This window comes from Nocardia sp. GP40, from assembly GCF_050434125.1.
Taxonomy (GTDB): domain Bacteria; phylum Actinomycetota; class Actinomycetes; order Mycobacteriales; family Mycobacteriaceae; genus Nocardia; species Nocardia albiluteola.
The window spans coordinates 1-114907 of record NZ_JBNPVW010000018.1; the positions used below are offsets into that span (position 1 = coordinate 1).

Sequence of the window (114907 nt, forward strand, 5' to 3'; positions counted from 1 at the left end):
CCCGCCCCCCCCCCGCGCCGCCCCCCCCCCCCCGGCGCCCCCCCCCCCCCCCGGGGGGGGGGCCCCCACACCCCCCCGGCCCCCCCCCCCCCCCCCCCCGGGGGGGGGGGCCCCCGGACCTGTTTCACAGTCGTTCCCGCCCAACGGCTTCCGCTGCGTCGGGTAGGTCGTCGACGGCCTGAAGCCGTGGAGCTCGCCGGAGGGCGACCGCTCAGGGCTTACGGCTGGTGGAGTCGAACGACCCGCCGTCGATCCCCCAGGAGATGATCCGCTCGGGATGAATCCGAATGATCGACCGCTCCTGGGGCGGGAACGGCGGCTCCTGGTCCTCCAGCGCCTCGGCCGTGCCGCGCACCTCGATGCCGCGAATGACATACGGATCGACCGACACCTGCTCGTCGACGACGAACGAAACCCGGCCACCCGCCTCGACATTCCGGTACTTGCGACTGCTCTGCATCCGCATCCCACCGATATCGATGGTCCCGTCGGCATTCACCCGGAAGCTGGTCGGGTTGTTCTGCACGACGCCGTCGGGCGAGACCGTAGCCAGCCGGCCGATCCCGGCCTCGGCGAGAAACTGCTGCTCATTAGAAGTGAAGGTCACTGCTGAACAGTAGCGGGATGTCCTGGCGGCGGCCACCGTTGAGGAATCGTCGTGTCGGCGCGGCGCACTACCCGACGCAACTCGCCCCGCCCCAGAAGTCCGGGACGGGGCGAGCCAGTGCGCTTTATCAGGCGAGCGGGCCGACGACCGCCTCCGCGGCCTCGGCGAGACGACCGGTCGCGGCCAGTTCGACGACGGCGCCGATCTCCGGGGCAAGCCAGCGGTCGGTGCCGGGGCCCTCGACGCGGGTGCGGATCACCTCGCGCACCGCGGCGGTGGCCGGGGCGGGCTGCAGCGGGGCGCGCAGGTCCAGGCCGCGGGCGGCGGTAAGGGCCTCGATGGCCAGGACCCGGGTGAGGCCGTCGATGGCGCGGCGCAGCTTGCGGGCCGCGGACCAGCCCATCGAGACGTGGTCCTCCTGCATCGCCGAGGACGGGATCGAGTCGACGCTGGCCGGGGCCGCGAGCCGCTTGAGCTCGGACACGATCGCCGCCTGGGTGTACTGGGCGATCATGTGGCCGCTGTCGACGCCCGGGTCGTCGGCCAGGAACGGCGGCAGGCCGTGGTTGCGGGCCACGTCCAGGAAGCGGTCGGTGCGCCGCTCGCTCATCGAGGCCACGTCGGCCACGACGATCGCCAGGAAGTCCAGCACGTAGGCCACCGGGGCGCCGTGGAAGTTGCCGTTCGACTCGACGCGGCCGTCCAGCGTCACCACCGGATTGTCCACGGCCGCAGCGAGTTCCCACGCCGCGACCTGCTCGGCGTGCGCCACGGTATCGCGGGCGCCGCCGGCCACCGTGGGCGCGCAGCGCAGCGAGTACGCGTCCTGCACGATCGGGCAGGTCGGGTCGTTGTGGCTGGCCACGATGGGCGAATCGGCCAGCAGGCGAGTCATGTTCGCCGCGGCGGCCGCCTGGCCCGGGTGCGGCCGCAGCGCCTGCAGATCGGCGGCGAAGACCCGGTCGGTACCCAGCAGCGCCTCGACGCTCATCGCGGCGGTGACATCGGCCAGCCGCAGCAGCTTGCGCAGGTCGTGGATCGCCAGCACCAGCTGCCCCAGCATGCCGTCGGTGCCGTTGATCAGCGCCAGGCCCTCCTTCTCCTCCAGCACCACCGGGGTGATGCCGGCGGCGGCGAGCGCCTCGGCGGTGGTCCGCAGCTCACCGGCGGCGTCGCGCACGGCGCCCTCGCCCATCACGGCCAGCGCGCAGTGCGCCAGCGGGGCCAGATCGCCCGAGCAGCCCAGGCTGCCGTACTCGTACACCACCGGGGTGATGCCCGCATTGAGCAGTGCCGCATAGGTTTCCACGACCACGGGCCGCACGCCGGTGCGACCGGTCGCCAGCGTGGACAGGCGCAGCAGCATCAGCGCCCGCACGACCTCCCGCTCGACCTCGGGCCCGGATCCCGCGGCGTGCGAGCGGACCAGGCTGCGCTGCAGCTGGGCGCGCAGCTCCTGCGGAATGTGGCGGGTGGCCAGCGCGCCGAAGCCCGTCGACACCCCGTACACCGGTTTCGGATCGGCGGCCAGCGCCTCGATCCGCGTGCGGGTCGTGGCGACCGCGGCCAGCGCGTCGTCCGAGATCCGGACGGCGGCGCCGTCACGGGCGACCGCGACGACCTCATCGAAGCCGACCGCACCGATACCGACTACGACGTCGGCGGGGGCGGTGGACTCGGATGCTGCGGTGGTCGATGCGGGGGATGTCATGAACTCTCCAATCAGGGTTGTACGGGTGGAAGGGTGGCGCCTAGGCCGAGACCGACACCGGTTCGGCGGCCGGGGCGAGCTGCGGACGCACCCAGATGCGGTATCCGACCGCGAGCAGCGCCAGCCAGGCGACGCCGACGACGATGGCGACGCGGGTATCGGGGAACCAGGCCAGCACGCCGAAGATGAAGACCATGAACACGATCGCCGCGATCGGACCGTAGGGCCACAGCGGGACCGGGAACTTCAGCGCCGCCTGCTGTTCGGCGGTCATCTTCCGGCGGGAGGCGACCTGGGCGACCAGGATCATCAGCCACACCCAGATCGTGGCGAAGGTGGCGATCGCGGCGATGATCTCGAAGATCCGGTCGGGGATCAGGTAGTTGAGCAGCACGCCCACCAGCAGCGCGGCGGTGATGACCGCGACGGTGACCCACGGGACGCCGTTGCGGGTGGTCTCGAGCATCGAGGCCGGGGCCTGGCGCCGCTCGGCCATTCCGAACAGCATCCGGCCGGCGCCGAAGATGTCGCTGTTGATCGCGGACAGCGCCGCGGTGATCAGCACCAGGTTGAGAATCGTTGCCGCGAAATGCAATCCGAGCTTCTGGAAGATCTCCACGAACGGGCTGGAGTTCGAGTCGATGGTGGTCCAGGGATTGATGGCCATGATCACCGCGAGGGTCAGGACGTAGAACAGAATCACGCGGACCGGCACGGTGTTGACCGCGCGCGGGATGGTCTTGGCCGGGTCCTCGGCCTCACCGGCGGTGACGCCGATGATCTCGGTGCCGCCGTAGGCGAACATCACCACGGCCAGGGAGGCGACGACGCCGCCCATGCCGTGCGGGGCGAAGCCGTGGTTCCACAGGTTGCTGACACCGGTGCTCGCGTTGTGCGCACCGAAGCCGAAGATCAGGATGGCCACGCCGCCGACGATCATCGCGATGATCGCGACGACCTTGACCAGCGAGAACCAGAACTCGAGTTCGCCGTAGACCTTCACGCTGATCAGGTTCACCGCGCCCACGACGAGCACCACCGACAGCACCCAGATCCAGCGCGGTACACCGGGGAACCACAGCCCCATGTACACGCCGAACGCGGTCACGTCGGCCAGGCAGACGATCACCATCTCGAAGACGTAGGTCCAGCCGGTCGTGAAGCCTGCCAGCGGCCCGAGGTGCTCGCGGGCGTATTCGCCGAACGACCCGGCCACCGGGTTGCTCACCGCCATCTCCCCCAGCGCGCGCAGCACGAGGAATACCGCGGCGCCACCGATCATGTAGGCGATCAGCACCGCGGGGCCGGCGGCCTGGATCGAGTCGGAGGACCCGTAGAAGAGTCCGGTGCCGATGGCTGAGCCGAGTGCGATGAAGCGGATGTGCCGGGGCGAAAGCCCGCGGCGCAGCGCGCCACCTTTCGACGCCCTGGTCGTTCCTGATGCGCTGGGAACGGCATCGTTCACGGGCGCTACCTCCTGGACTTGCCGGTTCTCGGGGAACCGATCGATGGTGATTCTCGCGTCGGTCCCCGCTACCGCGGTGACGCGCCTCACAAGTTGTCTATGCCTGTATATACAACCATGTCCTCGACAGTCAAACCGGCCGGGCGGCTGCTGGCCGGTGGGTCGCGACGATTCCGTCGACTTGCTGCGGGTGAACCGCACGATCACGGCGTGCGAGACGCGTCAACGGGGGTATCGTCGAGTCCCGAGCGGAGACTCCGACATGCGCGCGCACGCGACGGATTTGCCGGCGCGGCTCGCCGACGCCATCGGCGGTAACATCCTACACCTGCGGTTTTAGGTGATATGCCCGGCGTACGCCGAAGCGCGGCGCTCAGGCCCGATCGGCGGTGGCGGTGGCGCCCTTCGGGTCACCCGAGGGCAGGGCGATGTCGGTGTCCAGGGACAGCGGGCGGCCGAAATCGGGGGTGCCGTCGGCGTTCCAGGTGAACTTCTGCGCCCGCGTGGTGCGGCCGTCGTACGTGTACGCACTGGTGGTCTTGCCGTGGTAGACGATCCAGTCCTCGGTGCCGTCGGGGCTCCGGAAGAATCCGTTCGAGCCAGGACCGAAGACGTCGGCCGGGTCGTTGCGGGTGAACACGGCGCTGGGGTACTGGGTCCAGTTGCCCGGGACCAGCGGGTCCGCACCGGACGGGAGCGTGTGCATCCACAGCTGATAGTCCGGCTTGCCGGTGTCGCAGGTGGAGTACACCAGGTACGTGACGCCGTTGCGCTGGATCGTCGCGGGAGCCTCGCGCACCTCCGGGCATCCGCCCGCCGAGGGCAGGTACACCGCGTCGCCGGACATCGTCACCGGGTCGCTCATCGGGGCGATCTGCAGCAGGTTGTTCGGGCCGCTCCAGATCAGGTAGTACTTGCCGTCGAGCTGCAACAGCTCCGGATCGATCGCCCAGGTGTCCGCGGCCCCCAGCTGACCGGCGAACGTGTAGGGGCCCAGCGGATCGGTGCCCGCGGACTTCAGTACATAGATGCGATGACCGTCGTTGCTGCCGTCACTGGCGGTGTAGTAGAAGTACCAATTCCCTTCCAGCAGACGGAAACACGGCGCCCACATGTCCTGATTGCGGGACGGGGTGGTGTCGGTCCACACCGTATTCGGTTGCGCGGCCGCCAGATCGCCGAGCGAGGCGGCCTTCCAGATCTGCAGGGAGCCGCCCTGGCTGGTGGACAGATAGTAGTTCCCGTCGTAGTACGTCAGGAACGGATCCGGCCCCTGGTTCAGCGGATTGCGAAACGTGCCAGCGGATCCCGCGCCATCGGCGGCTGCATTGTCGGCCATCGCGTTGCCCATCGTCGCAGATCATGTTGTCGGCTCCCGCGCTGGACTCTAGGGCATCGCGCCGCACGGCGACCATCGAAAACGCGAATCCGATGCCCGCCGAGTGTGTCGGCGGAACCCGCCCTGCCCGATGGCAACCCGCGCCCGCCGAATGGGCGGCGTCGGCGAAGCCGTCGATAGACCGCGCATGGCCGGAGCGAATGCGGAGGTACGCCTAGCCCAGGAGCATCGCGGCGGCGTGCTCGCCGATCATCATCGTCGTGGCGTTGGTGTTGCCGCCGACGATGCTCGGCATGATCGACGCGTCCGCCACCCGGAGCCCCTCGACGCCGCGCACCCGCAGCGTCGGGTCCACGACAGCCCGCTCGTCCACGCCCATGCGGCAGGTGCCGACGGGGTGATACACGGTGGTGGCGCGGTTGGGCACCTCTTTTGCCAGGTCGGCGCGGGTTCGATGCTGCGCACCCGGCTGCACCTCGGTGTCCACGGCGCCCGCGATGGGGCCGGCGGCCATGATCTCCCGGATCAGTTCCATGCCCTCGACGAGGGTGTCCACATCGACCTGCTCGTCCAGGTAGTTGGGGTCGATCGCGGGGGCGGCGGCCGGGTCGGCCGAGAGCAGGCGCACGGTGCCGCGGCTGCGCGGGTAGATCAGGGTGGACATGACAGTCAGCGCGCACCGCGGGTCCGGGACATGGCGGATCGGCGCGTCCTGATTCGGTCCGGGATAGCTCCACGGCAGCACGTGCAACTGGAGATCCGGGATGTCCCCCGCCTGGGACGTGCGCAGGAACGAAACGACCTCGAACACGCTGCGCGCGAGCCAGGTGCTGTTGTTGCGCAACGTCTCCCGGACCAGCGCGCTCGCGAAGTGTCCCGGCGAGGACCGATGCAGCGCGGTCGGCATCGCGAAGCTCATCGGCACGAACAGATGGTCGTGCAGGTTGTCCCCGACCGGCAGATCCGCCACGACGTCGATATCGAACGCGCGCAGGTGATCCGCCGGACCGATGCCCGAAAGCTGCAGCAGCTGAGGCGAACCGAACGCCCCCGCGCTGACGATCACCTCCCGCGCCGCGCGCAGCACCTCCCGGCCCCGCGCTGTCAGGATCTCCACCCCGACGGCCCGGCCCTTCTCGATCACGATCCGCGCGACCTGGGTCTTGGGCAGGACGGTCAGGTTGACGGGCCGGTCGTCGAGGTATCCGACCGCGGTACTCGACCGCAGCCCATTGCTGTTGCTCTGCTGGAAGATCGAGACCCCCTCCTGCTCGGCGCCGTTGTAGTCCGGGTTGCGCCGCGCCCCCGTGGCCTGCACCAGCGCCTCGATGAACGACTCGGATGCGGGGGTGAGATCGCGGGCGCGGATGACCTTGATCGGGCCGTCCCCGCCGCGCCATTCGTTGCCGCCGTCCTCGAACGACTCGAACTTCTTGAAGCTGGGCAGGACCTCCTCGTACGACCAGCCGGTGTTGCCCTCGGCGGCCCAGTCGTCGAAATTCTTGCGGTTGCCGCGCACGAACACCATGCCGTTGATCGAACTGGAGCCGCCGACGACCTTGCCGTGCGTCATCGGAACCTTGCGCCCGAGCGCATGTTTCTGCTCGACGGTGTAATGACCCCAGTCCACTATCTGCTTCAACTGCGGCACACTGTGCAGCGGGCCGATCATTCCCGGCTTGCGGACCAGGCGGGTGTTGTCCCGCCGCCCCGCCTCGAGCAGCGTCACCGCGGCACCGGCATCGGCCAGCCGGCGGGCGATGATGGCCCCGGCGCTGCCGGAGCCGACGACGATGTAGTCCGCGACCTCAGTCATGACCATCCTCGAGGGTTACACATGAAGTAGAACGTGTTATAAACCATTTCGTGGCACGCCGGGCGGGATTCCGCGATAGTGGTCCGGAATCGACTCCGGCCCCGGGATCACGAGCACCGCGGTGGCGATGAGCTGCGGCGTAATCGGCTAACACTGCGCTACTCCGGCGCGCCATCTACACTCGTAGACTCGCACCGTAGCTGCACGCGGGCCGGGCGACCCTCGGCCGTGAACACCCGGAGTACCCATGCTTTTTCGTTGGAGGACCACCGTCGCCAGTGCGGCGGCCGTAGTGATGGCCGCACTGCCGGTCGGCGTCAGATCCGCCGCACACGCCGCCCCACCCGAGTGCCCCAGCCTGGATGTCATTGCGATTCCAGGCACCTGGGAGACCTCGGACAAGGATCCGGGCAAGGGAATGCTCGGCAGCATCACCAACAATCTGCCGGGCAACGTGCGGACGGACTACGTCGCCTACGCGGCCACCGCGTTCCCGTGGGAGGGCGACGTCTACGGGCGCTCCAAGCAGGAGGCCGTCGACCGCGCCCGCGGCATCATCGGCGCAATGGCTCAGCGTTGCGGCGCAACGCGATTCGCGCTGCTGGGTTACAGCCAGGGCGCGGACGCCGCCGGTGATGTGGCATCCTCCATCGGCACCGGCCTCGGCGTCGTCCCCGCGAATCGCGTGGCGCTGGTCGGCCTGATCGCCGATCCCCGCCGCTCCCCCACCGATCAGCTGATCGGCCCGCCGGTCGCGGGCGCCGGAGCCAGCGGTCCGCGCGTGGGTGGTTTCGGCTGGGTCGGCCCCCGGACCTACACCTTCTGCGCCACCGGAGATCTGTACTGCTCGATGCCCAACGGCGACTTCGCCGGCCGCATCGGCGGGCTGCTCGTCCAGCTCTCGAATCCCGACCCGGCCAAGCTCGGCATCTATCAGCAGGAGGTGGGCACGCTGGTCAACGACACGCTCGCCGCGGGCGGTGTCGGCCTGCTGGACAACCAGATCACCTCCCAGGAGTACAACCAGCGCAAGAAGCAGGTCGACGACTTCCTGAAGTCGGGTATCCACCAGAGCTACCCGCGCTACGCGGTCGACCCCGGCGGCAACACCGCTCTGACCTGGCTGCACCAGCGGCTGATCGACGAGGCGCACGGCTGAGCTGCCACGCCCGGCCGCCGCGGGTGGTCAGAGGTGGCGGATCGCGAATCCTGCTCCGTCGACGGTCATTCCGTTGACGGCGTAGAGGCTGTGCAGGGCGTTGGGCTCACCGAGGGGTCCGCCGTCGCAGATCGTGTCGCCGGGAATGCAGTAGTTGGCTGTCTTCCCGGCGTACAGCGGTCCGATGGTGATGGGCGGCGCGCCCGCGTCGCGCATCCATCGATCCGAGGGCTTGCCGAACAGGACCACCGCCGCGACATGAGCGGCCACCCAGGGCGGCATCGGCGCGGGCACACCCGCCGCATACGCCGGGGGCACACCGGCCGGGGCGCCATCCAGGGTCGCGAAGCCCGCGACCACCGCACCCTGCGAATATCCACCGAGCACGATCCGGGTGCCCGGGCAGTTCGCCGCCACCGCCTCGATGTGCGCCTGGGTATCCCGGATGCCGTCGACGACCGTCCGCAGCACCAGCACACGATTGTTGAAATCACTGCTCGCGGCGTAGTTCACCGCATACATTCCGACCGATCTGGTACCGGCCAGTAGGCGCAACGCCGCGAGGAACGACATTCCGGTGACACCGAACCCCGGCGGCTCCGCCGTACCGCGGGCGAAGACCACCTCCACGTCCGAGCACTGGGGCGCGGCCCACGCGGGCGTACCGACCGGGAGTGCGAACACCACGGCCGCAACACATACCAGACGCGCCAGGTAGCGTGCGATCATCGTGTCAATACTATAGCCGGACCGCATGGTCGGCGGCAGTCGCAGCTCGGGGCGGGCGCGGATCCATTCTGGACCGCGCCCGGATCACCCGATCAGTGAACGCTCTTGACCGCGATCGATTCGCCCGAAACGTCTACGAACGTCGCGCCGCGATCCGCCAGCGCGTAATGGATGATCGCTCCCAGGCCGGCGCCGATGAACCACGCGAACGCGGACACATCGCGCAGCGCCGGCAGGAACGCGAACAACAGGGAGAGCGCGGCGGCCGGGACGAACGCCGCTATGGCGCGGGGGTTCACTCCGCGGCGATAGTGGTAGGCGGCGTCGGCGGACTCGGTATACAGCTTTAAATCACCACGCCGATGACAGCACTGACCAGACCCGCGCGGGCGAAGTTCAGCCTTTCGGGAAAGAGGTTGGTCAGCGCGTAGATCGGGGCGACGAAGTTGGCCATCAGATTCACCGCGATGGTCAGGATCAGCAATGCCAGCGACGCGGCGACCAGCAGTGCGGTATTCGGGATGGCGTGCACGATATCGATCGAGCGGCGCGTCCGGCAGGCCCGGGTGAAATCGCAGAAATTGAGCACGAACGTCGAATAGACGGATACCCACAGGGCCGCCCCGGCCAAGATTTCCCGCCACATCGCGCCACCGGTCAGGTGGGCCGGGGTCGACCAGGCGATCGACCCGTGGGCGCGCATGAGCACCCAGACGGCGAGCGCCGTCATGGTGAACAGGATGATCTGCACCAGCCAGAGCGCGCCGAACGTGATCCAGCCGAGCGTGGACAGGCCGAGCGCGAAACCGTAGTTGCCGAGGCTGTGGACGTCGCTGGCCCACAGGTGAAGATGCTGTAGCCGCTCCATCGTCGTCCCTGAGTCCTGGTCGGCGCCAGGTCGGCGTTGTAAGAGCCGCGGACTGATGGGAGGCTCGCCGGCGGGCTGCGGTACCGGCGCGAACGCGGTCCGCTGCGTGGCCGTGGCTGGGTCAACGAGCATTGAATGGTCCTTGCTGTGGACGGGCGGAAGCCGACCGCTCCGAGAGTTCCGTAGCAATGCGTCATCGACGCTCCTCTCGGCTAGGACGATCAACGAAGTCGGCGGGCTCGGCGGCCGAGCACCCCTCATCGAATTTCACGCCGCGGGCGCGCACCCGGTTATATGAATCCGAGTTCCGCGGTTCGGATCGCGCTCGGCGGAACGAATCGAACGAAGCTCGCCGGAACGAATCGGATGGAGTTCCGCAGAACGAATCGGGTGGAGTTCGACCGGACGAGCTGACGGCTGTCGCGGGATCGGCCGGAACCGCCACCCGAAATCCGATCGACCGGCGATGCGCCCTGCGATCCAGAGATCCCGCTGTGGACGATGCCGGAATTCCGGGCACCGTACGCGAGCCCGGAGTGATATGAGCGTGATGATCGAAATAGCCGACGGCACAACGGAATTAGATTTAACGTCGTGATCCGCCCGTGATCGGCACCATGAAGCGCCTCGCCTCGCGCGGGCGGTGTGCCGGTCGTCCCGCGCGCCGACTTCGGGAGCGAGGCATGGTGGGCGCCCTGTCCGTACGCGCTTCGACCGAGCCTCGGATCGGCCCTTGTCACCCGCCCTAAAGGCATTGCAGTCCAGGACCTTTCCTGAGATGAGCGCAGTTTGGTTGCTGGCCGGATGGTCGAGAGGCCCCACGCCGCCCATGCCGACCTCGGCCACGATCGTCGAGAATTCCGACGCCGTGACACCGGGGACACCGACTCCGGCGTGCCGGACCGGAAACGAGGTACCAGCCACAGTTGTTGGGCACCAGTCCATTTCACCGCACAGCCGTGCTGCCAGTTGGTCGTCGGAGCCATCGTCGTCGGCGCTGCCGGAGTGGGCCCGGTCCGCCGAATCACGTGCGCCGGAGGCCGAATCTGCCCACCCACGGGCCTCGCGCAAGCGTCACCAATAACGAATTCAGTGACGTGCAGCAAACTTTCAGCACAGTCGGAACCCGCAGGCGGCCCACACGTCCGGTCCGCACCGGACACGACTCGCTCGAGGCGCGAGCCCCGACGTCATCAAGGCCATTGATCACAGAATGGTCTCCCTCGGGCGAGTCCGCTCAATTGCGTACCAGCACCGCCTGATTCGCGCGCAGCAACCTCGATCTCGTGCGAGGCTGTAGGCCTCCGGACCTCGAGCCGGAGATTCAGCACGCTTTCGAGAGGGTGGAAAGATATGACAACTCCCGACGACCGGACGATGACCAACGACGACACGGCCGCCGCCGAGGAGACAACGACAGCTACCGAGGGCGAGGAGGCAGTGGCCGCAACCGAGACGGCCGCCACCGCCACCCCCGCCGCGGCGAACGGAGCGGCGCCCGCCGAGGGTGAACCGAAAGTCGAGGGTGAGGCTGGGGTTGCTGAAGATGCAGGGGCACAGGAGGTTACAGAAGAGTTGATGCAAGATGACGCGGCGGTGGTTGAGGTGCAACCCGAGCCGGAAGCAGCCACCGCGGTCACGCCCGAACCGGAGACGATCACCGAAGACGAAGCGCCGCAGAACGACCCGGCAACCACCACCGAGGCTGCGAGCACCCCCGAGAACTCGAAGGCCGCTGAGAACGAAGCCACCGCGACCGAGGAAGTCACCGACCACCAGCCCAGCGCCGAGGACCAGCCACCCGCCGAACCGGAGCCCGCTACCGATAAGGAAGCGCCGGAACCCGATTCCCCGGAACATACCCCGGACACATCCACGGCAGCCGACGAGGAACCCGCGTCCGAGATATCCGAGCCGGCCGAGGCCGACACCGAAGGCAGCGACGCGGCAGTCACCGAAGCACCTGCCGTTTCGGAGGCTGCGGCCGAAGGCGACCAGGCCGTTGCACCGGAAGCGACGACCGACAATGATGCGCCCACCGACGGCGAGGAAGTAGCCGAAGCCGCCACGGCAGAGTCGACAGCGACTGAAACCCAGACTGCGGAATCGCCTGCCGCAGACGTAGAGGCCGCCACCACTGAATCACCTGAACCGGCCGACGCCGGGGTGGAGATCGGCGGGGAGGCGGTCGCCGAGGCGTCGGCAGATGCCGAAGAGGCGACGACCGATGGGGACGCGCCCGCCGATAGCGACCAGGTCGACGAGGCCGAAGGAGAGGCAGCGGAGCGGGAGGGGGCGGAAGTCGCTTCCTCGGCGGATTCGCCCGGTGAGTCGGAGGCCGAGGCTGAGTCCCCTGCGGCCGAGGACATCGTAGAGGCCGAGCCGGTAGTTGAGGACGGACAAGCTGAGACGGCGGAGTCGGCCACCGAGACAGTCACGGACAGTGTGGAAGTGACGGAATCGGAAGCGACCGTAACAGAGGCCGACAACTCCGAGACGGACGAGCCGGCCGAAACCGAGCCCGCGACTGAGGATGTCGCGGTGGCGGAGTCGGCGGACAGTGTCGAGGCCGAACCGGTCGCTGAGGTCGTGGCTGTCGCAGACGAGGCGGTCGCTCAGGATGGAGCCGAGGCCGGTGTAGTCGAGGCCGGAGTAGTGGACCCCGAGGTACCCGTGCAGGAGGGTGAACCGGAATCGCCTGCTGCTGAGGAGAACACTGCCGCCGAAGCCGCGTCGGCGATCGACGGCGAGGAAGAAGAGACCGCCGAGGCGTCTGCGAACGCCGAGGCAGCCGCGGACGGCGAGGCAGCCGCGGACGGCGAGGAAGTGGCCGTCGCCGAACCGGAGTCGACGGACGACAGTGGTATCTCCGAAGTTGACGAGTCGGCAGAAGCTGAGGCCGAGGCGGAATCCGGCGCGGAGTCCGGGGCCGTGGCCGGCGCTGCGACCGCTACCGAATCGGAGGGCGAGGCGACAGCGGATGCTCAGCCCGAGCCGGAGGCCGAACTGCAGCCGGAGCTCGAAGCCGCGGCCGGGACGGACGCGGATACTCCGGTGGAACCCGTGTCGGAGCCCGAGTCCGTGGCACTCGACGAATCGGCACAGCCGGAGGCGGTGACCCCCGAGAGCGAGGAAGCGGTCGACGCCGAGCTCGCCGAGGAAGCGGCTGAGACCGAGGATGATACGCCCGAGGAGATCGCCGAGACCAACGCCGTCGCACCGGACCAGCCCGAGTCGAACACCGAAGACGAAGCAGAGGTGGAAGCCACCGCCGAGGACAACCCGGAGCCGGTCACTTCAGCGGAGCCGACGACCGAAGCCGCGGCCGCCGGAACTACACCTGAGGTCGAGGAACAAGCCTCCGGTGAGGGTGATTCGGTAGCCGAAGCGACCGCGGAGGGCACGTCCGAAGCGGATCCCGAACCGGACGACACGGGCGCGGTCCAGGAAACGGCCGAGCCCGAGGACGATTCGACCGAGGAGGCCGCGGAGGCCCGGACCGTCGCCGAGGGGAGCTCCGAATCGGACGCGGAAGCAGAGCCCATAGCCGAGGTAGGAGCTGCAGAGACAGCGCACCCGGTCGCGGAAATGGTTGAGGGTGACGGTGATTCGGTAGCGGACACTACGGCAGATACCGAGGTCGAGGACACCGAAGCGCAACCGCAGCCGGACACCGAGCCGGTTGCTGAAGACGCCCCCGAAATCCTCGTGGAGCCGGTCACCGACGACGACTCCGCCGAAACTGTCGAGGAAACAGTTGGGGCCGTGGACGATTCGATCGACGTACCCGGAGAAGCCGAAGTCATCGAGGCACAGCCCCCCGCAGAGGACCGACCGGAGACCGACGCCGAAGCGGACGCAGATGTAGAAGCCGCCGCCGAACCCGTCGCCGAGGACGAGGCAGTGGCCGAGCCCGCCGCCACCGCCGAGGAAGCCGTTGACACCGAGGGCGATTCGTCCGAGGCGATCGTCGAGCCCCACGCCGTCGACGAGGACCAGCCGAAGTCGGAGTCCTCGGCAGATGCGAACGCGGTAACCGTCGCGGAGGAAGCGGTTGCCGAGCCCACTGCCGACACAGAGCCGGGTGTGGAAGACGCCCCCGAAATCCTCGTGCAGGAGGTCACCGACGACAACTCCACCGAAGTGGTCGAGGAAGCGGTCGGGGCCGACGATGATTCGGCCGAAGCGCCCACGGGATCCGATGCCGAGGCGCCCGCGCCGGCCGAAGCGACCGCGGAGCCCGAGCCGGTTGCCGATGCAGCACCGGCAGCCGATGAGGACATGGTTGCCGGGACGGACTCGGAGGCCGACTCCGAGGCGGCTGCCCCCGAGTCGGCTGACACAGTCGTGGACGCGGTAGAAGGTGAGGGTGATTCGGTAGACGAGACCACAGAGACCCCGGCCGTAGCCGACGTCGCACCGGACTCGGAGGTCGAACCCGAGGCGCCCGTCGAGGCGGAAGCCGACGACGACTCGGCCGAAACGATCGGCGAAGCTGTTGAAACCGAGGCCGACTCGACCGAGCAAGTCGACGACGCACAGTCCGTCACCGCGGACGAGCCGGACTCGGAGGCGGATACGGAAGCCGAACCCGCCGCCGCGGCTGCGACCGAGACCGGACCCGATGCCGAGGCGGAAGCAGAACTCGGAACCGCCCCCGCGCCGGTTACTGCGGCCGATCCCGAGGCTGCAGACGCGACCGACGCAGACCCCGCAGAGACGGCCGACGCAGTCCGAGTGCCCGCGCAGAAGACAGCACCGGGTGCGAAGGTAGAAGCCGCCGAGCCCGCTACCCTCGAGAACAAGCCGGTTACCGAAGCCGAGCCCGAACTCGTCGTCGACGAGGCCACCGACGGCGACCCCGCTGACGTTGTCGCGGAAGCGGTTGCGACCGAGGATGATTCGGTCGAAGCGTCCACGGAAGCCGAAGCCATCGCGGAGCCTGAGCCGGTTACCGATGCAGAACCGGTGGCCGAGCAGGACGTTGAGGCCGGGGCGGACTCGGGTACTGACGCCGAGCCCTCGGCCGTGGCGCCTGCCGACGGGACTGCGGACAACGCTGCGGAAGCGGTGGAAGGTGAGAGTAATTCGGTAGGCGAGACAACGGACACCCAGGCCGTAGCCGAGGTCGCGCCGGACGCGGAGGTCGACCCCGCGCCTCTCGCCGAGGAGGTCACCGACGACAGCTCCGCCGAAACCGTCAGCGAAGCTGTTGAGACGGATGCTGATTCGACCGAACAGGTCGAAGAGGTGCAAGCCGTCACCGCGGACGAGCCGGACTCGGAAGCGGATACGGAAGCCGAACCCGCCGCCGAGGCTGTGACCGAAGCGGGGCCCGATGCCGAAGTGGAGGCAGAGCTCGAGACCGCGCCGGAGCCGGTCGCTGCGGCCGATCCGGAGCCTGCAGAAGCGGCCGTGGCGGTAGGAGCGCCCGCACCTGACTCCGAGGCCGATCATCCCGTTCACGAGGTGACCGGCAACGGGTCCGGCGGTTTGGTCGCGCCGGGCGTTGGGGCTGGGGTGGCTGTGGCAGTGGTTGTGGGCGAGGTGGAAGCCGCGCCCGTTGTGGTGGTCGAGCCCAAATCAGAGGTCGGCGCGGAAACCGTGCACGTGACCGAGGCGGAGACCGTGCATACGGCCGACGCGGAAGTTGTGGACACAACCGAAGCAGAAACCGTGCACACCGCCGAAGCGGAGACCGAAGTGCCGCAGGCGGATCGGAGTTCGTCCGGCGAGCATGAGGTCGCTGCGGTGGCGGAGTCCGCGGGCGCTGCGGACGTCGAGCACGAGGCGGACGTCGAGCACGACGCGGAACTCGAACCCGAGGCCGATGTCGAGCACGTGGCGGACGCCGCGGCCGTGGCGGTCGGGACGCGGGATCTGGTGGCCTACTCGAGTTCGGTGGTGCTGGCCGAGAAGCCGGCGGCGGCGAGCGACGGCGCCGGGGCGATCATCAGTGAGCAGGCGGCCACGATCAGTGATCAGGCCAGGATGATCGCGAAGCTGGAGCGTCGGGTGCAGGCCCTGGAGACCATTATCAAGGCCCAGGAGGCGCAATCCAGTTCGATGGCTGGGCTCGTGACGGCCTATCGGAATGAATTGACCAGTCTCACCACCGATCTCATGGATCTGTAACCACGCCCGAACACTGGGAGGCGCCGTGTGCGCACGGCGCCTCCCAGCTCGACACGGCTCGTACCAGCGCCCAGGAATCGGCCAGGGGCGGCACTATCATGATCACCGACCGATGGACGTCTTCGTCGCGAAGGAGCACGCCATGGACCGGCGCATCAGTATCGAGCCCGTCATCGACCACGAGTACCTGGTCCGCGTGGAGAACGGCGCCGACGCTGCCGAATCCCAATTCGTGGTCGCCCCGGACGTTCTCGCCGAGCTCGGATTCGGCCCCGCGGACGAGCGACGCGTCGTCGAGCAGACCGCCGCGTTCCTCCTCGAGCACCAACCGGTCATCGACTTCCCGCAGCTGGTCTACCTCGACGAGGTCTCGGCCGCCTACGACGCCTACGCCACCGAACTGCGGCGTCGACTGAGCTGAACAGGAATGGCCGGACCGCATCCGGGTCGAGGGGTCATCGGCGAGCCGAATCCTCTCGAACAATCTCGAAACGCAGATCGGTGATCTGACCGGAATCATCGCCTCGCACCTTCCGAAGCCGCACCGGCCCAACGCCGTCGAACAGCCGAACCCCGCCGCCGAGCAGGATCGGCACCAGATGCACGACAATCTCGTCCAGCAGACCGAGCTCGATACATTGGCGAGCCAGATCCGCGCCGAAGATTCCGACCGCACCGGCGCCGGCCGCGGCCTGCGCGGTGGCGACCGCATCGGCAACGCCACCGGACAGAAAGCGAACGCGCGGATCCTCCGGCACCTCGCCGGGCCGGTGGGTCAGCACGAACATCGGGCCGCTCCACATTCCGCCGTAGAGTTTCCGGTCCCCCTCACCCAGCCGGTTCCCGAGGTCGTAACCGCGCCGGCCCGACAGCACCGCCCCGGTACGTTCAACTGTCTCCATCCCGAGCCGCCCCGCCGAACCATGGCCGAACATCCACTCGACGGAGTCGTCCGCCGGTGCGATGAAGCCATCCAGCGACATGGTGATGTGCCAAAGAACTTTCGTCATGTGGAGGCAGACGGACCACACCGCGCAGAATCATCGGCCCGCCGGCAGCAACGCTAGTACTCCAGCCGGACTTCGTGATCACGGTGTGAATCGGATCGGCGCTGGTAGTGGCTGGTCCGGGCGCGGTGTTGGTGTCGGCGACGCCAGGTGGACCACCGCAGTCGGTGTCCGATCGTGTGGGCTGGCTGGATCAACACGGCATAGAGGTGCCGAATCTCGTTGCGGGTGAACGCGATCAACCCGTCGGTGAATGTTTCCAGCTCGCGTTGACCGGCGGCGAGGATGGACAGGAAGGCGTGGGCGAGCAGGAAATTCTCTTCGGTCGACCAGAGGTCTACGACAACGCTCCGCACGGACTGCACCTGACCCACGGCGACCGGCTCACCGCGGACCTGCTCGACTTCATCAAGAACTGACTCGAAAAGAACTGACTCGAATCGATATTTGGCTTCGAGACTGCGGTAGCAAAGCTGTGAACGGGGTAAACAACGTTGGCCCGGTCCTAGTCACTCTGTGTCCGGCTGCTGTCCGACCTCGCGTACCCATAGCCACTCGGTGAGGTGTGCGACCGTGCAGGCAGCCCACCTGACCGGTGTCACTCATCCAAGCCGGAACCTTAGTTGGGTGACTTCCAGTCCGGTTCGCGCCCGAACCAGCCGGCGAGGCGGTCGTAGGCGGGGGCATCCGGGGTGACGGCGACCTCGAGTCCGAAAGCTTTGTCCGGACCGCGAAATTCGGGACGCAGCAGCCGCCGTGACCAGGTCAGGCTGTGCTCGGCGAGTTCCGGGTCCAAGGTGGTGCGCTGGTCGGTGGCACGGGTGAGATCCCAAGCGTGTACGGCCAGTTCAGCGATCTGCTGGTCCAGCCGACCACGCAGAGGAGCTTCGCCGTCGCCGGCCGGGACCAGCTGGTCGAGGTCGGCACCGCGCCATATCTCGAGCAATGCGGCGGCGCCGGTGCGGAACTGCCCAGCCCAATCGCTGTGGAGCTCGTCGGCCGGTGCCTGCCAGTCCACCATCTCGCCGCGGGCCGACACCGCGAAGTCTCGGAGATTCTGGCCGACGATGTGCCGAACCAGGGCGTGGACGTCCCAGCCTTCGCATGGGGTCGGTAGCCCCGATCGACCGGCCCCGATCGCCGCGATAGCCTCGGCCATCTGCGTCAACGCCCGCTCCAGGCGCTCAACGGTCGCGTCATAGTCGTTCATGGGTGTCGATTCTCCTCAGCTGATCGCCCAGGTCTTGGAAAAACCCGTCACGCCGGGACCGGATGACCCGAATGTTCCAGTGCCGCGCCGGTCAGGTCCGGGGAAACGGAGCAGGAGCAGTCCCACCTCTGCGTTCCGGGCCCACTCAGCGCCGAGCGGAGTCACCTGTCCCCATCGTTCCTGGACCGGTGCGAGCCGGGGATGCCCCCGGCTCGGCCTGGACCGGGTGGGTGAGTTGTCATGCGCCGGTGAGTGCTTCGTGCCAGCGGGCGGTGTCGGTGTATTGATGCAGCCAGCGGATACGGCCGTCGGTCACCCGCCACAGATGGGCGAACTCGGCTTCGTAGTGGCGGCCGGTCGCCCGCGCGGTGCCCCGATAGTGGCCGGTGACCACGATGGTTGCGGTGCCGGATTCATACCACTCCTCGTCGTAAGGCGCGGTGTCGAAGTCCCGGAAGACCGCACCCCAGATCCGGGTCAGCGCCTGCTGCGGACCGTGAAAGCTGCCCCCGGCCGCACACGGCATGCCCGGTGCGACGTGGGCATCGAAGTCGGGATGGAGCACGGCGAGGATCGCGGCGGCGTCGTGCTGTTGTGCCGCACGGTAGAACGCCTTGACCACATCGGTGGAGTTGGGCATCTACACTCCTTTTTAGAATTTGTGTTCTAGAATGAAGGCACTATAACCGACGAGGAGATGAGATGGGAAGACCCGCGAAGTTCACCCGAGACCGGATCCTCGACGCGGCGGGGGCGCTGGCCGCTGAGGGCGGTGCGGCCTCGATCACCATCGCGTCGATCGCAGCGCGGCTCGGGGGACCGGTAGGCTCGGTGTATCACCGGTTCGCGTCGCGGGATCTGCTGCTGTCGGCGTTGTGGCTGCGAACGGTGGAGCGGTTCCAGGAGGGCCTGTTAGCGGCGTTGGCGGCCGACGATCTCGAGCGCGCCGCCCTGCACACCCCGCGCTGGTGCCGCGAAAATCCCGTTGACGCAACACTTCTGGTGCTGCACAGACCGGAGGATCTGGTACCTCGCTGGCCCGACGAGCTGGCCGGCGCACGAGCCGAGGTGAACACACGCCTGATCGATGCGCTGCGAGCCTTCGTCGAGCGCAACCGTGGAATAGATGACACGAGTGTGTTGTTCGCGGTCGTCGATGTCCCGTACGGCGCGGTACGGCGGCATCTGCTCGGCCGCGAAACGATTCCCACACGGCTCGACGAACTCATCATCACCACCTGCCGCGCCGTGACGGGCACCCAGCAGATTCGTTGAGCGTGGCTTGCAGGGCTGGATTGGTACTCGACGAACATGATCGCGTTCACCCGCAACGAGATTCGGCACCTCTATGCCGTGTTGATCCAGCCGGCCCACACGATCAGACACCGACTGCGGTGGTCCACCTGGCGTCGCCGACACCAACACCGCGCCCGGACCAGCCACTACCAGCGCCGATCCGATTCACACCGTGATCACGAAGTCCGGCTGGAGTACTAGGCTTCTCCGGCAGATTCGTGCAGCCCGGCATTCACATACCTCGACGCCGACCGGTCGACCTCGAGCAAGTTGTCCGACCTCATCCCGCGGGCCCAGCCGTACATCGGAGAAGCTTGATACCCGAGCAGACGCTGGGCTTTTTCCGGCAATTTTCGTGCCGCTTCGGGTGGAATCGTAATCAGCTGGTTTTCTTGCTGGACCAGCCAGTCGACTCCCAGGGCGCAGATGAATCCGGTTCTGGGACTCCGGGTTTTATTGGCTGCGCCGGCGTGCAACGTCGTGCCCAACCACATCGCTACCGACCCACTGGGCATCTCCGCACGGACGATTTCGTGTTCCTGCGCCGACCGTTGTTCATCCCATAGATGACTTCCGGGTACCATCCGCGTCGCGCCGTTCTCGAGCGTGAAGTCGGTACCTGCCCACATTGCGAACAATACATACTCCGCCTGCACCGTGTCGTACGGAAGGAACGGCCGGTAGATGTCCATTTCCCGGTGGAGAAACTGGTTCACACCCCCGGCCGGTATGCGCATGCCGGTACTGATCTGGACCCGATAATTGTGGCAGCGTGGAGCGAGTATGCGATCCGCGACACTCAAGAATATCGAATTGAGTAGAAGCGTCTCGGCATAAATCGGATCGATGCCCAGCAATCCGGGGACCGCCTGGACCGTATACTTCTCGCCATCCGAAGGCCTGAAATCGTCGGCGCTGAATTCCGGCTCTATCGTATTCATAAGTTTCGAGACCGTGTCGCTGTCCAACACGTTGGTCACAATCGCCAGCCCGTGCGTCTTCAGAGCCGACGCAATATCGTCGACTCCAGCGTCGTCGACAGGGTACGAAAATCGATAATTCATAGCGGATACCTCACGGCTCGACGGGGTCGTTGTGGGTGCTCTGGGGCACCTACCGGGCTGTCGTCCTGTCCTCGAGCCGGGAGACCATGTGCAGGGCCGCCTCGACCGGGTTCTCGCTCGGAGGGTCATTCGAGCCGGCGCCACTCGCCTCGTTGAGAGCGTTGATCTTCTGATTCCAGTCGTCCCAACCGGCGAATTCGATGGTCTTCTCGGGACGATACTCGGGAATTGGGCGGTACGTGTTTATATTCGATGCGGCACTGCCGCGAGCCAGCAGCGGGTTCAGATACAAACCGTCGCTGGCGAGACGGGTATTCGCGGGCATGTAGCCGATGTCGAGGCCGCAACGCCGCTTGTCGGATGTATTCGCCGCCGAGGAGTGCAGAATGTTGGGATGGTGGATCGAGACATCCCCCGGCTGGAGTTCGATATCGACGATGCCGTGGCGATCGATCATTTCCTCCACCACGCGTTGGTCGCACGAGGAGAACAACAGGTTGGGCACGTCACGTCGCTCCGAGATATCCTGAAGAGGCAGGGTGTGCGTGCCCGGAATGATGCGGAGACAGCCGTTCTCGACTGTGCTGGCATCCACCGCGAGCCATACTGTCAGCGCCTGCATCGGATCGAGATTCCAATACGCACCGTCCTGATGCCACAGCACGGCGTGACCGTCGACAGGGGGTTTGCACACGTAGTGCGCAGTAAAGCAAGCAATATTCGGCCCCAGCACCGCGTCGGCTATGTCGAGCAATGCAGGCTCGAGGATCATCCTGCACCAGAATGCGTCATCGCGAATCAATGGGTGATGGAGATGCTCGGGCCGCAGCTCGGGATACTTCGCCACGAGCCAATCGACATGTTCCCGTACCTCGCCGATCAGGTCGGGAGGAACCACGTTCCTCATGATGGCGTATCCGTCGGTCTCGTACGCCAGGGCGGCCTGTTCTATCTTGTTCATCGGTTCGCTCCGTCAAGAGAAGCCAGCAGCTCGGGCAGTTCGGCGGCGACCTGCGCGGGGCTGGGACGCGTTGTGTTGTGTTCCGCCAGGTTCTCGGCCGCGGCCTGCCAGCGCGGTTCGGTGAGCAGTTCGTGCACTTGCGCGGTGACGGTCTCGAGATCTGCGATGGCTCCCCCGCCGGCCGCGGCGAGTCGTGTGGCGTTGAACCGCTGATCGACTACGGCCGGCAGGATCAACTGGGGCACCCCGGCGGCGAGTGCGGTCATGGTCGTTCCCGCGCCCCCTTGATGCACGACGGCCCGGCAACTCGGCAGCACCACGTGCAGCGCGAGCGCATCCGCGAATCGCGCGTTGTCTGGCAGCGAACCGAATCGCGGACGGGACCGGGGATCAACGGCGATCACGACCTCGACGTCCAGCTCGGCCAGCGCCTCGACCACCCCGGGCGCGAGAAACAGGTCCTCGCGATCTACTTCGGACATCAGGGTTCCCCACGTGACGCACACCCGTGGGCGGGCCGGCGGATACCGTAGCCACAGTGGGTGTTCTGCGACGCCGTTGTAGGGCACGAACCGGATGGGCCGGCGTGGCGAGCGGCCCGGCGGCAGCTGCATCGCGGGCGGGCACGGGTCCAGCACCAGGTCCGAGTCCTCGCGGAGCCGGTCGATTCCGAACCGCCGGACCAGCTCTCCGGTCGCGACCGCATCCTGGACCGGAGTCATTTCGGTGAAGTCGGCTCCCCACAGGTGCTTGACCACGGGGACAGCCAATACCTGCGCGGCCACTGCCGCGGCCAGGTTGAACGGGTCGTGCACCACCAGGTCCGGCCGCCAGAACCGCCCGAATGCCACGAGATCATTCACCGTTTCCTCGGCGTAGCGCGCGACCACGCCGTCCGAAGTGATCGCTTCACTGCCTTCCGCGTGGTCGCCGCCGATTGCGCTGGCGGAAAACAACTCTGCGAAATCGAGGTCGGGGCCGACGGCGACTGCGGGCACTCCGGAGCCGGTGATGGCCGGTAACAGATTCGGCTGGCCCGCGACCCGCACCTCGTGCCCGGCGGCCAGCAAGCCCCACGCCAAGGGAACCATCGGATAATAATGGGAGCGCCATCCCCACGTGCTGATCAGTACTCGCATGTCAGCACCTCGACCACCGCAGCCGACAGCACCACTCCCGGTGCCTGCGCGAGCAACAGCACATGATCCCCCGGCCCCACCTCGCCGCTGGCGATCAGGTGTTCGAGGGCCAGGAACTGGTCGCTGGCGCCGCAGTGCCCGATGCGCCTGCCGAAGTCCCATGTCGACTTCCCCATGTCCAAGCCGAGCGAGGCCATGATCCGATGTTCGATCACCTCACCGGAGTGGGCCTCATGGGCGACCTTGGCCAGATCCTCGATCCCGATGCCGGCCTCCGAAACCGCCTTCTCCACCAGTTCGCGCATGAGAACCGGCAGCTGCGTCAGTGGATGGATACCGTCCGCCCCGTTGGGGCGGGTATACCTCAAACGCGCGGTGAAGTCCTGCGCGAGACCGAGGGTGACGGTGGGCGGGAACATCGGTTCCCCGCGGCGATGTATCTCCTCGCCCTCGGGCACACCGAGTGTGCACACCGAAAGTACCCGCGCGATACCACGTTCGGTCGACAGTGCAACGGCGACAGCGGCATCTCCGGCGATCACGCCCGGGTTGATCCGCCACCGGTCGATCAGCGGCGTGCCGTAGTTGTCGGCTGCCACCAGCAGGGCGCTGTGCCGTGCCGGCTCGGCGCGCAGGTAGCAGCAGGCCAGTTCGAGCGCGTCGAACATGCCGGCGCACCCTTGATGGACCGCCATCGCGGGCACTGCGCCACCGACGAGATGTCGTCGCAGATACGACTGGGGTAGCCAGCCGTCCGGCCCCTGGTGCCACGTATTGGTGTAGAGCAGAAGGGCGAGTTCGGTCGGCTCCAGGTCGGCACGCTTCACAGCCGCCTGAGCCGCTTCCAGTGCCATATCCGGCGCAGGGCGGTCCCCCGCGATCGCCACGCCCAGGTACCCGTGCGCCTCGGCTTCCACAGCGGGATAGAGGCCGTCCGCGACTGCGCGTTCCACCGTCATGGTGGGCGGAACGACCGAGCCGACTCCCGCGATGTAGACGTCCGCGATTCGCATAACAATTCTCCAATTCTCGAAAGGGTCCCGGCCCTAGACGGCCGGCACTACCGCATCGGATCGCGGATTCGCCTCGCGCGCAGACGAAGACAGCAGCTCTGCCACGTGCTCCGCGATGGCGACCACGGTCGGCGTGTGCCAGAGCAACGTGGCCGGAAGCCGGCACTCGAACCGCTTCTCCAAGCGCCGGCGCACCATGACGGTCAGAATCGAATCCAGCCCCTGCTCCGCGAGCGACCGTGTGGGAGAAAGGTCGGCGGGGGCCAGCCGCATCTCCTTGGCGATATGTGCCCGAACCTCCTCGGTGAGCTTGTCCAGCAACTCCTTCGGATCGAGTGTGGCCAGCTCGTCCGCCTCCTCCGCGGAGGCGGCCGGATACTCTTGCAAGGCAACAAGTTCGGTCAGCACCGACAGCCCGCGTTCCAGCAATTCCGGACTGGCGCTCCGGAACACCAGGCAGGCGCCGAGCCCTCGTCCATCGGCAGCAGCCCAGGCCGCTACCGCGTCAGCCTGGCCGATTTCCTGGTCGGCCAGGACGCCCACGCTCAACGCACGCTCGCCCTGCCCGGCGCGGTGCAACGCGAGAGCGTCGACCAGGGCGCATGCGGCGCCGTCCGCCGGTAGCGCGGGCACACCGAGCGCTTGCTCACCCGACGTGAAGAAGGTGAGAAAGTCCAGGGTCTGCACGGGGAAAAGCTCATGGAGCAACCACGGGCCGTAGGCGCGCGACCGCAAGGCCGGCACCTCCTGCGCATCGCGGTCGGTGATCGGCGGTTCGCCGGCGGGCGCTGTGACACAGACGATTCCACGGATGGCCGGCAACCCGTACCAGTCAGGATCTGCGAGCTCGGCAACCTGGGCCGGATCGGCGATGTCCAGGTCGACGACACGGACCGTGACACCCCGGGCTTCCAGTGCACGCACACCGTCGACCTGGCTCCGCACCCGTTCATCGACAGCGGACTCCCACCGCGCACGCGCGGGGAACTGCTCGGGCATCGCGAACAGAATTCGCCTCGCGCCCAACTCGACCAGTCGATCGGCCGCTGCCAGGCCGAGCGGAGTCGGCCCGCCGACGACCAGGTAGGTGGCCTCGGGACGACACCGCGCGGGCGGGTCGGCCGGCTGAGCAACCACGCCCGCCACCCTGGGCACGTGCGGCTGTCCCTGCCGCACCGCGACCACGGCCTCGTCGAGCGCCGAACCGATCAGGTCGAGCACGATTCTCGCGGTGCCCGACGGCTCGGCGGCAGCGAGTCCGTCCAGGTCGATCAAGCCTCCCCGCAACCCCCGGCCCGCGCCCGTAACCGTCCGGCTGAACCCGGCTGCCACCGCACCCGCCGGAGCGAACTCGGGCTCGGCAACTCCTCCCGTCCGCACGGCGCCGGTGGTGAGACACCACAGCCGAGTCGAGGAGGTCTCGGCCAGCCGCTGAGCGGCACCGATGAGCACACTGAGCTGTGCCTCGGCGGCATCCCAGGTCGCCGCCACCGGAAGTATCAGCAGGACGTCCGTATCGGCGAGGTCGCCCGCCTGGTCGAGGTCGGCGACCAGACGAGCGGTCCGCCCCACCGCGTCCGCCCGCGCGATCACGTGGTCGGTCATCGTGTCTCGGCGGCCCACGAGGAGCAGCGGTCGGTCCGAGCGCGAACCATCCGCGTGATCCAATGGGCGCCATACGAGTTCGTGCACCAGCGCCCGCTTGTCGGAGACGCCGGCGTGCTCGGCGCCGATGACCGCGTACCGCAGGCCGGTGATCCTGGCCGACACCGTGTCATCGGGCCCGATGACGGTGGCGTCCACCGCATCCGGGCGGTCCGCCCGTACCGCGATGTCGATCACGGCGGACTTCGGTGGCTCGCCCCGCACGGCGATCTCGTCCGCCTCGACGACCATGCGAAGCACCGGCGCACCCGGGTAGGCGACGGGCGCGAGGCTCATCACCGCATCCAGCAGGGGCGCCCAGGTGGACAGATCTTCCCGTTCGAAGGTCACCGTGCCGCGCAACGCACCACGGCCGCGCAGGAGTTCCACCACCGTCCAGTCGAAACCGGTCGATGGGACACCGACCGCACTGAGCCGATCGTGCACCATGGTGACCGGAACCTTTTCCAGCGAGATGGCAGGCAGCGGCCCGCTCGACAGCTCACCGGATGGTGCCGCGGCCGTCGCCTCGACATGCGTCACCCAGCCATGCCGCGGGTCGGCATTCTCGGCGCGGGAGGCCAACCGGACGGAGTCTCCGTCCAGCACCACCTGAATATGCCTGTGCTCGGCGGTCATCAGTGGGCTGTGCATCGCGATCCCCCGCAGTGCGGGTGGTGGCGAATCCGGCGCGGCAGCCTCGAAGAAGGAGCTGAGAAACACCGCGGCGGGCACGATCTCGACACCGTTGATGCTGTGGCTTCCGGGGTACGGGCGGGTGCTGTCGTCGAGGCTGCTCTGCCACACCCGGATCGGACTGCCCACGACGGTCGTCTCCGCGCCCAGCAGAGTGTGGCTGTCCGGGTCGTGCTGCGCGGCCGTGCCGACGCTGAGCTGCGGGCGCCACCACAGGGACCGGTGTCGCCACGGGTTCACCGGGGCGTCTATCAGGGTGCCGGTCGGATACAACCGGGACCAGTCGATCGGGAAACCGTGGCAGTGCAGCGCGCCCAGGGTGGAAAGCAGTCGCCGCCGTTCGGACCGGTCGCGTCGCAGCGTGCCATCGACGAAAGCGCATTCGGTCCCGAGCTCGGACAACGTTTCACTGATCGAATGCATCACCACCGGGTGCGGCGAGATTTCCAGGAACGCGCGGTACCCGTCGCCGGCCGCCACGGTCACCGCGTCGACAAGTCGCACCGGATTCCGCAGGTTGGCGGCCCAGTACGCACCGTCGAGGAGCGGGACGCTTCGTGAATCGGGTAATGCGGTGGTATAGAACGGTATTCGCGGCGACGCGGGACGTAACTCGGATACCGCCTCGGCCAGTTCGGCCGCAAGTGGGTCCATCCGCGGGCTGTGAAACGCCACGTCCGAGACCACCCGACGGATCACCACGCCCTGCGCCCGCCACTCCTCCAGCACGACATCGAGCGCGTCCGGGTCACCCGAGACCACGGTGGAGGTGGGCGAGGAGTGGATCGCGGCGCACAGCCCCGGGCGATCGGTCAGACGGCTCTCGACCTCGGCGAAGGGCAGGCCGACCATGGCCATCGAGCCCGACCCCGCCTCCCGGCGCAACAGCATGGAGCGACGGCAACTCAACCGGGCTCCGGCCGTCAGGTCGAGCGCACCTGCGGCCACCGCGGCGGCGATCTCACCGACCGAATGCCCGATCACCGCGGCCGGGGTGACCCCGTAGCTTCGCAATACCTCGGCCAGGCCGACCTGCATCGCGAAGATCATCGCTTGAATCCGGCTCACGTCATCGAGGTCGCCGCTCGCCAGCGCCTCCCGCGGTGTGAAACCGATCTCCTCGGCGAACACCGGCGCCAATTCGTCCAGTACCGCCGCGAAGGCGGGCTCGGTGGCCAGCAGCTCTCGGCCCATTCCGGCCCACTGCGAGCCGTGTCCCGAAAACACCCACACCAGACCGTCGTCGCGGCCCGGAAGAGGCACGCCGGTCGCCACGTCGTCCACCGGCTCGTCCTTGGCGAGGGCGCCCAGCTTCTCGATCAAATCCGCCTCGCCCGAGGCGATTACGGCCGCGCGATGCTCGAGGTGGGATCGCCGAATCGCCAGGGTGTGTGCGAGCGAGTCGAGCGGGATCTCCCCCGGCCGCATCGACAACCAGCCCGCTAGATCGTCGGCTCGACGGCGCAACGCCTCCTCGGAGGCGGCGGACAGGACGAACATCCGGCGGCCCGGGGACTCGGATGATCGCGGCGGCAACGACTCGGTCGGGGCCTGTTCGAGGACGATGTGCGCGATGGTGCCGCCGTAACCGAATCCGGACACGCTCGCCCGACGCGGCTGCGCGGCCTGCGGCCACGCCATGTGTGCTGTCGCAATCCGTAACCCGTTGTCCTGCCATGGAATTGCGGGGTTCGGCACGGAAACCAATGGGCTGGCGGGGATTTCGGCATGCCAGAGGGCGAGCACGGCCTTGATGACGCTGGCCACGCCCGCGGCCCCCTCCAGGTGGCCGATGTTGGTCTTCACCGAGCCGATGAAGCAGCCGTCGTCGGCACGGTCGACGCCGTACACGGCGCTGAGTGCGGCCGCCTCCTGCGGGTCGCCCAGCAGAGTTCCGGTTCCGTGCGCCTCGACGAACCCGACGGTCCGCGGATCGACACCGGCGTTCCGGCACGCCAGTGCCATCACGTCTTCCTGCGCGGCGCGGTTGGGCGCCATGATGCCGTTGGTGTATCCGTCCTGGCTTACCGCGCTACCACGGACGACCGCCAGCACTCGGTCGCCGTCGCGCTGGGCGTCGGCCAGCAATTTGAGCACGACCACCCCGCAGCCTTCGCCGCGCCCATAGCCGTCGGCAGTGGCGTCGAACGCCTTGGAGCGTCCGTCGGAGGCGAGCGCGCCGGCGAGATCCAGAGTGATGGTTTCTCCCGGAGAGAGCAGCAGATTCACCCCCGCCACGAGCGCGAGGCCGCTTTCCGACGAACGCAGACTCTGGCACGCCAGATGCAGTGCGACCAGGGACGCCGAGCACGCCGTGTCGACAGCGAGGCTCGGCCCACGCAGGTCCAGCGCGTGCGATATCCGGTTGGCCACCGCACACCGAGCCGCACCGATGCCGGTCCAGGCGTCCATGTGGACCACATCCTCCAGCAACCGGCGGCGGTAGTCGTCGGTACACGCACCGACGAACACGCTGGTGTCGCTGCCGGCGAGGGAACGTGGCGGAATACCGGCGTGTTCCAACGCCTCCCAGGCCACCTCGAGCAGAATTCGCTGCTGCGGGTCCATCAGCTCGGCCTCGCGCGGCGACACCCCGAAGAAGTCCGCGTCGAATCCGTCGATTCCACTCAGGAAACTGCCCCGGCGCACGGTGCTCCGCAGTACCGAGGCGTGCCGCGCGCCGAGCTCCGCATAAGAGCGCCAGCGATCCTCCGGAATGTCAGACGTGGTGTTGCCGCCACTACGCAGCAACTCCCAAAAAGCGACCGGATTATCGGCATCCCCTGGCAGTCGACAGCCGATCCCGACCACAGCAATCGGCACCGCGCTCGATTCGGTAGCAGTGAACGATCCGTGCATATTCAGCCCTTCCGACATCGGCGGCAGAAAATCTCATCGGTCCATCCGACCGGCAACTCGGCAGACGGATTACATAACTCGATGGGCCATAACTCCATGGCACATACCATGTGTTGATGTAATATATCTTCCCAGAGGTGGCCGGTCAAGGCTTAGCGGCCAATCATGTTGGGGGTTAGCGGATTTCGGCTGAGCGGCGCGAGAGACGTTCGCAGTCCGGGGAATCCGCCAGCCGCAGGAAGGATCTGGAGTGGCTGACATGCTGGGAAGATCGAGTGGCGTTGCGGCGTGGGAGCCCGACGACCGGTACACCCTGGACGTACCCGGAGCGCGCCTGAGCTACCACGTGCGCGGCAGCGGCCCCCTGCTGCTGCTGATCCCGGGCGGGCCGGCGGGCACGTCGGTCTACGACGACATCGCGCCGGTGCTCGCCGAGCACTACACGGTGCTCACCTACGACCCGCGCGGCCTGTCCGCGTCCACCCTCGACGATCCGAGCCATGACATCACGGTCGAGACGCAGGCCGACGACGCGCACCTGTTGCTGCGCGAGGTGACCGCCGAGCCCGCGTACGTGTTCGCCAGCAGCGGAGGGTCCAACACCGGCCTGGCACTGGCGGCGGCGCACCCCGAGCAGGTGCACACACTGATCGTGCACGAGCCGCCGATCACCGAACTGCTGCCCGACCCCGAGGCGCAGCGCGCGCACAACGCCGACATCTACCGGACCGCGCACACCATCGGTATCAGCGCGGCAGTGCGAAAGTTCCTGCCGGACGCCGGTTTCAACGTCCCCGACGATCCGGACCCGGCGGCGTCGGCCGCGATCGCAGCGATGCGGGAGCACTTCGAGGCCTTCTTCGGCTCGGCGAACCTGGAGGTCTTCTTCGGCCCGATGTGGCACTCGCTCGCCGGCTACACACCGGATCTCGACGCGCTGCGCGCCATACCGGCGCGGGTCGTGATCGGGATCGGCACTACGTCGGAAGGCCAGTTCGCCTACCGGACGGCGGTGCTGCTCGCCGAGCGACTGGGCCTGCGGCCCGTGGTGTTCCCCGGTGATCACGGCGGAATGTTCGGCGCGCCATGGGAATTCACTGAACGATTGCTGGACGTGCTCGCCGGGCAGACGGACGAGCACCGCGAGCCGCGGCGGTCCACAGATGTCCGGCTCGTCGGCCGCGAATCACGGGCCGGGTAGCCGCTGGATCAATTCGATCATCGGGGCCGGCAGGCGTTGGGCAGCAGCGCTAGGCTTCTCCGGCAGTGTCGACTTCGAAGGTGTTGAGGAAGTTGCAGACGAGTTGATAGAAGCCGACGGTGAGAACGAAATCGGCGAACCCGGTCACCGACAACATCTCCACGGCGTGATCGCGGTCGGCGCCATCGAGCGTGTGTTCCGCGAGCAGCCGGTCCGTCCAACGGATCACGGCCACCTCCTGCTCCGACAGCCCGCGGGTGACCCCGGTGCCCGCGGCCTCGATCGCGGTGTCCCCCAGTCCGACCGCGCGCGCGAAACGCTCGTGGTGGTGCAGTTCGTAGCGGGATCCGTAGGCGTGCCCGACGCGCAGGATGGCCAACTCCCGCAGCGCCATCGGCATCGAATTCGTCTGCAGCATCGCATCGGCCATCGACAGGAAGCTCACGGCCATTCCCCTCGAATGCGCGACCATTCGATACACGTTGGCCTGGTGGGTGGCCAGGGCCTTGCGCAGATCCTCGGGCAGGGTGGCGGTGTCGGGGTATTCGAGGGCGGGCATCGTTGTCGTTCCCTTCGTGCTCAGCGGAGTTTGTCGACTTCGCCGCGGATGGGGTCGCTGCCGTCCCAGTCGGCCGCGACCTCTCGGATGTATTGGAAGAAAAGGCCTTTGGGGCCGCTGATGTCGGATATTTCGATGACGTGCCCGAAAGTCTGCTCGGTGTCGAGGTAGGCGAAGCGACCGAGCTCGCCTCCGATGGATCCCTCGTGGCCGACCTCGTATCCGAGGCCGATCGCCCTGTCGTACAAGGCCTGGTAGTCCTCGGTCCAATACGCGATGTGCTGCAGGCCTTCCCTGCCGGAGTCGAGGAATTCCTTGTACAGCGACGGGGCGTCGTCGCGGGGCTGGATCAACTCGATCTGCATGTCGCCCGAATTGGCAAGGGCCACACCGAACTTCGCAGGCGAGTCGACACCTCGGTACCGAAAGAAATCGGTCTGTACCTCGTGAACATAGAACCACGGGCCGATGCCCTGATTTATCCACCGGCTCATTTCGGTGTCGATATCGCGGACGACATAGCCCATTTGGGCGATCTTCCCGAAGATGCGGCTCATCGATTCGATTCCTTCTCTGTGCGGATGATTCCCGGCGAACCCGGTGATTCACCGATCGGTGCGGACGCCCAGCTGAGCACGGCGCAGCAGCTCCGGGTCGTGGGCGTTGACCAGCAGTAGCTCCGATGCCTGCGCCGCCTGCAGTTCGGCGAGACGTTCGTGATTGGCTCGGACCCGCGGCATGTCGTGGGCGACAAGCCTCTCCATCGCGGTCAGGGTGCGGGGCACATGCCCGGTCCCGTCGATCTGACCGTGGTGATAGAAGGCATCGCCCGCGTGCACGATCCACCGCTCGCCGGTGTCGACGGCGACAGCGGCGTGTCCACGACTGTGACCCGGCAGCGAGATCATGACCACGCCCGGTGCGATTCCGGAGAGCTCCTCGGCCGCGGCGAAGCCGCGCCAGGCCTCGCCGGCGCCTGGCGTGTGCCGCACGTACACCGGGCCGTGGTCTCGCTGCGAGGCCAGGTAGCGGCTCCTCTCCACCAGACTCCGCGGATGCAGTGCCGCATCTGCCTCGTCGTCCGTGAGATGGATTCTGGCCCAGGGAAAGTCCGCCAGGCCGCCGACATGGTCCGCATCGAAGTGAGTAAGCACGATATCGCGCACATCGCGCGGGTCGAACCCCAGGCGCTCGACCTGCCTGACGGCGGCCTCGTTCTCATCGAATCGCGGGCGGACGTAGAAGCGAGCGGGCCCGAACCGGGCTCCGGGGTCGGCGGCGTCGCGCAGACCCAGCCCGCTGTCGACGAGAGCCAGGCCGCGGTCCGTTTCGAGCAACAGGACGTGGCAGACCAGGCCTCCGGGGGTGCGCGGTGGGCGCATGGTTCCGCAGTTGAGGTGGTGGACCTTCATCGGATCGCACCGGCGTGGGCGTCGGCGAAGGACAGGACCAGCTTGCCGGTGGCCGCGTTCTCGCGCAGACGGCGGGCGGTGTCGCGGGCGTCCCACACCGGGTGGACGCTGTCCAGCCGCGGCGAGATCGTTCCCTCGGCCACGGCGGGCAGGACACGATCGGCAAGGGCCGCAACGACATCGCCCAGCTCGTCGGGTGTGCGGACGCTGAAGGTGGTGCCGAGCAGTCGTTGCCGCCGAAATGCGATGGCGTCGAGATCGAGTTCTGTTGTCGCACCGGCAAGTCGGCCGATGCTGAGGATCGTGCCCCCGACGGCGGTGGCGGCGGGCAGCCGGGCGAAGAGTTCTCCGCCGATGTGATCGAGGGTGATGCGGGCGCCCTTGCCGTCGGTCGCGGCGAGCACGGCCGCCGGGACATCCTCGCGGGAGGTGTCGATCGCGACGTCGGCTCCGGCCTCCCACAGGGCCCGACGCTTGCTGTCATTGGTGGTCGTGGCGATGACCGTGCCGGCGCCCAGGGCCTTCGCGAGCTGAATGCCGATCAGACCGATCGAACTGGTGCCGCCGACGATGAGAACCGCATCTCCGGAATCGAATCCGGCCTGGGTGACCAACGCGTCGTGCTCGGTGATCAGCCCGACGGGCAGGGTGGCAGCGGCCTCGAAATCCATGCCCTCGGGAATCGGAACGACCAGGCGGGGATGGCACAGCGCGTAGTCGGCGAAGGCGCCGATGGTGATCCCCATGACCCGGGTACCGACCGGCAGATGGGGCGCGAGCGGGCTGGGCTGATCGACCACGCCCGCCAATTCCATGCCGGCGACGAAGGGGCCCGTTCCCTGCGAGTTCGCGGTGTAGCTGCCCTCCAGGGCGTAGAGGTCGGCGCGATTGAGACCGGCCGCCATGACCCGAACGCGCAGGGCGCCGGGCTGTTCGGGAACCTCGCGGTCTTCGAGGATCCAGTCGGCTCCCTTCCCACCGATGAGTGCACGCATGTGTTACTCCTGAAATTCGTCGTATCGAGGGTCAGTCGCCGGACGCGGATCCGTGGGTGATGTGGCCGTGACTGAACGTCGGGTGCGTACCCGGGTTGGTCCACATGCCGGTGAGCTCGCTGGACGGGAAGAACTGCAGAAATCGCGAGTCGGCCTGGCTGCGGTCGGCAAGAGTCTTCTCAAGGACGATCGAGTTGTACTGATCGGCTGTGGTCTCGATCGTGTTGGCGTTGAGGACGACCTCCTGGTCCCACTGCCGGGCCCAGCGCGCCAGCCCCGGTAGCCGGGAGTGCTCTGGTGTCAACGCCTCCGCCGCGATCACGTTCTCACTGCTCACCCAGATTCCCGTCGAGGTGTTCAGCACCAGGCTCTGATTGCCGAACACGTGGCCCGGCGTCTTCACCACGGCGACACCGGGGCCCAGCAGCACCGAGCCCTCGATGGGCGCGAATGCTTCGGCGGGCACATCGCGGTAGGTCGCGGGTTGATACCACGGCTTCTGCAGGGGATGCAGCTCTGCCATTCCCGCCAATTCATCCTGCTGCACAATCACTTTCGCGTTGGGAAAGATCGCGGACGGCGTGGCGTCGAGGTCGTCCTGATGCGCGGTGGCGCCGATCCAGCGGCGCAGGTCCTGGGTGTGGAGGTGGTCGAACATCAGGTAGTCGACCTCCTCCCGCCCGATTCCCAAGCGCGCCAGATGGTTCAGGACCGTGCCATGCTCGCGGACCATGCGCCGTTCGATCAGGTCCGGGGTGTGCCGGGAGAGATTGTCGAAATACGGTGTGTAGCGGCCGAGTTCGACATCGGAGGGCTCGAACAGCAGGGTGCGGCGGCGGCCGCCGGAGTCGCGCCAGCGGATCACAAGCATCCGGTTGGTGATCGACAGGAAGGGCGCGATCGCCCTCGACGCCCGGAACAGGCCGAACCGCGTCGGATACGGCAGCGTCACCAGATCGCAGGTGACGACGCTGTCGGGCGTGCCCGTGGCGGGGAATTCACGGCGAAACGCGAGCGCCTGTTCGCGTACGACGCGCAGGCGGGCGCCGGGGCCGCCCTCGCCCCGAGCCGGATCGGTGAGGGCGTCGATGTGGTCTCCGACGGTCGGCAGATCTGCGACGTCGGATGTGCCCCAGGGGAAACGCATGTCGGACTCCAATATCCACAGCGTGGGTTTCTTGCTTGCCCCCACTATACCCACAGTGTGGATTTAATCAAGGGGGTAGTGCAGAATGGCCGCATGCCAACTCACGCTTCCCCGACTCGTCGCGGACGACCGCCGAAAGGCGCTGGTCAGCTTTCCCGGGCGACGATCGTGGCGGCGACCCTCGAGGTCATCGACCGCGAGGGCGTCGACGCCGTGGGTATGCGGGCGGTCGCCCGGGTGCTAGGGGTCGATGCCAAGAGCCTGTACAACCACGTCGAGGGCAAGGACGGGCTGCTCGACGCGGTCGCCGAGCACATCCTGGGCTCCATCGAGTTCCCTTCGCGCCGCGGCGATCTCCGCGGCGACCTGCGCGCCATCGCCGATGCGTTCCGCGCTCGCGCCCTGGAGCATCCCGCGGCGTCGGCATTGATCCTCACGCGGCAACTGGCATCGGTGGAGGGTCTGGCGCCGATCCAGTCCGTCCTCGAGATTCTGCGCGCCGCCGGTTGTCCCGCCGAACAGGCGGTTCATCTCTTGCGAACGCTGCTGGCCGCCCTCATCGGCACCCTTCTCCGCGAGGTCAACGCGGGCCCCACCTATGGCACTAGAGACATCGCCGGCATCGCCGCGCGCCGCGCGGCACTCGAACAATCGGGGCTGCCCGCCGTCGTCGAGGCCGCCGCGCACCTCGCCAGGTTCGACAGCCAGGCGGAATTCGACTTCACAATGGACTTCGCGATCGATGCGGTCCTCGCCCGTATCGGCCAGGTCGAATAGTCCGTCGGCGCTACTCCGGCACGTACGGCTCGCCATCCGCGCGGGGCGGGCGGACCTGGCCGACGGCGCCCGCCACGGCGATGACCGTCAGCAGGTAGGGAGTCATCTGCAGGACCTCGGTGGGTATGGGTATCGCCAGTACCTGGAGCTGGCCCTGAAGGGCCTTGGTGAATCCGAAAAACAATGCGGCGCAGGTTGATCCGATGGGGTGCCAGCGGCCCATGATTACCGCGGCCAGGGCGATGAACCCGTTTCCGGCGGCCATTTCCTTGGTGAATCCACCGGTCGAGCCGATGGTGAAGTAGGCGCCGCCCAGGCCCGCCACCGCCCCGCCGAGCAGTACCGCCTGGTAGCGGATTCGAACGACGCCGATCCCGACGGTGGCCGCCGCGCGGGGATGTTCGCCGACCGCCCGCACGCGCAGGCCCCACCGGGTCCGGTAGAGCGCGACGGTGATCACCGCGACGAGCACCACCATCGCGTACACCAGCGCGGTCTGATCGAAGATCGTCGGGCCCAGCACAGGAATCGACGACAGCACCGGCACCGCGATCGGCTGCAGCGTGCCGGGATTGTTGAACCGCGCCGAGCCGTTGGCCAGGGCCGTCAGCTGATCGAACAGGTATCCGGTGATGCCGGTGGCGAAGACGACCAACACCACGCCGAGCACGATCTGGTTGACCAGATAGCGAATCGAGAACACCGCCAGCAGCCACGCGATGAACACACCGGCGACGATCGCCGCTAGCGCACCGACGACGAAACTGCCACTGACCGTGGCGACGACGGCCGCGGCAAGGGCGCCGGAAAGCAATTGCCCCTCGATGGCGATATTGATGACGCCCGCGCGTTCGCACAGCACGCCCGCGAGCGCACCCAGAATCAGCGGCGTCGACAGTGCCAGGGTGCCCTGAATCTGGTTGGTGAGCGGAAAGGTCTTGCCCGCCGCGGCCCAGCAGATGAACGTCACCACGAACGCGATGCCGAATAGGGCGAATAGCGCACCCGCCCACCGGCCCAGACCGCGCCAGAGGTGGACGGCGGCGATGAACAGTGCGACCACCGCCAGCACCCACGCGGTCGGGGCCGCGGGCAGCCGGATCGGCGACGGGCCCGACGACCCGGGCGTGGCCAATCCGAAGGCGACGTCACCGGATCCGGTGATCGCCGCGAGCACGACCGCTATCACCGCGAGCACCGCCAGTAGCACGCCCAGCCGTATCCTGCGGCGGCGCAATTCCGGGGATTCCAGCCCCCGCGCGGTCCCGCCGCCCTCTCCGCCCGGGCCGATCTCGGTGCTCGTGAACGCGCTGGCCGTCGTCCCTGTACTCAAACCTGTTGCGCTCGCGGCAGTCCCCGCACGTTCGTCCTGCGTGATCGCAGCCGTCCCCGCACGTGCGTCCTCCTCGGGTGAGGCGGCCCCCGCGCCCACCGTCGGCCGATTCTCCCCCTCGTTCGCACCCTTCGGTCGCCGGGCGCCTTCTCCGCCGCCGATATCCGCCGCCATCAGCTCCACCCCTTCGCGAGTACGGCCTCGGCGCCCTCGGCGCGGATCCGGAAGACGGTGCGCACCAACGCCGGTGCCGCGACCAGTACGACTATCACCGCTTGCAGCACGGTCACCAGTGTCAGGGGCGTGCCGGTCGCGGCCTGCATCTCGTTGCCGCCCGCATCGAGCGCACCGAAAAGCAGTGCTGCACAGACAGTTCCGATCGGGCTGCCGCGCCCGAGCAGCGCCACGGTGATACCGTCGAAGCCGAACGAGCCCGCGATCCCGTTGGTCAGTGGCAGATCGGTGCCCAACACTTGCTGGGCGCCCGCCAGTCCGGCCAGCGCGCCCGCGAGCAGCATCGCCAGTATGTAGGCACGGCCTACGCCGATTCCCGCGGTGCGTGCGGCGTCCGGATTCGCGCCGACGGCCCGGAGCCGGAAGCCCAGCGTCGAGCGGGAAAGCAACCACCACACCAGGATTGCCGCCAGTATCGCGACGGCCAGACCCAGGTGCAGCCGAGTGCCGCCGAATCGGGGCAGCTGCGCGCTCGGGTCGACCACCGGGCTGATCGGCTCGTTGCGGCCCGGGCGCTGCAGCGGTTTCGTGGTCAGCAGCCAGGTGAGGGCGTACAGGGCAACGTAATTGCCCATGATGGTGGAGATGACTTCGTGAGCTCCGGTGCGAGCCTTGAGAATTCCGGCGAGCCCGCCCCACACCGCGCCACCGGCCAGCCCCGCCGCGATGGCGACCACCACGTGGATCACCGGCGGCAGATGCACCGCGAATCCCACCCAGCCCGCGGCCAGCGCACCCGCGATGAGCTGGCCCTGCGCGCCGATATTGAACAGCCCGGTGCGGAAAGCCAGCGTCACCGACAGACCCGTGCAGATCAGCGGCGTCGCCGCGACCAGCGTTTCGGCGAGCTGCTGCCAGCCGCCGAAGGCGCCCAGGAACAGCGCCTTGTAGGTGTCGCGCACCGCGGCCCAGGCCGCGGTCACCGAATCCATCGGGCGCGCAGCGAAATACCCGAGGTCCGCGGTCACCGTCGGACTGCTGACGACGATCAGCACCGCACCCACGACGAGAGCCAGCACCACCGCGAGAGCGCTGACCGCCAACTCCCGCAGCCATTTCCGGTTCAACATTGCCTGCCTCCCCTCGGCACCGCATGCTCGGCCACCACCGTGCATCGCCCGATCCCCGGTCCAACCACGTGCGTACCCCCGCACATCGCGCACCCCGCCACCGCGGCGCAGCACGCAGCCCCAGCGCGAGCCACATGCGCATCTCCGTGCATCGCACGTACGGCCACGACCGCGCCTCCGGCCGCCCCACGAAAGGCCGTGTCCACACACCCCCTCATCGCACACCCCCGGAATGCCCCACATCCGCGCCCGCCATCATCAAACCCAGCCGATCACGCGGAGTCTGCGGCCCGACGACGCCGACGATGCGCCCATCGAACATGACGATGATCCGGTCCGACAGCGCGTAGATCTCGTCCAGTTCGGACGAGACGATCAACACGGCGGTGCCCCGATCGCGTTCGCGCACAATGCGGTTGTGCACGAATTCGATCGAGCCGACGTCGAGTCCACGGGTCGGCTGACCGGCGATGAGCACCTCGAGCGGCCGCGACAGCTCGCGCGCCAGCACCACCTTCTGCTGGTTGCCTCCCGAGAGGGAATCCACCGGATCCGAGGCCGAGCGGACACGGATATCGAACTCCTCGATGCGCCGGGCGGCGTTGCGCTGCACGGCATTCGGCGATATCACCCCGCGGCGGGAGAATTCGGGCCGGTCGACGAGATCCAGGATCAGATTCTCCGAGACGCTGAAGGACCCCACGAATCCATCGTGGTGCCGATCCTCGGGCACGTAGCCGATTCCCGCGTCGAGATGCTCGCGCGGCGTGCGGCCCGCCAGTTCCCGGCCGCCCGCGGTGATCGATCCCCGGACCGGAATCGCCAGTCCGAGCAGCGCATTGATCAGCTCCGACTGCCCGTTCCCGACGACGCCCGCGATACCGACGATCTCACCAGCCTCGACCCGGAAGGACACGTCGTCGACGACCGTCGCGCCCGCCGCGTCGACGACGGTGAGGCCGTCCACGACCAGTTTCGGCCCGCTCGGCCGCGCCTCGGACTTGGTGACCACGAGCTCCACGGACCGGCCGACCATCAGCTCGGCGAGTTCCGCCTCGGGAGTGGTGGGTGCGGCGGTGGCGACGACCGCACCACGGCGGATCACCGTGATGCGGTCCGCGAGCCGAATGACCTCCTTGAGCTTGTGCGAGATGAAGATGATCGAGGTGCCACCCGCGGCGATCGCGCGCAGCACCTCGATCAGCTCGCCGATCTCCTGCGGGGTGAGCACGGCGGTCGGCTCGTCCAGAATCAGCACCTCGACGTCGTTGGCCAGCGCCTTGAGGATCTCCACGCGCTGCTGCTCGCCCACCGACAGGTCCGACACCCGCGCGTCGGCGTGCACGGCCAGCCCGTACCGCCGCGACAACTCCTCCACGCGCCGCCGGGCCGCGGAGCGGTCGAGCAGGCCGAGGCGGTCGGCCGGCTCGCGACCGAGCATGATGTTCTCGGCGACGGTGAATACCGGAACGAGCATGAAATGCTGGTGCACCATGCCGATTCCGGCGGCGATCGAATCCCGGGGCGATCGACACTCCCACGGTTCGCCGTCGAGCAGGATCTGCCCCTCGTCCGGCTGGAGCAGCCCGTAGAGCATATTCATCAGGGTGCTCTTGCCGGCGCCGTTTTCGCCCAGCAGGCAGTGGATCTCGCCCGGCTCCACGGTCAGGTCGATATGATCGTTCGCCACCAGGGTGCCGAATCGTTTTGTCAAACCCCGCAATTCGAGCCGCATGACATCAGCTCGTCGGCTGGGCCTTGGATTTGATCGTCACCTTCCCGCTGGCAATATCCGCTGCCAGCGCGGTGATTTCGGACTTCAGGTCGGCCGGGATGGTGGCATCGAACGTGTGATACGGGGCCAGGCTCACCCCCTTGTTCGCGAGCGTCCCCACGTAGGCGGTATTGCTGAACTGCTTGTGGTACGCGTCGGTCACCGTCTTGGTGACCGCGACGTCCATGGCCTTCTCCACGCTGCTGAGCAACACCGGACAGTATTCCGCCGCGCTCACGCAACCGTCGGTGTCGACCCAGACCCCGGTTACCTTGCCGCCGGAGGACTTCGCGGCCTCGAGCGCGCCGAGCCCGGCCGGGCCGGCGACGGGCATCAGCACGTCGGCGCCCTGGCTGATCAGATCGTCGGCCTTGGTCTTCGCGGTGTTCTTGTCCGAGAAGTCGTTCGTGATCACGCCCTGCTGCGTGGCCTCGTCCCAGCCCAGCAGCTGTACCTGCTTGCCCTTCTGCTGGTTGTAATAGGCGACGCCCTCGGAGAATCCGTCCATGAAGATCGCCACCGTCGGAATGTTGATGCCGCCGAAGGTGCCCACCTTGCCGGTCTTGGACATGCCCGCGGCCAGATAGCCCGCCAGGAACGCGGGCTGGGCGGAATTGAAGGTCAGGCCCTGCAGATTCGGCAGCGGCGGATTCTTCACCGTATCGGTGTACGCGTTGTCGACGATGGCGAAGTCGATATTCGGATTCGCCTTGGCCGCGGCGTATGTCGCATCGCCCAGCTTGAAGCCCACCGTGACGATGATGTTGCACTTCTGCCGAACCATGGTGTCGATATTGCTCGGATAGTCGTTGTCGGACTTGGATTCCAGCTGCGACTTCGAAATGCCCAGCGCGGTCACGGCATCGTTGAGGCCCTTGAACGAGGTTTGGTTGAACGACTTGTCGTCGAACCCACCGGAATCGGAGACCATGCACGCCTTGAAGTTCTTGGCGCCCGGATCGGCGGCGGTGTTCTGCTGGGCCGGTGGGCTGCCGCACGCCCCGACGGTCAGCGCGAGAATTCCCGCGGTGGTGACAGTGCGCAGCCAGCTACCCATGAGAGCCTCCTGAAAAGGGGTATCCGGCAACATAACTCACCGACGCCGACCTCGCACCGAAATCGCGGGCACTGGCGGTCTCGTCCGGGCAATACGGGTTCGCGCCCGGTCACCGCCGGTGCAACGACGCCGTCATCGCCTCGATTGTGCGGCGCCATGATTCGCTGCGAGGGTCGATGACAGCGAAGTGGTCTCCCGGGGGCTGCACGAGTTCGACCCGGTCCCCCGCCGCCGTGGCCCGGCGGGCGTAATGGCGGGTGATCTCGCGCAGATCCGGGACATCCGCGTCACCACAGACCGCCACCTGCGGTATTCCGATCGGGACTCGCTCCAGCGGCGAGGAGCTCCGGTACACCTCCGAGGCGGGGTGGTATCGGTGGCCGAGCGCGGCCTGCACCGCGCCGTCGCCGAGCCCGCGCTCGTCGGCGGTGCGCAGATCCAGCACCCCCGCCAGGCTCACCAGCAGCGCGGGCCGGACGGGGGCCCCGGACGCAACCGCGTCCGCACCCGCCCGCAGGGCCAGCTGCCCGCCCGCCGAATGCCCGAGAACGACCACACGATCCCGATCGAAAGACGCGGGCGCCGCGCCGATCGCGGCCAGGGCGGCGGCCACGTCCGCGGTGGTCGCGTCCCAGCCGTGCGCGCCCGGGCGGCGATATTCGATGTTCCACGTCGCGAATCCGCGCGCGGTCAGGTCGACGGCGGCGGCATCCATCAGGTCCCGGTCCCACCACGGTTTCCAGTAGCCGCCGTGGATCAGCACGGCAACGGGGTGCGGCCCCGGACCCGCCGGGGTACGCACGTCGACGACCTGCTCCGCCCGCTCGCCGTACGAGACGAGGGTCGCGGGCCGCAGCCTGTGAAAGTACCAGGCGTCCACGGCATAACGAAGCCCGTCGAGTCCACGGCCGCGAATGTATGTGCGCACTCCTCCGGCATCGATGCGGTCACGGGCAACGAGGTCGACGTGAACGAACTCGGCGCCGGGGACCTCGGCGAGCCGCACGACACCGGGAACAACCACGGAATCCGGTGCGGCACTGCGAATCACCGAGTCGAATCCATGCGCATCCCCGGCGAATCGCACGTCGCCGGCCAGCCCGCGCTGCGCGAACGCGGACCCGAGCACCTCGCGCGCGGTGTCCGGATCGGTGACCGCGTCCGGACCGAAGATCACCGTGGGGCCGGGCTCTGGGACTGTGCTCATATTACGCAATCCTAGCGCTCGACACGATTAAGTAATATGGTCGTTGCCGACGACGCGCCGGCCTGGCCGTGCGGGTTGTCACCCACGAGGATCTACGAGGGAATCACCATGACGGTCGAAGGCAATGTCCGCGTGATCGAGGAGCAGATCGTCACCGACTTCCGCGCGGAGATGAGTTACGGGGCCTACCTGGACCTGGACACGCTGCTCAGTGCGCAGCACCCCGTCAGCCGGCCCGAGCACCACGACGAGTTGCTCTTCATCATCCAGCATCAGACCACCGAACTGTGGCTGAAGCTGATCCTGCACGAAACACGCGCCGCCCGTGCGGCATTCGACAACGACGACATCGGCGTCGCGCTCAAGTGCATCGCCCGGGTCAAACACATCCAGAAGACGCTCACCGAGCAGTGGTCCACGCTGGCGACGCTCACCCCCACCGAGTACGCGCAGTTCCGCGACTTCCTCGGCCATTCCTCGGGCTTCCAATCCCATCAGTACCGGGCCGTGGAGTTCATCCTCGGCAACAAGAACGCGGGCATGCTCGCGGTGTTCGAGTCCGACCCCGCCGCGCATCGCGAGCTCGAGACGCTGCTGTACGAGCCGAGCCTGTACGACGCGTTCTGGCACCATCTGGCCCGCAGCGGACTCGACGTGCCGCGCTCGACCCTCGATCGGGATGTCAGCCGGGCCTACGTCTTCGACCCGAACCTGATGCCGCTGGTGAAGTCCGTGTACGAGCACGCGGACGAGCATTGGTCGGTCTACGAGGCATTCGAGGAGCTCGTCGACCTCGAGGAGAACTTCCAGCTGTGGCGGTTCCGGCACCTGCGCACCGTGCTGCGGACCATCGGCATGAAATCCGGCACCGGCGGTTCCAGCGGGGTCGGCTTCCTGCAGCGCGCCCTCGATCTCACCTTCTTTCCCGAATTATTCGCCGTGCGAACCGAAATAGGGCGTTCCACGACGTGATGCCGGGCACCGTGCCAAATTCCTCCGCCATCCTCGACGACCTGGATGCACGGCCCGGCAGCGTCACCTCACTGGCCCGCACCGTGCTCGGGGCGTACGCCCGCCACCTCGGCGGCTGGATCGCGATCGCCGACCTCGCCGAGCTGATGTCGGTACTCGGCGTGCCGCCGCAGAGCACCCGCACGGCCGTCGCACGCCTGAAGAGCAAGGGCATCCTGGACGCCGAAGTCCGTGGCGGCCGTAGCGGATACGCGGTCACCTCCGCCGCGGAGGGCATGTTCGCGCGCGGCGACGCACGGATCTTCGGATTCCGCCGGATGCGGCCGGGAGATCCGTGGCGGCTCATATCGTTCGGCATCCCCGAGTCCGAACGCGCTGCGCGGCACCAGCTTCGGCGCCGACTATCCTCGATCGGCTGCGGCACCGTCTCGGCCGGGCTGTGGATCTGCCCCGACTACCTCTCGGCCGAGGTCACCGCGATCGTGACCGCCCTGAACCTGAGCGAGTACGTGACCTCGTTCCGGGTCACCGATCTGGACACGCCCGGCACCGCCCCCGCCACCGCCGCGCGCTGGTGGGACCTCGACGAGCTCGCGCGCCGGCACCGCGAATTCCTCACGCACACAGAGGAACCCGGGCAACCCGACGACACCACCGGCCGCGCCGCATTCGGCCGCTTCGTCCCGATCCTGGACCGGTGGCGCACCATTCCCTATCTCGACCCCGGCCTCCCCGAGGACATGCTGCCCCCGGACTGGCCCGGCCCGGCCAGCGTCGACCGGTTCGCCGCCGCATATCGGCGCTACCTCGACAGCAGCAGACGATGGGCGGCCTCCATCGCCGCGCATCCGTAAACTGCAGGAGCACCAAGTCACCCAGAAACCCGCCGACACGGGCGTGGTGAGCACGGCCGTATTCGACGACACCTGCGGCAACCTGATCCAGATTCAGTCCGTCAACGGCCGGTGAAACCCGCCGGTCCGAACGCGATGAAGCAACAGGATTGGTATCTTTGATACATGGCCGCAGCACGGGACGACATGGACGAACGGCTCCTCGACGCCACCCTGCAGCGCGTGCTCCAGGTCGGCATCCGCCGCGCCAGCCTCGACGATATCGCCCGTCGCGCGGGGGTCAACCGCGTCACGATCTATCGCCGCTTCACCACCAAGGAGAACCTGATCGAGGCGATGCTGACCCGGGAGATCCAGCGGACGCTGGCCGAGGTCACCGCGATCGCCACCGCCACCACGGGCACCGATCACCAGATCGAGGAAGCCATCGTCCACGTGCTGCGCCAGACGCACGCCCATCCGCTGGTCACCAAGCTGCTGGATGTCGCTCCCGAGGAGATCCTGGATTTCTTCACCGTGCGCGGCCAGCAGGGCGTGGCGCTGGGCATCGGCTATATCGTCCAGATCCTGCAAAGCTCCCAGCAGTCCGGCGTCATCGATACCTACGACCCGCATCCGGTCGCGGAACTCCTTGCCCGCCTGGCGCATTCGGTGCTGCTGACCCCGACCGGCGGACTGGATTTCCGCGACGACGCCCAGGTTCGCGCCTTCGTCGCCGCCGGCATCGTGCCCCTGGTCCAGCACGGACTGCCGACGCGCTCGGAAACCACTTCGCGACAACAGGATCGGGCGCGGTTGTAGGGGCCTCACCGATCTGCGCCCGGTCGGGGAAGCCGGTGGACTGCTGATCGAGTACCAGGCTCAGCGAAAACCGAAGAACCGGTCCCACCAACTCGGCTCCGCGGAACCGGAGAAGGGCATGAGGGTGGGGCCGTCATAGCGGTGCGCGAGAAGCTCTTCCGGGATCACGACCCAACCCGATTCGGCCAGAACCCGCTGAACCGTGTCGAGGTCACCGGCGTCGAGCCCACCTTCGGCGCGCGCATCATCGATACCGAGGAAGGCGCCGGGGTTTTCGACCGCCACCATGACCAGCGGGCTGAAATTGCTCACCAGGACAACGATTCTCGTCCCGCACACCGTAGCCGGACCCGGCACCACGACCCGGCAGTATTCGGCGGAGTCCTGGTCCGGCTCGATCGCACAGTGCGTCGAGAAGACAGAGCCGAGGTGTGCGGCCGGACGGCCGACCGACGCCGCGAGCTCGGCGTCGTTGTAGCCGACCGGCCATTCCGGCGCCTCGGGATCGTCCAAACCGCGCAGAATTTCCATCAGCTTCGCATCGTTCTCCACGCACCCTCCCATCACCGGATACGCACGCTCCCGCGGTCGGCCCTCGGAGTGTAGGGGGCGTCGTTCGGGCGCCGTTCAAAGAATGATCACCTGGGCATAACCTCGCGCTGGCACCTTGGCGGCGTGCACGATGTGGCGAGGACCGGAGCGGCACGACCTGCCGAGCGATTCCACCGAGCCTGCGAGGCGGTGGTCGCGCGGCTGCCGTTCGGGTTGAATACCGTTGTCGCACCGACCTTTCTGGGCTTCGCGGTGATCAACAGCGGCACCTTCGGTGTCGACCTGCTGCTGCTGACCCTGCTGCACGGCGGGCTACGATGGCCGGTGCCGATTGCGGTGACTCTGGCGTATGTGTGCGCCTTCGCACTGAGCTATGTGCTGAACCGGACGCTGAACTTTCGGTCCCACTCGGCGGTGGGGCCGCAGATCGCGGTGTATGCCGGCGTCGTGGTGGTGAACTACCTGGCGTTCATCCTCGGGGTTTCCGCGGTGCTGGCCGCGCTCGGTGTGGAATACCACCTGGCCCGCCTCGCCGCGGGCGCCTGCGAGGCGGTGTACATGTACTGCGCGATGCGGTGGGTGGTGTTCCGCCGCGCGGGCTGAGGTCCGCCATCCCGTGCGTCCCGATGTCAGCCACTTTTGAGCCGGCCGAGGCTGTGCCCAGCCTCGGCTGCAGCGTGGGCTCGTTCAGCGGCTGTGCAAACCTTCAGATGTGCAGCCGCGGCGCCCGATCGGCCTACTCTCCTTCCGGGAAGTCGTACCGCGACGGTACGGCCGCCGCACCGTTCGCGGATCCATAGGTGACGACGATCTCGTCATGGGCTCCGAGGGCAATATCGGCCGGGTTCCCTTCTCGCGGAACACCGTTGACATACACGCGCACGGTCTTGCCGTTTCCGGCGTGCAGCGCGCCGACATTATTGGACGACAGGCTCACACCCCACTCCCTGAAGAACTCACCCAGGGTGAATGTGTGCTGTGTGGGCGACTCGATATGAATCACGCCGCTGGTGTCGTGGGTGTGCACCGGGCTGATCGTGCCGCGGCTCAGGTCGATGCCGACCAGTGCGGGCACCGGGACCGGCTTGCCGTCGACGACCACATCCAGATGCGAGTGGATATGCAGCACGGTGCCCTCGGCATCGAGCATCGGCAGTCCAGCGGCCCGGACCGCCGCCGTCGCGTCGGCGGGCGCGGGCCACGGCGGCGGCGTATCGGCCCCGACCGCCACGGTGGCGGGGACATCGCCGCGCGCTGCCGGGCCGGCGCCGCCGTGCTGCCTGACCAGGGCGAAGGCGATCACCGCCGCGAGCGCGATGACGACAACCGCGGCGGCCGCGGCCAGGAGGCCGCCGGTCCGCCGCCCGCGGGCGCGTGCCACCGCATTGCCCGCAGAGGTGCTGGGTCGAGAGATTTTCTTGTGTACCACGGGTTTTCCATTCTCAATCGGTCTGTCGGGATCGGATGCGGGCGCCGTCCGGGCATGAGTTCCGACGGCCCTGCTGCACGCGGGGCCGGTTCCGACACACACATCGGACGCCACGGCAACGACGGGCGCCGGGCAGGGAAGAAGCCCGAACCAAGGCATCGTCGTCGGCGCGGGAGCGCGGATCGCGCGATCTATGTCCGCAGCACGCAGAGTTGAGAAAGGGTGAGCGCGCGTGGCAACACGCAGGTCGGCCGACGGAAGTTCACCGGTCCGAAGGGGCGAACCCGCGGCATCGACCGGATCGGGGACAGCATCGCCACAGCGGTCAGCAAGGCCAGGAATACCGCCAGGCAGGCCATCGTGACCTGGCCCGCCGGATGGATCCGATCGCCACCGCCGTGCGAAACCATCGCCGCGGCAGCGACGTTCCCCTCGCCGGGCGCGGGCACGGGTGTCGCATCGTCCCCGATATGCGACATCGCGACACAGTCACCGTCGCTGTTGATCAGGATCCGGACTGCCGGAACGGTCGGACCGCCACCATCGGCGGCGCAGTGTGCGTTCTGCAGCAGGAACATGCCCAGCAGCACGGCGGCGGCGACGAGCAGCCGGCCCGCGCCGACGCGCCGCGGGGCAGACCGCACAACCGTCACGCCCGCCGATCCTACCGGCCCGGCGCTGCCTTCATCGGGCCTCGGGGTCGAGCGCCGGCACCGAACGGCCGCCGTCGACCGGCACGGTGGCTCCGTTGATGAAGCCGGCATCCCCCGACAGCAGGAACTCGACGGCGGCGGCGACTTCCTCGCTCGTGGCGACACGGCCCACCGTCGTGACCGAGCCCGGTGCTACCGCGTTCGCCCGGATCCCGTGCCGGCCGTACTCCACGGCCAACGCCCTGGTCAGCCCCTCGATTGCGGCCTTGGCGGTGCTGTACGACAGCGCGCCGGGGACCGGTCGGCGGGCTTGATGGGAACTGATATTCACAATCGAGCCGCCCGCACCGGCGGCGAGGAAACGGCGCACGGCGGTCCCGGAACCGACGACGACGGGCCGCAGGTTCGCGTCGACGAGGTCCAGTACCAGGTCCGCCCCGCCGGAATCCAGTGCGGCATCACGGAATACGGCGGCGTCTCCCGCAACCACGGTGACCCGCCCCCGCGCCCACGACAGCGACTCGGCATCACGCTCGACGACTACCACCGCGTGCCCGCGGGTCAGCAGCCGTTCCACGATTGCGCGGCCGATTCCGCGTCCGCCGCCGGTGACCACAGAGGACCGCGTCGTGGAACCGATGCCAGGGGATTACGATTCGCGGCGGGCGCGGGCGCGGCGCTTGCCCTCGTGCATCGCCTGCACGCGCGCCACCGGGATGGTGTGTCCCTCCGCGACGAGATCGGCAGGCAGCGGCTGCGGGGCGGGCATGTACTCGGTCCAGGGGTCGCGATCGCCGAGTTCGGTTGCGGCGGTGCGGATCGTGAAGTCGCGCGGGTCGACGTCGGGCAGGTCGGCCCAGCTGACCGGGAAGGACACGGTCGTCCCGGGCCGCACCCGCGGACTGTATGCCGCCACGACCGTCGCGCCGCCCGCGCGGGTGGAGTCGAGAAAAACCTTGCCGCCCCGGCCCTCTCGGATGAAGGCCGTGGTCGCGAGGGCGGGGTCCAGGCGTTCGGCGCGCGCGGCGACAGCGCGGGTGGCGGCCGCGGCGTCCTCGATACTCACCCCGGGCCCGATCGGGACGAAGATGTGCACGCCCTTGGAGCCGCTGGTTTTCACCGCTCCGGCGAGCCCGTCGGCTTCCAGTGCCCGGCGGATCAGTTCGGCGGCATCCACCACCTGCCGGAACGGACTGCCGAGTGCGGGATCGATATCGAGCACGAGATGCGTTGGGCTGCCGGAATAGTCGGCCAGGCCCGCCGCGGCCAGCAGCGTCACGTGGTACTCGACGGCACGCTGATTGCCGAACCACAGCAGCGTCCGGACGTCGTCGCACAACGCGTACGACACTTCGCGTTTCGAGCTCTCCGCCCACACCGTCACCCGGTGCACCCAGTCGGGTGTGTATTTCGGCAGATTCTTCTGCATGAACTGCTCCTGCCCCGGCCGCACCCGCACCACCGACAGCGGCCGCTCCCGCAGCCCCCGGACCAGCCGCTCCCCGACGGCCTCCAGGTAGTCCAGGAGATCCCCCTTGGTCGCGTCGCTCCCGTCGAACAGCGGACTGTCGAGACTGGTCAGCTTCAATCCCTCACGGGCACCCTGACTCATGGCCGGATTCCACCTCCGCACTCGATCCGCCGAGACCGCCCGGCCCGTCGACGCGACTGGGCCCCGCACTCGGCATGGTGCGGCCGGCCGACGCTGTCATGCACCGGACCGATCGTTCGCTCGTAGGCTGGCACCGGCCTACCTTGCGCCCGATCGACGGGCACGTCAATCACCGTCGAGGCCCGCATTCGTCCGGGGCGGGCAGGCAGAGCGAGAACCGGCCCGGCCCCCGGCTCGCGAACCGCGCGACATCAGCCCTCGGGAACATCCGGTAGCGACAACCGACCGGCCAGGCGGGCCTGGATCGCGGCGATGCGCCGCTCGGTGGGCGGATGGCTGTGCAACCATCCGACGATCGGGGGCAGCGACGGCGCCTGCGGCTCGGAGGCCCACTGCCGCAGGACCTCGCACTGCTCCTCGCCGTACCCGAGATCGACGGACAACCGGTCGGCCCGGGTCTCCCCCAGGCGCGAGACGGCGGCCTCGGCCAGGGGCTGCACGACGAGCAGTGGGATCAGGACCAGCGTGACGAGCCAGCCGAACGTCAGGATCAGCACCACGCCGACGGCCAGGTAGGCGGCGAGCACACCCGTGGCCCACACCACCAGCACCGCCGGCCGGAAGACCACGGGCACGTCCCGATCGCGCCGCTCGGCCGCGGTCCGCACGGTGTCGTCGGCGGCCCTCAGCAGCAGTCCGAGCAGGCGGAACAGCAGCGTGACCGGCAGGCCGTACCAGCGGGCCAGCACCCGCATCTGCGGCAGCGCATCCAGGTGGTGACCGAGTTCGTGGGCCAGTACCGCCTCCAACTGCCTCGGGGTGAGTTCGCGCAGCGCCCAATCGGTCACTCCGACAATCCGTCCCGCGGCCGCGTACGCATTGACCGACGTCGACTTCTCGACCCAGAGCGAGTATCGGGTACCGTCCACTCCCGCCGAGCCGCACACCGCGCGCCACGCGGACTCCAGCCGGGGCCCCTCGACCCGTGACGAACGCCGGAATCCGTAGACGGTCAGGGCCAATGCCGCACTGTTCCGGCCGACGAACACGGTCACTCCGGATGCCAGCCACATCGCCATCAGAAATGCGGCGAGCTGCCAGTCGAGCAGCAGTCCCGGCGCCCCGACGAGCGCACCGCCGATGGCCATCGTGGGCAGTGAGACACACAGCGCCGCAGGCGGATACACATATCGCTCGAGACGCTCGCGCCACCGCGCACCGCCGAGCAGCCGCTGCCCTCGAGACTCCGGCGCCTCCCAGTAGGCGCTGTACGCCGTGTCCCAGGACGGTCGCGTGAGGGCGGGCTGCCGCGTGCGTGACCAGCCGCGGCGCGTGCGGCGGCCCTTCGGTCGGAATACGGACATCGCGCCCTCCCCTTTCGCGCGGAGATGGGCGCCCGGCAGTCTGGCACCCAGCCTTTCCCCACGGTACCTCATGTGTCCCGCGAAGAACCCTGCCCGACAATCGATTACGCGGCCTGCTACCCGCCCCTGTCCGTGCCTCGATCGTGGCGCATCACAGCCCCTCGACCAGCAGATTCATAGCCGCCCGGGCGACGCGTCATCGCCCTCGCGGTGTGGAGTGGGCACACGTCGACGAATGTTTCGATCAGGCGCGGCGGCCCGCGGACTCGGCCGCTTTCTCCAGGACCAGCAGGGTCCCGAGGGCGTCCCGGGGATCGACGGGGACCGGTGTGCCGTCGAGGAGCGCGTCGGCCATGCCGCGATAGAACGCGGGATAGTCGCCGGGCTCGGTCGGGATTCGGCGCGTATCCTCGTCCGTCCCGAGCCGGCCCCAGCTCTCGGGATCAACTGCGCCCCAGGGCTTTCCATCGCCCGGACGACGGCCCTCGCGGAGGTCCGCCTCCTGGGGATCGAGACCGTGCACGACGTAGGCGCTTTCGGATCCGAGGACACGAAATCGCGGGCCCGCCTGGCCGCTGACGGCGCTCATCCACAGATGCGACCGGACGCCGGACGCGTGGGTGAGGGCTACGAAGGCGTCGTCGTCGGCCAGCACTCCGGCCCGGCGGCGATCCAGTTCGCAGTACACGTCGCTGATCGGGCCGAACAGCGTCAGCGCCTGGTCCACCAGATGGCTGCCGAGGTCGTACAGATACCCGGCGCCCTCGGCGGCCCCGCCCACCTCGCGCCACCCGCCCTTGACCGCCGGCCGCCACCGCTCGAACCGGGATTCGAACCGCTGCACCTCGCCCAGACGACCACCGTCGACCAGACTGCGGACGGTGCGAAAATCGCTGTCCCAGCGCCGATTCTGGAAGACCGACACCATCACCCCGCGCCGGTCGGCCGCGGCGATCACCTCCCTGGCCTCCGCGGAGGTCACGGTGAACGGCTTGTCCACCACGACCGGAATCCCGGCCTCGATCGACCGCAACGCGATCGAGGCGTGACTGCGATTGGGCGTGGCGACCACGATCAGATCGATTCCGGACGGATCTGCGAACAGCTCGTCCACACCTGCGAGCACCCGAACGCCCGGATGTTCGCCGCGGGCCTGCTCGGCCCGCTCGGGCGAGGATGTCACCACGACGGCCACCCGCATCCGGGGCTCCGCGGCGATCAGCGGCGCGTGGAACACCGCCCCGGCCAGCCCATAACCCACCACTGCGACGCCCAGCTGCGACATCTCAACCCTCTCCCTCGAACGACCGTTGCCGGCCGAGCGGCCCGTCTCGGAACCCATACCGCCGCCCCGTCGATCCCCACCGGGAGCCCCGGCCTGGTGAGTACATACGATCGGACCGCCCCACGGCAAGCACATCGGCCGTGCGGACCGGGCGGCCACCCGGGTGCGCTATGGTTCCGATGTCTCGTCGTGACCGCCGGAACAACCGTCCTCAGGAGTGCCCATGCCCGGGATCTCCGGAATTGCCCGCGTCCTCGGCGTCCTGACCGGGGTCGCCGCCCTGGCCCTGGCCGCCGTGTCGGCGCCGCCCGCAGCGTCCGCCGCGCCGATTCCCCGGTTCGCTCACATCGTGCTGGTGATGTTCGAGAACCGCGGGTACGACAGCATCATCGGCGGGTCCCAGGCTCCCTACTTCAACCAGCTCGCCGCCACGGGCGCACTGTTCACCGACTCACATGCCCTCACCCACCCCAGCCAGCCGAACTACATCGGGCTGTTCTCCGGAAATACGCAGGGCGTCACGAACGACAGCTGTCCGCACACCTTCAACGGAGTGGACAACCTTGGCGCCCAGCTGAATTCGTCCGGCCACTCCTTCATCGGATACGCCGAATCGATGCCCGGCCCCGGGTACACCGGGTGCACGGGCAGCAACGGCCGATACGCCCGAAAACACAACGGCTGGGTGAATTTCGGCACCGTCCCCCCGGGTGCCAATCAGCCCTTCTCGGCCTTTCCGGCTGATTACTCACGACTTCCGACGGTCGCATTCGTCAGCCCGGACATGTGCAACGACATGCACGACTGCCCAGTACCCACCGGCGATACGTGGTTGCGAAACGCCATGGGCCGCTACGCCGATTGGGCGCGGGCGAACAACAGCCTGCTGGTGGTGACCTTCGACGAGGACGAGGGCACCGGTGCCAATCACATCCCGACCATCGTCGCCGGCGCCGGTGTCACCCCCGGCCGGTACGCCGAACACATCGACCACTACTCGGTGCTGCGCACCATCGAGGATGCCTACGGCCTGCCGCCGCTCGGCGGGGCGGCACGCGCGACCCCGATCACGGACATCTGGCGTTAGCCCGGGGCGAGCACCGGGCCGAACCACGTACAGCGCAACAACTTTCAGCGCCCCGCGACCGGGTATCGCAGGTGCAGCGCCCGCCGCCCCTGGACGACCACCGGATCGCCGAGGAGCTGTCTCCTGCGCCGCGGCGATCGCGGCCTCGACGCTCTCGACGAACGTCGTGCGCGGCCACCGCCCGGCGGCGTTCTCCGTCCGGGAGTCCCGAATTCATCGCCGGACCGGGAAACGGTCACGAAATCGAGACCCGGCGGTGCAATCGCCGTCGCCGACCGGCGAATACAATGTGCTGTACAGTAGCCCCTCTCTCATTGGTGAGACATATGCGCTTCGATGAGCCGGTGACAGCGTGATCACCGTACTGACCTGTCGCGGAGCGGCCGAACCGCTCACAAGTCCCAACATGCTCACGAACGTCACCGATCAGTTGGACACCTCGTTGTACGTTGTCGGGCAGGACATTCCGTACCCGGCATCGGTGGGCCCCTTCAATGCCGACCACAACCCGGCCGGACCGTCCGAGGAGCAATCGATCGCCACGGGGCTACCGCTGGTGGCCGCGGCGATCCGAGCGACCCCGAATCTGGTCGGGCTGCTGGGCTACAGCCTGGGCGCGGAACTGGTCAGCCGGTTCCTCGAGCTGAAAGCGCAAGGGCAGTACCAGGATTGCGAGCTCGCCTGGGCCGCGGTGGTGGCGAATCCGAACCGCGCTCCGGGCGAATCGATCGACGCGGATTCCGCCGGCGAGGGCATCAACGGCCCACATGCCGCCTGGCCCACGGGCATTCCCGTCTTCACCGCGGCCAACCCCATGGACGGCATCACCAGTTGCCCCCCGAGGTCTCCCCTGCGCGATCTGGCTACGGGCGTCTCGCCCTTCACCTTCGCGACCCTGGACTGGACCCCCGAGCTGGCGGCGAGCCTGCTCGAAGGCGAGTGGCCCACGGCCGATTACTCCCCCGGACAGCTGATCGAGGCCGGAAGACTGGTCTACGGCTACCTTTTCGGCGGGCAACACACCACCGCCTACATCGACGGCGGCTACCTCGACCGGCTTGCCACCATACTCAACCAGCAAGCCTGAAAGACGGCCGCCCGGCAGATCGACATGATCGACGCGAGGTCGTGCCGGTGCGGGGCGACGTCGCCGACTCGACGCCGGTTCAGCCCCGAGTGCGGTCATCACTTCCCCTCGATTGTCCGGCGTCGCCGAAAACGCCTGGTGGATCCTGTTGACCCAGCACGACCCCATTCCTATTATATTCAATAGGAATGGGAGCTGGCAGGAGGCCGATATGACCGGCACGATCGAGACGCACACCCCCGCCGTCACCGAATTCGCCTACTCGGCCGGTTTCGGCAACGAGCACAGCACCGAAGCGGTGCCCGGCGCCCTGCCGGTGGGGCGCAACTCGCCGCAGCGCGCCCCGCTGGGGCTCTACGCGGAGCAGCACTCCGCGACGGCCTTCACCGAACCCCGCGCGCACAACCGCCGCAGCTGGGTCTACCGGATCCGCCCGTCCGCGGCGCATCCGCCATTCGTACCGATCGACTCCGGCTCGCTGCGCAGCGCGCCGTTGCGCGACGCGGTGGCCGACCCGAACCGGTTGCGGTGGGGCCCGCTGCCGCTGCCGCAGGCACCGACCGACTTCATCGACGGGCTCTACACCATGGGCGCCAACGGAAATGTGCTCGAGCGCACCGGGATCGGCATTCACCTGTACGCAGCCTCGAAGTCCATGACCGACCGCTACTTCGTCGACGCGGACGGCGAGCTGCTGCTGGTCCCCGAAATCGGCGCACTGGTCCTGCATACGGAATACGGTCGGCTGCACGTGATTCCGGGCGAGATCGCGGTGATCGGCCGGGGCGTGCGATTCCGGGTGGAGCTGCTCGACGAGGTGGCACGCGGCTACGTATGCGAGAACTACGGCCACCACTTCGTCCTGCCCGAGCTCGGCCCGATCGGCGCGAACGGCCTGGCCAACGCGCGCGACTTCCTGTATCCCATTGCGGCGTACGAGGATCGGGAGGAGACCGTGCAGGTGGTGCAGAAGTTCGGCGGGCGCCTGTGGGCCGCCGACTACGACCACTCCCCCCTGGACGTCGTCGCCTGGCACGGCAATCACGCTGTCTACAAGTACAATACGGCCCGGTTCAACGTCATGGGCACGGTCACCTACGACCATCCCGATCCCTCCATCTACACCGTGCTCACCTCCCCCTCGGACACCCCGGGGCAGGCCAACGCCGACTTCGTGATCTTCGCGCCGCGCTGGCTGGTCAGCGAGGACACCTTCCGGCCACCGTGGTACCACCGCAACGTGATGTCCGAATTCATGGGCCTGGTCCACGGCGTGTACGACGCCAAGGCCGAGGGCTTCCTGCCGGGCGGGGCGAGCCTGCACAACATGTGGTCCGCGCACGGCCCCGACGCGGACACGTACGCCAAGGCCAGCACCCAGGAGCTGACACCCCAGAAGGTCACCGACACACTGGCTTTCATGTTCGAGACCCGCTGGCCCGTGGTCGTCACCGATTTCGCCCGCACCGCAACGCATCTGCAGCCCGGCTACGACGCGGTCTGGCAGGGCGTGCGCCGGGGCTTCAACGGATGACCGGTCCCACCCTGACGCCCGCCGCCGCGAGTCTCGATCGTGAGCTGCCGCTGTGGTATCAGGTCGCCCAGCACCTGCGCACCACGATCTTCGGCCGCGGGCCCGGCGATCCCGACCGCCTGCCCACCGAGGACGAGCTCGCGGCGCACTATGGCGTCAGCGTGGTGACCATGCGCCGGGCGCTCAAGGCGCTCGACGAGGAGGGCATCATCGAGCGCCGGCGCCGCCACGGGACCTTCGTCACGGACCGGGCCCGCGCACCCCGGCCGCCGCTCACCGTGCTCGGCACCGTGGATACCGTTGTGGTGCAGCAGGTCTCACTGGAGGTGGAAGTGGTCACGCGGGAGGAAGTGGCGGTGCCGCCCGAGCTGGCCGCCCACTTCCCGGGGGCCGATCGGCTGGTGCACTTCCGGCGGTTACGGAGCGAACACGGCGAACCGATCAGCTGCGCGGACAACTGGATCCTGCCCGAGCACGCGGCCGCGATCACCGACGAGGACCTGCGCGCAGTCCCGATGACGCAGGCGCTGCGCGAGCGGGCGGGGGTGCGGATCGAGCGGATCGAGAACGACGTCGAGGCCCGCCTTGCCACCCCGGAGCTGGCCGGGCTGCTCGGTGTCGCGCTGCTGAGCCCGATCCTGTTGTGTACCTGCGTCGTTCATGATGAGAGCGGCCGGGTGGTGGACACCGCCCGCATCCATTATCGCGGCGATCGGTTCAAATATTCGGTCATCATCCGGGCCGACCACTGAATTCCGGAACGAATGACCTACAGCGGGAATCGCGCGTGCTCGGCGGCGACGGTCACCCATCGGGTGTTCGAGAACGACTCCATCACCCAGCGTCCCCCGAACCGCCCGTACCCCGACGCCCCGGCCCCGCGAACGGCGCCTGCGGCTCGTCCGCGACATGTTCCTATCGATCATCGAGCCGCGAGGCGAATGTTCCCAGAATGCGTCCCACGACCTCGCCGAACCCGATCCTGGAGTCCCCCGGTCCCGGCGCCGTCGCGGTGATGACGACCTCGTCGCCGTCCTCGAGGAAGGTGCGAATCGTCCCGTCCGACAGGGTGATCGGCTCCTTGCCGCCCCACGACAGCTCCAGCAGCGAGCCGCGCTGCTCCCGCTCCGGACCACTCACGGTGCCCGAGGCGTAGAAGTCACCGGTGCGCACCGACGCGCCGTTGATCGTCATGTGGGCGAGCATCTGCGCGGGGGTCCAATACATGCTCGAAAAGGGTGGCCGCGATACCGATTCCCCGTTGAGCCGCACCTCCAGGCTCAGGTCCAGGCCCCAATTCTCCGAATCCTGTAGGTACGGGAGCAATTCGCGGTCCCGGGGCGGCGGCGCGACCCGGGCATGTTCGAGGGCCTCGAGGGGGACGATCCACGGGGAGACCGACGTGGCAAAGGATTTCGCCAGGAACGGACCCAGCGGGACATACTCCCAGGCCTGCAGATCGCGCGCGGACCAGTCGTTCACCAGGCACACCCCGAAGACGTGCTCGGCGAAATCCCGCTGTGCCACCGGAGTTCCCCACCGCGAGGGGGTGCCGACCACGAAGCCCACCTCGGCCTCGATGTCCAGGCGCTGGGACGGACCGAAGACAGGTTCCGGATCGGCGGGCGTCTTGCGCTGCCCCTGTGGCCGCGCGATCGGCGTCTGCGACACCACGATGGTGCCGGAGCGGCCGTGGTAGCCGATCGGAAGATGCTTCCAGTTCGGGGTCAGCGGCTCGGTGTCCGGGCGGAAGATCCTCCCGACATTGGACGCATGGTGTTCGCTGGCATAGAAATCGACGTAGTCGCCCACGGCGATGGGCAGCAGCAACCGCACGTCGGCCAGGCGATGCAGCGCGGGCCGCACGACGCCGGCGTGCCGCACATCGGTGAGCAGTTCGACGATCCGGGAGCGCACCTCGTGCCAGCGGGTGCGTCCCTGCGCGAGAAACGCGTTCAGGGTCGGTTCGGCAAACACCTTGTCGCCCAGGACCGCGGCGAGGCCCACGACCGCATCGCCGATCCGCACGCCTGCGCGGGGTTCTCCCCCGGCCGGAGCAAACACGCCGTAGGGCAGGTTGGCGACGCCGAACGGTGAGTCGCTCGGCACATCCAGCCAGGTCATTCAGCCTCCTTCACAGCGGCCGCGCGGAGCCCGCCCGCGGCGCCGGTTCGTCATCCCCGTGGGGCCTGTCGATCAATCCGAGCTCGACCAGGTCGGCGACCGGATCGGCGATACTGCACGTTCCGAACGATACGAACGACGAGCGCGCGGCCAGGAGCCGTTGTTCACCGGCCTTGCGCAGCCACCGCACCAGCGCATCGCCCGAGCGCTCGCCGAGAATGCCGGTGAGCTCATCGATGTCCTCGCCGGAGCGAGCGGCGTCGGTGGCCAGCAGCACATTGACGAAGCCGTGCTGTTCCAGCTCCCCGTCGCGATGCCGGACGGCATGATGCAGCCCGGCAGTGCATTTGAAGGGCACTCGGCGTCGCACCGCGCCGTGAATCGCCTCGGCCAGTTCGCGTTCGCTCGGATGCGCCTCCGGAACGACACCTCCGGTTCGGAATTTGGCGCGGAATCCGCTACCCGGCAAGGCATTCAGGATGGCCTCCCGGCGCTCGTCGCGGGGGACCTCGAGGTATCGCGCGACCTGCGATCCCAGTCCAGCTGCGGCCGTGGCGAGTTCGGCGAACGTGCACCCCTGCGGCAGTGCGACCTCGACGGATTCCAGTCCGATACCGGATAATTCGGAGAGCGCCGCGATGGCCGGTTCCAGCCCCGCGGGCCCCTGCGGCAGGGTCAGGCTGATGGCCAGCCGCTCGTGGGGCACTCCGGGCAGCCCGCCGATATGGGCGGCCGAGAGTACGAACGAGCCCACCAGCGCCGAGTACCACGCGCGGTGGTGTGTGGGATGCGCGGCGAGCGCTTCGGCCAGAGGCAGGTTGCCGGGTGGGAAGATCGCGGCATCGTCGCATATCGAGTCGAAGACTGCCTCGTACGGCATCTGTCCACCTCCTTACTCACGTGCGGAGATTTCACACCGGAACGCTTCCCGGTCACCTTACTGACTCGGCTGCGGCAGATTCTTGGGATGCGGCAGGGTGCAGTTGGACATCTTGGGATCGACGCCGGTGTAGTTGAGCGGACCGGCAATCACGTTCAACGCGATGGTGCCGAAATCGGCGCAGTTCTCGGTCATGTGGGTGAAGTATCCGCGCTGCCCCGCCGCGAACGTACCGATGATCAGCCAGGCGAAGACCAGCAGGGAGAACAATCGAGAGATCACAACGGCTCCTGTTCCGCAGTGTAGAAGCAGTCGGTCACCTCTGAATCATACGTGGCGCCAGGCCGATACGGCGGTACGCGCCGAATGCTCAGCGGCCCTCGCCAGCGGCGAGGGCGGCATCGAGCAGGGCCCGCGCCGCGTCCTGGGCGTCGGCGCAGCAGGCGCCGTCGGCGTCGATCTGGGCGATCATCGTCGCGCCCTCGACCAGCAGCAGCAACTGCCGGGCCAAGGGGGCGGGCGTCGGCGCGCCCGCCTCAGCGAGCAGCCGCTCGAGCAGGTCCCGATATCGCTGCAGATGCCCCCGGGTGACCTCGCGCGCGGAGTGGCCGCCCCGGCTGTCCACGGCGTAATTGCCCACCGGGCACCCACCGTAGCGCTGGGTGGCAAACGACCGCGTCAGCAGATCGAACAGGGCGAAGACGCGCGCCCGCCCGGCAGGAATCGCCGCCAGCTCCTGCTCGAGCCACGCGTGCGTGCGATCGCTGCGCTCGCGCACGACCGCCGCGGCCAGGCCCTCCTTGGACTCGAAATGCCGGTAGATCGTGAGCTGCGAGGCGTTCGCGGCCGTCGCGATCTCGCGCATGCCGACCGCGGCGACGCTGCGCTCGTAGAACAGCCGCGAGGCCACCTCGAGGACGCGGGCGCGGGTGGCCTCGGGATCGATGGTTTCCCCGGCACGGACCGGCATGATGTCACCTCACTTCCACGGGGCCCGTTCGAGACTACGGGCTGCCCCATAGTTGAACGATAGCGTCCGGCGGCGACATCACGCTCGAACCGCTCAGCGTGCGGCCGTCGCCTCGCCGATTCCGGAGGCGGTCCGCTCCCGCCGGTCTTCGCCCGGCCTGCCGGTCCACCAGGCCAGCAGGCACGCCGTGAGCGCCAGGGCCGCGGCGATCGGCAGCACGTATACCGCACCGGCGGCGGCGATGACGATCGCGCCGAGCACACTGGCGGCGAAGTTGCCGAGGTAGGCCACGGATCCGTTGAGCGAGATCACCAGCGGCGCACCACCCTTCGGTGCGTGGGCGATGATGCGATGCGCCTGCGGCCCGATCACCGAGTAACTTACCACCCCGCTCAGCGCGTGCATGATCGCCACTGCCACAAAGCTTTCCCGCACGACCAGCATCACCAGGAAGACGACCGCGATGCCGAGGGTGGCGCCGATGACGACGAGCCGCGGGTCGTACCGGTCCGCCAGCCGCCCGGCGGTGAGATTGCCTGCGGTGGCTGCGATTCCGAAGATCATCAGCAACAGTGCGAGCCTGCCCTGGTCGCCGCCGGTCGCGTGCGCGAAGACCGCGCTCATATAGGTGAAGGGCAGGAAGATGCCAACGAATGCCAGCAGCGTGACGACGAGGATCTTCAGCACCCGCCGATCGGTCAGCGGCGTCAGCCGCTCGCGCAGCGTCGCACTCTGTTCGAGCCGGATGACCGGCAGCAACACGCCGATCGCGATCGCGACGACCCCCGCGACGGCGGTGATGAACCAGATCGCCGCATGCCACCCCCAGGCCCTGCCCACGAGCGTGCCCAGCGGCGCACCCAGCACCAGCGAGAGCGTCGACCCGGCGGTCACCATCGCGATGGCGCTCCCGCGACGCCGCTCGGGCGCAAGGTGCGCGGCCGTCGCCACCGCACTCGCGGCGAACATCGCCGCTCCCGCGGCCGCCACCACCCGCGACGCGAGCACGAGCCCGTACTCCCCCGCCAACGCCGTCACCGCGTTACCGGCGCCGAGCAGCACCAACCCCGTAACGAGCACCCGCCGCCGCGGCCACCGCCCGGTGACGGTGGCCAGCATCGGCGAGGACACCGCATACACCAGCGCGAACACACTCACCAGCTGCCCGGCCGCCGACACCCCCACATGCAACGTCCGCCCTATCTCCGGCAACAGCCCCACAATGACGAACCCGTCGGTCCCGACTGCAAACGCCCCCAGCGTCAGCAACGCCGTCCGCGCCCGCCACCCCTGCCCCGGGGCCCCGATCTCCCTGTTGTCCATTCAGCTTCCGTCCGTAGAGCTCACGAACCGGCCCCCGCGGCCGGGCAGATCAGATGGTATCGATCGTTACCATCTAGGTCAATCGCGAGCTATACGGCCACGGCCACCTGCTCACGCGGGATGAACGCAACTCCCCGACGCGAAATTCGTATGCGTAATCCACTGGAGCGGGCCAGAATTCGGGCGACCACCAGTGCGGCCAGCGCCGATACCGCGCCGCAGGCGAACAAACCCGTTCGGGGGCCGTATCTTTCGGTGACCCAGCCGACTATCGGGCCGCCGATGGGGGTGCCGCCGGTGAAGACCATCATGTAGAGGGACATCACGCGGCCACGCATCATCGGCTCGGTGGCCAGCTGGACCATCGAATTACTCAAGGTGTTGAAGGTGAGGCCGAGCAGGCCGACGATGGTGAGCATCGCGGCGAACAGCCAGTACTCGGGAGCGAAGGCGGTCACCGCCTCGAGTACGCCGAAGGCGACCGCGGCGAGTACCAGCATCCGCAGGCGCACCCGGCTGCGGCGCGAGGCCAGTAGCGCGCCCACCAGCGAGCCCGCGGCCAGTGCGGTGTTCAGCAGTCCGTATCGCCCGGCGTCGACACGGAAGACGTGGTAGGCGAATCCCGACAGCACCGTGGCGAAGTTGAATCCGAAGGTACCGATGAAGCCGACAAGCACGATCGGCCAGATCAGTTGCGGGCGTTCGCTCACGTAGCGCAGTCCCTCGCGCAGCTGCCCTTTCTCCCTGGGCACGCGCGGCAACGGCTTCAGCTCCGCGGGGCGCATCGCCAGCAGCCCGCCGATCACGGCCACGAAGGAGAGGGCGTTGATCGCGAACGCCCAGCCCGAACCGACCGCGGCGATCACCGCACCGGCCACCGCGGGCCCGATCAGCCGGGCGGTCTGGAAGCTCGCCGAGTTCAGGCTGACCGCGTTGCGCAGCTGCGCGTGGCCCACCACCTCCGCGACGAACGTCTGCCGGGTCGGATTGTCCACCACCGTAACCATTCCCAGCAGCAGGGCCAGCAGGCATACCTGCCACACCTGGGCGTGCCCGGTGAGCGCGAGCACCGCGAGCACGGCGGCGAGCACACCCATCGTCGCCTGGGTAATGATCAGCAGCTGCCGCTTGGGGAATCGATCCGCGATGAGCCCGCCGTACAGGCCGAACAGCAGCATCGGCAGGAACTGCATGGCGGTGGTGATGCCGACCGCGAAGGCGCTACCGGTGAGGGTCAGTACCAGCCAGTCCTGGGCGATGCGCTGCATCCAGGTGCCGGTATTGGAAATCACTTGGCCCGCAAAGTAATAGCGATAGTTGCGGACGCGGAGCGAGGCGAACATGCCGATCCGGTCGGAGGACGGCGGCACTCGCTCGGTGCTGGTTTCGGTCAGATCGTGGTCGTCGGTCAGGTCCTTCTCGTCGTGGGTTGTCGTCACCGTCACTGCGTGCCTCTCCGGGCACGGCGTGCTCCACGTGCGGCGCGGAAGACTCGTCAGCTCATAGCCGTGCAAGCCTTTCCAGCACCGGCGCGGCGGAACGTAGCCGCGCCCACTCCTCCTCGGTCAGCCCCCGGGCCAGGTCCGCCAGCCAGGCGTCCCGCAGCCGCCGGCTCTCCGCCAGAATCCGCGCCGCCGGTTCGGTGGCCGTAACGATCACCTGCCGGCGGTCCTGTGGGTGTGGTTCGCGCCGGACCAGGCCCTTCTCCTCCAGCAGCACGATGATCCTGGTCATCGACGGCGGCTGGACCTGCTCCTTACGGGCCAGCTCCCCGGGGGTAGCCGGACCGGTGCGCGCGAGTATCCCGAGTACCTGCATCTCCGCCGAACTCAGCGACCGCTCCACCTGCTGATGCCGCAGGCGGCGTGCGAGCCGCATGACCGCCCCGCGAAGCGCGGTCACGGCGGCGAGATCGTCCTCGGAGGTCAACTCAACCACGATTGTTTAGTTTACCTTATTACGTTGCCTAAGTAAATTTCGGGCAGGACCGCTCCGCGACTGCCGAAGGGCCGATGACCGGCCGATCTACGCGGTCGGCGTCGACGCGCGGGTGGCCGCCGCGGGTTCCACCACGTCGGCTTTCGCGACGCTCACGCGGGTGCTGTTCACCGCCGCGGTCCCCGACAGCGGGTCCACGAGTGCGGGACGGCGGCGAGGCCCCGCCGGGCCGCGTCGTCGGGATGCATGAGCGCGGTGCAGCGGTCCCGGCCCTTCACCATGGCCGGGACGTTGTGCAGCCAGGAGTTGTTGCTGCGCAGGTGACGTCGACCGATCAGGTGCAGGTCGTACTCGCCCGAACCCGCGTCGGCAGCCTCTCGCGGCAGTGCGCGAACCGCGTCGAGGAATTCGGGCGGAGCGAGATGCACTGTGCGGTCCCGTGTTCCGATCAACTGGCGCAGTCTGGCCGCAGGGGTCCGAGGTCAGCTCCACCGCGCATCGCACGAACCTTGCTGACCGTCAGCCCCTTCCGCCCACGACGCAGCACGCCGTACGGCCCCGCGGCCAGGCCCACGGCCGTCAGTCGCATCGGACTCAGCTGCGCGAATAGGGCATCGAGTACACGTCCGGTGAAACCCCGTGCGGGCAGCGGCAGTACCTGGGTGATCAGCCGGGCCAGGATCTGCCAGTCCTCCAGTCCGTCAGCCGAAGGATCGAAAACCCTTGCGTCGTACCGCAGGTTGTTGCGCACGCTGAACACCGGGAACAGGATATTGAGATCCTCGCGCTCGAGCTGGGACACCGGCGGCAGGATGATATCCGCGTGCCGGGAGGTTTCGGTGACGTACATGTCCACGGCCACAAAGAAATCCAGCGATTCCAGTGCCGCGTCGAGGCGCCCTCTCTGCGGCGTCGACAGCACTGGATTCCCGGCGTAGGTGATCATCGCGCGCATTCGCCCGGCGCCCTCGGTGAGCATCTCCTGGGCCAGCGCCGCCACCGGCAGCTCCGAGCGGAACGACCGGTACCGGCCCGAGCTGTCGGTCCACGCCCCGTGGCCCATCGGCAGGTATTTCACGAACCGCGCCGCATCCACCGGCGGGGTAGCGAACATCTGCCCGCCCGCGCGATCCAGATTCCCGGTGACCGCATTGACGGCGTTCACCAGCCAGTGCGTCAGCGTGCCGGTCACCTGCTGGCAGACGCCGATCCGCGCATACAGCACTGCCGCCTTCGCGGCCGCGTGCTCGCGGGCCAGCGTGCGGATCGTGTCCGCGTCGACGCCCGCGTGCGGGGCCGCCAGCTCGGGGGTGAATTCGGCTCCCTCGACAGTGACCAGGATCCCGCAGTGGGCCTCGCACAGGGTGCACTGCCGAGCAACAATGCGAGTGTCCATGGTGCTTCCTCTCACGCACGGATGACGATGATGCTACCGCCGGGCCGTCGCGCGGCCCAGGTTCGTGGCGCGAGGCCCCGCATCGAATGCGTCTGCGTTCGCGTGTCGTTGGCCGTCGGATAAGGTCTGGTTGTCAATTCGCACGGATGCCGAGGAGCGCGAGCGGGTGCTGCGACAGGTTGCGGTAGGTGCCGCGGTGGCCATGGTCGCGGTGGCCACGGCGCAGACGGGCCGGGCCGATGTCCTGCCGTGGGAGCCGGCCCCGGTGAACGCGTGCGGCGAGGCGGGCTTCGACCCGCTGATGCGGATGCCGAATCCGAAGGCCCCGGTCCCCCCGCCCGCCCCGGCGCAGCCGCCGACGGTGCAGGTGCAGGTGTTACAGCCGAAGATCACCCCGTTCAAGGTCCCCAAGCAGATCAACCGCACCCGGATCCCACCGGCCGCGCTCCCGGCGGATCAGTGCGCCAATCCGTGCCCGCAGCTGACGGGCGGGAATCCGCGCACGGCGCTTCCGATTCCACCGGGCACCCCCACCTGGCCGGAGGGTCCGCCGAAGCCGGCCCCGGCATCGACCACCACGACCACCACCCCCGCGCCGCCGACCTCGACGGCGACGGTCGTCCAGCCGACCCCGTGGCAGCCGCCGAAGCTGCAGTTCGTACCGGACCCCGAGACGATCCCGCTGCCTATCATGCTGCTCGGCCCGGACGTGACGGGCCCACGCCCGCAAGCGATTCCGCCGGTCGAACATCCGCCGCTGCAGCCCGCGCCCGTCACCCGGCCGGTCCCCGCGCCCCGGGTGCACGACGTGTACCCGATCAGCCAGCTGACGGGTCCGGGATCGCAGAACCGCACCGATGCGCGCTGGCAGGTCGACGACACCGACCTCGGGCTCATGTGGGAGTCGGCGCCGGGCCGCATCGCGATCGCCTTCGGCGACACCTTCGGCACGGGATTCCACGACGGCGGTCCCAGCGGCGGCGACTGGCGCAGCAACGTGCTCGGATTCAGCTCCGATCACGATCTCGCGCACGGCATGTCGATCGACAGCATGGTCTCCGACCGGCCCTGTCACGCCACCGAGCTGCTGGGCAGCTACAAAGTGAACAACTTCGAGATCACCGTGATCCCGACATCGGGTTTCGCGCTCGGCAATCGGCAGTACCTCAGCTATATGTCGGTGGCGCGCTGGTCGAAACGGCCGAGCCGCTGGTGGACCAACTACGGCGGGCTGGCCTACTCGGACGACGGCGGACAGAACTGGGTCGACGACGAGAATGCGCGCTGGGACAACATCTTCGGGCAGGGCCAGTTCCAGGTGGTGGCGATGACGCCGCACGAGGGCTACGTCTACATGTTCGGCACACCCAACGGGCGCTTCGGCACGATCGCGCTGGCGCGGGTCCCGCAGGACCAGGTGCTGAACAAGACCGCCTACCAGTACTGGGTCGACGGTTTCTGGCGGCCGACCCTCGAGGCCCCGATGCCGGGCGGCAACGGCGCCGAATTGTCCGCCACCCCCATCATGTCCAGCGTCGCCGGGGAACTCTCGGTGCGCTACGACACCGGCGCGCACCGGTGGGAGATGACCTACCTGGACGCGGTGCACAACGTCATCGTGCTGCGCAGATCCGCTACGCCGCAGGGCCTTTGGTCCGCGCCGGCCACACTTCTGAGCACCCAGGACTACCCCTCGGGCTACGGCGGCTTCATCCATCCGTGGTCCACCGCGCACGAGCTGTATTTCACGCTGTCGGAATATCGCCACTACAACGTGTATCTCATGCACGCGTCGCTGGACTGAACGTGTCCCGCCCGCGCCCTGTTGACGACGCGAACCCGCGAAAGGTGACAGGCGGCCACACCGGCCCGTAAGAATGGTGGCGTGAGGACCATGCGGCGCATCTCGGTGGTGGGTACCTCGGGATCGGGGAAGACGACGCTCGCGCAGGGGGTTTCGCGGCGACTGGGCGTCCCGCACGTCGAACTGGACGCCATCCACCACCTGCCCGGGTGGACGCCGATCGGCGACGAGGAATTCCGGGCGGTCGTGGCCGAGCGCATCGCCCGTGAGACCTGGGTGATCGACGGCAACTACCGCGGCAAACTCGGTGATCTGGTGTGGAGCCGGGCGGACACCGTGCTGTGGCTGGACCTGCCGCGGCCGCTGATCATGGCGCAGCTGATCCGGCGCACCGCGGCCCGTGTGCTGACCGGGCGCGAGCTGTGGAACGGCAATCGGGAGCACTGGCGCAACATGGTGTCCCGGGATCCGCAGCGCTCGATCATCGTCTTCGCCTGGCAGTCGCACCCCCGGAACCGCGCCCGATATCTCGCGGCGCAGTCCGACCCCGCCTACCGGGACATCACGTTCATCCGATTGCGCACCCACCGTGATATCGCCGCGTTTCTGGCCCGGCTCGGCGGGGCGGACGGCCGCGGGGGAGGAACCGGGCGCCGACGCACCATTTGACCGTTTCGGCGGTCGTTTCGTATCGTCATGTGATCGGCGATTCGTGGAATCCGGTGTAACTCCGGGACGGTCGCGCCACTGTGAGCATCGGTCACCCGATGCGAGTCAGACCCCGGACGCCGAGACATGTATCGGCCGAGGGGACGCGAGATCCCCTCCCGCACAAGGAGAGTCACCGTGGCTACGTCCTACGCTCCCCGTTCCGGCCTCGGCGCCGTCCCGCTGTCCGTCCCCACCACCATGCTCTGGCTGGCCGGCACCACCGTGCTGGCGCTGCTGGCGTACTACTTCATCGGCATCGATCAGGGCGCCGTCTCGATCTTCGGCAGCGACATGCACGTGCACGAGTTCGTGCATGATGCGCGCCATTTCCTCGGTTTCCCCTGCCACTGATCGCAGGAGACGACCCACAATGGAAAAGCGGATCATCGGCCGGGGCGTGCTCGTGGGCGCCCTGGCCGGTTTACTGGCATTCATCTTCGCCCGGCTGCTGGCCGAGCCGGTCATCGGGCGCGCCATCGACTACGAGAGCGGGCGTGACGATGCGCGCGCGGCGCTGGACCAGGCCGCCGGGCTCCCGATGCCCGATATGGGCCCGGACACTTTCAGCAGGACGGTGCAGTCGAACATCGGCATCGGATTCGGCATGATCGTGTTCGGCATGGCCATGGGCGCGCTGTTCGCGGTCGTGTACTGCCTCTGCGTGGGCCGCGTCGGCTCGATCACGCCACGGAATCTGGCGTTGCTGGTGGCCGGGGGCATGTTCCTGGCGACGTACGGGGTGCCCTTCCTGAAGTATCCGGCCAATCCGCCCTCGATCGGCCACCCGGAGACGATCAAGGAACGCACCTTCCTGTTCGTGACGATGATCGTCCTGTCCACGGTGGCGCTGATCGGCGCGATCTGGCTAGGCCGCAGGCTCCAGGCCCGCCTGGGCAACTGGAATGCCGTGCTGACCTCGGCGCTGGCATTCATCGTGGTGATGACCGTGGTGATCCTGCTGCTGCCCTCGCTCGGGCACCTGTCGGAGAACCACGCGTACGGCAACTTCGCGACCGAGACGCCGCAGCCGCTCACCGATCCCGCGGGCCACATCGTGTACCCGGGCTTCCCCGCCGACACACTGTGGCAGTTCCGGCTGTATTCCTTTGCCGCGCAGGTGATCCTGTGGATGGTGATCGGAGTCGGATTCGGCACCCTGGCGCCGCGGCTGTTCGGCCGTGCGAGCACCGCAACGCCGGACGCCCCGGCCGTCGCGCCGATCGTATGAGTCCGGTCACCCGGCTCACACTGGTGACGCACGCGCTCACCGATGCGGTGCAGGCCGCCCGCTTTCCCGCCGACGAACCGCTCAACGCCCTGGGCGAGCGGTCGGTCGAGAAGGCGGGCGGCCTGCCCGGACCGGAGCCGTCGGCGGTTTATCACGCTCCGGAGCTGCGGGCCGCACAGACCACACGGTCGCTGGGCCTGGACGGAACTCCCGAACCGGCGCTGCGCGAGCTGGAATCCGGCGAATGGGCCGGGCGGCCGATGGACTCCCTGGCGCCCGAACTGCTGATGGGCTGGCTGACCGATCCCGAATTCCGTGGGCACGGCGGCGAGTCCATCACCGATCTGATCGAACGCGTGCGCGCCTGGCTCGGCGATATCGCCGGCCGCGGCGAGCGGATCGTCGCGGTCACCCACCCCGCCGTCGTCCGCGCAGCGATCCTGTGCACCCTGTCGGCTCCCCCGGAATCGTTCTGGCGCATCGACATTCTCCCACTCAGCGCCACCACCCTGCATTACCGCGCGCCCGCGTGGACGCTCCGCGCGACCGTGCACGAACTCGCCGACTGACAGAGAGTCTCAACAGCCGGGTCCGGCCGAGCCCGCTCAGCCGATCGCCGCCGCATCCTGCTGGGACAGATACCGCTCCTGAATCTCCTTGGGCCCGAACGGCCATACCCGTTCAACGCGCGCCCAGACCAGGAAGGCTATGAGCCCCAGCACGACCCACGCCAGCGACAGCTCGATGGGATGCACGCCGGGGTTGGCCTTGTCGGCGTAGCCGTAGATGACCAGCCACCCAATCGCGGCCACGATGCTCGGTAGCGGATACAGCAGCATCTTGTACGGCCGCAGCAGGCCGGGCTGGCGGCGCCGCAGCACGGTGACCGCGGCGATCTGGGCGAAGGACTGCACGATCACCATCACGGTGGTCAGCAGCGCGATGAGCGTGGCGAGCGGCGGATGCGCCGCGCTGGCGCCCACGTGCCGGGCCAGCAGGAATCCTGCGGCGGTGATCACACCCATCGCGGCCAGCCCCAGCATCGGGAACTGGTGCCGCGCATGCAGTCTGGCGAAGGACCGGAAGAAGACCCGGTCGTGCGCGGCGTCGAAGGGCACCCGCGAGCCGCCGAGCAGCCCGGTGAACACCGAGGCGAACGCGGTGATCAGGATCAGCACGGTGACCACGTCCGCGGCGGCCTTGCCCATGGTGTGCTCCAGCACCGCCGAGGCAACAGATTGGGAGGCAACGTTTTTCGGGTCCAGCATATCGGGCCAGTGGATCACGCCCAGCACCCCGATCTGCAGCAGCAGATAGACCGCCATCACCGCGACGATCGCGTAGATGATCGAGCGCGGCAGCACCCGCCCCGGATTCTTGATCTCCGCGCCGAGATACGCGGTGGTGTTGTAGCCCAGGTAGTCGTAGATGCCGATGGTCAGGCCCGAGGCGAAGCCCAGCCAGAAGCTGCCGTGGGTCAGCGCGATCGCGTGCGCGGGCCAGGTGAACGCCAGCGCGGGATGGAAATGGGTGAAGGCAGCGAGAATCACCGCGAGCACCGACACGATCATCACCGACCACAGCACCACCGACAGGCGCCCGATGCTCTCCACCCGCCGCCACAGCAGCACCAGCACGAGCGCGACCACCGCGACGCCGACCAGGTCGCCCTGCCCGGTCGTCATGGACGGCCAGAGGTAGGCCAGATACTGCACCAGCCCCTGCACCCCGGTGGACATGATCAGCGGAATGAAAAGCATTGCGGTCCAGACGAACAGGAACGGCATCAAGCGACCGGTGCGGTACTGGAACGCCTCGCGCAGATAGATGTAGGTGCCCCCGGCGCCGGGCTGCGCGGCGCCGAGTTCCGCCCAGACCAGGCCGTCCGCCAGGGCCAGTACGGCGCCCGCGATCCAGCCGATCACCGCCTGCGGACCACCGAACGCGGCGACCATCAGCGGGATCGTGACGAAGGGCCCGATGCCCACCATCTGGCTCATATTGATGGCGGTGGCCTGCAACAGGCCGATCTTGCGGGGAAGGTGACGAGCGTCCGGCATGACGGCCTCCGGAGTGGGAGCTGATTTCAAATAAAGTTAAGTTCCTTTACTATTGCCGTCAAGAGTTCGTCAGGATTCGACGACTTACTGTGGGTTCGTGGACGGGACACCAGCACCGATGGCGACGGACGAGCAGCCGTGGAACCGGCAACGCCTGCGCAGCAACAACGAACGGCTGCTGCTCGAACAGTTGCGCACCGCCGGATCCTCCACCCGCGCCCAACTCGCCCGCGACACCGGCCTGTCCAAGCCGACCGTGTCCAGTGCCCTTGCGGCACTGCAGGCACACGGACTGGTCCGGGTGGTCGGCACCCTCGCGCCGGATCGCGGCCGCACCGCGGTGCTGTACGAGCCCGACCCCACCGCCGGATACGTGCTGGGCATCGATATCGGCCGGGCGCGGCTGCGCGCCGCGGTCGCCGACCTGGCCGGAACGGTGCTGTCCCGCGCCGACATTCCCAATCGGGCGCGCACCGCCACCGCCGTCGCCGAGCTGGCCGGCCGGGCCGCCGAGCAGGTGCTGGCCGAGGCGGGGGTGAGCATGGCGGAGGTGGTGCACACCAGCCTCGGGAGCCCCGGCGTCTTCGACGCCCAGGACGAGCGGGTGCATTTCGCGGCCAATCTGCCGGGCTGGGGCCGCGCGGGCCTGCTGGAGGGCCTGCGCGAGCGCCTGGGCGCCTCCGAGCTCTCGATGCACAACGACGCCAATCTCGCGGCCCTGGGCGAATATTCGTTCGGTGTCGGGCGCGGCAGCCGGCTGTTCGTCTACGTCCTGATCGGCACCGGCCTCGGCGTCGGCATCGTCTCGCACGGTGAGCTGTTCACCGGCGCACACGGGGCGGCGGGTGAAATCGGTTACCTCCCAGCCGCCTTCGGGGCCGCCACCGCACCCGCGGCGCGGCGCGGCGCACTGGAGACGGCCGTCTCCGCGGATGCGGTCGTGCGCGCGGCCCGCGCCCGCGGCATGCCCGGACGCCTGAGCGCCAAGACTGTCTTCGCCGCCGCCCGTGCCGGGGATCCGATTGCGGCACAGGTGGTACGCGAGGAGGGCGAGCGCCTGGCGCTGGTGGTCGCCGCGGTGACCGCGGTGCTCGATCCGGATCTGATCGTGCTCGGCGGCGGCCTGGGCCACAGCGCCGATCTGCTGCTGGATCAGATCCGCTCCACCCTGGCACATTCCACGCCACTGCGCCCGACGGTCGCCCCGAGCACCCTGGGCGACGACGCTGTCCTGCTCGGCGCCATCGCCACCGCGCTGCGCATCGCCCGGCCCCAGGTCTTCGACCGCCGCACCGATCCACGGCCCGCGTGAGGCGGCCGACGCCGCCGTTCATGGATGTGAATCCCGCACCCGCGTAATGGGATTCGTCCATTGACGGCGTATAGCAGCGTCCCTACGATGGGGCTTTGTAAGCAATCGATAGCATCGCTGACACCCCGTCACGAGCGGGGAGGGGGAATAGGGAGATGTCATGACGGTCGACTCCGAGGTGCGCCGCTACCCCTTCAATCCGCCGATCCGGCTCGATATCGATCCGGCACTCGTGGCACTGCGCCGCGAGGAACCCATCGTCCGCGTCCGAATGCCCTACGGCGGCGACGGGTGGCTCGTAACCCGGTACGAGGATGTCAAATTCGTGCTGGCCGATCCGCGCTTCAGCCGCGCGGCCACCGTCGACCGCGAGGACATCCCCCGGGTGCTGGCCCAGCCGAGCCGCCCCAACACGCTCCTGAGCATGGACCCGCCGGATCACACCCGGCTGCGCCGGCTCGTCGCCAAGGCGTTCACCGGGCGTCGCGTCGAGCAGCTGCGCCCGCGCGCCCAGCAGATCGTCGACGAGCGCCTGGACGCGCTCGAAAAGCACGGCGCTCCCGCGGATCTCGTGGCCGAGCTGGCACTTCCACTGCCGGTCACCATCATCTGCGAGATGCTCGGCGTGCCCCCGAGCGATCAGCACCGGTTCCGGGACTTCTCCGACGCCGCACTGTCCACCACCGCCTACACCGCCGACGAGATCGCCGCCGCCCGAGCCGGATTGGAGGCGTATCTGGCCGAGGTGGTCGCCGCGCGCCGCGCCGATCCTACCGGCGGCGGCGGCGATCTGCTGGGTGCGCTGGTCACCGCCCGCGACGAGGACGACCGCCTCACCGAGGCCGAGCTGGTCCAGCTCGGCATCACCCTGCTCATCGCCGGGCACGAGACCACCGCCAGCCAGATCGCCAACTTCACCTACACCCTGCTCACCATGCCCGGACAGTGGGAGCGGCTGCGCCGGGAACCCGAACTGATGCCCGGCGCGATCGAGGAACTGCTGCGCTATGTGCAGCTGGGGTCGGGCGGCGCCGCCTTCGGCCGCGTGGCCACCGAGGATCTCGACCTGTGCGGTGTCACCGTGCGCGCCGGTGAGACGGTGTTCGTGAACACCCAGTCCGCCAACCGCGACGAATCCGTCTTCGACGCGGCCGCCGAGCTCGACCTCGCCCGCAGGCACAATCCCCACATCGCCTTCGGGCACGGCGTGCACCACTGCCTCGGCGCCCAGCTCGCGCGCGTCGAGCTGCAGGTCACCTTCGAATCATTGCTACACCGTTTCCCGGGCCTCACCCTCGCGGTGGCCCCGGAGGAGGTGCCGTTCAAGACGGGCCTGCTGGTGCGGGGCCCCAAGGCACTGCCGGTGAGCTGGTAGGCCATAACCGAACAGCAATGGCGCGTCACGGTCGACAAGGGCACCTGCATCGGCTCGGGAGTCTGCACCGGGACCGCCGCGGGGCGCTTCTCGCTCGTCGGCGAACGGTCGCAGCCGGCCGCCGAGCTCATCGATCCGGACGAGGCGGTGCTGGACGCCGCTGAGTCCTGCCCGGTCGAGGCGATCCTCGTCCGGGCGGCCGAGACCGGTGAAGTGCTGGCCCCGGAGCCGTAAGTCTCACCCGAAGCGGGTCTGTGTGCGGACGACTGTGGCCGGTAACCGCTAGGGGGAACGTGAAATTCGTCATGTCCCAGTCATCAGCGCGACACCAGGAACGCCCCGAGTGGAGCTACCCGCTGCCGGCCTCGCACCGCTCCAGCTGAACGGAACCTGGTCGACCCGGGCGATGCGGCCGGGTCCGTCCGGGGCTTTTCGCGAGGGATTTCTTTCCGATTGCGAAGATCGCGCCCGCCGACTGTTTCGGCGATCCCCGGCGGCATCGGTGTATACAGGAATGCGGTAGCGACCTGGCCGCCGCCCGGAGGGCCGGGGCGCGTGGGCGCAGGGGCCCACAGCCGGACATGGAATACTGGCCGATGTGGGGGAATGATGAGTCCAGACGAATGAACCCGATGATCTCGGTGCCGCGCGCGCCGGGAAGAACTAGGCGAGCATCGATATATCGGTCGGCGCTAACGCCCCGACCGGTAAGGACGAACAGAACACCGTGACCGCACCGACCTCCGGCGACCCCCGCGACACCGGCAACTCCGCACCGCCGTCCGGCAGCCCCGCCCCGCAGTCCGGCAACACCCCGCCGCAGCCCGGCGGCAACGTTCCTCCGCAGCCCCGCGGCAACGTTCCTCCGCAGCCCCGCGGCAACGTTCCTCCGCAGCCCCGCGGCAACGTTCCTCCGCAGCCTGGCGGCAACGTCCCTCGCCCCGGCAACACGCCTCCACAGTCCGGTAGTGGCGCTCCGCGACCCGCCAATGCCTCCCCGCAGCCCGGCAGCACGCCCCCGCGACCGGGCGGCGTTCCCCCGCGCCCCGGCAACGCGGTGCCGCAGGGCAACGTGCCACCTCAGATCAGCACCCCAGCCCCCGGCGTCGGCAATATGCCGCCGCGACCGGGCAATTCGTCGCCCGCGCCCGGCAATGTCGGACCGCGCCCCAGCAACCCCACGGGCCGGCCGGATCCTTCCGCCGCTGCCACGCAAGCCATTCCCGTTGGGCCGCAGTCGAATACCGGTAAGGCGGCCAATCCGGGCGCTCCCGTTGCTCCGGGTGGCGGCAAGCCGCCCGCCCCGCGGACCGTGGCGCCGTCCGGTGCGCCCCAGCCTCCGGCCGTCACCGAGGACGCCACGAAACCCTTTTCCGCACAGTCGAATACGGCCGACAAGACGGTCTTCATCGAGCAGCGCGCAGCGTCCGGTCGCCCGGGCGAGGAGTCGCGGGCGCAGCCGCCGTCGGACAAGACCGTCGTGATCGACAAGGCGGCCGCGGGCATGGCCGCCGGCATCGAGTCCCGACCCGGCCCGCAGGGCACTCCCCCGGGTTCCGCGGCGCCCGAGTCCGGTTCCCCCGACCAGGCCACCAAGGTCATCCCTGCCCCTGCTCCCGCCGCCGCGGTCCCGCCGCCGACGCGCATCCCGCCGGCCACCCCCGGGACCGGCGGCCCCGGCGGATCCGAGCCCCGCCGCAGCCGCCGCGGGCTGTGGATCGCCCTGGCCGCCGCGGTGGTCGTGATCATCGCCGTCGCCGCGGTCGTGCTCGGTACCTCCGGCCACGGCCCCGGCAGCCTGGTCGCGGGCCCGACCACCTCGCCCGCGCCGCCCCCGGCGATGATCAGCGTGCCGGCCTCCGCAGGCGCTCCGATCAACCCGAGCGCCCCGATCGCGGTGTCGGTCACCGGTGGTCACCTGGCCTCGGTCAACGCCACGTTCACCGCCTCGGACGGCAGCACCAAGCCGGTCGCGGGCACGATTGCACCCGATCAGCTCAGCTGGGCCAATACCGACTCGCTGGCCTTCGGCACCGCGTACACCGTCGTCGTCGACGCGGTGAACAAGGAGGGCACGCACAACCAGAAGACGTTCACGGTCAAAACCATGGCCGCCGGGCGCACCGCCTACGCCAACGTCGTGCCCGCGCCGGACGTGGTCGCCAACACCGGAATCGGTGTCGGCCAGCCGATGGTGTTCCAGTTCACCAAGCCGGTCTCCAACAAGGCCGAGGTACAGAAGCACCTGCACGTCACGGTCACCCCGGCGCAGCCCGGCGCCTGGTACTGGGTCGACGACAAGGACGTGCACTACCGCGGCCCGAGCTACTGGCAGCCGGGCACCAAGATCCACATCGAGGCCGACGTCGTCGGCGTCGACCTGGGCAACGGGGTGCTGGGCGCGGAGAACAACAGCGCCGACTACACCGTGCACGACTCCATGGTCGCCAAGGCCGACGGCAGCACCGATCAGCTCACCATCTTCCAGAACGGCAAGCAGATCAACCAGCTGCCGATGAGCCTGGGCTCACCCGGATTCCCCTCGCACGAGGGACCGCACGTCATCTCCGACAAGCAGCCCTCGATCGTGATGGACTCCTGCACCTACGGCACCTGCCAGGGCCAGCCCGGGTACTACAAGGAAACCGTGGCGCTGGACGAACGCATCTCCAACGACGGTGAATTCGTCCATTCGGCGCCCTGGTCGGTCGGCCAGCAGGGCAGCAGCAACGTCTCGCACGGCTGCGTGAACCTCTCCCCCGCCAACGCCCAGTGGTTCTTCGACCACTTCGGCATCGGCGACGTCGTCGAGATCACCAACTCCGGCGGCCCGGCGCTGCCGGTCTGGGACACCTACGGCGACTGGGAAGTCCCGTGGTCCACATGGCAGGCGGGCAACGCGAAGAGCTGACGCGCTGTGCGCGGTGGGGCGGGTCTGTGGACCTGTCCCGCCGCGCACCCGCACGACGAACCCAGACGATCGGCCATGGCGGTGGGTCCTGCGCCGATACCCCACTGCCGCCGGATCATTCGAAGTAATCGACCGAGCATGCTCTGGTAGCTGGGAATGTGCGGCGAGTCTCAGAGCCGCGTGTGGCGCTTTGGATCAGCGGCCATTTGCGTGATAAGAGAATTGCCGTGCCGGTTCCCCCGATGATGTGCGCCGTCCTGCTCCGCCGACCGTCCGCCCTGGCGGCGGTACCGCCACACCCGCTCTGCCAGCGGCGATCAGGCGTTCGGGGTCGATGAACGGGTCTGGTAGGGCGGATGCCGCGGCTCGCGACGGCGGGAGTGCCGCACCTGCCTACCGGCTGGATCTGGACGGTTTGCGGGGTGTTGCCATCGCGCTGGTCGTGGCGTTCCATGTCTGGTTCGGGCGCGTGTCCGGCGGCGTGGATGTCTTCCTGGTGCTGTCGGGATTCTTCTTCACCGGACTGCTGTTGCGCCAGGCCGAATCCGGAGGCCGGGTGCGGGTGGCGCACACGGTGCGACGCACGCTGCGACGGCTGCTGCCCGCGCTGGTGGTGGTGCTCGCGGCGGTAGTGGTTGCCGCGATGGTGTTGCGGCCGATCACCCAGTGGTCCGATATCGCCGATCAGACCGTGGCCTCGGCGTTCTATTACCAGAACTGGCATCTGGCGCTGGCCTCGGCGGACTATCTGGCCGCCGATCCGTCGGTCAGCCCGCTGCAGCACCTGTGGTCGATGTCGGTGCAGGGGCAGTTCTATCTGGCGATCACCATGTTGCTGGCACTCCTCGCGTGGGCCTGCCACGGGGCGGGGCGCCAGGGTGCGCTGCGCCCGGTGCTGCTGGCCCTGCTCAGCGTGCTCGCCGGGGCGTCGTTCGTGTACGCGATGCACGGGACGGTCACGCATCAGGGCTGGAACTACTACGACTCGTTCGCGCGGGCCTGGGAACTGCTGGCCGGATCGCTGCTGGCCATCGCGGCACCGTGGCTCACCCCGCCGCGGTGGCTGCGGGCCGCGCTGGCGGCGGCCGGGCTCGCGATCGTCGCGGTGTGCGGCAAGCTCGTCTACGGCGCGGCGGTCTTTCCCGGTCCGGCCGCCCTCATCCCGGTCGGCGCGGCGGCCGCACTCATCCTGGCGGGCAACAACCTCGAACCGTCCGGACGGCCCCGCCTGCTGCGCTGTCTCGCGACCCGCCCCGTCGTCGAGCTGGGCGCGCTGGCCTACGCGCTGTACCTGTGGCACTGGCCGATACTGATCTACTACCTGGCCGAGCGTGGCGCCCCGGAGGCCGGGCCGGTCGCGGGCCTCGTCGTCATCGCGGTCTCACTGGTGCTCGCCTACGCGACCCGCCACCTGATCGAAGAACCGCTGCGGCTGCGCTCGACGCGCGTGCCTCACGGCGCACACAGCGACACAGCCGAGACCGGCGGCGCAGCCGAACCTACGCCTCGGCACGCTGCTGTCTTCGGTCGCCGCCGAACCGCCACGACGCGTCCCGCGACTGGCCCACGCACCCCCGTCCACTACCGCCGCCGGATCGGCGTGGCCGTGTCTGTCATCGGCGCGGTCGCGATCGGCCTGAGCACCAGTTGGCACGTTGCGATGGGTGCGAGTCCCCCGCGGCCCCCGGCCACCCTCGACCCACATCTGTATCCCGGTGCGGAGGCATTGGCCTCGGGTGCGACGGTGCCGCATGTGCGGATGCGCCCGACCGTCCTCGAGGCGCCCGCGGACGCGCCTCAGTCCACCGCCGACGGCTGCATTTCCGATTTCTCGACCACCACGCTCACCATCTGCGACTACGGCGACGTGGCCGCGAAGCGCACGATCGCGGTGGTCGGTAGCTCCCATGCCGAGCACTGGCTCCCCGCCCTGCAGATTCTCGCGCGGGAGCACGGATTCCGGATCCGCGTGATGCTGAAGATGGGGTGCCCGCTGACCGTCTCGGACGACGTGTCCTACAAGGGCGAGGCGATTCCGGACTGCCGCGACTGGTCCCGGCAGGTGATCGACCGGCTCGGCCAGGAGCGCCCGGACTGGGTGTTCACCACCGGAACCCGCCCCCGCGCCGGTGCGGGCGACGAGACCCCGCAGGACTATCTCAACGTGTGGTCGCAGCTCACGGACCGCGGATTGAATGTGCTGGCCATGCGCGACACCCCGTGGCTGCGCCACAACGGGGTGCGCTATCGCGCGACGGATTGCCTCGCGAGCGGAGGCACCAGCAGGTCCTGCGGCCTACCCCGCGATTTCGCCCTGGACCCGGTCAACCCCGAGGCGGCGCTCGCGGCTCGATTCCCCACCGTGTTCCCGATCGACCTCACCGACGCGGTCTGCGCGGCCGATGTCTGCCCCGTGTCGGCGGGCAATATCCTGATCTATCACGACGAGCATCACCTGACCGCGGCCTATTCGCGGTCGCTGGCACCCGCGCTGAGCCGCGCCCTGCGGCCGATCCTGGGCTGGTGGTGAGGGCGTGTGACCGATCCGGACGAGGTCTGGGTGGCGGCGGCGAAATCCTCGCCGCGGCCGTCGAATTCGCGACAGTCATGGCGGTCACCGAGGTACATGTGAAGGCCGACGGCGACACGCGCGCCCCCGCCATTCCGCCGGACTTCGTCATGGCATTCGCCACCGGCCTCGAGCGTTCGAGCAACGGCAAGGACGCCTATCTGTTCCGCAGCTACGCCCGCAAGTTGACCCGGGCCTCAGCCCGCGGCGGCCGGTTCCGAGATCGCCGAGGGCACACCCGCGGCATCGATCTCGATGCGGCGGTAGGTATCCGGCTCGACCGAGACGATGGTGGCGATGCTGCCGCGACCGGGCGGCAGCACTCGCACCGTCACTCGCCCCTCGGTGACCGAATCCAGTTCGGCCACGGCAGTTTTCACGATGGCCTCGCGCACTCGCGGTGCGGCCGAGCCCATTCCGCCGTCGTCGAGCAGGGTCAGCACCACACCCCGGGCCCGCGCCTCGCGCGCCGCGCGCACCAGCGCCGGAACGGCCAAGCCCGGCGCCCGCAGCCGATCACGTATCTCGGCCTCGAGTAAACGGCATTCGCGCACCTGATCGGCCGTGGGCGTGCCGCCCGCGGCGAGGAATTCGAGCACGGGACGGGCGGTGCGGTCCAGATAGGCCAGCTGACTACGCCTTTCGAGGCTGCGGGCCGCCGCGCGGGCCTCCACCCCTGCGTGGCGGGCGATCTCGGCCCGCGCGCTGTGGTACGAGCGCAGCAGCGGCCGCATGGATACGGTGAACGCGACACCCCCGAACGCCGCCGCCGCGGCGACCACCGTGCCGTCGATCGCGGGATCGAGGGACCCGTTGGCGAGGGTGAACGTGATCCCGGCACCGGCCAACCCGGCCAGCGTGGCCGCGACCCGGCCCCGAACGGCCAGCAACGCAAGCACATACGAGTAGGCGACCACCACCCACACCGCATGGTGCGCCCGGTGCGGGCCGAGATTGATGATCGCCGCGGACAGCGGCCCCGCCAGCACCACCGCCCACGTCCGGGCCATGGGCAGCGGATCGTCGCGAGGTATCAGCACCACGGCACCGGCGACTATCACCGTCCCGAAGGCGGCGATGCCCGCGGGCAGACTGCCATTGCCCTTGGTATAGCCCATCATCAGCATCCCCGCGGCCAGCACGATCAGCGCCATCATCACGATGCCCGACAGTCCCCGCACCCCGATCAGCGCCGGTTGGCTCGGCGCGCCGCCGGATTCGGCATGGGTCCACCGCAGGGTCACCGTCGTGCCGCGCCCGGGCGCGGACTCCACGCTCGCATCGCCGCCGCGCACGCACCGCATCCGCCACAGGATGCTCTGGCGCACGCCCAGCCGCTCGACGCTCACGGCGGTGAGATCGAATCCGGCGCCGTCGTCGACGATCTGCACGATCACGCCGCCCTCGTCGACCGCCAGCCGCACCGCCCGTAACACCGTGCGCCCGCCGGATCCCGCATGCCGCAGGCTGTTTCGCGCCGCCTCACCCAGCGCGCCCGCCAGCGCGATCATCACCTCGCGGGGTATGCGCGGCACGGCGTGCTCGCCGACGTGCGCCTCGAAGGGCACGCCGCATTCGGCGGCCTCGGTGCGGCACATCTCGATCGCCTCGGGCGTCGGCGCGTCGTCGTCGGCGGCGTAGTCGTGCGGGCTGAGGTCCAGCTGCCGCAGGGTTCGTGCCGAGGCGCGGCGCAGCGGCTCCCCCGTCCCCCCGCGGGCGATGTCGAGCAGCGTGGCGAGCACGTTGTCGTGGATCAGACCGGCGAACCGGGTGCGTTCACGCTCGGTGGCCTCGGCGCCCGCGGCCACACTGGCGTGCCGCACCGCGTTGGCGGTCATCATGTCCAGCTCGATCGCCGCGTGCAGCAGCCGCGACGAGGTCCAGGCCAGGAATCCCGCAACGACCCAGGTGCGCACGAGATCCTCGGCGACGGAATGGATTCCGGTGCCGCCGGAGGTGTAGGCGTCCACTCCCGCGGCGAGCGCACCGCAGATCAGCAGGTTCACCGGCCACCAGCGCCGCCACACCAGCACCCCCGCGACCGCCGCGGCCGAGGACAGCGGAGGAATCCAGGTGCCGTCGATGCCGAAACAGTTGTAGTCCCCGGCCAGCGGGAGGGTCCCCAGCCCCGCCAGCAGCATCGCGGCCAGCCACCCGGCGGCCGCGCCCACCCCGCTACCGCTGCCCTTCGCCGATGCGGCCAGGAGACGGATGCCACACACCAGCAGCCCCGCGACGACGACCGGGGTCCACCAGGCCTGCACGTCGTGATCCTGATCGATGATCAACGGCAGGTGTGCCAGCACCCAGAGCACCGTCCCGGTCCCCACCGCGAATCCCAGCGAGCGCCGCGCCCGTGCCTGCGCCCGCCCGATCGGCGCGTCCCCACGGACGTCGCGCCCGCGAGCCGCACCCGTCCTCCCGTGAGTCCAGCGCACGTTCTCATCATCGCGCATCGCGCGGGAAACCGCGCAATCCCGCATCCGATGGTGGGAGCCGCGCGATCCCAGTGTGATTCGGATCGACAACACCCGATTCCTACCAGCACCACCGACTTCGGAGCTGCTCGATCCATTCCTGTTGGGCACCAGAAGATCTCGCCCGCTCACATCCGAACTCGCCGGAACTCGCGCGACTCCCGTCCGACCGCGGCCCGACTCGCCGGAGCCGCCCATGCCGACGGCGTGATCCCGACCGATGCGGCCGTGCCGCGGACGATCCGCCCACCCTCAGCGGGCGCTCCACCCGCCGTCCATCACATACGACGCTCCGGTCACCATGCCCGCGGTCTCGGAGGAGAGCCAGGCGACCAGCGAGGCCACCTCGGCGGGCTCGATGAGTCGTTTGATCGCGCTCTCGGTGAGCAGTACCTTCTCGAGTACCTCCTGCTCTCCGATGCCGTGCGCGGCCGCCTGGTCGGCGATCTGCTTGTCCACCAACGCGGTTCGCACGTAGCCGGGGTTGACGCAGTTGCTGGTCACCCCGTGCGGGCCGCCCTCGAGCGCGGTCACCTTGGACAGGCCCTCGAGCGCATGCTTGGCGGTAACGTACGCGGACTTGTACGGCGAGGCCCGGATCCCGTGTACCGACGAAATATTCACGATCCGCCCGAAGCCTCGCTCGTACATGCCCGGCAGCGCCGCGCGCACCAGCAGGAACGGCGCCTCCACCATCAGCGCGAGCATCCGGCGGAACCGGGCGGGCGCGAAATCCTCGATGGGACTAATGGTTTGGACTCCGGCATTGTTGACCAGGATGTCGGTCTCGAGCCGCAGCTCCTCGAGCGCGCCGACCTCGAGCAGGTCGACCACCCACGCCGCGCCGCCGATCTCGTCGGCCAGGGCGCCCGCCGCGTCGCCGTCGACATCGGCGACGGTCACGAATGCACCCCGGGTGGCGAGCTCGCGCGCGCACGCGGCCCCGATTCCCGCGCCGCCACCGGTCACCAGGGCCGTCCGGCCGGAGAGCTCGCCCCTCATCGACGATCCGTCCGCACCCTCGGCCGCGCCGTTCGATCGCTCCGTCACGCGGCAACCCTATCGGTCCGCGCGGCGTCGGCCCGGTCCACGGCCTCGAGGTCGATGCCGTGTGTCTCGCGCGTGAACAGCACCGCGACCACGGTGATCGCCGCCGAACCGGCCAGGTACCACGCGATCGGCACCGAGCTGCCGAACGACTTCAGCAGCCGCACCGCGATGATCGGTGCGAGCGATCCGGCCACGATCGAGGTCACCTGATAGCCCAGGGACACACCGGAATACCGCATCCGGGTCGGGAACATCTCGGCCATGATCGCGGGCTGCCCGGCATACATCAACGCGTGGAAGACCAGTCCGAGGATGAGCGCGGCCATGATGACCGCGTTGTGCCTGCTGTCCATCATCGGGAAGGCGAAGAAGCCCCACGTGGCCGTGGCCAGCGCGCCCACCAGATACACCGGCCGCCGCCCGATCCGGTCGCCGAGGCGCCCGACGGCCGGGATCACGAAGAAGTGCACGGCGTGTCCGGCCAGCAGCCACCACAGGATGACCTGCGTTTTCATGTGCAGATGCACCGAGAGGTAGGTGATGCTGAAGGTGACCACCAGGTAATACATCACGTTCTCACCGAAGCGCAGGCCCATCGCGGTGAACACTCCGCGCGGATACCGCCGCAGTACCTCGAACACGCCCTCGGAGCGTGCCCTGCTCTCCTCCAGCTCCCGTTGCGCGGCAACGAAAATCGGCGCGTCACTGACCTTCGTGCGCACGTAGTATCCGATGAACACGATCACCGCCGACAGCCAGAACGCCACGCGCCAGCCCCAGCTCAGGAATGCCGCGTCCGACAGCGTGTTGGTCAGGATCAGCAGCACGACGGTCGCGATCATGTTTCCGGCGGGCACCCCGGACTGCGGCCAGCTCGCCCAAAAGCCGCGGGTGCGACTGGGCGCGTGCTCGGCCACCAGCAGCACCGCCCCGCCCCATTCGCCGCCGACCGCGAAGCCCTGCAGGAATCGCAGCAGCACCAGCAGCACCGGGGCCCAGTAGCCGACCTGATGGAAGGTGGGCAGGCAGCCCATCAGGAAGGTCGAGGCGCCGACCAGCAGCAGACTGAACTGCAGCAACGTCTTTCGCCCGTACCGGTCGCCAAAATAGCCGAAGACGATCCCGCCGAGCGGCCGCGCGGCGAATCCGACCGCGTACGTGAGGAATGCGTCCAGGACGCCGTCCAATTCGTTGCCGCCCTTGGCAAAGAACACCTTGCTGAACACCAGCGTGGCCGCGGTGCCGTAGAGGAAGAATTCGTACCATTCCACGACCGTGCCGGCCATCGAGGCCAGCACCACTCGCCGCAATCCGGCCAGCATTCCGCCCGAATCTCCGCCCGGCCGTGTCGGATTGGACACCGTCATCGCATTTCTCCTTCGTGACTGCGACCACATTCACCAGCAGGATGTGATGGCCGACACATCAATGGTCCGAGTATTGGTGCAGATATCCGCGCCCGCAATGCCCAGATCCGCACCTGGTATCTGCAAAACTGCAGATATGCAGGCAATGACCCCGGAACCGCTCCGCCGCCCCAGCGCGGACGATCTACTGGTGCTGCTCGCGGTCGGCCGGACGGGCCGATTCGTGTCGGCCGCAGACGAACTCGGCATCGATCACACCACCGTCTCGCGGCGCATCGCCGCACTCGAGCGCGCGCTGGGCGGGCGGGTGCTGGCCCGTGCCAGCGGCGGCTGGGAGCTCACCGATCTGGGTCGCGGGGCGCTGGCCGCGGCCGAGGCGGTGGAGGCCGCGGTCCGCTCCCTGGGCGCCGACGGCGGCCGGACCCTCGAGGGGGTGGTGCGGATCTCGGCGACCGACGGGTTCAGTGCCTACGTCGCCGCCCCCGCCGCGGTCCGGGTGCAGCGGCGGCACCCCCGGATAGCGGTCGAACTGGTGGCCGCCACCCGCCGGGCCTCGACACAGCGCTCGGGCCTGGACCTCGAGGTGGTGGTCGGGCGGCCACGGGTGCTGCGCGCGCAGGCGCGCCGCCTCGGCGACTACTGCCTGGGCCTGTACGCCTCGCGCGGCTATCTGGCCGAGCACGGCGCCCCGGACACCGTCGGGGAACTCCACCGCCATCCGCTGGTCTACTTCATCGAGGCGATGCTGCAGGTCGACGATCTGGATCTGGCCTCGAGTTTCGCGCCCGCGATGCGCGAATCGGTCTCCTCCACCAACGTTTTCGTGCACGTGGAGGCCACCCGCGCCGCGGCCGGACTGGGGCTGCTGCCGTGCTTCATGGCCGATCGGCACCCCGACCTCGTCCGGGTGCTGCCCGACAAGGTGGCCGTGCGGCTGAGCTATTGGCTCGTGGCCCGCGCGGAGACCCTGCGCCGCCCGGAGGTGAGCGCCGTGGTCGACGCGATCGATGAATTGGTCACCGAACAGCGGCACGCCATGCTCGGCGCCACGGCCGAATTTCCCTATCGCACGGCCGAATTTCCCGATTCCCCAACGGAATAACGCGCATACGACAATGACGTATATGTGACATGACATCAACACGCCACGGGGGGCATTCGAACGCCCGGAGCATCCACGAAAACGCCCGTGGCAAATAGCCATTCGAGGGCCGCACCCCGGGTCGGGTCCCTCATGTGACGAGGTCACAGACGCGCAAGAGTCTTGCCTACTCACATATCCGATGCCCATGCCGCCCCATTGCCGATTGCCGCGCGGTAGCCTGCCCTTCGAGTGCATGCCCCGGCCAGCTCGGAAATCTTGTCGGCCAATCGAACTCACCGCCCCGACCGGGTCTCGTGCGGACGCCATATCGCGTTCGCAAAGATGCGTCCGAGCCCTCATTTGGCTAGCTTTTTCGACTGAACCAGCACCCGGCACCGAGTGCGCGTTTCCGAACACCTGCCTGATGGAGGAACACCGTGCGCATCCTGCTGGTCGCCAGCGCGTTCAACAGCCTTACCCAACGCGTCCACACCGAGCTGCGCGACCAGCACGACATCGGCGTGGAACTGGCCCTGGGCGGGGATCTGTTACGTGCGCGGGTGGAGACCTTCGATCCCGATCTGATCGTGGCGCCCATGCTGACCACCGCGATCCCCGAGGACGTCTGGAGCCGGATCCCGGTGCTGATCGTGCATCCCGGGCCGATGGGTGACCGCGGGCCGTCCTCCCTGGACTGGGCGATCTCCGAGGGCGCCACCGAATGGGGCGTCACCGTGCTGCAGGCCGTCGCCGAGATGGATGCGGGTCCCATCTGGGCCACCGAGACCTTCGCGGTCCCGGAGTGCGGGAAGAGCGAGCTGTACCGCAACGAGGTCGCCGACGCCGCCGTGCGCGCCGTGCTGCTGGCGGTGGACCGGTTCGCCGCCGGCACCTACGTCCCCGAACCCCTGGACTACGCGCGCCCCGACGTGCGTGGCCGGCTGCGGCCCTACCACGCCCAGGAGTTCCGCCACATCGACTGGTCGATCGACACCACCGCCACGGTGCTGCGCAAGCTCCGCGCCGCCGACTCCCAGCCCGGCGTGCTGGATGTGCTGTTCGGGCGCGAATACTTCGTTCCCGGAGCACATTACGAGGATCGGCTGCACGGCATCCCGGGCACCGTCATCGCCACCCGCGACGGGGCCATCTGCCGCGCCACCGTCGACGGGGCGGTGTGGATCCCGCAGCTACGCCCGCGCCGGATCCCCGACGGGCCTGCCACCTTCAAGCGCCCCGCCACCGATGTGCTGGGAGCCGCCCTCGACGGCGTCCCCGTGGAGCCGCTCACTCCGGCCGCGGCCGCCGGGCGCGATACCTGGTCCGAGCTGCGCTATCGGGAGCAGGGCACGGTCGGCTATCTGGAATTCTCCTTCCCCGGCGGCGCGATGGACACCCGCCGGTGCCGCCGCCTGCTCGAGGCGTACCGGGACGCGTGCCGCCGCCCGATCGACGTGCTCGTGCTGGGCCCGGCGCGCGACTTCTTCTCCAACGGCATCCATCTCAACGTCATCGAGGCCGCGGCCGATCCGGCGCAGGAGTCCTGGCAGAACATCAATGCCATGGACGATCTGGTCGAGGCGATCCTGACCACCACGGACAAGCTCGTGATCTCCGCGCTGGCGGGCAACGCCGCCGCCGGTGGGGTGATGCTGGCCCTGGCCGCCGACGAGGTCTGGTGCCGCGAATCGGTCGTGCTCAACCCGCACTACACCCTGATGGGTCTCTACGGGTCGGAGTACTGGACCTACACCCTGCCGCGGCGCGTCGGCGCGGCCGAGGCACAGCGCCTCACCGGCACCCCCCTTCCGGTGGGCGCCCGCGAGGCCGCCACCGTGGGCCTGGTCGACCGCGTCGCCGCGGGCAGCGCCGCGGAATTCTGGGCCTGGGCGCGCGGCGAGGCCGCGGCCCTGGCCTCCTCCTCCCAACTGGGCGAGCGCCTGCTGGGCAAGAAGCGGCGCCGCGTGGCCGACGAGGCCGCCAAACCCCTTGCCGTATATCGGGAAGAAGAATTGGCGCATATGCGCCGCAACTTCTTCGAGCCCGACGAGCCATACCACGAATTGCGCCGGGATTTCGTCTACGGCACCAAGCCGACGGTCACCCCGGCATACCTACTCCGGTAAACGATCAGCTTCACAGACCCGGCAAATTCGACTATGGTCCCGGCATCGCTTTTTCCGGAACAACGGAGTATCACGTGTTAGAAATCGATCACTTCAGCTACGGCTGGGTGACACCCGTTCTGGCCTACATCATGTCCGTCATCGGCTCCGTGCTCGGACTGCGGTGCGCATTCCACGCCCGGACCGCGAAATGGCCGGGCGGCTGGCTCGCGGCCGCCGCGATCGCCCTCGGCGGCGCCGGTATCTGGGTCATGCATTTCACCGCCATGATCGGTTTCTCCATCCACGGCGCCAACATTCGCTACGACGTGCCGCTCACCCTCGCCAGCGCCGTGGTCGCGATCGTGGTGGTGTGGGCCGGGCTCTCGATCGTGGTGCGGTGGCGGCGCGAGATCCTCGCGCTGCCGATCGGCGGGCTCATTACGGGCCTCGGCGTCGCGGCGATGCACTACATGGGCATGTTCGCGATGAGGTCCGATGCCGACATGCACTACGGCGCGGGGATCGTGGCGCTGTCGGTGCTCATCGCGGTCGTCGCCGCGACCGCGGCCTTCTGGTTCATGCTGCACGTCAAGGGATTTCCCGCCACCGTCGGCGCCGCCCTGATCATGGGTATCGCGGTGACCGGCATGCACTACACCGGCATGGCCTCGATGTCGGTGGCCAAGCACTCCGGTTCGGACATGACCATGTCCTCCGGCGGTGTGGACCCGGTGCAGTTGCTCACCCCGCTGATCATGTCCGTCACCCTGGTGACGATGATGCTGATCGTCCTGGTCGGCGTCGCCGAGCTCGACGAGCGCGGCACCGCCGAGGCCACGGCGACGGTGCCCGATCCGATACCGGGCAGGTCCCGGGTGCTGACCACCGATCCCTCGGCGCTGCCCAGCAGCGGGCGGGCCTGGCCGCGGGCGATGCCCAGCGACGACTGAGCGGCATGCGTCAGCGCGTGGAGTTGCTGCCCCGGTAGCGATCCGCAAGAGTGGACCGGGTGCCGCGGCGCGATCCGCCGCGGGCCACTCGTCTACGCGAAGGAGTTGTCCCGGTGCGCTTCGGCATCTTCATTCCCCAGGGTTGGCGCCTGGATCTGGTCGGCATCGATCCGGCCGAGCAGTGGGCGGTGATGCGGGAGCTGGCCCGGCGCGCCGACGCGAATCCGGACTGGGAGTCGCTGTGGGTGTTCGACCACTTCCACACCGTGCCGGTCCCCACCGACGAGGCCACCCATGAGGCCTGGACGCTGATGTCGGCGTTCGCCGCCAGCACCGACCGCATCCGGCTGGGCCAGATGTGCACCGCGATGAGCTATCGCAATCCGGCGTATCTGGCGAAGGTCGCGGCCACGGTGGACCTGATCTCCGGCGGCCGCGTCGAGATGGGCATCGGCGGCGGCTGGTACGAACACGAGTGGCGCGCCTACGGATACGGATTCCCTTCCGCCGGTGAGCGTCTGGGCCGCCTGGACGAGGGCGTGCAGATCTTCCGGCAGGCCTGGACCACCGGCCGGGCCACGCTGGAGGGCAAGCACTATCAGGTGAACGACGCGATCGTGCGCCCGCTTCCGTTGCAGGACGGCGGAATTCCGCTCTGGATCGCGGGCGGCGGGGAGAAGGTCACGCTGCGGATCGCCGCGCGGTACGCCCAGTACACCAACTTCAGCCCCGTGCCCGAGGAGTTCGCCCGCAAGTCCGAGCTGCTGCGCGAGCACTGCGTAAGCGTGGGAACCGATTTCGACGCGATCGTGCGCAGCGGCAACTTCACGGTGGTGGTTGGTGCGACCGAGGCCGAGGTCGCCGACCGGCTGGCCGCCGTCGCGGATAGGGTCGCCCCGGTCCTCGGCGCGGAGGAGGCCACGGCCCGGGTCTCGCAGACTGTGGTCGGCGGCACCCCCGAGCAGCTGATCGAGCGCATCGCCCGCATGCGCGACCTGGGGCTGGGCTACGCGATCCTGAACTTCCCCGAGGCGGCGTACGACACCTCGGGGATCGAACTCTTCGAGCGCGAGGTCATCCCGGCCCTGCGCTGAGCGCGAGGTCATCCGTGTCCGGCGCTGAGCGGACGCGAATCCCCCACGCGCACAACGGCCCCGACCGCGCGCCGGGGTGAGGCCGGGCCCGCGGACCGCGCGGTTCCTGGTCCATCGGCACCGTTCTCGGCGTTCGGGCCGTCAGCTGCCCAGGCTTCGCAGCAGGTCGATGGCGACCTGGGGCCGGGCCTGTCCGCACCGCGGGCAGGCTGTGCCCGCGGCGGGGATGTTGAGCCAGTAGCCGTCGACGAGGGTGTGCGTCGCGGTGATCGCGGCCTTCAGCTGGTCGGCGGTCACCTGGCTTCCGCTCGGGTTGGTGCTCAGCCCGGCCAGCACCGTGACGTGCGGATTCGCCTGCCGAGCCTGGGCGGTGGCCTGGCGGACGAAGTCGGTGAAGGTGGCGGTGTCGGCCTCCGCGCCCTGGGACTGGATGTCGATGACGTCGGCGACCTTGGCCGCCGCGGCGGCGATGCCGAGCGACAGATAGGCCGGGTACCCGCGCTGCCCGGGCGCGAGCGCGCGCGTGAGGGTGGTCGCCGGAGTCGCGATCAGCAGCAGGTGGTGGGCGTGTGCGAGGTCCGCGGCCTGGGCCTCGGCGGCGGCCGGATCGCGTTGCTCGGCGGGCGGTGTCAGGGACCAGTCCTCGTTGTCGTAGACGATCGTCCGGACCTGCGGGCCGACGCGACCGGCATCGAGGGCTTGGCGCAGGGCCGCCACACTGGTGAACGTCTGCGCCCGCACCGCGTGCGCGAGCCCTGTGACCGCCTCGCCGGTATCGCCGGTCAGATACGTGCCGGGGTTATCGAATGCCGCCGCCTCGTCCGCGGCGCTCATGCCCGCGCCCCTGAGTCGCTGTATCGCCGTCGCGGTGATCAGCCAGTGCCCGACCTCCGATGCAGGGCGGGCGGCCGTCGCGGGGGCGGATGACTGGGTTGTCGCCACGGCGGAATGCGTCCCGCAGCCCGCCGCGAACAGCAGCGCCGTGGCCAGCATCACCACCGCCGCAGTACGCGGGCCGCGCGTCACCGCGCGCGACGTCGCGAGGGCGGCCCGGGTGAGTTCGAATACCGCAGCACGCCATCGACTCCCGGTCGCACCAACTCTGCAGTCCCGCCGCACCGGCACCTCCCATCGTTCGACACTGTCACCACGATTCAATCGCCGGATCACACCCTAGGACAGCGTGGCGGCCGATTCGTCAGCCGATCCTCAGCACCGGGCTGGCCAGGGGCGCGTCGGTGTCGGCCGAGTTAGCCTGCCTCCGAAGCAGATACGCGAACGCCCGGCCCGCACAGGGGCCGGGCGACTCGCAATGCGCTCAGGCGGTGAGGAATTCGCGCAGCGTCGGCACGAAGAGCTTCGCCTTGACCATGTGCGTCTGCCCCGGCAGCACCGTCAGACTTGCGCCCGGGATCGACTCCGCGAGTGCGGCATTGGCGTTGCGCATCCAGGCCGGGCTCTTGCTGCCCGCGTAGACGGCGGTCGGCACGCCCACCCAGTCGTAGCGCCCGGCCGGGATCGGATTGCCGTCCAGCGCATCGCCCATGAAGTGCATATCGTAGGCCAGGGTGTGGCCGACCTGCTTCAACTTCGACCAGTCCGGCATGATCGGGAACAGCGCGACCAGCGCGGCAGGCAGCCGCACGCCGCGGCGCATGAAGTACTTCACCGCGTCGCCGGGCTTGCCGGCATCGATCATCTCGTTGATCGTGCGCTGGTACTCCGGCGGCGCCGGCGGCCGCGAATCGTCGACGACCATCGGGAATTCGTACAGCGCAAGCCTTTTCACGGCCAGGCCCGCCTTCACCGCGGCCAGGCTGAGCGGCACACCGGAGGAGAACGCGCAGATCGTCACCGGCTCACCGGCTTCGGCCACGATCGCCTCCAGATCCTCGATCTCCCGCTCGGGCGCGTAGGGTGCGGTGTCGCCGCTCTCACCACGCCCGCGGCGATCGTAGAAGTAGACGGTGTGGTCGGACGAAAGTTCCTGCGCCACGGCGCGGCACGGGCCCAGTTCGCGATTGGCCATCGCGCCGTCGACCAGGACCACCGCGGGTCCGCTGCCGATACGCTCGTAGGCGATCGTGGTGCCGTCCTTGGACACGACGGTGGCTGTACTCATGATGTCTTCCTCGATGATGGGGTGGGAGGCGATGTCATAGGTAGGACGGGCCTCGGACACCACAATCATCGGTACCGACACGGCGAGAAGGACGGATTTCGTGCCAGACGATTCGGTGGATGTGTTGCGGCGCTGGGCCGATTCCGGCGGCATCTGGCGTGTCGCGGGTCGGCGCGCCGGGAGCATCACCGTGGGCCTGTACGAGTGCACCGGCGGGGCGGAGGCGGACCGGATCACCTGCCCCGCCACCCCCGCCCTGCTGGACTATCTCGCTGGCCGGACCAGCAGCGAGGACTGAGCGCGCGCCCGGTCAGCGCGGCCAGACGACCGCGTCCGCGGCGGTCAGCAGCTCGGTGAGCTCCCTGCCCTGCTGCTCGTCCAGCACCGCGAACGCCGGGGCGATCAGCTCGTCGGTCAGCGCCTCCGCGGCCTCCCAACGCCGCCGCAGCTCGGGGGTGGTCTCCTCGTACGGCTCGGGCCAGCCGAATTCCTGCGCCTGATGGGTGCCGTCGTGCCGCCACGAGCCGCCGGTCAGGACCGATTCGCGCGGGGTCAGCCCGCTCGCCCGCGTGGCCAGCAGATGCAGGCCGCCCCGCAGTTCGCGCAGCACCTGAATCAGCTGCAGTGCCCGCGCCGGATCGTCGGCGGCCAGCGGCAGCGCCCGCCAGCCCGCGAACAGCGCGACACCGGCCGGATCAGCCGCCGCGGCGACCGGGGCCAGCAGCTCGGCGATCCGGCCCGCCCCCGCGAACTCGCCGAGCTTGCGCCGACCGAAATCCTGGCACACACCCAGGTAGCCCGCGGCCGCCTTCTCCGCGGGCATCTGCACCGATTCCCACGCGGCGCGGATCGTTTCGGCGGGGAAGAACCCGAAGGCCGAGGTCACCACATCCGCATCCACCTCGCCCAGCACGCCGCCGCGACCGCGGGTGTAGGGACCGAGGAAGCCCGGGACGCCGGTGGTGGCGCCGAACGCCTTGGCCTCCCGGGAGAACATGAAACCGGCGCCGATCTTCTGAATCGGCAGTTTGACTGCGGCGGCTAGCGACACGTCCGGGCCTTTCCCTCGTCGAGTACTCGCCCGAACCCTATCTCACTATTTTCAAGTAATGCCAGAGCATGAGATGACCGCCGAGCGAGACCGGCTCAAAGCCGAACTCGCCGCCGCGCGAGCAGTCACCAGGATCAAACCCACACCGCAGCAATACAGTTGACCGTCCCAGTGTGCCTGCGGCTGGAGGAGATCGTGTCTCCTTGTCCGACCTGGCTTGCGGGTGGAGTCACACACCGTCCAGCCGGTCCATCTTGCGGCCCAGCACGAGCGTGCGGGCCGCTTCCTCGGTGATTTCGGACGCGAAGAAGGCACGTGCCGCCTCGAAATCGGGGACGGCGCCATCGCAGCCCCAATGGCCCTGCGGTACGGGGTGGACGTGCACCCACGGCCCATACGCAGGCAAATCGCAGTCGCCGGTGAGGGATCGGACGGCCGCCGTGACCTTCTCGATCACGAGGCGGGCCACCCTCGGGGTGGGCAGCTTCTCCTGCGGCACGATCACGTCGATCTGCCAGAAGGCGGTCGGATCTCCGATCGTGATCGGCGCGTACCAGTTCTCGCGGTTCAGTTCGATGTACTGCACCCATGAGGTTTGTTGGTGGCGTTCGGAGTTCACGTGGTTCTCGGCATCGGCGATTGCGGCGATGAGCTTGTCGCCCAACTCCTTCTTCTGCTCGGCGCCGAGGTAGCCCTCGAGGATGTGTACGCGTACAAACACCATGATTTGCTCCTTACCTGACGGATGAGATGTGTAGCAGTGGTGATCCACTCGGCAAGGCTCACGGAGTGAAGACCGCGCGGTGGGCAACGATAAACTTCTCGATGGTTGTCGGAATTGTCTTGCCCACGCTGCGGACGACATCGTTGGTACCCGAAAATATTCCGTTCCGGTAGTCGATCGCGACACTGCTCAGATGCTGGACGAGGTGCGCAGAATATCCTGCCCCAGTGAGGAACTGGGCGAATCGGTCGATATCGATGGGCTCGTAGGCGATGGTTCTGCCCAGGACTTTGGAGAACGATTCGGCGATTTCGTCATGGTTCATTTCGACCGGACCGTGCAGCGGGTAGGTCTTACCAGCGTGGGGCTCAGGGTCCGCCATGACGGCGGCGATGACGTGAGCCTGGTCTTCGGCAACGATGGGCGCGTGCCGGCCGTCGCCGAACGGGTAGCGGAATACGCCTTCCTGCGCGATGGAACGGCTGGAGAAGAGGAAATTGTCGGCGAAGAACGTTGGGCGTAAATGGGTTACGGCGAACGGTGCTCGATCCAACAACCGTTCGCCGATCCAGTGCTGTTGGGCGGCATTGCTCGCGGCTCCTCGGCGCGCCGAGATTTGCGACATGTTCACCACTGCCCGGACCCCGGTGTCCGCGCCGGCCTGCGCGAAGACCGCGGTGGCCTCCAACAGGCCCGGGGCGATCGGGTACACGAAATATGCCGAGCACACGCCTTCCAACGCCCGGCTGAGGTCGTCGAGCCGGAACATGTCGCCCACGACGACCTCTGCTCCCGCGTCCGCGAGTGCCCGTGCGCGGTCATCGTCGACTCGCACGAACGCCCGCACCGCGTGCCCGCGCTCGAGCAGCAGTTGCGTGGCCCGTCGTCCGGTCGACCCAGCCGCGCCGGTTACCAGAAACGTCGGCCGATCTGTCGTGGATTCCATGTGTCACGCCTTTGGTTGATCATTTCGGAGCTTGGTCTGGTCATGGTCGGGTTGGCTTCTCGATCTCATCGACGAACGCGATGGCGTAATCTTCGCCGCCGATGTTGGAGTTTCCGTCGGCGTCGACGAGCAGCACGCCGTCTCCCACTCGGAAGGTGCCGCGACCACCTCCTACATAGGTAGAGGCGAACTGAGCCCGCAACTCATCGCCGTGAGCGCACGGAATTTCGGCTGTCCCGCAATCCGGCAACTCTGCGTCGAGACCGAACCGCGGAAGCAGCGGCGCTGGTAACGCCATGTGTGTAGCGCTCTTGTCAGTGCGATGAACAATTGCGGACCCCGCAAAGGTCGGCGGCGATGCTGAACAGTCGGAGACGTTCTGATCGTTGATCCTGTTGGTCGTCTTGATGATCGAGTGCGTGACGGTAGATCCGTCGCATCATGCGGTCGGTGGCGTCGGCCGAGCCGAGCATGAGATAGCAAAACAGCCGCAACTGCCTGTCAAGTGCCGCACTGCCTGCGGCCGTCCTTTCCCGTTCGGACATCGCGTTGCTGTGTCAGAGTCCGAACAGCGGAAACAACCCTGCGCCGTGGTACGCGACGATCCGGCCGACGCCCTCGCTCGTCAGCGTCAGGACGTGCAGCGCGTGAGGGTGATATTCACCGTCTCGGCCGCGCGCGTAGACCGCGAAGGCAGGCTGTCCGTTGGCGGAGGTGGCGACCAGCCGGGTCGGTCCGATCATTCGCATCTGTTTGGCGAGGAAGGCGAGTACGGTGTCGCGGCCTGCGAACCAGGTCGCGATCGGCGGCATTTCCCATCTGGCGTCCTCGGTCAATACCGCGATGAGTTGGTCGACATCCGCGGTTTCGAAGGCGCTGACGTAGCGGTCGAGCAGGGCCCGCTGCTGTGGCTCGGCGGGTTCGGTCAGGTCTTCTGGGCTGATCGGGGCCAGGGTTCGGGCGCGTTGGATTGCGCTGTTGACGGCTGCCGTCGTCATGTCCAGAAGTTGCGCGACCTCGGCGGTCCGCCATTGCAGCACGTCGCGGAGAATCAGCACCGCTCGCTGTCGGGGTGGCAGTTGTTGGAGCGCTCCCACCAGTGCGAGCCGCATTGTCTGTCGTTCCACCACGACCGTCGCCGGGTCGGCCGGTGCGGTGGTGAACAGGAAGTCGGGTATCGGTTGCAGCCAAGGTATTTCCGGGGATCCCTCGACCCGGCTGGTGTCCAGGTTTGTCTCGGCGCCATGGAGATCAGCGGGCAGCGGCCTGCGTCTGCTTTTCTCCAGTGCTTTGAAGCACGCCCTGGTCGCGATGCGGTACAGCCAGGTCCGCAACGACGACCGGCCCTCGAACCGGTCGTATGCACGCCAGGCGTCGAGATAGACGTCTTGAACCACTTCCTCGGCGTCATCGACCGAGCCGAGCATGCGGTAGCAGTAGGCGAGCAGCTCGCGTCGGAACGGTTCGCTCAACCGTCCGAAGTCCTCGTTACCGGTCTTGGTCTCGGTCACAGTGTGCATGATCCGCCGATCTTGTTGTGGGTGTCGTGTCGGGTCGCCGGAAGCCGACAATCGAGGCCAATGTGGCGTGTGGTCGTTATGGGGCGGGCATCGGGTCGACAGTGCTGGGCCGGCCTGCGGGCTCGGTCGGGCCGTATTCGTCATGTCGCTTCAGCCACGAGAATCGCGGCACCCGGGGGTAGCCTTCGGGTAAGTCCTCCCAGTCCTCTTGACGTCCTAGTGCGGTGAAGTCGAGGGAACTCAACGTTGCGCCCATCGGCTCGTGCTCACGGTCGTTGATGAAATAGGTGCGGTAGACAGTGTCGCCGTCGCGGATGAAGGCGTTCGTGCCGTACCAGTCGGCCACCCCGAAGTCGGCGTCGAAACCGTCGGTGATCGTGTACCAGGGCATGGACCAGCCCGTGCGCGCTTTCACCCGCTCGATGTCGGGTTGCGATGCACGGGAGGCGAAGGCGAGTGTGGTGTCGCGGGCGTGGAGATGCGCTTGATGGGCGATCTGGTCGGCCATCAGGGAGCAGCCGACGCACGCGTGGTCGGGCCAGCCGTCCACCCCTGGCTCGAAGAAGGCTCGGTAGAGCAGCAGCTGGCGGCGGCCCTCGAACAGGTCGGGCAAGCGCACGGTTCCACTGGGCCCGTCGAAGACATATTCCTGGTCGATCTTCAACCACGGCATCCGCCTGCGGTCCGCGGCCAGGGCGTCGCGAGCGCGAGTCAGCTCTTTCTCCTTCGCCAGCAGCCGCAAACGCGCGGCCTCCCATTCCGCCTGCGTGACGACCGGGGCTCGGTGGGTGTTGTTCATCGGATGGTGATGTCGGCCATGTCGATGGCGACGAAGACGATCTGGTCGTCGCCCATCGGGGCGTAGGCCCGGCGGGTGGCCGGGATGATGATGCCGTCGATATCGCGGTAGTCGGCGGCATAAAGATGTGATTCGGTGGTCGGGTCGACGATGTCGATGGTGAAGTCGTGGCGGCGCAGCAGCCCGTCCGGGCCGAAGCAGAACACCTGCTTGCGGGTGTGGCTCTTGACGTGATCGGGGAAGGCCACACTCAAACGCCGCCACGCTTCACCATCGACCTCGACGGGCGCGATCTCTTCGCAAACGAACCCAGGCCAGGTCAACAGAAACGGCCCATTCAGGTACGTCCATAGTGCTTCTCCGGTGAAGTATGCGAGATGCAGGTCGTCCCACGGGCTTTGGAACTCGTGGCCGTCGAACGAGCGTTCCGGGTCCTCGCGCGTGTCGACGACTGTGCCGTCGGGTCGTTGCAGGACGACGCGGTCGGGTTGGAACACCGAGCGTCGGTCCTGAGTGAGGTAGTCCATGGTCAGCTGTTGCCGTGTGGTGTCCACCTCGAAGCGGACGTTGCTCATCGCGTCGGCCTTTTCCTTCATCTGCCAGAAGGCCCCGCTGATAGCGGCGTCGACTCGGATCGTCTTGATCCGGTTCCACCGGTCCAGACCGCCGTGCGCGGCGACCGCGGTCGCAAGTAGATCGTTCATTGTTTTGCTCCTTGAATTGACGGTGCCCCGGCCACCGGCACGATGGTCGGGGCACCGTGGTCAGTCGACGATGAGTCCGCCGGTCAAGTTGGCGACAGTGCCGGTCATCGCCGATGCCTGGTCGGAGGCGAGCAACACTGCCGCTTGCGCGAGTTCATCCAGTGCGGTCAACCGCTTGCGGTGGGTCATCGCACCCTCCATCTCGAGCAATTGATCCTTCGCCATACCGATCGCATCCGCGTGTAGCCCGAACACGGTGTGGATGGTCGGTGTCTCCGCCATGCCGGTGGTGCGCAGGCAGATCGTGCGGACGCCGTGCTGTGCCCATTCGGCCGACAGCGCCCGGTTGAGACCTTCCATGGCCGCCCAGCCCACGCTCATGCCGCCCACCAGAGGCATCGGCAGGCGGGCCGGTTCGGGTGTGTTCATCATGATCACCCCCGACCGCTGGGCGATCATGTGTCGTGCAGCAGATTTCGCGGTGACGAAATGAGCCTGGGTGTAGGTCGTGATCGGGCGCATGAAATTCTCGACCGGCAATTCGGTGAACGGGATTCCCTGCAATCCTCGCGGTGAGATTCCGATCGCGTTGAACGACACGTCGATGCTGCCCGCGTCGGCGACGACCGCAGCTAGATGGTCGGTCACCGCTTTCTCGTCGCCGGCATCGACCACGGCGCTTTCGGCCGCACCGCCCGCCGCCGTGATCTCCTTCGCGACAGTCTCCACTGTGTCCAGATTGCGGCCGGTCAGAAATACCTTGGCGCCTTCGTGCGCGAATGCGCGGGCCACCGCACTACCAATCGCACCTGCTGCGCCGTAGACAACGACGTTCTTGCTTTCAAGCAACATGACCTTCTCTTTCTGTTGTTCACGCCAGCGCGTGAAGACCGTGGCCATTGAGCTGATATACGCGGTGTTCGTCCGGGGTGTCCGTGTCCTGACAGAGACGCGCGATCTCGGATCCGACCAGATCAGGGGTGAGCAGCGGTTCGAAAGCCGCCGCGAAGGTGGCGGTGTCGACTCCCTGACGGTCTGCGTACGCGGCTACCCCGGCAGCACCGAGCGCGGTGGCGGGGGTCAGTTGTGGCAGCACGGTGGCAAAGCCGATGCCGAGTCCGGCGCGACGGGATTCCTCGGCGGCGTACCCGGCGAGAAATCGGATCATCGCCTTCGCGCCGGAGTATCCGCCGCTGAGCGGTGAGCCGCCCACGGCGGCACCGCTGGAGATCGCCACCACCAGGCTTCCCGGTGGCAGGGGGTGCCGCAGAGCAGCGCCGATCCAGTGGAAAACGTGCTGCGTGTCGACCTGCCAGTTGCGGCTGAACGATTCCCACGTTTGTTCGTGCACCGGGCCGATACCGGGACTCGCGCCCGCGTTGAGCACCAGCAGCGTCGGCTGGTATTCCTCGATCAGCGACGCGGTGGTCCCCGCAACGGTCGCGTCAGCGACTATCGGGACAAATTCCGAACCCAGCTCCCGCTGCACATCCGCCAGGTCGTCGGCGGTACGTGCCACACCGACGACCCTGCGCCCCTGCCCGATCAGCGCAGCGGCGATCCCAGCTCCGAAGCCCCGGCTGGCACCGGTGACCACTGCGGTGGTGCCTGGTCGGTCCGCCGGGCTCATTTCGGCTCTCCCGCGAGAAGCCGCTCACGCCTCTGGTAATGGCTGCGTGCTTGGTACTGAATCACGACCGTTGCGGTCATGCCGATCACCTCCTACACATACAGAGGCGAGCCCACCGCGAAAGTCATCGGTCCCGATTCGGGTACGCCTCGAGCCCGGCTGTGGCGCGTCTCAATGTCCGAGACACCGCACGGAGCCCTCGGCTGGACGCGAATCGGTGATGCCCTGGCATGCCGGGCGCCCGACCCGCGCTGACGCGCACCGCCTGCACCGGCTCGTTCACCGCGGCCGGACCTACCTCGGCCTTGCCGCGTCGGCACCGCTGATCGGCGTGCCCGCCGGGCTGATCTTCCTGGTTCCGGCGCGGCAGCTGCTCGTCATAGGCCCGAACTCCCACCGCCACACCTGAACTCGGACACGGCATCGGCAGCGCCACCCGTGCACACACCGCTTCGGCAGCAGCCCTGCGTAATTCCCGTTCGCTATCACCGCGTCCATGCCGATCCGCCCGCGGCGCAACGTTGCTCACACTCCGGGGCGACTCGGCGCTCGAGTGTTCGAACGGTATGTCCGGTATCGGCTAGTGTCGACGCGGTGCTAGGACATTCACACGCGACCAGCGGCGCGCTCGCCTGGGCGGGAGCCGCTGCGGCGCTACCCCTTTCGATACTTACCTTCCCGGTCGTCACCGCGGGTCACATCAGCACCGTCGACCTCGTGATGGGCACCTTCCTGACCGCGGGCGCGGCGCTGCTGCCCGACGCCGACCACCCCAACGGCACGATCGCCCATGTGCTGGGCCCGGTCTCGCACGCCGCGTGCAAGGTGATCTCACAGGTATCGGGCGGGCACCGGCACGCCACCCACTCGTTCGCGTTCGTCGCGCTCGTCACGATCGGCACCTGGGCCGGTGAGCACTGGCTGCACCGCTGGTTCACCCTCGGCCTGGTCTTCTTCCTGCTCGCGCTCGCCGTGCGCGCGCTCAATCTGTGCCCGCCCGGACACGGAATATCCGCCTACGGCACCGTCGTCATCCTCGCCGCCGCGGGGACCTTCGCGATGGACCAGTGGATCTCCGACAAGCCCACCTGGCTACCGTTCTCGGTGGGCCTGGGCGCCCTGGCCCACCTGGCCGGGGACTGTCTCACCGACCGCGGGTGCCGCCTGTTCTGGCCGTTCCAGCTGCGCACCTGCGTGCCGGTCATCGAACGCACCGGCAACAGGGTCGAAACCTGGGTGCTGTCACCGCTTTTCGTGCTCGGCACCCTCGCCCTGCTCTGGTACACCCTCGTCCACCACCCGTGACGGGCGCTGCGGCACACCGCCGCCCACCATCCCCAACAGCGTTAGCGCATCATGGTCCGGGGTGCCCAGGGCGGCCTGGAACGCGACGAAGCGCTGGCCGTCCGGGGCGGTGAGGATTTCCGAGGTGAGCGTGAAGCGGCCGACCGCAGGATGGTGCAGCTTGCGCATCGCACCGCGTTTGGTCTTCACATCGTAGTGGGCCCACAGGTCCGCGAATTCCGGGCTCTCCCGGCACAATTGCGACACCACCGCGGCCAGGGCGGGGGAATCGGGTTCGCGGCCCTGCACAGTCCGCAGGTGCGCCACGCAGTCCCGGGTGACCCCCTCCCAATCCACCCACGTCGAGCGCGCCGCCGGGTGGGTGAACACGTAACGCACCAGATTCCGTTCCGGCGCAGGATAATCCGCCATGCCGTCGAACAGGCGCAACGCCTCCGTATTCGCGGCCAGCACGTTGCTGGGCTGGTCCAGGATCAACGCGGGCGTGGGCCGCACCGATTCCAGTAGAAGCAGCAGCCCCGGCCGCGGCTCCTGCCGCACACTCGCCGGGGCCGGGCGGCGAGACATCACCGCGCGCGCCAGGTCGTACAGGTGCGCGCGCTCGTCCTCGTCGAGCCGCAGCGCCGACGCCAGCGCATCCAGCACCGCCAGGCTGGGATTGGTGTCTCGCCCCTGTTCGAGCCGGATGTAGTAGTCCACACTCAGGCCCGCCAGCGTAGCCACCTCCTCGCGGCGCAGCCCCGGAGTCTGCCGCCGCCCGGCGCCTCGTGGCAACCCGAGGTGCTCGGGGTTCAACCGCGCCCGGCGTGCACGCAGAAAATCCCCCAGAACGCGACGATCACTCACGACAGCACCTCATCACTCGACTCCTCCGCTGTGCGACACGTGGCAACACTCCCGCCAGTCTCCTTGTTCCCCACGCCGACGGGGTGGCCCTGCCGGGACCAGGCCCGGCACGGTCTCCCCGCGACCCGCATCGGCGGCCACAGTGGTTCCCATGACCGATATCTCGCACACCCTCATCATCGGCGGCAGCTCCGGGATGGGCCTGGCCCTGGCCCGTGACCTCCTGCGCGACGGCCACGAGGTCACCATCGCCGGCCGGTCCCGCGACCGGCTCGACGCCGCCGCCGCCGATCTCGCCTCCGACCGCCTCCACACCGTCCGGGCCGACATCACCGACGAGGAATCGGTGCGAACCCTGTTCGGCGACACGCTGTCCGGGCCGATCGAGCACATCGTCGTCACCGCCGCGGACATGGCCGCCGGCTACGGACCGCTCGCGGAACTCCCCCTCGCCGACGCCCGGTCGATCATCGACGCCAAGGTGCTCGGACCGTGGCTGGTGGCCAAGTACGCGGCGCCGCTGCTGACCGGATCGCTCACCGTGACCTCCGGCATCGCCGCCTACCGTCCGGCCGCCGTCGGCAGCACCGTCGTCGCCACCGCCAACGCCGCCCTCGAGGGGCTGGTGCGAGCGCTGGCACTGGAACTGGCGCCGGTCCGGGTCAACGCGGTATCCCCTGGCTGGGTCGACACCCCGATCTGGAACGCCTTCGCCGGCGACAGCAAGGACGAGCGGCTGGCCGCCATGGCCGCGCGCCTGCCGGTCGAGCGGATCGGCCGCCCCGAGGACATCGCCGCCGCCTTCCGGGCCGTCATCGACAACGGCTTCATGACCGGCACGGTCCTGCACGTCGAGGGCGGACATCGGCTCGTCTAGCCCGATCGCCGGTTGTGGCCGGGGAGGGGTAGCGAGCGTGAATCGCATCCACCGATCGGCCGAAAGCGCATTCTCCGGGCCATACCGGCGGCGTCGTCCCGATTCATCGCCGAATCATAGGGACGAGCAATTCCGATCTCTCTCGGATGCGATCATCCTGCTGTTCAGAAGAATGATCGAGCGGATTCGAAATGCCGAACTGTTCGACGATCGCATTCACTATTCCAGGGGATGAGCGCGACGATCGGATCCGGGATTCACCACCGGTTCGGCAACGCCGCGGTGATCTTCGGACCCGCCCCGCCGCCGACTATCGGGCGGTACTCGTCGAGGACCGGATCCGAGTTCGATACTCTACCTGCAGGAACGCCTCGGGCCGCCGCGCAGATGGAGTGTTGATGAGCGATCGCGAAGAACTCAGCTGGGAATTGTTCGGCTCGGCGAGCCGGGACCTGGCCGAGCAGGTGGCCGACGACGACTTCGAGCCCGACCTGATTCTCTCGATCGCCCGTGGCGGGCTGTTCGTCGCCGGAGCCCTCGGCTACGCGCTGGATGTGAAGAATCTGCACGTGATGAACGTGGAGTTCTACACCGGCGTGGATCAGCGCCTGGATCTGCCGGTCATGCTGCCGCCGGTGCCGTCCGCGGTGGATCTGGCCGGAGCCCGGGTGCTGGTGGCCGACGACGTCGCCGATACCGGGGCCACCCTCAAACTCGTGCGGGACTTCTGCGCCGACAAGGTCGCCGAGGTCCGCTGCGCGGTGATCTATCAGAAGCCGCGCTCCGAGGTGGACTGCGAATACGTCTGGCGGCACACCGACCGGTGGATCAACTTCCCGTGGTCCGTGCTCCCGCCGGTCGTCACGCGCGAGCCGCGCGTGGTCGACGCTTAGCCGCACCTCATCGCGGCCGGTGCCGCGCCGTCGTCATGCTGCCATGAGCGGCGACGGCGCGGCATCCGCCGCGGATGGACTGTGGCTCAGACCAGTTCGGCGGAAACGATGGTGATCGGTTCCACCGGCACGTCCTGATGCCCGGACTTGGAACCCGTGCGCACACCCTCGATCTTGTCCACCACATCGGTACCGGCGGTGACCTTGCCGAATACCGCGTACCCGAAGCCGTCCTGGCCGGGGTAGTTCAGGAATCCGTTGTTGGAGGTGTTGATGAAGAACTGCGCGCTGGCCGAATGCGGATCCGAGGTGCGGGCCATCGCGACGGTGTACTTATCGTTCTTGAGGCCGTTGCCGGCCTCGTTCTCCACCTTGTTCGGGGTGGGCTTCTGCTGCATGTCGGCGGTCAGCCCGCCGCCCTGCACCATGAACCCGGGAATCACCCGATGGAAGATGGTGCCGGAAAAATGGCCCGCCTTGACGTAGTCCACAAAGTTCGCGACCGTCTTGGGCGCCTTGGTCTCGTCGAGTTCCAGGGTGATATCCCCTGCTGAGGTATTCAACAGCACTGTGGTCATCGGGCTATCGTATGGCAGCGGCCACACCGCGCTGCGTTCACACCTGATACAGCTCGATCGGCAGCCCGTCGGGGTCGGCGAAAAACGCGAAACGTTTCCCCGTGTACTCGTCCACCCGGATCTCCTCGGTCGCCACTCCCCGCCCGCGCAACTCGCGAATCGCGTCCTGGATATCCGGCACCGCGAACGCCAGATGCCGCAGCCCGCACGCCTCCGGCCGCGACGGCCGTGCCGGCGGATCCGGAAACGAGAACAGCTCGAGCTGAGCACCGTCCGGCAGCGCCAAATCCAGCTTGTACGACTCGCGCTCGGCCCGATAGTTCTCCGCCACCACGCGCAGTCCCAGCACCTGCGTATAGAAGGCCTTCGACGCCGCGTAGTCCGAGGCGATGATCGCCACGTGGTGGATTCGCTGCAGTTCCATGCCCCGACGCTATACTGTCGCGCTCAAATTCGTAGATGCGCATATTTCCATGAAGGTATTTTTCACACCGAGACTCTCCGCCGTCCGTTCGCGCTGACGTGTCATCCCCACGACGTACGATTTGCCCTATGGCCAGCAGACCCGCCACGGAGCAGTACCTTCGCGATCTCGCGCGCCTGCGCCGCGTCCGCGATCGGATCGACCGGGAGTATGCGCAGCCGCTGGATGTCGAGGCCCTGGCCCGCGACGCGCACATGTCCGCGGGGCATCTGTCCCGCCAATTCCGTGCCGCATACGGGGAATCGCCCTACGCCTACCTCATGACCAGGCGCATCGAGCGCGCGATGGCGCTGCTGCGCCGGGGCGATCTCAGCGTTACCGAAGTCTGCTTCACGGTCGGCTGCTCCTCACTGGGCACCTTCAGTACGCGCTTCACCGAACTGGTCGGCGTGCCGCCCAGCGTCTACCGGCGCGAACATGCCGACGCGACCGAGGGAATGCCGTCCTGCGTCGCCCGGGAGGTCACCAGACCGGTCAGGAATCGAGAAGCGCCGGTAACCGAGCCGCAACTAGCGTGAACCTCATGGACATCAACATTTTCTCGAGCTTCCTGCCGCACACCGATCGAGACGCCGCGATCGCCTTCTACCGCGACGCGCTCGGCTTCGAACTCCGAAAGGATGTCGGCTACAACGGAATGCACTGGCTGACAGTCGGCCCGCCCGACCAGCCGGATACCGCCATCGTGCTGTACCCACCCGAGGCCACCCAGGGCCTGACCGACGATGAGCGCCGCACCGTCTCGGAGATGATGGCCAAGGGCACCTACGCCAGCATCGTGCTGGCATCCAAGGACGTCGACGGCGCCTTCGAGAAGCTGCAGGCCACCGACGCCGAGGTCGTCCAGGAGCCCACCGATCAGCCGTACGGCGTGCGCGACTGCGCATTCCGCGACCCCTCCGGCAACATGGTCCGGATCCAGCAGGTGAACTGAAGTCATGGCACAGAGCACCGACAAGACCCGCAGCGGCGGGCCGAGCCCACTGTCCCGGTGGATGCAGCTGAAGATGAACGCTCGCGCGATCCGACGCTTCCGCCGCACGGGCCGCCAGTTCATGGGCATGGATCTGCTGATCCTGCACACCGTGGGCAAGAGCAGCGGCATGCCGCGGCAGTCGCCGCTGGCCTGGTTCGCCGATGGCGACGACTCCTGGCTGATCGTCGCCTCGGGCGGCGGCAAGCGCAACCCGGACTGGTACGCCAACATGGTGGCCCATCCCGAAGGCACCTCCGTCGAACTGCACGGCGGCGATCCCGTGCCGGTCACCCCGCACACGCTCGACGGGGAGGCGCGCGCCGAGGCCTGGAAGCGCATCACCGCCGACCAGCCGCGGTACGGGAAGTACCAGAAGAAGTCCGAGCGGCAGTACCCGGTGGTCCGGCTCACCCGCCGCTGATCGCGGGCGCCCGCGATCACCCCGATCGCGGGCCGCCGCGCCCAATTTCGCAGGAACCCCCACAGACCGCGCCCGCGGTCCGCACCACTATGGAGAGACGATGACCAAGGCCACGCGCAAGGACACGCGGGCGGCTGCACCGCTGGGTGCGGACAGCCACGAGCTGATCCGCGTGCAGGGCGCGCGCGAGAACAACCTGAAGGACATCGACATCGAGCTGCCCAAGCGCCGCCTGACGGTGTTCACCGGTGTCTCCGGTTCGGGCAAGAGCTCGCTGGTCTTCGACACGATCGCCGCCGAATCCCAGCGCCTCATCAACGAGACCTACAGCGCCTTCGTCCAGGGCTTCATGCCAACGCTCGCCCGTCCCGACGTCGATGTGCTCGAGGGGCTCACCACCGCGATCATCGTCGATCAGCAGCGCATGGGCGGCGATCCACGCTCGACGGTCGGCACCGCGACCGACGCCAACGCGATGCTGCGGATCCTGTTCAGCCGCCTCGGCAAGCCGTACATCGGCTCGCCGAAGGCGTTCTCCTTCAACGTCGCCTCGATCAGCGGAGCGGGCGCGGTGACGATCGAGAAGGGCGGCAAGGCCGTCCGGGAGCGCCGCAACTTCTCCATCATCGGCGGCATGTGCCCGCGCTGCGAGGGCCGCGGCTCGGTCAACGACATCGACCTGTCCCAGCTGTACGACGACACCAAATCCCTGCGCGAGGGCCCCTTCACCATCCCCGGCTACAGCATGGACGGCTGGTTCGGCCGAATCTTCATGGGCAGCGGCTTCTTCGATCCGGACAAGCCCATCAAGAAGTACACCAAGCGTGAGCTGAACGATCTGCTCTACAAGGAGCCGACCAAGATCAAGGTCGAGGGCATCAACCTGACCTACGAGGGCCTGATCCCGAAGATCCAGAAGTCGATGCTGTCCAAGGATGTCGACTCCATGCAGCCGCACATCCGCGCCTTCGTCGAGCGCGCGGTCACCTTCCAGACCTGTCCCGAGTGCGAGGGCACCCGACTGAGCGAGCTGGCCCGCTCCAGCAAGATCAAGGGCATCAGCATCGCCGACGCCTGTGCGATGCAGATCAGCGATCTGGCCGAATGGGTCCGCGGCCTGACCGAGCCCTCGGTGGCGCCGCTGCTCGGCTCGCTGCGGCACGCGCTGGACGGATTCGTGGAGATCGGCCTGGGATACCTGTCGCTGAACCGGCAATCGGGCACGCTGTCCGGCGGTGAGGCGCAGCGCGTCAAGATGATTCGCCATCTCGGATCCGCGCTCACCGATGTCACCTACGTCTTCGACGAGCCGACCGCCGGCCTGCATCCGCACGACATCCAGCGCATGAACGAACTGCTGCTCCGGTTGCGCGACAAGGGAAATACCGTGCTCGTGGTCGAGCACAAGCCGGAGACGATCGCGATCGCCGATCACGTGGTCGATCTGGGGCCGGGCGCGGGATCCGGCGGCGGCACAGTCTGTTTCGAGGGCACCCTGGACGGGCTGCGGACCAGCGGCACCATCACCGGACGTCACTTCGACGACCGCGCCACACTGAAGAAGTCCGAGCGCAAACCCACCGGCGCCCTGCAGATCCGCGGCGCGACCGCCAACAACCTGCGCAATGTGGACGTCGACATCCCCCTCGGGGTGCTGGTCGCCGTCACCGGCGTCGCGGGCTCGGGCAAGAGTTCACTGGTGCACGGCTCGATCTCGGCCGACGAGGGCGTGGTGTCCGTCGACCAGGGCGCGATCAAGGGCTCACGGCGCAGCAACCCCGCCACCTACACCGGCCTGCTCGAGCCGATCCGCAAGGCGTTCGCCAAGGCAAACGGCGTCAAACCGGCCCTGTTCAGCGCGAATTCCGAGGGTGCCTGCCCCGGCTGCAACGGCGCCGGTGTCATCTACACCGACCTGGCCATGATGGCGGGCGTCGCCACCACCTGCGAGGAGTGCGACGGCAAGCGGTTTCAGGCCTCGGTGCTGGAGTATCACCTCGGCGGCCGCGATATCAGCGAGGTGCTCGCGATGCCGGTGGCCGAGGCACTGGAGTTCTTCGGATCCGGCGAGGCGAAAATTCCTGCCGCGCACAAGATCCTGGGACATCTGGCCGATGTCGGCCTCGGCTATCTGAGCCTGGGCCAGCCCCTGACCACGCTGTCCGGCGGCGAGCGGCAGCGGCTCAAGCTGGCCACCCACATGTCCGACAAGGGTGGCATCTACGTGCTGGACGAGCCGACCACCGGACTGCACCTCGCGGATGTCGAGCAGTTGCTCGGGCTGCTGGACCGGCTCGTCGACGCGGGCAAGTCGGTGATCGTCATCGAGCATCATCAGGCGGTCATGGCGCACGCCGACTGGATCATCGACCTGGGTCCCGGCGCGGGCCACGACGGCGGCACCATCGTCTTCGAGGGCACCCCAGCCGATCTCGTCGCCGCCCGCTCCACCCTTACCGGAGAGCACCTGGCGGCCTACGTCGGCGCCTGAGCCGACGTAGTCCGGGGCCGGGCACGGGGAACACGCGGTGTGGCGTGCGCCACGCGCCCGATGCCGACTTGCCCGCTAAGGTTGCAGCGTGTCGCTGCTGCATGCCGCTCTCGATCGGGTCCCGGACCGATACCTCGCCCCCCTTCATCGCTATCAGGAACTGATGAAGTTCGCGGTGGTCGGCGCCATCACCTGGTTCATCGACACCGGCGTCGTCTATTCGCTGAAATTGACGGTGCTACAGGACAAACCGCTCACCGCGCGCCTCCTCGGTGTACTCATCGCCACGATCGCCTCCTACGTCCTCAATCGCGAGTGGTCGTTCAGCACCCGCGGCGGGCGGCAGCGCGCTCACGAGGCGGCGCTGTTCTTCGGGGTCAGCGCGCTGGCCGTGGCCGTCACGCTGATCCCGCAGGCGGTCGCGCTGTACGTCTTCGGTATCCATGTCCCGAACGTCAGCCCGACGACGCAGGCCCTGTCGAACTTCCTCACCGGTCAGATCCTGGGCGTCCTGCTGGCGATGGCATTCCGATACTGGGCCCTGCGGCGCTTCGTGTTCCCCGAGGATCTGAGCCAGGTCGAGCTGGAGAAGCTCTAGACCCCGATTCCGGCAAAGCTCGCCCCGCTTGAAACTCTCCCGACACTAGGTCAAGATGCCTTGCGAAGGGGGTGCGGGTTTGCAGGTGTGACGTGGAGGTGAGCGGGATACTCGAGCACAACCAGTCCGCGGGCGAGTCGGCATCGGCTCGGTGGCAGGGCAAAACGTATGTGGCACTCGGTAGTTCGTTCGCATCGGGGCCCGGTATCGCGCCCCGGGTGCGGTCGGCGCCGCGCCTGGCGGGCCGCTCGCACAACAACTATCCCCACCTGGTCGCGGCGCGGCTGGGACTGCGCCTGACCGATGTCACCAGCAGCGGGGCGACATGCGATCACATCCTGCGCCAGGCCCAGTACGGCCAGCCACCGCAGGTGCACGCGGTCGGCGCGGGCACGGATCTGGTGACGCTCACCGTCGGCGGCAACGATGTCGGCCTCATCCAATACCGGCTCGCGCGCCGATTACCCCTGCCGGCGCGGTTGCTGCCGCCCATCGCCCGCCTCGGCGACGAGACCGGAGTCAACCACCGGCTGCACACGATCGAACAGCGACTGATCGAGGTGCTGGAGGCGATCGCCGATCGCGCGCCCAGGGCCAAGGTGCTGGTGGTGAACTACCCGTCGATCGTCGGGCCCGGCTCCCCCGCCGACACCCCCGTCGACCGCAACTTCCGGCATTTCTCCGAAGCCCTTGCCGCGCACACCGCCTCGGCCGCCGCCCGGGCGGGCGCGGACCTAATCGACGCGCGCACGCCCAGCCTCGACCATCCCGCCGGGAGCCCGTCGGCCTGGACGGTCGACGCCTACGTGCCGCTGCCGGGCCGCCCGCATCCGGCCTTCCCCTGTCACCCCACCGCGGCGGGAATGGCCGCGGTCGCCGAACTCGTCCTGGCCCGGCTCGCGACGACGCCGCCACCGGGCGAATCCGTGGTCGAGGCCTAGCACGCTACTCCCCCAGCCCCGCGGTGCGATAAACGGCGGGGTGAGTCACCATCGCCTGCGCGGCGGCCGTCGCTGCCGACAACGCCCAGCGCCGCAACGAATTCACCAGCGGCCCAGGCAATTTTGCGGATTCGACCAGATCCTCGCGGGTGGCCGCCAGGTGCCGGACCCCGGTCAGTAGCCGCAGCGCCGACGTCGGCGGCCGGCCCGCTTCCCGCGCCCGTAATGCCGTGTACTCCTCCAGCAACGGCCGCATCCGGCGGTGCGCCCGCCCGGCGGGCAGCCAGCTCGCCAGACGCGCCGCCAGCCGGACCCACACCGGAATCCGGTACGGCCGCAGGCCCGTCGCGACGATCAGGCGGGCGAACAGCACGGAATTGGCGTCCGCCTCGGTGACCGATACCAGCGTGGCGCGCGTGAGATCGTCGACCTCCGAACCCGACTCGATCACCTCGCACAGCCACAGCAGCGACAGTATCGACTGCGCGCACATGCCCATGCCGAGCAGAAGCAGGAGTTCGCGGCGGCTGAGTCCGCGCCGCTGGGCAGGATCCAGACGGCGCCACAACCAGCACCCGTACGGCCATATGCGCTGCCGCGCAAGACGATCCAGGCCCAGCACGGCCTGAGAGTACCGATCGAAATCGTAGTCGCCGCCGGACATCGTTGTCCCTCACGAGCTTTGGCCGAACTGTGGGCCGATACCGGCGGCCCCCGACGAACCGCCCGTTCGGCATCTATCGACGAGTGTGAGCGCCAACAGTCCGGCTGTCAACGCGCGAACGCCGGGTTGGTCGCTCGGCCTCCGGCCAGGACTCGGGTCAGGTCCAGAGCACCGCGACGCACACGTTCGCGATCGCCAGCCAGCCCGCGGCGTGCGGCATCCACGCAATCGTCTTGCCCCGCTTGGCATCCGCGCGCGCGACCTCGGCCAGCCCGGCGACCACGACCGCGATCGCGAGCTTGACGATGATCTTCGCCACGTCCAGGTGCTTGTCCAGCGAATGGATGCCGTCGGCCATGCCGACCAGCACCAGCCCGGTGACGATCTGCGCCCGCGCGCCCCACACCATGACCTCGGACACCTGCGACCGCGAGGCGGCGTATCCGCCGATGATCGCCGCCAGGCCCAGCAGGTGCGTGACGAGCACCAGGTTGAAGACGAATGTCATATCTGCAGAGCGTACTTCATCACGGGCATCGTCAACGACACACGGTAGTAGAAATGTCCGGCGACATCCGGACACACAGGAGATGCACACCCGATACGCAGATCGATCCCACGCTGAGCTCGTAGCATCCGGTCGCGAAGTCGGAAGTTTTCCGGACAACCGAGGCAGGCAGATGACACACGAGGACAGCGCCGAGCACGGTGGCCCGGCGCCGGACATCCCTCCCTCCGGGGGGCCCGCAGCGCCGGGTGCCGCGACCCCAATCCCCGCGGCTCCGCACCCGGACGCGGCAACGGCGCAGTTGCACGAGCCGACCGAGTCACCGACACCACCCAGCCCTTGGCCCGCTCCGCCGGAGCCCGTGGGTGCGGCCCCTATCCCCCCACCCCCGGCTGCGGCGAATACGGCGGCCGAGTCATCCGGATCGGCGCGGGGCATATCCCGTCGCGCGCGACTCGGGGCACGACGGCGCCACTCACTGCCGTTACGCATCGCCACCGCGGTGGTGGTGGCGCTGTTGATCGGCGGCATCGGGTTCGCGGCGGGCACCGCGTTCTCCGGCGGTGACGGCGGGCACCATGCCCACCACGACGTCAACGCGAACCACCCGTTCTGGCAGGACCACGAGGGCTGGATCCACCGCGGCGAACACCTCCGCCACCGCCTGCGCCTGGCCCCGGCCGCGCCGTCGGCCACCCCGGCCCCGGCCTCCGTTCCGGCGCACCCGAACTGAACCGGGCGCCGGGCCTACTCGCTCGCGGCGGCGATGTTCACCATCCAGCCGATGCCGAACTTGTCCTGGCACATCCCGAATTCGTCGCCCCACATCTGCTTCTCCAGCGGCAGGCTCACCGTCCCGCCCGCGGCGAGGCGGTCCCACCAGCCGCGCAACGCACCGGCGTCGTCGCCGCTGAGGCTGATGGTGATGCTGCTGCCCGGTCGGTACTCCATGCCCGGCGGGGTGTCCGCGGCCATCAGCGTGAACCCGTCCGAGGTCTCCAGCATGCCGTGCATGATCAGTTCCGCGCCCGGGGCCTGCTTGTCGCCGAAGTCGCCGAAGGTGGACAGGGTCAGGGTGCCGCCGAACACCTCCCGATAGAACTCCATCGCCGGGCGGGCCGTGTCCGCGAAGTTGATATAAGGGTTGAGACGTGAAGCCATGGGAATCCTCCTCGAGTCGGGTCGCAAGGGGACGTCGAGCAGTCGCCCCTGCAGGCTAATCCCCGACCGCTCCGCCCGGACCGATATCGGCTCGAATATGCGTTTCGCGGTATTGCACCCCGGGTAACCATCGCGAAGTGGCTCTCTTCGTCCGTGCGATGCTGAAGCTTGTGCGGGGGCGGGTTGGGCGGATGTCTGGTTGGACGGCTAGGAGAAGAGGGTGGCGGTTGTACTCGTGCTGCGCGCACGTGGACTGGGTGACCTACTCACCGCGGTCCCGGCACTTCGCGCGCTACGCCGAGCCAGGCCACACGACCACATCGTGCTGGCGGCTCCACACCGGCTCAAGCCGATCGTCGACCTGATCACCTCAGTCGACGACATGGTGCCGGCCGCGGATCCGGAGAGCATGCGCTGGGACGGCGAGCCGCCCGCACTCGCGGTCAACCTGCACGGATCCGGGGCCGAGGGCATCGTCGAGCTGGCCAAGACCCAACCCACCCGCATCCTCACCTATCGCAATCCGGCATTCCCGGACCTGGAAGGCCCCAAGTGGCAGTCCGATATGCACGAGGTCGAGCGCTGGTGCCATCTGCTCGAGTCGGCCGGGATCAGCGCCGACAGCCGCAACCTCGGCCTGGTGCCGCCGGTCGCGACCACCTACCACCGCGACTGTGTCGTGGTGCACATCGGCGCGGGCGCGGCAGCGCGGCGCTGGCCGCCCGAGCGGTTCGCCGCGGTGGTACGGCATCTGCTGGTGCAGGGCCGGGAGGTGGTACTGACCGCCGACGAATTCGAACGCGATACCGCGCTGTCCATCGCCGCGCGCGCCGGGCTGGCCCTGGGGCAGGTGCTGGCCGGGCAGCAGAATCTCATCGAACTCTCCGCTACCGTGGCCGAGGCAGCGCTGGTGGTGTGCGGCGACACCGGGGTCGCCCATCTGGCCACCGCCTTCGGCACCCGCACGGTGCTGCTGTTCGGGCCCACCTCGCCCAGCCGCACCGGGCCGCCGCCGCATCTGCTGGGCAGGCACGTGGTGCTGTGGGCGGGCCACACCGGCGATCACGACGGGGACTCCCCCGATCCCGGCCTGCTCGAGATCACGGTGCCCGAGGTCGTCGAGGCGATCGACCGGCAGCTACGCAAGCGGTCCTGGCCGGGCACCGGCATCAACGGCCGGCGCACCACGTATCGTCGCGTCGGTTGACCCCGCCGCCCCGAAACCGCGCGGCGCCCCGGAGACCGGCATGTGGTGCGGCATAGCACCATCGAAACACCCTTAGTACCAGAGTATTACGTGCGGACCCCACCCGAGGGGGACGTGCGGGCCGACCGCCCGGCCATAGCGTCGGCCCATGACCACAACCGCCGTCCCCACCACCACCGTGCGGCGCATGCATCGGCCGCTGCTCGTCACCGCCGGCGCGATGGCCGCACTCGTGCTGTGCTGCCTCTTCGCAGCGCTCGTCGACCATCGACAGCTCGAGCACGAATCCGTCTGGCTCAAACCGGCGAAGTTCGGGCTGGCCTTCGCCCTCTACACTCTCACGCTCGCATGGCTGTTGTCGTTCCCGCACAAGGGATCCCGCATCACCTGGTGGCTGGGCTGCGCGTTCGCCGCCACCGCGTTCGTCGATGTCGGCTTCATCGTGCTGCAGGCCGCACGCGGCACGTACAGCCACTTCAGCCACGAGGCCGACCCGGTGAACTCGATCGGCCAGATCGTCTTCACCTCCGGCGTTCCCGGGCTGTTCCTGGCGAATCTCGGTATCGCCCTGATCCTTTCGTGGCAGCGGATCACGGATCGCCCCACCGCCAGGGCGATTCACGCCGGGCTGGCGATCGCCGTCCTCGGAATGGCGCTGGGGTATCTGATGGGATTCACCGGCGGCCAGACCGAGTGCGACGCCGCGGGGCACGTGGTTCCGCTCGTGGCCGGACACACCGTGCTGCACCACCCCGCCGCCACCCGCGACGGCGTCGGCGACATGCCGGTCGTCCACTGGAGCACGATCGGCGGAGATCTGCGCATCCCGCACTTCGTCGGCCTGCACGGAATACAGGTGCTGATCGTGACCGCCCTCGCACTCGGCGCGGTGGCGCGCCGCCATCCGTGGCTTACCGAACGGGTGCGCGCCCGGCTGATCGGCACCCTGGCCCTCGGGTACGCGGGGCTGGTCGCGCTGCTGCTGTGGCAGGCGCTGAGGGCCCAGCCGCTGATTCATCCGGATGCGCGGACGCTGCTTGCCCTCGCGGGTCTGGTGACGGTCAGCGCGGTCAGCGCGGCGGCGGTCGTGCTCACCGCGCGGCGGTCGGCCGGAAGCCCCGCGATCGCATCCGATCCTGCTCTCGCGCACCTGCGGCCGGCCGCTACCCGCTCGGCATGAGGTGACGCTCGGGCATTGCGGCGATCGCCGCCCCTCGTGCCGCCGGTGCACCCGCATCGGCGGCACGATCCGTCACCGGAGGCGCTCGGCGTCCTTGGTCAGCCGGACGAGGGTGGTCGTGAGCTCGACCAGCTCGGCCTGGTCCGCCCCCTCGGCGACGGCCGTCGCCACATCCTCGGCGGCGCAGCGCGCGGCAAACCAGCGATCGGCCAGATCCGTGGCCTCCTGCGCGCTGAGCACCACCGAATCGTCCGGAATCCCGGTGCCCTCGAGCCCCTTGCGGTGCTCGTAGGCCCGCTGACGGCAGGACTGGCGGCAATACCGGCGGCGGCGCCCCACCTCGGAATCGGCAATCTCCCGTCCGCACCAGGAACAGGACGACAGCACACGTCGCGACATGACCCGACACCCTAACGGGCGCGGCGGGAGCGCCGCGCGGGGCACGCCAGAATTCCCCGCTCGAGGCGTGGAAAATCACTTCGCGGTCGCCTGCGTAGCGCCCACCCGGCTGGGTAATCCTGTTCCGAAGCCGACGCATTTCCGGTGATCAATGCCACCGGAGTAATATGACGGGGTTGACCGTCGCCGGGAACCGATTCGGGACATGGCGCGTTTACATGTCAGTAGGACGTTGCCGACAGGCTAGAGAGGACCGCACACCATGGCAGATCGCGTACTCCGAGGCAGCCGACTCGGAGCGGTGAGCTACGAGACCGACCGGGACCACGATTTGGCGCCGCGTCGGGTGGCGCGGTACCGGACCGACAACGGCGAGGAATTCGATGTTCCGTTCGCCGACGATGCCGAGATCCCGCCCACGTGGCTGTGCCGCAACGGTCAGGAGGGCATCCTGATCGAGGGCACCAGCCAGGAGCCCAAGAAGGTCAAGCCGCCGCGCACACACTGGGACATGCTGCTCGAGCGCCGCTCCAAGGAGGAGCTCGAGGAGCTGCTGACCGAGCGGCTGGAGCTGCTCAAGACCCGCCGCGGGCGGTAGCCGAACAGTCGAAAAGCCGCTTTCACCTCGGGGTGAATGCGGCTTTTTCGTGCGCCGCCCATACGACCGAGCCGTATTCACCGCCACAGGTGAATACGGCTCGGTCGGATGTGGATGCGGGCGGACCGAGTTCTCAGTGGCTGGCGACCTTGCGGTACTGCATGAGCGCCAACGGGACCGCGACGGCGAGGATCGCGACCGAGCACAGGATTGCGTATTCCACGCAGTGGTCGGCGGGCCAGCCGTGCGGGGTGCCGAAGGACGGCGGCGCGCCGTTGCGGAACAGCTTGCGGCCCGCCGCCGACACCGCGGTGATCGGATTCCACTCCGCGACGGTGCGCAGCGGACCGGGCAGGGTCTCCGCGGAGATGAAGGCGGAGGAGATGAAGGTCAGCGGGAACATCCAGATCAGACCCGCGCTCTGGGCCACCTCCACGCTGGGCGAGACCAGCCCGGTCAGCGCGCCGACCCACGACATGGCGAAGGCGAACAGCAGAATCACCCCGAAAGCCATTGCCGCGCGGGCGATTCCGCCGTTGATATGCCAGCCGACCAGGTAACCGCAGGCGACCATCACCCCCAGCGAGAGCACGTTGACCGCCAGATCCGACAGCGTGCGGCCCATCAACACCGCCAGCCGCGACATCGGCAGGGTGCGCATCCGGTCGATGATGCCCTTCTGCAGATCGTTGGCCAGCCCGACGGTGGTGAAGGCGGCGTTGAAGGCCACCGTCTGGGTGAAGATTCCGGCCAGCAGGAATTCCCGGTACTGACTCCCGCCCAGCGAGGCGCCGAAAATGTAGGCGAACAGGGACACGAACATCAGCGGCTGGATCGTCGCGGTGACCAGCAGGGTCGGCACCCGCAGAATGGTGAGCAGATTCCGGTACGCGACGATGGCGCTGTCCCGGAACACCCGCACCGGCGCCGGGATCGACCGCCCGCGGGCAGCCGGATTCTCCGGCGCCGCAGCCGATTTCTCCGATTCCTCCGCGGACTCCGCCGGGGGCGCAAGCTCGGCCGAACTCACGACATGATCTCCTCTGCAACTTCGTCGTTTACGGGTTCGGCGTCGGCCGGGGTGCCCGGCTTGCCGGTCAGCGACAGGAATACGTCGTCGAGGCTGGGCCGGTGCACCTCGGCGTCGACCACGCAGAGACCGGCGTCGTCGAGGCGGCGCAGGGCCTCGACCATGGTGCGCGATCCGTCGCCCACCACCACCGACACCTGCTCGGTCCCCGGCTCGTGCGCGGGCTCGCCGACGCCCACCTCCGCCAGCACCGTCTTCGCCCGCTGCGGATCCTGTCCGGGGGCCAGCGTCACCATCAGCCGGTCGCCGCCGATGGAGGTCTTCAGTTCCTCGGCGGACCCGCGGGCGATCACCCGGCCGCGATCGATCACCGTGATCCGATCGGCGAGCAGATCGGCCTCCTCGAGGTACTGGGTGGTGAGCAGGACGGTGGTGCCGTCGTCGACCAGATCGCCGATCACGCCCCACATGTCCAGGCGGCCGCGGGGATCCAAACCCGTTGTCGGCTCGTCCAATACGACCACCTCGGGGCGGGCCACCAACGCGCCCGCCAGGTCCAGCCGGCGTGCCATGCCGCCGGAATACGTGCCCGCGCGCCGGCCCGCGGCGTACTCGAGCCCCAGCGCGGCGAGCAGCTCCTCCGCCCGGGCCGCGGACTGCCGGTGCGACATCCCGAACAGCCGCGCGACCATCCGCAGATTCTCGAATCCGGATAGATTCGCATCGACCGCCGCGTACTGCCCGGACAGCCCGATGCGGGTGCGCGCCCGCGCCGGATCGTGCAGTACGTCCACCCCCGCCACGTGCAC

106 protein-coding genes, 2 pseudogenes and 1 riboswitch (1 of these 109 cut by a window edge) are annotated in these 114907 nt (G+C 68.4%); of the genes and pseudogenes, 44 read left to right on the forward strand and 64 right to left on the reverse strand.

Annotation, left to right across the window (positions count from 1 at the left end; translation table 11 throughout):
- Window positions 1-211: 211 nt before the first annotated feature.
- The 5 genes from ABH933_RS38495 to ABH933_RS38515 form a co-directional block, all read right to left on the reverse strand.
- Window positions 212-607: a PPOX class F420-dependent oxidoreductase gene (locus tag ABH933_RS38495; protein ID WP_429419552.1), complete on the reverse strand. Its 396-nt coding sequence runs from the start codon at window positions 605-607 to the stop codon at window positions 212-214.
- 127 nt (window positions 608-734) lie between these two features.
- Window positions 735-2318: a histidine ammonia-lyase gene (gene hutH, locus ABH933_RS38500; RefSeq protein ID WP_429419550.1), complete on the reverse strand. Its 1584-nt coding sequence runs from the start codon at window positions 2316-2318 to the stop codon at window positions 735-737.
- A gap of 40 nt (window positions 2319-2358) precedes the next feature.
- Window positions 2359-3783 carry an amino acid permease gene (locus ABH933_RS38505; protein WP_429419548.1) on the reverse strand — a complete coding sequence of 475 codons (1425 nt, stop codon included), beginning with the start codon at window positions 3781-3783 and terminating at the stop codon, window positions 2359-2361.
- Window positions 3784-4156: 373 nt separating this feature from the next.
- Window positions 4157-5122, reverse strand: a complete 966-nt coding sequence (locus ABH933_RS38510) for a glycoside hydrolase family 43 protein (RefSeq protein ID WP_429419546.1) — start codon at window positions 5120-5122, stop codon at window positions 4157-4159.
- Window positions 5123-5336: 214 nt separating this feature from the next.
- Window positions 5337-6938 carry a GMC family oxidoreductase gene (locus ABH933_RS38515; RefSeq protein WP_429419544.1) on the reverse strand — a complete coding sequence of 534 codons (1602 nt, stop codon included), beginning with the start codon at window positions 6936-6938 and terminating at the stop codon, window positions 5337-5339.
- A 247-nt stretch (window positions 6939-7185) separates the two neighbouring features.
- Here ABH933_RS38515 and ABH933_RS38520 point away from each other — a divergent pair, with 247 nt between their 5' ends.
- Window positions 7186-8097 carry a cutinase family protein gene (locus tag ABH933_RS38520; RefSeq protein WP_429419542.1) on the forward strand — a complete coding sequence of 304 codons (912 nt, stop codon included), beginning with the start codon at window positions 7186-7188 and terminating at the stop codon, window positions 8095-8097.
- 27 nt (window positions 8098-8124) lie between these two features.
- Here ABH933_RS38520 and ABH933_RS38525 read toward each other — a convergent pair whose 3' ends face one another.
- Complete coding sequence (locus ABH933_RS38525; RefSeq protein ID WP_429419540.1) at window positions 8125-8826, reverse strand: cutinase family protein; 702 nt, start codon at window positions 8824-8826, stop codon at window positions 8125-8127.
- A gap of 92 nt (window positions 8827-8918) precedes the next feature.
- A pseudogene (locus ABH933_RS38530) lies at window positions 8919-9735 on the reverse strand (cytosine permease); the annotation flags it as partial.
- Between the two features lie 1312 nt (window positions 9736-11047).
- On the opposite strand from ABH933_RS38530, the gene ABH933_RS38535 reads away from it, so the two are divergent.
- Window positions 11048-15829 (forward strand): hypothetical protein, encoded by a 4782-nt coding sequence (locus ABH933_RS38535; RefSeq protein WP_429419538.1) that lies wholly within the window; start codon window positions 11048-11050, stop codon window positions 15827-15829.
- A gap of 112 nt (window positions 15830-15941) precedes the next feature.
- On the forward strand, window positions 15942-16250 hold the full coding sequence (locus tag ABH933_RS38540) for a hypothetical protein (RefSeq protein WP_429419536.1): 309 nt from the start codon (window positions 15942-15944) through the stop codon (window positions 16248-16250).
- Window positions 16251-16284: 34 nt separating this feature from the next.
- Here the strand turns inward: ABH933_RS38540 and ABH933_RS38545 are convergent, their stop codons facing one another.
- Window positions 16285-16839 carry a dihydrofolate reductase family protein gene (locus ABH933_RS38545; RefSeq protein WP_429419534.1) on the reverse strand — a complete coding sequence of 185 codons (555 nt, stop codon included), beginning with the start codon at window positions 16837-16839 and terminating at the stop codon, window positions 16285-16287.
- Between the two features lie 176 nt (window positions 16840-17015).
- On the opposite strand from ABH933_RS38545, the gene ABH933_RS38550 reads away from it, so the two are divergent.
- Entirely contained in the window at window positions 17016-17255 is a 240-nt protein-coding gene (locus tag ABH933_RS38550) for a hypothetical protein (protein ID WP_429419533.1), read from the forward strand.
- 200 nt (window positions 17256-17455) lie between these two features.
- On the opposite strand, the gene ABH933_RS38555 is transcribed toward ABH933_RS38550, so the two are convergent.
- Window positions 17456-18046 carry a TIGR03086 family metal-binding protein gene (locus ABH933_RS38555; RefSeq protein WP_429419531.1) on the reverse strand — a complete coding sequence of 197 codons (591 nt, stop codon included), beginning with the start codon at window positions 18044-18046 and terminating at the stop codon, window positions 17456-17458.
- Window positions 18047-18284: 238 nt separating this feature from the next.
- Window positions 18285-18686 (reverse strand): nuclear transport factor 2 family protein, encoded by a 402-nt coding sequence (locus tag ABH933_RS38560; RefSeq protein WP_429419529.1) that lies wholly within the window; start codon window positions 18684-18686, stop codon window positions 18285-18287.
- 62 nt (window positions 18687-18748) lie between these two features.
- Between ABH933_RS38560 and ABH933_RS38565 the strand changes: the two genes are divergently transcribed.
- The gene (locus tag ABH933_RS38565; RefSeq protein WP_429419527.1) at window positions 18749-19321 is read left to right on the forward strand and encodes a TetR/AcrR family transcriptional regulator; all 573 of its coding nucleotides are present in this window, start codon (window positions 18749-18751) and stop codon (window positions 19319-19321) included.
- A 218-nt stretch (window positions 19322-19539) separates the two neighbouring features.
- On the opposite strand, the gene ABH933_RS38570 is transcribed toward ABH933_RS38565, so the two are convergent.
- The 5 genes from ABH933_RS38570 to ABH933_RS38590 are packed head-to-tail and all read right to left on the reverse strand — an operon-like array spanning window position 19540 to window position 28736.
- The gene (locus ABH933_RS38570) at window positions 19540-20406 is read right to left on the reverse strand and encodes a phytanoyl-CoA dioxygenase family protein (RefSeq protein ID WP_429419526.1); all 867 of its coding nucleotides are present in this window, start codon (window positions 20404-20406) and stop codon (window positions 19540-19542) included.
- A 49-nt stretch (window positions 20407-20455) separates the two neighbouring features.
- Complete coding sequence (locus tag ABH933_RS38575) at window positions 20456-21367, reverse strand: phytanoyl-CoA dioxygenase family protein (protein ID WP_429419525.1); 912 nt, start codon at window positions 21365-21367, stop codon at window positions 20456-20458.
- Window positions 21364-22506, reverse strand: a complete 1143-nt coding sequence (locus ABH933_RS38580; protein ID WP_429419523.1) for a nucleotide disphospho-sugar-binding domain-containing protein — start codon at window positions 22504-22506, stop codon at window positions 21364-21366. The genes ABH933_RS38575 and ABH933_RS38580 overlap by 4 nt, the downstream gene beginning before the upstream one ends.
- Window positions 22494-23519 carry a ketoacyl-ACP synthase III family protein gene (locus tag ABH933_RS38585; RefSeq protein WP_429419521.1) on the reverse strand — a complete coding sequence of 342 codons (1026 nt, stop codon included), beginning with the start codon at window positions 23517-23519 and terminating at the stop codon, window positions 22494-22496. The genes ABH933_RS38580 and ABH933_RS38585 overlap by 13 nt, the downstream gene beginning before the upstream one ends.
- Window positions 23520-23552: 33 nt before the next feature.
- Window positions 23553-28736 (reverse strand): type I polyketide synthase, encoded by a 5184-nt coding sequence (locus ABH933_RS38590; RefSeq protein WP_429419518.1) that lies wholly within the window; start codon window positions 28734-28736, stop codon window positions 23553-23555.
- Window positions 28737-28977: 241 nt separating this feature from the next.
- Between ABH933_RS38590 and ABH933_RS38595 the strand changes: the two genes are divergently transcribed.
- Entirely contained in the window at window positions 28978-29919 is a 942-nt protein-coding gene (locus ABH933_RS38595) for an alpha/beta fold hydrolase (RefSeq protein WP_429420186.1), read from the forward strand.
- Between the two features lie 49 nt (window positions 29920-29968).
- On the opposite strand, the gene ABH933_RS38600 is transcribed toward ABH933_RS38595, so the two are convergent.
- The 5 genes from ABH933_RS38600 to ABH933_RS38620 are packed head-to-tail and all read right to left on the reverse strand — an operon-like array spanning window position 29969 to window position 34032.
- Entirely contained in the window at window positions 29969-30478 is a 510-nt protein-coding gene (locus ABH933_RS38600; RefSeq protein WP_429419516.1) for a carboxymuconolactone decarboxylase family protein, read from the reverse strand.
- A gap of 20 nt (window positions 30479-30498) precedes the next feature.
- The gene (locus ABH933_RS38605) at window positions 30499-31035 is read right to left on the reverse strand and encodes a VOC family protein (RefSeq protein ID WP_215917062.1); all 537 of its coding nucleotides are present in this window, start codon (window positions 31033-31035) and stop codon (window positions 30499-30501) included.
- A gap of 48 nt (window positions 31036-31083) precedes the next feature.
- Window positions 31084-31890: an MBL fold metallo-hydrolase gene (locus ABH933_RS38610; protein WP_429419514.1), complete on the reverse strand. Its 807-nt coding sequence runs from the start codon at window positions 31888-31890 to the stop codon at window positions 31084-31086.
- On the reverse strand, window positions 31887-32885 hold the full coding sequence (locus ABH933_RS38615; RefSeq protein WP_429419512.1) for a quinone oxidoreductase family protein: 999 nt from the start codon (window positions 32883-32885) through the stop codon (window positions 31887-31889). The genes ABH933_RS38610 and ABH933_RS38615 overlap by 4 nt, the downstream gene beginning before the upstream one ends.
- A gap of 31 nt (window positions 32886-32916) precedes the next feature.
- Window positions 32917-34032 carry a hypothetical protein gene (locus ABH933_RS38620; RefSeq protein ID WP_429419510.1) on the reverse strand — a complete coding sequence of 372 codons (1116 nt, stop codon included), beginning with the start codon at window positions 34030-34032 and terminating at the stop codon, window positions 32917-32919.
- A gap of 93 nt (window positions 34033-34125) precedes the next feature.
- Between ABH933_RS38620 and ABH933_RS38625 the strand changes: the two genes are divergently transcribed.
- Window positions 34126-34809 (forward strand): TetR/AcrR family transcriptional regulator, encoded by a 684-nt coding sequence (locus tag ABH933_RS38625; RefSeq protein ID WP_215917058.1) that lies wholly within the window; start codon window positions 34126-34128, stop codon window positions 34807-34809.
- Between the two features lie 10 nt (window positions 34810-34819).
- Here ABH933_RS38625 and ABH933_RS38630 read toward each other — a convergent pair whose 3' ends face one another.
- The 5 genes from ABH933_RS38630 to ABH933_RS38650 form a co-directional block, all read right to left on the reverse strand.
- Window positions 34820-36316: an ABC transporter permease gene (locus tag ABH933_RS38630; protein ID WP_429419508.1), complete on the reverse strand. Its 1497-nt coding sequence runs from the start codon at window positions 36314-36316 to the stop codon at window positions 34820-34822.
- Entirely contained in the window at window positions 36316-37446 is a 1131-nt protein-coding gene (locus ABH933_RS38635) for an ABC transporter permease (protein WP_429419506.1), read from the reverse strand. Before ABH933_RS38635 ends, ABH933_RS38630 begins: the two co-directional genes overlap by 1 nt.
- A 214-nt stretch (window positions 37447-37660) precedes the next feature.
- Entirely contained in the window at window positions 37661-39160 is a 1500-nt protein-coding gene (locus ABH933_RS38640; RefSeq protein ID WP_429419504.1) for an ABC transporter ATP-binding protein, read from the reverse strand.
- A 25-nt stretch (window positions 39161-39185) separates the two neighbouring features.
- Window positions 39186-40277, reverse strand: coding sequence for a BMP family lipoprotein (locus ABH933_RS38645; protein ID WP_215917055.1), 1092 nt, complete (start codon window positions 40275-40277; stop codon window positions 39186-39188).
- A gap of 109 nt (window positions 40278-40386) precedes the next feature.
- The gene (locus ABH933_RS38650) at window positions 40387-41484 is read right to left on the reverse strand and encodes an alpha/beta hydrolase (protein WP_429419502.1); all 1098 of its coding nucleotides are present in this window, start codon (window positions 41482-41484) and stop codon (window positions 40387-40389) included.
- Window positions 41485-41592: 108 nt separating this feature from the next.
- On the opposite strand from ABH933_RS38650, the gene ABH933_RS38655 reads away from it, so the two are divergent.
- The 3 genes from ABH933_RS38655 (at window position 41593) to ABH933_RS38665 (ending at window position 44111) form a co-directional block, all read left to right on the forward strand.
- A complete protein-coding gene (locus ABH933_RS38655) occupies window positions 41593-42456 on the forward strand; it encodes a tryptophan 2,3-dioxygenase (protein ID WP_429420184.1) in 864 nt (287 codons plus the stop codon).
- Window positions 42457-42467: 11 nt separating this feature from the next.
- On the forward strand, window positions 42468-43310 hold the full coding sequence (locus ABH933_RS38660; protein WP_429419500.1) for a PaaX family transcriptional regulator: 843 nt from the start codon (window positions 42468-42470) through the stop codon (window positions 43308-43310).
- A 165-nt stretch (window positions 43311-43475) separates the two neighbouring features.
- On the forward strand, window positions 43476-44111 hold the full coding sequence (locus ABH933_RS38665; protein ID WP_429419498.1) for a TetR/AcrR family transcriptional regulator: 636 nt from the start codon (window positions 43476-43478) through the stop codon (window positions 44109-44111).
- A 60-nt stretch (window positions 44112-44171) separates the two neighbouring features.
- Here the strand turns inward: ABH933_RS38665 and ABH933_RS38670 are convergent, their stop codons facing one another.
- Complete coding sequence (locus tag ABH933_RS38670; RefSeq protein WP_429419495.1) at window positions 44172-44663, reverse strand: hypothetical protein; 492 nt, start codon at window positions 44661-44663, stop codon at window positions 44172-44174.
- Between the two features lie 123 nt (window positions 44664-44786).
- Here ABH933_RS38670 and ABH933_RS38675 point away from each other — a divergent pair, with 123 nt between their 5' ends.
- Window positions 44787-45266, forward strand: coding sequence for a GtrA family protein (locus ABH933_RS38675; protein ID WP_429419493.1), 480 nt, complete (start codon window positions 44787-44789; stop codon window positions 45264-45266).
- 133 nt (window positions 45267-45399) lie between these two features.
- On the opposite strand, the gene ABH933_RS38680 is transcribed toward ABH933_RS38675, so the two are convergent.
- From ABH933_RS38680 to ABH933_RS38705, 6 genes are all read right to left on the reverse strand, one after another.
- The gene (locus ABH933_RS38680; RefSeq protein WP_429419491.1) at window positions 45400-46092 is read right to left on the reverse strand and encodes a hypothetical protein; all 693 of its coding nucleotides are present in this window, start codon (window positions 46090-46092) and stop codon (window positions 45400-45402) included.
- 191 nt (window positions 46093-46283) lie between these two features.
- The gene (locus tag ABH933_RS38685) at window positions 46284-46745 is read right to left on the reverse strand and encodes a hypothetical protein (protein WP_429419489.1); all 462 of its coding nucleotides are present in this window, start codon (window positions 46743-46745) and stop codon (window positions 46284-46286) included.
- A 31-nt stretch (window positions 46746-46776) separates the two neighbouring features.
- A complete protein-coding gene (locus ABH933_RS38690; RefSeq protein WP_429419488.1) occupies window positions 46777-47361 on the reverse strand; it encodes an SDR family NAD(P)-dependent oxidoreductase in 585 nt (194 codons plus the stop codon).
- Window positions 47362-47394: 33 nt separating this feature from the next.
- Window positions 47395-48357, reverse strand: a complete 963-nt coding sequence (locus ABH933_RS38695) for a DNA polymerase domain-containing protein (protein WP_429419486.1) — start codon at window positions 48355-48357, stop codon at window positions 47395-47397.
- Window positions 48358-48608: 251 nt separating this feature from the next.
- Entirely contained in the window at window positions 48609-49721 is a 1113-nt protein-coding gene (locus ABH933_RS38700; RefSeq protein ID WP_429419484.1) for a M48 family metalloprotease, read from the reverse strand.
- A gap of 244 nt (window positions 49722-49965) precedes the next feature.
- Entirely contained in the window at window positions 49966-51006 is a 1041-nt protein-coding gene (locus ABH933_RS38705; protein ID WP_429419482.1) for a Gfo/Idh/MocA family protein, read from the reverse strand.
- A gap of 223 nt (window positions 51007-51229) precedes the next feature.
- Here ABH933_RS38705 and ABH933_RS38710 point away from each other — a divergent pair, with 223 nt between their 5' ends.
- The 4 genes from ABH933_RS38710 (at window position 51230) to ABH933_RS38725 (ending at window position 55466) form a co-directional block, all read left to right on the forward strand.
- Window positions 51230-52093, forward strand: coding sequence for an alkaline phosphatase family protein (locus ABH933_RS38710; protein ID WP_429419480.1), 864 nt, complete (start codon window positions 51230-51232; stop codon window positions 52091-52093).
- A gap of 406 nt (window positions 52094-52499) precedes the next feature.
- Window positions 52500-53180 carry a PE-PPE domain-containing protein gene (locus ABH933_RS38715; RefSeq protein WP_429419478.1) on the forward strand — a complete coding sequence of 227 codons (681 nt, stop codon included), beginning with the start codon at window positions 52500-52502 and terminating at the stop codon, window positions 53178-53180.
- A 211-nt stretch (window positions 53181-53391) separates the two neighbouring features.
- Window positions 53392-54714 carry a homogentisate 1,2-dioxygenase gene (hmgA, locus tag ABH933_RS38720; protein WP_429419476.1) on the forward strand — a complete coding sequence of 441 codons (1323 nt, stop codon included), beginning with the start codon at window positions 53392-53394 and terminating at the stop codon, window positions 54712-54714.
- Window positions 54711-55466: a GntR family transcriptional regulator gene (locus ABH933_RS38725; RefSeq protein WP_429419473.1), complete on the forward strand. Its 756-nt coding sequence runs from the start codon at window positions 54711-54713 to the stop codon at window positions 55464-55466. Before hmgA ends, ABH933_RS38725 begins: the two co-directional genes overlap by 4 nt.
- Window positions 55467-55629: 163 nt before the next feature.
- Here the strand turns inward: ABH933_RS38725 and fahA are convergent, their stop codons facing one another.
- The 8 genes and pseudogenes from fahA to ABH933_RS38765 all read right to left on the reverse strand — a co-directional run.
- Window positions 55630-56838 (reverse strand): fumarylacetoacetase, encoded by a 1209-nt coding sequence (fahA, locus tag ABH933_RS38730; RefSeq protein ID WP_429419471.1) that lies wholly within the window; start codon window positions 56836-56838, stop codon window positions 55630-55632.
- Window positions 56839-56848: 10 nt separating this feature from the next.
- Window positions 56849-57718, reverse strand: coding sequence for a hypothetical protein (locus tag ABH933_RS38735; RefSeq protein ID WP_429419469.1), 870 nt, complete (start codon window positions 57716-57718; stop codon window positions 56849-56851).
- Between the two features lie 57 nt (window positions 57719-57775).
- On the reverse strand, window positions 57776-57997 hold the full coding sequence (locus ABH933_RS38740) for a hypothetical protein (RefSeq protein WP_215917363.1): 222 nt from the start codon (window positions 57995-57997) through the stop codon (window positions 57776-57778).
- Window positions 57998-58088: 91 nt separating this feature from the next.
- Window positions 58089-58688 (reverse strand): TetR/AcrR family transcriptional regulator, encoded by a 600-nt coding sequence (locus tag ABH933_RS38745; protein WP_429419467.1) that lies wholly within the window; start codon window positions 58686-58688, stop codon window positions 58089-58091.
- A 93-nt stretch (window positions 58689-58781) separates the two neighbouring features.
- Window positions 58782-60011: an MFS transporter gene (locus tag ABH933_RS38750; RefSeq protein ID WP_429419465.1), complete on the reverse strand. Its 1230-nt coding sequence runs from the start codon at window positions 60009-60011 to the stop codon at window positions 58782-58784.
- Between the two features lie 89 nt (window positions 60012-60100).
- Complete coding sequence (locus ABH933_RS38755; protein ID WP_429419463.1) at window positions 60101-61456, reverse strand: MFS transporter; 1356 nt, start codon at window positions 61454-61456, stop codon at window positions 60101-60103.
- Between the two features lie 55 nt (window positions 61457-61511).
- Window positions 61512-61949 carry a MarR family winged helix-turn-helix transcriptional regulator gene (locus ABH933_RS38760; protein WP_215917036.1) on the reverse strand — a complete coding sequence of 146 codons (438 nt, stop codon included), beginning with the start codon at window positions 61947-61949 and terminating at the stop codon, window positions 61512-61514.
- A gap of 215 nt (window positions 61950-62164) precedes the next feature.
- A pseudogene (locus ABH933_RS38765) lies at window positions 62165-63270 on the reverse strand (molybdopterin-dependent oxidoreductase); the annotation flags it as partial.
- Between the two features lie 277 nt (window positions 63271-63547).
- On the opposite strand from ABH933_RS38765, the gene ABH933_RS38770 reads away from it, so the two are divergent.
- The 5 genes from ABH933_RS38770 to ABH933_RS38790 all read left to right on the forward strand — a co-directional run bounded on the left by ABH933_RS38770 (window position 63548) and on the right by ABH933_RS38790 (window position 67657).
- On the forward strand, window positions 63548-65149 hold the full coding sequence (locus ABH933_RS38770; RefSeq protein WP_429420182.1) for a DUF4185 domain-containing protein: 1602 nt from the start codon (window positions 63548-63550) through the stop codon (window positions 65147-65149).
- A gap of 81 nt (window positions 65150-65230) precedes the next feature.
- Window positions 65231-65818: a hypothetical protein gene (locus tag ABH933_RS38775; protein ID WP_429419461.1), complete on the forward strand. Its 588-nt coding sequence runs from the start codon at window positions 65231-65233 to the stop codon at window positions 65816-65818.
- Window positions 65811-65953, forward strand: a riboswitch (cobalamin riboswitch). Its footprint overlaps the gene before it by 8 nt.
- 105 nt (window positions 65954-66058) lie before the next feature.
- Window positions 66059-66211 (forward strand): CbtB domain-containing protein, encoded by a 153-nt coding sequence (locus ABH933_RS38780; RefSeq protein WP_245400835.1) that lies wholly within the window; start codon window positions 66059-66061, stop codon window positions 66209-66211.
- A gap of 19 nt (window positions 66212-66230) precedes the next feature.
- Complete coding sequence (locus ABH933_RS38785; RefSeq protein ID WP_429419459.1) at window positions 66231-67088, forward strand: CbtA family protein; 858 nt, start codon at window positions 66231-66233, stop codon at window positions 67086-67088.
- The gene (locus tag ABH933_RS38790; protein WP_429419458.1) at window positions 67085-67657 is read left to right on the forward strand and encodes a histidine phosphatase family protein; all 573 of its coding nucleotides are present in this window, start codon (window positions 67085-67087) and stop codon (window positions 67655-67657) included. Before ABH933_RS38785 ends, ABH933_RS38790 begins: the two co-directional genes overlap by 4 nt.
- A 36-nt stretch (window positions 67658-67693) precedes the next feature.
- On the opposite strand, the gene ABH933_RS38795 is transcribed toward ABH933_RS38790, so the two are convergent.
- Window positions 67694-69148 carry an APC family permease gene (locus tag ABH933_RS38795; RefSeq protein WP_429419456.1) on the reverse strand — a complete coding sequence of 485 codons (1455 nt, stop codon included), beginning with the start codon at window positions 69146-69148 and terminating at the stop codon, window positions 67694-67696.
- 97 nt (window positions 69149-69245) lie between these two features.
- Here ABH933_RS38795 and ABH933_RS38800 point away from each other — a divergent pair, with 97 nt between their 5' ends.
- The 5 genes from ABH933_RS38800 to ABH933_RS38820 all read left to right on the forward strand — a co-directional run bounded on the left by ABH933_RS38800 (window position 69246) and on the right by ABH933_RS38820 (window position 77276).
- Window positions 69246-70460 carry an ROK family protein gene (locus ABH933_RS38800; protein WP_429419454.1) on the forward strand — a complete coding sequence of 405 codons (1215 nt, stop codon included), beginning with the start codon at window positions 69246-69248 and terminating at the stop codon, window positions 70458-70460.
- Window positions 70461-70620: 160 nt separating this feature from the next.
- Window positions 70621-71835: a cytochrome P450 gene (locus tag ABH933_RS38805; protein WP_429419453.1), complete on the forward strand. Its 1215-nt coding sequence runs from the start codon at window positions 70621-70623 to the stop codon at window positions 71833-71835.
- 3 nt (window positions 71836-71838) lie between these two features.
- Entirely contained in the window at window positions 71839-72069 is a 231-nt protein-coding gene (locus ABH933_RS38810; RefSeq protein WP_215917026.1) for a ferredoxin, read from the forward strand.
- A gap of 1477 nt (window positions 72070-73546) precedes the next feature.
- Entirely contained in the window at window positions 73547-74746 is a 1200-nt protein-coding gene (locus ABH933_RS38815) for an Ig-like domain-containing protein (protein ID WP_429420180.1), read from the forward strand.
- A 334-nt stretch (window positions 74747-75080) separates the two neighbouring features.
- Window positions 75081-77276 (forward strand): acyltransferase family protein, encoded by a 2196-nt coding sequence (locus tag ABH933_RS38820; protein ID WP_429419451.1) that lies wholly within the window; start codon window positions 75081-75083, stop codon window positions 77274-77276.
- Window positions 77277-77512: 236 nt separating this feature from the next.
- On the opposite strand, the gene ABH933_RS38825 is transcribed toward ABH933_RS38820, so the two are convergent.
- The 3 genes from ABH933_RS38825 to ABH933_RS38835 form a co-directional block, all read right to left on the reverse strand.
- On the reverse strand, window positions 77513-79753 hold the full coding sequence (locus ABH933_RS38825; protein ID WP_429419449.1) for a sensor histidine kinase: 2241 nt from the start codon (window positions 79751-79753) through the stop codon (window positions 77513-77515).
- Between the two features lie 291 nt (window positions 79754-80044).
- Window positions 80045-80794 (reverse strand): 3-hydroxybutyrate dehydrogenase, encoded by a 750-nt coding sequence (locus tag ABH933_RS38830; protein WP_429420177.1) that lies wholly within the window; start codon window positions 80792-80794, stop codon window positions 80045-80047.
- A 44-nt stretch (window positions 80795-80838) separates the two neighbouring features.
- Window positions 80839-82209, reverse strand: a complete 1371-nt coding sequence (locus ABH933_RS38835) for an MFS transporter (RefSeq protein ID WP_429419446.1) — start codon at window positions 82207-82209, stop codon at window positions 80839-80841.
- Between the two features lie 136 nt (window positions 82210-82345).
- Here ABH933_RS38835 and ABH933_RS38840 point away from each other — a divergent pair, with 136 nt between their 5' ends.
- The 4 genes from ABH933_RS38840 (at window position 82346) to ABH933_RS38855 (ending at window position 87445) form a co-directional block, all read left to right on the forward strand.
- Window positions 82346-83311 (forward strand): LysR family transcriptional regulator, encoded by a 966-nt coding sequence (locus ABH933_RS38840; RefSeq protein WP_429419444.1) that lies wholly within the window; start codon window positions 82346-82348, stop codon window positions 83309-83311.
- Between the two features lie 419 nt (window positions 83312-83730).
- Window positions 83731-85419: a hydrogenase maturation protein gene (locus ABH933_RS38845; RefSeq protein WP_429419442.1), complete on the forward strand. Its 1689-nt coding sequence runs from the start codon at window positions 83731-83733 to the stop codon at window positions 85417-85419.
- A gap of 74 nt (window positions 85420-85493) precedes the next feature.
- Window positions 85494-86351 (forward strand): MHYT domain-containing protein, encoded by an 858-nt coding sequence (locus ABH933_RS38850; RefSeq protein ID WP_429419440.1) that lies wholly within the window; start codon window positions 85494-85496, stop codon window positions 86349-86351.
- Between the two features lie 113 nt (window positions 86352-86464).
- A complete protein-coding gene (locus tag ABH933_RS38855; protein ID WP_215917023.1) occupies window positions 86465-87445 on the forward strand; it encodes an LLM class F420-dependent oxidoreductase in 981 nt (326 codons plus the stop codon).
- A gap of 141 nt (window positions 87446-87586) precedes the next feature.
- On the opposite strand, the gene ABH933_RS38860 is transcribed toward ABH933_RS38855, so the two are convergent.
- Both ABH933_RS38860 and ABH933_RS38865 read right to left on the reverse strand, forming a co-directional pair.
- Window positions 87587-88471: a hypothetical protein gene (locus ABH933_RS38860; RefSeq protein WP_429419438.1), complete on the reverse strand. Its 885-nt coding sequence runs from the start codon at window positions 88469-88471 to the stop codon at window positions 87587-87589.
- 292 nt (window positions 88472-88763) lie between these two features.
- The gene (locus tag ABH933_RS38865; RefSeq protein WP_429419437.1) at window positions 88764-89567 is read right to left on the reverse strand and encodes an alpha/beta fold hydrolase; all 804 of its coding nucleotides are present in this window, start codon (window positions 89565-89567) and stop codon (window positions 88764-88766) included.
- A gap of 100 nt (window positions 89568-89667) precedes the next feature.
- Between ABH933_RS38865 and ABH933_RS38870 the strand changes: the two genes are divergently transcribed.
- Window positions 89668-89865, forward strand: a complete 198-nt coding sequence (locus ABH933_RS38870; RefSeq protein WP_429419435.1) for a hypothetical protein — start codon at window positions 89668-89670, stop codon at window positions 89863-89865.
- A gap of 12 nt (window positions 89866-89877) precedes the next feature.
- Here ABH933_RS38870 and ABH933_RS38875 read toward each other — a convergent pair whose 3' ends face one another.
- From ABH933_RS38875 to ABH933_RS38915, 9 genes are all read right to left on the reverse strand, one after another.
- Complete coding sequence (locus ABH933_RS38875; protein ID WP_215917019.1) at window positions 89878-90618, reverse strand: SCO6745 family protein; 741 nt, start codon at window positions 90616-90618, stop codon at window positions 89878-89880.
- 229 nt (window positions 90619-90847) lie between these two features.
- Window positions 90848-91342: a hypothetical protein gene (locus tag ABH933_RS38880; RefSeq protein ID WP_429419433.1), complete on the reverse strand. Its 495-nt coding sequence runs from the start codon at window positions 91340-91342 to the stop codon at window positions 90848-90850.
- 58 nt (window positions 91343-91400) lie between these two features.
- Window positions 91401-92288 carry an NmrA family NAD(P)-binding protein gene (locus ABH933_RS38885; RefSeq protein WP_429419432.1) on the reverse strand — a complete coding sequence of 296 codons (888 nt, stop codon included), beginning with the start codon at window positions 92286-92288 and terminating at the stop codon, window positions 91401-91403.
- A gap of 314 nt (window positions 92289-92602) precedes the next feature.
- The gene (locus tag ABH933_RS38890; RefSeq protein WP_429419430.1) at window positions 92603-92833 is read right to left on the reverse strand and encodes a hypothetical protein; all 231 of its coding nucleotides are present in this window, start codon (window positions 92831-92833) and stop codon (window positions 92603-92605) included.
- A gap of 12 nt (window positions 92834-92845) precedes the next feature.
- A complete protein-coding gene (locus ABH933_RS38895) occupies window positions 92846-93808 on the reverse strand; it encodes a sigma-70 family RNA polymerase sigma factor (RefSeq protein WP_429419428.1) in 963 nt (320 codons plus the stop codon).
- A 76-nt stretch (window positions 93809-93884) separates the two neighbouring features.
- Complete coding sequence (locus ABH933_RS38900; protein WP_429419426.1) at window positions 93885-94607, reverse strand: DUF899 domain-containing protein; 723 nt, start codon at window positions 94605-94607, stop codon at window positions 93885-93887.
- Window positions 94604-95311 carry a hypothetical protein gene (locus ABH933_RS38905; RefSeq protein ID WP_429419424.1) on the reverse strand — a complete coding sequence of 236 codons (708 nt, stop codon included), beginning with the start codon at window positions 95309-95311 and terminating at the stop codon, window positions 94604-94606. Before ABH933_RS38905 ends, ABH933_RS38900 begins: the two co-directional genes overlap by 4 nt.
- A gap of 60 nt (window positions 95312-95371) precedes the next feature.
- Window positions 95372-96211 carry an SDR family NAD(P)-dependent oxidoreductase gene (locus ABH933_RS38910; RefSeq protein WP_429419422.1) on the reverse strand — a complete coding sequence of 280 codons (840 nt, stop codon included), beginning with the start codon at window positions 96209-96211 and terminating at the stop codon, window positions 95372-95374.
- A complete protein-coding gene (locus tag ABH933_RS38915) occupies window positions 96183-96941 on the reverse strand; it encodes an SDR family oxidoreductase (protein WP_429419420.1) in 759 nt (252 codons plus the stop codon). Before ABH933_RS38915 ends, ABH933_RS38910 begins: the two co-directional genes overlap by 29 nt.
- A 220-nt stretch (window positions 96942-97161) precedes the next feature.
- Between ABH933_RS38915 and ABH933_RS38920 the strand changes: the two genes are divergently transcribed.
- Window positions 97162-97350, forward strand: coding sequence for a hypothetical protein (locus tag ABH933_RS38920; protein WP_429419418.1), 189 nt, complete (start codon window positions 97162-97164; stop codon window positions 97348-97350).
- Window positions 97351-97535: 185 nt separating this feature from the next.
- On the forward strand, window positions 97536-98246 hold the full coding sequence (locus ABH933_RS38925) for a metal-dependent hydrolase (RefSeq protein WP_429419416.1): 711 nt from the start codon (window positions 97536-97538) through the stop codon (window positions 98244-98246).
- On the opposite strand, the gene ABH933_RS38930 is transcribed toward ABH933_RS38925, so the two are convergent.
- Entirely contained in the window at window positions 98184-99092 is a 909-nt protein-coding gene (locus tag ABH933_RS38930) for a helix-turn-helix transcriptional regulator (protein WP_429419415.1), read from the reverse strand. The two genes, ABH933_RS38925 and ABH933_RS38930, sit on opposite strands and share 63 nt — an antisense overlap.
- A gap of 151 nt (window positions 99093-99243) precedes the next feature.
- Here ABH933_RS38930 and ABH933_RS38935 point away from each other — a divergent pair, with 151 nt between their 5' ends.
- Together ABH933_RS38935 and ABH933_RS38940 are read left to right on the forward strand one after the other, a co-directional pair.
- Entirely contained in the window at window positions 99244-99969 is a 726-nt protein-coding gene (locus ABH933_RS38935; RefSeq protein ID WP_429419414.1) for an SDR family oxidoreductase, read from the forward strand.
- A 398-nt stretch (window positions 99970-100367) separates the two neighbouring features.
- Complete coding sequence (locus ABH933_RS38940; protein WP_215917007.1) at window positions 100368-100862, forward strand: phosphoribosyltransferase; 495 nt, start codon at window positions 100368-100370, stop codon at window positions 100860-100862.
- An 86-nt stretch (window positions 100863-100948) separates the two neighbouring features.
- Here ABH933_RS38940 and ABH933_RS38945 read toward each other — a convergent pair whose 3' ends face one another.
- Both ABH933_RS38945 and gloA2 read right to left on the reverse strand, forming a co-directional pair.
- Window positions 100949-101440 carry a peptidylprolyl isomerase gene (locus tag ABH933_RS38945; RefSeq protein WP_429419411.1) on the reverse strand — a complete coding sequence of 164 codons (492 nt, stop codon included), beginning with the start codon at window positions 101438-101440 and terminating at the stop codon, window positions 100949-100951.
- Between the two features lie 37 nt (window positions 101441-101477).
- A complete protein-coding gene (gene gloA2, locus ABH933_RS38950; protein WP_215917005.1) occupies window positions 101478-101864 on the reverse strand; it encodes an SMU1112c/YaeR family gloxylase I-like metalloprotein in 387 nt (128 codons plus the stop codon).
- Window positions 101865-101992: 128 nt separating this feature from the next.
- Here gloA2 and ABH933_RS38955 point away from each other — a divergent pair, with 128 nt between their 5' ends.
- The 6 genes from ABH933_RS38955 to ABH933_RS38980 all read left to right on the forward strand — a co-directional run bounded on the left by ABH933_RS38955 (window position 101993) and on the right by ABH933_RS38980 (window position 107351).
- Entirely contained in the window at window positions 101993-102442 is a 450-nt protein-coding gene (locus ABH933_RS38955; protein WP_429419409.1) for a helix-turn-helix transcriptional regulator, read from the forward strand.
- A gap of 5 nt (window positions 102443-102447) precedes the next feature.
- On the forward strand, window positions 102448-102858 hold the full coding sequence (locus ABH933_RS38960; protein ID WP_429419407.1) for a VOC family protein: 411 nt from the start codon (window positions 102448-102450) through the stop codon (window positions 102856-102858).
- A 4-nt stretch (window positions 102859-102862) separates the two neighbouring features.
- On the forward strand, window positions 102863-103321 hold the full coding sequence (locus tag ABH933_RS38965; protein ID WP_429419405.1) for a nitroreductase/quinone reductase family protein: 459 nt from the start codon (window positions 102863-102865) through the stop codon (window positions 103319-103321).
- Between the two features lie 100 nt (window positions 103322-103421).
- On the forward strand, window positions 103422-105812 hold the full coding sequence (locus tag ABH933_RS38970) for an ATP-binding cassette domain-containing protein (protein ID WP_429419403.1): 2391 nt from the start codon (window positions 103422-103424) through the stop codon (window positions 105810-105812).
- 88 nt (window positions 105813-105900) lie between these two features.
- Entirely contained in the window at window positions 105901-106410 is a 510-nt protein-coding gene (locus ABH933_RS38975; RefSeq protein WP_429419401.1) for a GtrA family protein, read from the forward strand.
- A gap of 98 nt (window positions 106411-106508) precedes the next feature.
- The gene (locus ABH933_RS38980; protein WP_429419399.1) at window positions 106509-107351 is read left to right on the forward strand and encodes an SGNH/GDSL hydrolase family protein; all 843 of its coding nucleotides are present in this window, start codon (window positions 106509-106511) and stop codon (window positions 107349-107351) included.
- Window positions 107352-107355: 4 nt separating this feature from the next.
- Here ABH933_RS38980 and ABH933_RS38985 read toward each other — a convergent pair whose 3' ends face one another.
- Window positions 107356-108015, reverse strand: coding sequence for a hypothetical protein (locus tag ABH933_RS38985; RefSeq protein WP_429419397.1), 660 nt, complete (start codon window positions 108013-108015; stop codon window positions 107356-107358).
- 157 nt (window positions 108016-108172) lie between these two features.
- Window positions 108173-108523: a hypothetical protein gene (locus ABH933_RS38990; RefSeq protein ID WP_429419395.1), complete on the reverse strand. Its 351-nt coding sequence runs from the start codon at window positions 108521-108523 to the stop codon at window positions 108173-108175.
- Between the two features lie 508 nt (window positions 108524-109031).
- Here ABH933_RS38990 and ABH933_RS38995 point away from each other — a divergent pair.
- Window positions 109032-109256, forward strand: a complete 225-nt coding sequence (locus ABH933_RS38995) for a hypothetical protein (protein ID WP_429419393.1) — start codon at window positions 109032-109034, stop codon at window positions 109254-109256.
- Between the two features lie 14 nt (window positions 109257-109270).
- On the opposite strand, the gene ABH933_RS39000 is transcribed toward ABH933_RS38995, so the two are convergent.
- Complete coding sequence (locus ABH933_RS39000) at window positions 109271-109684, reverse strand: VOC family protein (RefSeq protein ID WP_429419391.1); 414 nt, start codon at window positions 109682-109684, stop codon at window positions 109271-109273.
- A gap of 220 nt (window positions 109685-109904) precedes the next feature.
- On the opposite strand from ABH933_RS39000, the gene ABH933_RS39005 reads away from it, so the two are divergent.
- Window positions 109905-110891: a glycosyltransferase family 9 protein gene (locus ABH933_RS39005; protein ID WP_429419389.1), complete on the forward strand. Its 987-nt coding sequence runs from the start codon at window positions 109905-109907 to the stop codon at window positions 110889-110891.
- Window positions 110892-111039: 148 nt separating this feature from the next.
- Entirely contained in the window at window positions 111040-112071 is a 1032-nt protein-coding gene (locus ABH933_RS39010) for a hypothetical protein (RefSeq protein ID WP_429419387.1), read from the forward strand.
- A 72-nt stretch (window positions 112072-112143) separates the two neighbouring features.
- Here the strand turns inward: ABH933_RS39010 and ABH933_RS39015 are convergent, their stop codons facing one another.
- Window positions 112144-112470: a hypothetical protein gene (locus tag ABH933_RS39015; RefSeq protein ID WP_429419385.1), complete on the reverse strand. Its 327-nt coding sequence runs from the start codon at window positions 112468-112470 to the stop codon at window positions 112144-112146.
- A gap of 262 nt (window positions 112471-112732) precedes the next feature.
- On the opposite strand from ABH933_RS39015, the gene ABH933_RS39020 reads away from it, so the two are divergent.
- Complete coding sequence (locus ABH933_RS39020; RefSeq protein ID WP_215916992.1) at window positions 112733-113068, forward strand: RNA polymerase-binding protein RbpA; 336 nt, start codon at window positions 112733-112735, stop codon at window positions 113066-113068.
- A 133-nt stretch (window positions 113069-113201) separates the two neighbouring features.
- Here the strand turns inward: ABH933_RS39020 and ABH933_RS39025 are convergent, their stop codons facing one another.
- Complete coding sequence (locus ABH933_RS39025; protein WP_215917351.1) at window positions 113202-113984, reverse strand: ABC transporter permease; 783 nt, start codon at window positions 113982-113984, stop codon at window positions 113202-113204.
- Between the two features lie 110 nt (window positions 113985-114094).
- Window positions 114095-114907: the 3' portion of an ATP-binding cassette domain-containing protein gene (locus ABH933_RS39030; protein ID WP_429419383.1), read on the reverse strand. 180 nt of this gene lie beyond the right edge of the window; the window shows 813 of its 993 coding nt (coding positions 181-993); its start codon lies off the right edge, out of view; its stop codon occupies window positions 114095-114097.

What these genes read in the sequence shown, in the direction of transcription:
- hutH (WP_429419550.1), bottom strand. Translation starts at nt 2,318, where the DNA reads ATGACATCCCCCGCATCGACCACCGCAGCATCCGAGTCCACCGCCCCC.
- ABH933_RS38510 (WP_429419546.1), bottom strand. Translation starts at nt 5,122, where the DNA reads ATGGCCGACAATGCAGCCGCCGATGGCGCGGGATCCGCTGGCACGTTT.
- ABH933_RS38515 (WP_429419544.1), bottom strand. Translation starts at nt 6,938, where the DNA reads ATGACTGAGGTCGCGGACTACATCGTCGTCGGCTCCGGCAGCGCCGGG.
- ABH933_RS38520 (WP_429419542.1), top strand. Translation starts at nt 7,186, where the DNA reads ATGCTTTTTCGTTGGAGGACCACCGTCGCCAGTGCGGCGGCCGTAGTG.
- ABH933_RS38525 (WP_429419540.1), bottom strand. Translation starts at nt 8,826, where the DNA reads ATGATCGCACGCTACCTGGCGCGTCTGGTATGTGTTGCGGCCGTGGTG.
- ABH933_RS38535 (WP_429419538.1), top strand. Translation starts at nt 11,048, where the DNA reads ATGACAACTCCCGACGACCGGACGATGACCAACGACGACACGGCCGCC.
- ABH933_RS38540 (WP_429419536.1), top strand. Translation starts at nt 15,942, where the DNA reads ATGGACGTCTTCGTCGCGAAGGAGCACGCCATGGACCGGCGCATCAGT.
- ABH933_RS38545 (WP_429419534.1), bottom strand. Translation starts at nt 16,839, where the DNA reads ATGACGAAAGTTCTTTGGCACATCACCATGTCGCTGGATGGCTTCATC.
- ABH933_RS38555 (WP_429419531.1), bottom strand. Translation starts at nt 18,046, where the DNA reads ATGAACGACTATGACGCGACCGTTGAGCGCCTGGAGCGGGCGTTGACG.
- ABH933_RS38560 (WP_429419529.1), bottom strand. Translation starts at nt 18,686, where the DNA reads ATGCCCAACTCCACCGATGTGGTCAAGGCGTTCTACCGTGCGGCACAA.
- ABH933_RS38565 (WP_429419527.1), top strand. Translation starts at nt 18,749, where the DNA reads ATGGGAAGACCCGCGAAGTTCACCCGAGACCGGATCCTCGACGCGGCG.
- ABH933_RS38570 (WP_429419526.1), bottom strand. Translation starts at nt 20,406, where the DNA reads ATGAATTATCGATTTTCGTACCCTGTCGACGACGCTGGAGTCGACGAT.
- ABH933_RS38575 (WP_429419525.1), bottom strand. Translation starts at nt 21,367, where the DNA reads ATGAACAAGATAGAACAGGCCGCCCTGGCGTACGAGACCGACGGATAC.
- ABH933_RS38580 (WP_429419523.1), bottom strand. Translation starts at nt 22,506, where the DNA reads ATGCGAGTACTGATCAGCACGTGGGGATGGCGCTCCCATTATTATCCG.
- ABH933_RS38585 (WP_429419521.1), bottom strand. Translation starts at nt 23,519, where the DNA reads ATGCGAATCGCGGACGTCTACATCGCGGGAGTCGGCTCGGTCGTTCCG.
- ABH933_RS38590 (WP_429419518.1), bottom strand. Translation starts at nt 28,736, where the DNA reads ATGTCGGAAGGGCTGAATATGCACGGATCGTTCACTGCTACCGAATCG.
- ABH933_RS38595 (WP_429420186.1), top strand. Translation starts at nt 28,978, where the DNA reads ATGCTGGGAAGATCGAGTGGCGTTGCGGCGTGGGAGCCCGACGACCGG.
- ABH933_RS38600 (WP_429419516.1), bottom strand. Translation starts at nt 30,478, where the DNA reads ATGCCCGCCCTCGAATACCCCGACACCGCCACCCTGCCCGAGGATCTG.
- ABH933_RS38605 (WP_215917062.1), bottom strand. Translation starts at nt 31,035, where the DNA reads ATGAGCCGCATCTTCGGGAAGATCGCCCAAATGGGCTATGTCGTCCGC.
- ABH933_RS38610 (WP_429419514.1), bottom strand. Translation starts at nt 31,890, where the DNA reads ATGAAGGTCCACCACCTCAACTGCGGAACCATGCGCCCACCGCGCACC.
- ABH933_RS38615 (WP_429419512.1), bottom strand. Translation starts at nt 32,885, where the DNA reads ATGCGTGCACTCATCGGTGGGAAGGGAGCCGACTGGATCCTCGAAGAC.
- ABH933_RS38620 (WP_429419510.1), bottom strand. Translation starts at nt 34,032, where the DNA reads ATGCGTTTCCCCTGGGGCACATCCGACGTCGCAGATCTGCCGACCGTC.
- ABH933_RS38625 (WP_215917058.1), top strand. Translation starts at nt 34,126, where the DNA reads ATGCCAACTCACGCTTCCCCGACTCGTCGCGGACGACCGCCGAAAGGC.
- ABH933_RS38630 (WP_429419508.1), bottom strand. Translation starts at nt 36,316, where the DNA reads ATGGCGGCGGATATCGGCGGCGGAGAAGGCGCCCGGCGACCGAAGGGT.
- ABH933_RS38635 (WP_429419506.1), bottom strand. Translation starts at nt 37,446, where the DNA reads ATGTTGAACCGGAAATGGCTGCGGGAGTTGGCGGTCAGCGCTCTCGCG.
- ABH933_RS38645 (WP_215917055.1), bottom strand. Translation starts at nt 40,277, where the DNA reads ATGGGTAGCTGGCTGCGCACTGTCACCACCGCGGGAATTCTCGCGCTG.
- ABH933_RS38650 (WP_429419502.1), bottom strand. Translation starts at nt 41,484, where the DNA reads ATGAGCACAGTCCCAGAGCCCGGCCCCACGGTGATCTTCGGTCCGGAC.
- ABH933_RS38655 (WP_429420184.1), top strand. Translation starts at nt 41,593, where the DNA reads ATGACGGTCGAAGGCAATGTCCGCGTGATCGAGGAGCAGATCGTCACC.
- ABH933_RS38665 (WP_429419498.1), top strand. Translation starts at nt 43,476, where the DNA reads ATGGCCGCAGCACGGGACGACATGGACGAACGGCTCCTCGACGCCACC.
- ABH933_RS38695 (WP_429419486.1), bottom strand. Translation starts at nt 48,357, where the DNA reads ATGAGTCAGGGTGCCCGTGAGGGATTGAAGCTGACCAGTCTCGACAGT.
- ABH933_RS38700 (WP_429419484.1), bottom strand. Translation starts at nt 49,721, where the DNA reads ATGTCCGTATTCCGACCGAAGGGCCGCCGCACGCGCCGCGGCTGGTCA.
- ABH933_RS38705 (WP_429419482.1), bottom strand. Translation starts at nt 51,006, where the DNA reads ATGTCGCAGCTGGGCGTCGCAGTGGTGGGTTATGGGCTGGCCGGGGCG.
- ABH933_RS38710 (WP_429419480.1), top strand. Translation starts at nt 51,230, where the DNA reads ATGCCCGGGATCTCCGGAATTGCCCGCGTCCTCGGCGTCCTGACCGGG.
- ABH933_RS38715 (WP_429419478.1), top strand. Translation starts at nt 52,500, where the DNA reads ATGCTCACGAACGTCACCGATCAGTTGGACACCTCGTTGTACGTTGTC.
- hmgA (WP_429419476.1), top strand. Translation starts at nt 53,392, where the DNA reads ATGACCGGCACGATCGAGACGCACACCCCCGCCGTCACCGAATTCGCC.
- ABH933_RS38725 (WP_429419473.1), top strand. Translation starts at nt 54,711, where the DNA reads ATGACCGGTCCCACCCTGACGCCCGCCGCCGCGAGTCTCGATCGTGAG.
- fahA (WP_429419471.1), bottom strand. Translation starts at nt 56,838, where the DNA reads ATGACCTGGCTGGATGTGCCGAGCGACTCACCGTTCGGCGTCGCCAAC.
- ABH933_RS38735 (WP_429419469.1), bottom strand. Translation starts at nt 57,718, where the DNA reads ATGCCGTACGAGGCAGTCTTCGACTCGATATGCGACGATGCCGCGATC.
- ABH933_RS38745 (WP_429419467.1), bottom strand. Translation starts at nt 58,688, where the DNA reads ATGCCGGTCCGTGCCGGGGAAACCATCGATCCCGAGGCCACCCGCGCC.
- ABH933_RS38750 (WP_429419465.1), bottom strand. Translation starts at nt 60,011, where the DNA reads ATGGACAACAGGGAGATCGGGGCCCCGGGGCAGGGGTGGCGGGCGCGG.
- ABH933_RS38770 (WP_429420182.1), top strand. Translation starts at nt 63,548, where the DNA reads ATGGTCGCGGTGGCCACGGCGCAGACGGGCCGGGCCGATGTCCTGCCG.
- ABH933_RS38780 (WP_245400835.1), top strand. Translation starts at nt 66,059, where the DNA reads ATGCTCTGGCTGGCCGGCACCACCGTGCTGGCGCTGCTGGCGTACTAC.
- ABH933_RS38785 (WP_429419459.1), top strand. Translation starts at nt 66,231, where the DNA reads ATGGAAAAGCGGATCATCGGCCGGGGCGTGCTCGTGGGCGCCCTGGCC.
- ABH933_RS38790 (WP_429419458.1), top strand. Translation starts at nt 67,085, where the DNA reads ATGAGTCCGGTCACCCGGCTCACACTGGTGACGCACGCGCTCACCGAT.
- ABH933_RS38795 (WP_429419456.1), bottom strand. Translation starts at nt 69,148, where the DNA reads ATGCCGGACGCTCGTCACCTTCCCCGCAAGATCGGCCTGTTGCAGGCC.
- ABH933_RS38805 (WP_429419453.1), top strand. Translation starts at nt 70,621, where the DNA reads ATGACGGTCGACTCCGAGGTGCGCCGCTACCCCTTCAATCCGCCGATC.
- ABH933_RS38820 (WP_429419451.1), top strand. Translation starts at nt 75,081, where the DNA reads ATGAACGGGTCTGGTAGGGCGGATGCCGCGGCTCGCGACGGCGGGAGT.
- ABH933_RS38830 (WP_429420177.1), bottom strand. Translation starts at nt 80,794, where the DNA reads ATGAGGGGCGAGCTCTCCGGCCGGACGGCCCTGGTGACCGGTGGCGGC.
- ABH933_RS38835 (WP_429419446.1), bottom strand. Translation starts at nt 82,209, where the DNA reads ATGACGGTGTCCAATCCGACACGGCCGGGCGGAGATTCGGGCGGAATG.
- ABH933_RS38840 (WP_429419444.1), top strand. Translation starts at nt 82,346, where the DNA reads ATGCAGGCAATGACCCCGGAACCGCTCCGCCGCCCCAGCGCGGACGAT.
- ABH933_RS38865 (WP_429419437.1), bottom strand. Translation starts at nt 89,567, where the DNA reads ATGAGTACAGCCACCGTCGTGTCCAAGGACGGCACCACGATCGCCTAC.
- ABH933_RS38880 (WP_429419433.1), bottom strand. Translation starts at nt 91,342, where the DNA reads ATGGTGTTTGTACGCGTACACATCCTCGAGGGCTACCTCGGCGCCGAG.
- ABH933_RS38885 (WP_429419432.1), bottom strand. Translation starts at nt 92,288, where the DNA reads ATGGAATCCACGACAGATCGGCCGACGTTTCTGGTAACCGGCGCGGCT.
- ABH933_RS38890 (WP_429419430.1), bottom strand. Translation starts at nt 92,833, where the DNA reads ATGTCCGAACGGGAAAGGACGGCCGCAGGCAGTGCGGCACTTGACAGG.
- ABH933_RS38895 (WP_429419428.1), bottom strand. Translation starts at nt 93,808, where the DNA reads ATGCACACTGTGACCGAGACCAAGACCGGTAACGAGGACTTCGGACGG.
- ABH933_RS38900 (WP_429419426.1), bottom strand. Translation starts at nt 94,607, where the DNA reads ATGAACAACACCCACCGAGCCCCGGTCGTCACGCAGGCGGAATGGGAG.
- ABH933_RS38905 (WP_429419424.1), bottom strand. Translation starts at nt 95,311, where the DNA reads ATGAACGATCTACTTGCGACCGCGGTCGCCGCGCACGGCGGTCTGGAC.
- ABH933_RS38910 (WP_429419422.1), bottom strand. Translation starts at nt 96,211, where the DNA reads ATGGCCACGGTCTTCACGCGCTGGCGTGAACAACAGAAAGAGAAGGTC.
- ABH933_RS38915 (WP_429419420.1), bottom strand. Translation starts at nt 96,941, where the DNA reads ATGAGCCCGGCGGACCGACCAGGCACCACCGCAGTGGTCACCGGTGCC.
- ABH933_RS38920 (WP_429419418.1), top strand. Translation starts at nt 97,162, where the DNA reads ATGCCCTGGCATGCCGGGCGCCCGACCCGCGCTGACGCGCACCGCCTG.
- ABH933_RS38935 (WP_429419414.1), top strand. Translation starts at nt 99,244, where the DNA reads ATGACCGATATCTCGCACACCCTCATCATCGGCGGCAGCTCCGGGATG.
- ABH933_RS38940 (WP_215917007.1), top strand. Translation starts at nt 100,368, where the DNA reads ATGAGCGATCGCGAAGAACTCAGCTGGGAATTGTTCGGCTCGGCGAGC.
- ABH933_RS38945 (WP_429419411.1), bottom strand. Translation starts at nt 101,440, where the DNA reads ATGACCACAGTGCTGTTGAATACCTCAGCAGGGGATATCACCCTGGAA.
- gloA2 (WP_215917005.1), bottom strand. Translation starts at nt 101,864, where the DNA reads ATGGAACTGCAGCGAATCCACCACGTGGCGATCATCGCCTCGGACTAC.
- ABH933_RS38955 (WP_429419409.1), top strand. Translation starts at nt 101,993, where the DNA reads ATGGCCAGCAGACCCGCCACGGAGCAGTACCTTCGCGATCTCGCGCGC.
- ABH933_RS38960 (WP_429419407.1), top strand. Translation starts at nt 102,448, where the DNA reads ATGGACATCAACATTTTCTCGAGCTTCCTGCCGCACACCGATCGAGAC.
- ABH933_RS38965 (WP_429419405.1), top strand. Translation starts at nt 102,863, where the DNA reads ATGGCACAGAGCACCGACAAGACCCGCAGCGGCGGGCCGAGCCCACTG.
- ABH933_RS38970 (WP_429419403.1), top strand. Translation starts at nt 103,422, where the DNA reads ATGACCAAGGCCACGCGCAAGGACACGCGGGCGGCTGCACCGCTGGGT.
- ABH933_RS38985 (WP_429419397.1), bottom strand. Translation starts at nt 108,015, where the DNA reads ATGTCCGGCGGCGACTACGATTTCGATCGGTACTCTCAGGCCGTGCTG.
- ABH933_RS38990 (WP_429419395.1), bottom strand. Translation starts at nt 108,523, where the DNA reads ATGACATTCGTCTTCAACCTGGTGCTCGTCACGCACCTGCTGGGCCTG.
- ABH933_RS39000 (WP_429419391.1), bottom strand. Translation starts at nt 109,684, where the DNA reads ATGGCTTCACGTCTCAACCCTTATATCAACTTCGCGGACACGGCCCGC.
- ABH933_RS39010 (WP_429419387.1), top strand. Translation starts at nt 111,040, where the DNA reads ATGACCACAACCGCCGTCCCCACCACCACCGTGCGGCGCATGCATCGG.
- ABH933_RS39015 (WP_429419385.1), bottom strand. Translation starts at nt 112,470, where the DNA reads ATGTCGCGACGTGTGCTGTCGTCCTGTTCCTGGTGCGGACGGGAGATT.
- ABH933_RS39020 (WP_215916992.1), top strand. Translation starts at nt 112,733, where the DNA reads ATGGCAGATCGCGTACTCCGAGGCAGCCGACTCGGAGCGGTGAGCTAC.